General features: G+C 37.0%; 109 protein-coding genes, 15 tRNA genes and 1 pseudogene (1 of these 125 running past the window's edge). 44 read left to right on the top strand and 81 right to left on the bottom strand.

What is annotated here, in order from left to right; all coding sequences use genetic code 11:
• Positions 1 to 97, top strand: partial view of a hypothetical protein gene (locus tag FS608_RS31445; RefSeq protein WP_260871776.1) — the 3' portion only. Its footprint begins 38 nt before the window's first position; the window shows 97 of its 135 coding nt (coding positions 39-135); its start codon lies beyond the left edge, outside the window; its stop codon occupies positions 95 to 97.
• A 68-nt stretch (positions 98 to 165) separates the two neighbouring features.
• Here FS608_RS31445 and FS608_RS22530 read toward each other — a convergent pair whose 3' ends face one another.
• Complete coding sequence (locus FS608_RS22530) at positions 166 to 1,419, bottom strand: ABC transporter permease (RefSeq protein ID WP_144554812.1); 1,254 nt, start codon at positions 1,417 to 1,419, stop codon at positions 166 to 168.
• Positions 1,412 to 2,311, bottom strand: a complete 900-nt coding sequence (locus FS608_RS22525) for an ABC transporter ATP-binding protein (protein WP_144554811.1) — start codon at positions 2,309 to 2,311, stop codon at positions 1,412 to 1,414. The genes FS608_RS22530 and FS608_RS22525 overlap by 8 nt, the downstream gene beginning before the upstream one ends.
• A gap of 123 nt (positions 2,312 to 2,434) precedes the next feature.
• Between FS608_RS22525 and FS608_RS22520 the strand changes: the two genes are divergently transcribed.
• Positions 2,435 to 2,620 (top strand): YhzD family protein, encoded by a 186-nt coding sequence (locus tag FS608_RS22520; protein WP_144554810.1) that lies wholly within the window; start codon positions 2,435 to 2,437, stop codon positions 2,618 to 2,620.
• 67 nt (positions 2,621 to 2,687) lie between these two features.
• Here the strand turns inward: FS608_RS22520 and FS608_RS22515 are convergent, their stop codons facing one another.
• The 3 genes from FS608_RS22515 to FS608_RS22505 all read right to left on the bottom strand — a co-directional run bounded on the left by FS608_RS22515 (position 2,688) and on the right by FS608_RS22505 (position 4,969).
• Complete coding sequence (locus FS608_RS22515; RefSeq protein WP_395947814.1) at positions 2,688 to 3,494, bottom strand: enoyl-CoA hydratase; 807 nt, start codon at positions 3,492 to 3,494, stop codon at positions 2,688 to 2,690.
• 135 nt (positions 3,495 to 3,629) lie between these two features.
• Positions 3,630 to 4,499: a Cof-type HAD-IIB family hydrolase gene (locus tag FS608_RS22510; protein ID WP_144554808.1), complete on the bottom strand. Its 870-nt coding sequence runs from the start codon at positions 4,497 to 4,499 to the stop codon at positions 3,630 to 3,632.
• Between the two features lie 122 nt (positions 4,500 to 4,621).
• Positions 4,622 to 4,969 (bottom strand): YlbF/YmcA family competence regulator, encoded by a 348-nt coding sequence (locus tag FS608_RS22505; RefSeq protein WP_144554807.1) that lies wholly within the window; start codon positions 4,967 to 4,969, stop codon positions 4,622 to 4,624.
• 178 nt (positions 4,970 to 5,147) lie between these two features.
• Here FS608_RS22505 and FS608_RS22500 point away from each other — a divergent pair, with 178 nt between their 5' ends.
• The 9 genes from FS608_RS22500 to FS608_RS22465 all read left to right on the top strand — a co-directional run bounded on the left by FS608_RS22500 (position 5,148) and on the right by FS608_RS22465 (position 12,825).
• Positions 5,148 to 6,530 (top strand): YheC/YheD family endospore coat-associated protein, encoded by a 1,383-nt coding sequence (locus tag FS608_RS22500; RefSeq protein ID WP_186328855.1) that lies wholly within the window; start codon positions 5,148 to 5,150, stop codon positions 6,528 to 6,530.
• A 4-nt stretch (positions 6,531 to 6,534) separates the two neighbouring features.
• Positions 6,535 to 7,638 carry a YheC/YheD family endospore coat-associated protein gene (locus FS608_RS22495; protein ID WP_144554805.1) on the top strand — a complete coding sequence of 368 codons (1,104 nt, stop codon included), beginning with the start codon at positions 6,535 to 6,537 and terminating at the stop codon, positions 7,636 to 7,638.
• The gene (locus tag FS608_RS22490; RefSeq protein ID WP_144554804.1) at positions 7,616 to 8,980 is read left to right on the top strand and encodes a YheC/YheD family endospore coat-associated protein; all 1,365 of its coding nucleotides are present in this window, start codon (positions 7,616 to 7,618) and stop codon (positions 8,978 to 8,980) included. The genes FS608_RS22495 and FS608_RS22490 overlap by 23 nt, the downstream gene beginning before the upstream one ends.
• The gene (locus FS608_RS22485) at positions 8,977 to 10,023 is read left to right on the top strand and encodes a YheC/YheD family protein (protein WP_144554803.1); all 1,047 of its coding nucleotides are present in this window, start codon (positions 8,977 to 8,979) and stop codon (positions 10,021 to 10,023) included. The genes FS608_RS22490 and FS608_RS22485 overlap by 4 nt, the downstream gene beginning before the upstream one ends.
• A 74-nt stretch (positions 10,024 to 10,097) precedes the next feature.
• Positions 10,098 to 10,307: a YheE family protein gene (locus FS608_RS22480; RefSeq protein ID WP_144554802.1), complete on the top strand. Its 210-nt coding sequence runs from the start codon at positions 10,098 to 10,100 to the stop codon at positions 10,305 to 10,307.
• Between the two features lie 82 nt (positions 10,308 to 10,389).
• Positions 10,390 to 10,581, top strand: coding sequence for a hypothetical protein (locus FS608_RS22475; protein WP_144554838.1), 192 nt, complete (start codon positions 10,390 to 10,392; stop codon positions 10,579 to 10,581).
• Positions 10,568 to 10,717 carry a hypothetical protein gene (locus FS608_RS30900; protein ID WP_222127394.1) on the top strand — a complete coding sequence of 50 codons (150 nt, stop codon included), beginning with the start codon at positions 10,568 to 10,570 and terminating at the stop codon, positions 10,715 to 10,717. The genes FS608_RS22475 and FS608_RS30900 overlap by 14 nt, the downstream gene beginning before the upstream one ends.
• Positions 10,710 to 11,621, top strand: a complete 912-nt coding sequence (locus FS608_RS22470) for a helix-turn-helix domain-containing protein (protein ID WP_222127393.1) — start codon at positions 10,710 to 10,712, stop codon at positions 11,619 to 11,621. Before FS608_RS30900 ends, FS608_RS22470 begins: the two co-directional genes overlap by 8 nt.
• A 103-nt stretch (positions 11,622 to 11,724) precedes the next feature.
• Positions 11,725 to 12,825, top strand: a complete 1,101-nt coding sequence (locus tag FS608_RS22465; RefSeq protein ID WP_144554800.1) for an ABC transporter ATP-binding protein — start codon at positions 11,725 to 11,727, stop codon at positions 12,823 to 12,825.
• Positions 12,826 to 12,869: 44 nt separating this feature from the next.
• Here the strand turns inward: FS608_RS22465 and FS608_RS22460 are convergent, their stop codons facing one another.
• Positions 12,870 to 13,112: a hypothetical protein gene (locus FS608_RS22460; protein WP_026566045.1), complete on the bottom strand. Its 243-nt coding sequence runs from the start codon at positions 13,110 to 13,112 to the stop codon at positions 12,870 to 12,872.
• Positions 13,113 to 13,469: 357 nt separating this feature from the next.
• On the opposite strand from FS608_RS22460, the gene FS608_RS22455 reads away from it, so the two are divergent.
• Positions 13,470 to 13,673 carry an alpha/beta-type small acid-soluble spore protein gene (locus tag FS608_RS22455; protein ID WP_026566044.1) on the top strand — a complete coding sequence of 68 codons (204 nt, stop codon included), beginning with the start codon at positions 13,470 to 13,472 and terminating at the stop codon, positions 13,671 to 13,673.
• 72 nt (positions 13,674 to 13,745) lie between these two features.
• On the opposite strand, the gene fumC is transcribed toward FS608_RS22455, so the two are convergent.
• A complete protein-coding gene (gene fumC, locus FS608_RS22450; RefSeq protein ID WP_144554799.1) occupies positions 13,746 to 15,128 on the bottom strand; it encodes a class II fumarate hydratase in 1,383 nt (460 codons plus the stop codon).
• A 317-nt stretch (positions 15,129 to 15,445) separates the two neighbouring features.
• On the opposite strand from fumC, the gene FS608_RS22445 reads away from it, so the two are divergent.
• Complete coding sequence (locus tag FS608_RS22445) at positions 15,446 to 16,066, top strand: NAD(P)-dependent oxidoreductase (protein WP_144554798.1); 621 nt, start codon at positions 15,446 to 15,448, stop codon at positions 16,064 to 16,066.
• A 276-nt stretch (positions 16,067 to 16,342) separates the two neighbouring features.
• Complete coding sequence (locus tag FS608_RS31440) at positions 16,343 to 16,468, top strand: hypothetical protein (protein ID WP_260871775.1); 126 nt, start codon at positions 16,343 to 16,345, stop codon at positions 16,466 to 16,468.
• A gap of 108 nt (positions 16,469 to 16,576) precedes the next feature.
• Here the strand turns inward: FS608_RS31440 and FS608_RS22440 are convergent, their stop codons facing one another.
• From FS608_RS22440 to FS608_RS22410, 7 genes are all read right to left on the bottom strand, one after another.
• A complete protein-coding gene (locus FS608_RS22440) occupies positions 16,577 to 18,592 on the bottom strand; it encodes an ABC transporter ATP-binding protein (RefSeq protein ID WP_144554797.1) in 2,016 nt (671 codons plus the stop codon).
• Entirely contained in the window at positions 18,589 to 20,346 is a 1,758-nt protein-coding gene (locus FS608_RS22435; protein WP_144554796.1) for an ABC transporter ATP-binding protein, read from the bottom strand. Before FS608_RS22435 ends, FS608_RS22440 begins: the two co-directional genes overlap by 4 nt.
• Positions 20,347 to 20,785: 439 nt before the next feature.
• The gene (locus FS608_RS22430) at positions 20,786 to 22,750 is read right to left on the bottom strand and encodes a transglycosylase domain-containing protein (protein WP_144554795.1); all 1,965 of its coding nucleotides are present in this window, start codon (positions 22,748 to 22,750) and stop codon (positions 20,786 to 20,788) included.
• Between the two features lie 206 nt (positions 22,751 to 22,956).
• A complete protein-coding gene (locus FS608_RS22425) occupies positions 22,957 to 23,412 on the bottom strand; it encodes a helix-turn-helix transcriptional regulator (protein ID WP_144554794.1) in 456 nt (151 codons plus the stop codon).
• 110 nt (positions 23,413 to 23,522) lie between these two features.
• The gene (locus FS608_RS22420; protein ID WP_144554793.1) at positions 23,523 to 23,678 is read right to left on the bottom strand and encodes a FeoB-associated Cys-rich membrane protein; all 156 of its coding nucleotides are present in this window, start codon (positions 23,676 to 23,678) and stop codon (positions 23,523 to 23,525) included.
• Positions 23,679 to 23,699: 21 nt separating this feature from the next.
• Complete coding sequence (gene feoB, locus FS608_RS22415; RefSeq protein ID WP_144554792.1) at positions 23,700 to 25,703, bottom strand: ferrous iron transport protein B; 2,004 nt, start codon at positions 25,701 to 25,703, stop codon at positions 23,700 to 23,702.
• Complete coding sequence (locus FS608_RS22410) at positions 25,703 to 25,927, bottom strand: FeoA family protein (RefSeq protein WP_144554791.1); 225 nt, start codon at positions 25,925 to 25,927, stop codon at positions 25,703 to 25,705. Before FS608_RS22410 ends, feoB begins: the two co-directional genes overlap by 1 nt.
• A 414-nt stretch (positions 25,928 to 26,341) precedes the next feature.
• On the opposite strand from FS608_RS22410, the gene FS608_RS22400 reads away from it, so the two are divergent.
• From FS608_RS22400 to FS608_RS22385, 4 genes are all read left to right on the top strand, one after another.
• The gene (locus FS608_RS22400) at positions 26,342 to 27,472 is read left to right on the top strand and encodes a histidine kinase N-terminal domain-containing protein (RefSeq protein WP_144554790.1); all 1,131 of its coding nucleotides are present in this window, start codon (positions 26,342 to 26,344) and stop codon (positions 27,470 to 27,472) included.
• Positions 27,473 to 27,621: 149 nt separating this feature from the next.
• Positions 27,622 to 28,182 (top strand): GNAT family N-acetyltransferase, encoded by a 561-nt coding sequence (locus tag FS608_RS22395; RefSeq protein WP_144554789.1) that lies wholly within the window; start codon positions 27,622 to 27,624, stop codon positions 28,180 to 28,182.
• A gap of 141 nt (positions 28,183 to 28,323) precedes the next feature.
• Positions 28,324 to 29,652 (top strand): hemolysin family protein, encoded by a 1,329-nt coding sequence (locus FS608_RS22390; protein WP_144554788.1) that lies wholly within the window; start codon positions 28,324 to 28,326, stop codon positions 29,650 to 29,652.
• Between the two features lie 293 nt (positions 29,653 to 29,945).
• Positions 29,946 to 31,298: a hemolysin family protein gene (locus FS608_RS22385; RefSeq protein WP_144554787.1), complete on the top strand. Its 1,353-nt coding sequence runs from the start codon at positions 29,946 to 29,948 to the stop codon at positions 31,296 to 31,298.
• A 75-nt stretch (positions 31,299 to 31,373) separates the two neighbouring features.
• Here FS608_RS22385 and FS608_RS22380 read toward each other — a convergent pair whose 3' ends face one another.
• Positions 31,374 to 31,670 carry a hypothetical protein gene (locus FS608_RS22380; protein ID WP_144554786.1) on the bottom strand — a complete coding sequence of 99 codons (297 nt, stop codon included), beginning with the start codon at positions 31,668 to 31,670 and terminating at the stop codon, positions 31,374 to 31,376.
• Between the two features lie 98 nt (positions 31,671 to 31,768).
• The gene (locus FS608_RS22375; protein ID WP_483861894.1) at positions 31,769 to 32,038 is read right to left on the bottom strand and encodes a CGCGG family putative rSAM-modified RiPP protein; all 270 of its coding nucleotides are present in this window, start codon (positions 32,036 to 32,038) and stop codon (positions 31,769 to 31,771) included.
• 272 nt (positions 32,039 to 32,310) lie between these two features.
• On the opposite strand from FS608_RS22375, the gene FS608_RS22370 reads away from it, so the two are divergent.
• A complete protein-coding gene (locus FS608_RS22370; RefSeq protein ID WP_144554784.1) occupies positions 32,311 to 32,622 on the top strand; it encodes a HesB/YadR/YfhF family protein in 312 nt (103 codons plus the stop codon).
• Positions 32,623 to 32,697: 75 nt separating this feature from the next.
• Here FS608_RS22370 and FS608_RS22365 read toward each other — a convergent pair whose 3' ends face one another.
• Positions 32,698 to 33,228: a hypothetical protein gene (locus FS608_RS22365; RefSeq protein ID WP_144554783.1), complete on the bottom strand. Its 531-nt coding sequence runs from the start codon at positions 33,226 to 33,228 to the stop codon at positions 32,698 to 32,700.
• 255 nt (positions 33,229 to 33,483) lie between these two features.
• Between FS608_RS22365 and FS608_RS22360 the strand changes: the two genes are divergently transcribed.
• On the top strand, positions 33,484 to 34,743 hold the full coding sequence (locus FS608_RS22360) for a DUF445 domain-containing protein (protein WP_144554782.1): 1,260 nt from the start codon (positions 33,484 to 33,486) through the stop codon (positions 34,741 to 34,743).
• 149 nt (positions 34,744 to 34,892) lie between these two features.
• Complete coding sequence (locus tag FS608_RS22355; protein ID WP_144554781.1) at positions 34,893 to 35,258, top strand: cytochrome-c oxidase; 366 nt, start codon at positions 34,893 to 34,895, stop codon at positions 35,256 to 35,258.
• A 70-nt stretch (positions 35,259 to 35,328) separates the two neighbouring features.
• On the opposite strand, the gene FS608_RS22350 is transcribed toward FS608_RS22355, so the two are convergent.
• Positions 35,329 to 36,141 carry a 5'-nucleotidase, lipoprotein e(P4) family gene (locus FS608_RS22350; RefSeq protein WP_395947811.1) on the bottom strand — a complete coding sequence of 271 codons (813 nt, stop codon included), beginning with the start codon at positions 36,139 to 36,141 and terminating at the stop codon, positions 35,329 to 35,331.
• Positions 36,142 to 36,308: 167 nt separating this feature from the next.
• Between FS608_RS22350 and FS608_RS22345 the strand changes: the two genes are divergently transcribed.
• The gene (locus FS608_RS22345; protein WP_222127392.1) at positions 36,309 to 36,932 is read left to right on the top strand and encodes a TetR/AcrR family transcriptional regulator; all 624 of its coding nucleotides are present in this window, start codon (positions 36,309 to 36,311) and stop codon (positions 36,930 to 36,932) included.
• Positions 36,933 to 36,992: 60 nt separating this feature from the next.
• Positions 36,993 to 39,224 (top strand): MMPL family transporter, encoded by a 2,232-nt coding sequence (locus tag FS608_RS22340; protein WP_144554779.1) that lies wholly within the window; start codon positions 36,993 to 36,995, stop codon positions 39,222 to 39,224.
• Positions 39,225 to 39,285: 61 nt separating this feature from the next.
• Here FS608_RS22340 and alaP read toward each other — a convergent pair whose 3' ends face one another.
• The gene (gene alaP / locus FS608_RS22335; protein WP_144554778.1) at positions 39,286 to 40,686 is read right to left on the bottom strand and encodes an alanine permease AlaP; all 1,401 of its coding nucleotides are present in this window, start codon (positions 40,684 to 40,686) and stop codon (positions 39,286 to 39,288) included.
• Positions 40,687 to 41,198: 512 nt separating this feature from the next.
• Here alaP and FS608_RS22330 point away from each other — a divergent pair.
• From FS608_RS22330 to FS608_RS30895, 3 genes are all read left to right on the top strand, one after another.
• The gene (locus FS608_RS22330) at positions 41,199 to 42,356 is read left to right on the top strand and encodes a PucR family transcriptional regulator (protein ID WP_144554777.1); all 1,158 of its coding nucleotides are present in this window, start codon (positions 41,199 to 41,201) and stop codon (positions 42,354 to 42,356) included.
• 129 nt (positions 42,357 to 42,485) lie between these two features.
• Positions 42,486 to 43,619 carry an alanine dehydrogenase gene (ald, locus tag FS608_RS22325; RefSeq protein ID WP_144554776.1) on the top strand — a complete coding sequence of 378 codons (1,134 nt, stop codon included), beginning with the start codon at positions 42,486 to 42,488 and terminating at the stop codon, positions 43,617 to 43,619.
• A 45-nt stretch (positions 43,620 to 43,664) separates the two neighbouring features.
• Complete coding sequence (locus tag FS608_RS30895) at positions 43,665 to 43,832, top strand: hypothetical protein (RefSeq protein WP_222127391.1); 168 nt, start codon at positions 43,665 to 43,667, stop codon at positions 43,830 to 43,832.
• Positions 43,833 to 44,035: 203 nt separating this feature from the next.
• Here FS608_RS30895 and FS608_RS22320 read toward each other — a convergent pair whose 3' ends face one another.
• The 5 genes from FS608_RS22320 to FS608_RS22300 form a co-directional block, all read right to left on the bottom strand.
• Positions 44,036 to 44,605, bottom strand: a complete 570-nt coding sequence (locus FS608_RS22320) for a 5' nucleotidase, NT5C type (protein ID WP_144554775.1) — start codon at positions 44,603 to 44,605, stop codon at positions 44,036 to 44,038.
• Entirely contained in the window at positions 44,602 to 45,711 is a 1,110-nt protein-coding gene (ribD, locus tag FS608_RS22315; protein WP_144554774.1) for a bifunctional diaminohydroxyphosphoribosylaminopyrimidine deaminase/5-amino-6-(5-phosphoribosylamino)uracil reductase RibD, read from the bottom strand. The genes FS608_RS22320 and ribD overlap by 4 nt, the downstream gene beginning before the upstream one ends.
• Positions 45,704 to 46,456 (bottom strand): GTP cyclohydrolase II, encoded by a 753-nt coding sequence (locus tag FS608_RS22310; RefSeq protein ID WP_144554773.1) that lies wholly within the window; start codon positions 46,454 to 46,456, stop codon positions 45,704 to 45,706. The genes ribD and FS608_RS22310 overlap by 8 nt, the downstream gene beginning before the upstream one ends.
• 132 nt (positions 46,457 to 46,588) lie before the next feature.
• A complete protein-coding gene (locus FS608_RS22305; RefSeq protein ID WP_144554772.1) occupies positions 46,589 to 48,004 on the bottom strand; it encodes a SpoVR family protein in 1,416 nt (471 codons plus the stop codon).
• 90 nt (positions 48,005 to 48,094) lie between these two features.
• A complete protein-coding gene (locus FS608_RS22300) occupies positions 48,095 to 49,081 on the bottom strand; it encodes a M14 family metallopeptidase (RefSeq protein WP_144554771.1) in 987 nt (328 codons plus the stop codon).
• Positions 49,082 to 49,218: 137 nt separating this feature from the next.
• On the opposite strand from FS608_RS22300, the gene FS608_RS22295 reads away from it, so the two are divergent.
• Positions 49,219 to 49,473 (top strand): YhdB family protein, encoded by a 255-nt coding sequence (locus tag FS608_RS22295; RefSeq protein ID WP_144554770.1) that lies wholly within the window; start codon positions 49,219 to 49,221, stop codon positions 49,471 to 49,473.
• Positions 49,474 to 49,598: 125 nt separating this feature from the next.
• On the opposite strand, the gene FS608_RS22290 is transcribed toward FS608_RS22295, so the two are convergent.
• The 3 genes from FS608_RS22290 to FS608_RS22280 all read right to left on the bottom strand — a co-directional run bounded on the left by FS608_RS22290 (position 49,599) and on the right by FS608_RS22280 (position 52,692).
• On the bottom strand, positions 49,599 to 50,321 hold the full coding sequence (locus FS608_RS22290) for an SDR family oxidoreductase (RefSeq protein WP_144554769.1): 723 nt from the start codon (positions 50,319 to 50,321) through the stop codon (positions 49,599 to 49,601).
• 48 nt (positions 50,322 to 50,369) lie between these two features.
• Positions 50,370 to 52,112, bottom strand: coding sequence for a phospho-sugar mutase (locus tag FS608_RS22285; protein WP_144554768.1), 1,743 nt, complete (start codon positions 52,110 to 52,112; stop codon positions 50,370 to 50,372).
• Positions 52,113 to 52,305: 193 nt separating this feature from the next.
• A complete protein-coding gene (locus FS608_RS22280) occupies positions 52,306 to 52,692 on the bottom strand; it encodes a YhcU family protein (RefSeq protein ID WP_144554767.1) in 387 nt (128 codons plus the stop codon).
• Positions 52,693 to 52,799: 107 nt separating this feature from the next.
• On the opposite strand from FS608_RS22280, the gene FS608_RS22275 reads away from it, so the two are divergent.
• Positions 52,800 to 53,723 carry an RluA family pseudouridine synthase gene (locus FS608_RS22275; RefSeq protein ID WP_144554766.1) on the top strand — a complete coding sequence of 308 codons (924 nt, stop codon included), beginning with the start codon at positions 52,800 to 52,802 and terminating at the stop codon, positions 53,721 to 53,723.
• Positions 53,724 to 53,775: 52 nt separating this feature from the next.
• Here the strand turns inward: FS608_RS22275 and FS608_RS22270 are convergent, their stop codons facing one another.
• Positions 53,776 to 54,033: a GlsB/YeaQ/YmgE family stress response membrane protein gene (locus FS608_RS22270; protein ID WP_144554765.1), complete on the bottom strand. Its 258-nt coding sequence runs from the start codon at positions 54,031 to 54,033 to the stop codon at positions 53,776 to 53,778.
• 385 nt (positions 54,034 to 54,418) lie between these two features.
• Here FS608_RS22270 and FS608_RS22265 point away from each other — a divergent pair, with 385 nt between their 5' ends.
• From FS608_RS22265 to FS608_RS22255, 3 genes are all read left to right on the top strand, one after another.
• Positions 54,419 to 55,036, top strand: coding sequence for a DUF47 domain-containing protein (locus FS608_RS22265; RefSeq protein ID WP_144554764.1), 618 nt, complete (start codon positions 54,419 to 54,421; stop codon positions 55,034 to 55,036).
• Between the two features lie 11 nt (positions 55,037 to 55,047).
• Positions 55,048 to 56,055 (top strand): inorganic phosphate transporter, encoded by a 1,008-nt coding sequence (locus tag FS608_RS22260; RefSeq protein ID WP_144554763.1) that lies wholly within the window; start codon positions 55,048 to 55,050, stop codon positions 56,053 to 56,055.
• Between the two features lie 131 nt (positions 56,056 to 56,186).
• The gene (locus tag FS608_RS22255; RefSeq protein WP_144554762.1) at positions 56,187 to 56,774 is read left to right on the top strand and encodes a YitT family protein; all 588 of its coding nucleotides are present in this window, start codon (positions 56,187 to 56,189) and stop codon (positions 56,772 to 56,774) included.
• A gap of 53 nt (positions 56,775 to 56,827) precedes the next feature.
• On the opposite strand, the gene FS608_RS22250 is transcribed toward FS608_RS22255, so the two are convergent.
• The 10 genes from FS608_RS22250 to FS608_RS22205 all read right to left on the bottom strand — a co-directional run bounded on the left by FS608_RS22250 (position 56,828) and on the right by FS608_RS22205 (position 67,014).
• Entirely contained in the window at positions 56,828 to 60,073 is a 3,246-nt protein-coding gene (locus FS608_RS22250) for a hypothetical protein (protein ID WP_144554761.1), read from the bottom strand.
• The gene (locus tag FS608_RS22245; RefSeq protein WP_144554760.1) at positions 60,070 to 61,482 is read right to left on the bottom strand and encodes a glycosyltransferase family 2 protein; all 1,413 of its coding nucleotides are present in this window, start codon (positions 61,480 to 61,482) and stop codon (positions 60,070 to 60,072) included. The genes FS608_RS22250 and FS608_RS22245 overlap by 4 nt, the downstream gene beginning before the upstream one ends.
• Before the next feature lie 3 nt (positions 61,483 to 61,485).
• Entirely contained in the window at positions 61,486 to 62,523 is a 1,038-nt protein-coding gene (locus FS608_RS22240) for a HEAT repeat domain-containing protein (RefSeq protein ID WP_144554759.1), read from the bottom strand.
• 1 nt (position 62,524) lies between these two features.
• Positions 62,525 to 62,947, bottom strand: coding sequence for a response regulator transcription factor (locus FS608_RS22235; RefSeq protein WP_144554758.1), 423 nt, complete (start codon positions 62,945 to 62,947; stop codon positions 62,525 to 62,527).
• A 237-nt stretch (positions 62,948 to 63,184) separates the two neighbouring features.
• Positions 63,185 to 63,988: a pyrroline-5-carboxylate reductase gene (proC, locus tag FS608_RS22230; RefSeq protein WP_144554757.1), complete on the bottom strand. Its 804-nt coding sequence runs from the start codon at positions 63,986 to 63,988 to the stop codon at positions 63,185 to 63,187.
• 13 nt (positions 63,989 to 64,001) lie between these two features.
• Entirely contained in the window at positions 64,002 to 64,514 is a 513-nt protein-coding gene (locus FS608_RS22225; protein WP_144554836.1) for a DUF3189 family protein, read from the bottom strand.
• A 119-nt stretch (positions 64,515 to 64,633) separates the two neighbouring features.
• Positions 64,634 to 65,032 (bottom strand): cytidine deaminase, encoded by a 399-nt coding sequence (locus tag FS608_RS22220; protein ID WP_144554756.1) that lies wholly within the window; start codon positions 65,030 to 65,032, stop codon positions 64,634 to 64,636.
• Between the two features lie 25 nt (positions 65,033 to 65,057).
• Positions 65,058 to 65,228: a XapX domain-containing protein gene (locus tag FS608_RS22215; RefSeq protein ID WP_144554755.1), complete on the bottom strand. Its 171-nt coding sequence runs from the start codon at positions 65,226 to 65,228 to the stop codon at positions 65,058 to 65,060.
• A gap of 23 nt (positions 65,229 to 65,251) precedes the next feature.
• A complete protein-coding gene (deoC, locus tag FS608_RS22210; protein ID WP_144554754.1) occupies positions 65,252 to 65,926 on the bottom strand; it encodes a deoxyribose-phosphate aldolase in 675 nt (224 codons plus the stop codon).
• 146 nt (positions 65,927 to 66,072) lie between these two features.
• Positions 66,073 to 67,014, bottom strand: coding sequence for a DNA-binding transcriptional repressor DeoR (locus FS608_RS22205; protein WP_144554753.1), 942 nt, complete (start codon positions 67,012 to 67,014; stop codon positions 66,073 to 66,075).
• A 182-nt stretch (positions 67,015 to 67,196) separates the two neighbouring features.
• On the opposite strand from FS608_RS22205, the gene FS608_RS22200 reads away from it, so the two are divergent.
• The gene (locus FS608_RS22200) at positions 67,197 to 69,377 is read left to right on the top strand and encodes an MMPL family transporter (protein ID WP_144554752.1); all 2,181 of its coding nucleotides are present in this window, start codon (positions 67,197 to 67,199) and stop codon (positions 69,375 to 69,377) included.
• A gap of 65 nt (positions 69,378 to 69,442) precedes the next feature.
• Here FS608_RS22200 and FS608_RS22195 read toward each other — a convergent pair whose 3' ends face one another.
• A complete protein-coding gene (locus FS608_RS22195) occupies positions 69,443 to 69,784 on the bottom strand; it encodes a cupin domain-containing protein (protein ID WP_144554751.1) in 342 nt (113 codons plus the stop codon).
• A 165-nt stretch (positions 69,785 to 69,949) separates the two neighbouring features.
• Between FS608_RS22195 and FS608_RS22190 the strand changes: the two genes are divergently transcribed.
• From FS608_RS22190 to FS608_RS22180, 3 genes are all read left to right on the top strand, one after another.
• Positions 69,950 to 71,065, top strand: a complete 1,116-nt coding sequence (locus FS608_RS22190; protein WP_186328853.1) for a metallophosphoesterase — start codon at positions 69,950 to 69,952, stop codon at positions 71,063 to 71,065.
• A gap of 152 nt (positions 71,066 to 71,217) precedes the next feature.
• The gene (locus FS608_RS22185; protein ID WP_144554749.1) at positions 71,218 to 72,498 is read left to right on the top strand and encodes an ArsB/NhaD family transporter; all 1,281 of its coding nucleotides are present in this window, start codon (positions 71,218 to 71,220) and stop codon (positions 72,496 to 72,498) included.
• A 10-nt stretch (positions 72,499 to 72,508) separates the two neighbouring features.
• Positions 72,509 to 72,787 carry a hypothetical protein gene (locus FS608_RS22180; RefSeq protein WP_144554748.1) on the top strand — a complete coding sequence of 93 codons (279 nt, stop codon included), beginning with the start codon at positions 72,509 to 72,511 and terminating at the stop codon, positions 72,785 to 72,787.
• A 99-nt stretch (positions 72,788 to 72,886) separates the two neighbouring features.
• Here FS608_RS22180 and larC2 read toward each other — a convergent pair whose 3' ends face one another.
• From larC2 to FS608_RS22145, 7 genes are all read right to left on the bottom strand, one after another.
• Positions 72,887 to 73,363: a nickel pincer cofactor biosynthesis protein LarC2 gene (gene larC2, locus FS608_RS22175; protein WP_144554835.1), complete on the bottom strand. Its 477-nt coding sequence runs from the start codon at positions 73,361 to 73,363 to the stop codon at positions 72,887 to 72,889.
• Positions 73,364 to 73,433: 70 nt separating this feature from the next.
• A complete protein-coding gene (gene larC / locus FS608_RS22170; RefSeq protein ID WP_144554747.1) occupies positions 73,434 to 74,378 on the bottom strand; it encodes a nickel pincer cofactor biosynthesis protein LarC in 945 nt (314 codons plus the stop codon).
• A complete protein-coding gene (gene larB / locus FS608_RS22165; RefSeq protein ID WP_144554746.1) occupies positions 74,375 to 75,133 on the bottom strand; it encodes a nickel pincer cofactor biosynthesis protein LarB in 759 nt (252 codons plus the stop codon). Before larB ends, larC begins: the two co-directional genes overlap by 4 nt.
• Before the next feature lie 26 nt (positions 75,134 to 75,159).
• Positions 75,160 to 76,632, bottom strand: coding sequence for a gluconokinase (locus FS608_RS22160; protein WP_144554745.1), 1,473 nt, complete (start codon positions 76,630 to 76,632; stop codon positions 75,160 to 75,162).
• 137 nt (positions 76,633 to 76,769) lie between these two features.
• Positions 76,770 to 77,570 (bottom strand): ATP-dependent sacrificial sulfur transferase LarE, encoded by an 801-nt coding sequence (gene larE, locus FS608_RS22155; RefSeq protein ID WP_144554744.1) that lies wholly within the window; start codon positions 77,568 to 77,570, stop codon positions 76,770 to 76,772.
• A gap of 91 nt (positions 77,571 to 77,661) precedes the next feature.
• The gene (locus FS608_RS22150; RefSeq protein ID WP_144554743.1) at positions 77,662 to 78,432 is read right to left on the bottom strand and encodes an SDR family oxidoreductase; all 771 of its coding nucleotides are present in this window, start codon (positions 78,430 to 78,432) and stop codon (positions 77,662 to 77,664) included.
• Positions 78,433 to 78,457: 25 nt separating this feature from the next.
• Positions 78,458 to 79,726 carry a nickel pincer cofactor-dependent isomerase, group 22 gene (locus FS608_RS22145; RefSeq protein WP_144554742.1) on the bottom strand — a complete coding sequence of 423 codons (1,269 nt, stop codon included), beginning with the start codon at positions 79,724 to 79,726 and terminating at the stop codon, positions 78,458 to 78,460.
• Between the two features lie 239 nt (positions 79,727 to 79,965).
• On the opposite strand from FS608_RS22145, the gene FS608_RS22140 reads away from it, so the two are divergent.
• Both FS608_RS22140 and FS608_RS31435 read left to right on the top strand, forming a co-directional pair.
• On the top strand, positions 79,966 to 81,147 hold the full coding sequence (locus FS608_RS22140; RefSeq protein ID WP_144554741.1) for an ROK family transcriptional regulator: 1,182 nt from the start codon (positions 79,966 to 79,968) through the stop codon (positions 81,145 to 81,147).
• 198 nt (positions 81,148 to 81,345) lie between these two features.
• Positions 81,346 to 81,477: a hypothetical protein gene (locus FS608_RS31435; protein WP_260871773.1), complete on the top strand. Its 132-nt coding sequence runs from the start codon at positions 81,346 to 81,348 to the stop codon at positions 81,475 to 81,477.
• Positions 81,478 to 81,553: 76 nt separating this feature from the next.
• On the opposite strand, the gene FS608_RS22135 is transcribed toward FS608_RS31435, so the two are convergent.
• The 7 genes from FS608_RS22135 to uxaC form a co-directional block, all read right to left on the bottom strand.
• Positions 81,554 to 82,414 carry a sugar phosphate isomerase/epimerase family protein gene (locus FS608_RS22135; RefSeq protein WP_144554740.1) on the bottom strand — a complete coding sequence of 287 codons (861 nt, stop codon included), beginning with the start codon at positions 82,412 to 82,414 and terminating at the stop codon, positions 81,554 to 81,556.
• Complete coding sequence (locus FS608_RS22130) at positions 82,411 to 83,421, bottom strand: Gfo/Idh/MocA family protein (RefSeq protein WP_144554739.1); 1,011 nt, start codon at positions 83,419 to 83,421, stop codon at positions 82,411 to 82,413. Before FS608_RS22130 ends, FS608_RS22135 begins: the two co-directional genes overlap by 4 nt.
• A 66-nt stretch (positions 83,422 to 83,487) precedes the next feature.
• On the bottom strand, positions 83,488 to 84,648 hold the full coding sequence (locus FS608_RS22125; RefSeq protein WP_186328852.1) for a Gfo/Idh/MocA family protein: 1,161 nt from the start codon (positions 84,646 to 84,648) through the stop codon (positions 83,488 to 83,490).
• A 2-nt stretch (positions 84,649 to 84,650) separates the two neighbouring features.
• Positions 84,651 to 85,538 (bottom strand): sugar phosphate isomerase/epimerase family protein, encoded by an 888-nt coding sequence (locus tag FS608_RS22120; RefSeq protein WP_144554737.1) that lies wholly within the window; start codon positions 85,536 to 85,538, stop codon positions 84,651 to 84,653.
• Positions 85,539 to 86,474: an AraC family transcriptional regulator gene (locus tag FS608_RS22115; protein ID WP_186328851.1), complete on the bottom strand. Its 936-nt coding sequence runs from the start codon at positions 86,472 to 86,474 to the stop codon at positions 85,539 to 85,541.
• 249 nt (positions 86,475 to 86,723) lie between these two features.
• On the bottom strand, positions 86,724 to 88,136 hold the full coding sequence (gene gndA / locus FS608_RS22110; RefSeq protein WP_144554735.1) for an NADP-dependent phosphogluconate dehydrogenase: 1,413 nt from the start codon (positions 88,134 to 88,136) through the stop codon (positions 86,724 to 86,726).
• Between the two features lie 73 nt (positions 88,137 to 88,209).
• Positions 88,210 to 89,613 (bottom strand): glucuronate isomerase, encoded by a 1,404-nt coding sequence (uxaC, locus tag FS608_RS22105; RefSeq protein ID WP_144554734.1) that lies wholly within the window; start codon positions 89,611 to 89,613, stop codon positions 88,210 to 88,212.
• Positions 89,614 to 89,863: 250 nt separating this feature from the next.
• Between uxaC and FS608_RS22100 the strand changes: the two genes are divergently transcribed.
• Positions 89,864 to 91,057, top strand: a complete 1,194-nt coding sequence (locus FS608_RS22100; RefSeq protein ID WP_144554733.1) for an ROK family transcriptional regulator — start codon at positions 89,864 to 89,866, stop codon at positions 91,055 to 91,057.
• Between the two features lie 107 nt (positions 91,058 to 91,164).
• On the opposite strand, the gene FS608_RS22095 is transcribed toward FS608_RS22100, so the two are convergent.
• Together FS608_RS22095 and FS608_RS22090 are read right to left on the bottom strand one after the other, a co-directional pair.
• Positions 91,165 to 92,598: an MFS transporter gene (locus FS608_RS22095; protein WP_144554732.1), complete on the bottom strand. Its 1,434-nt coding sequence runs from the start codon at positions 92,596 to 92,598 to the stop codon at positions 91,165 to 91,167.
• Positions 92,599 to 93,002: 404 nt separating this feature from the next.
• Positions 93,003 to 94,409 carry an MFS transporter gene (locus tag FS608_RS22090; RefSeq protein WP_144554731.1) on the bottom strand — a complete coding sequence of 469 codons (1,407 nt, stop codon included), beginning with the start codon at positions 94,407 to 94,409 and terminating at the stop codon, positions 93,003 to 93,005.
• 415 nt (positions 94,410 to 94,824) lie between these two features.
• On the opposite strand from FS608_RS22090, the gene FS608_RS22085 reads away from it, so the two are divergent.
• The 3 genes from FS608_RS22085 to FS608_RS22075 all read left to right on the top strand — a co-directional run bounded on the left by FS608_RS22085 (position 94,825) and on the right by FS608_RS22075 (position 98,559).
• Positions 94,825 to 95,484 carry an FMN-dependent NADH-azoreductase gene (locus FS608_RS22085; protein ID WP_144554730.1) on the top strand — a complete coding sequence of 220 codons (660 nt, stop codon included), beginning with the start codon at positions 94,825 to 94,827 and terminating at the stop codon, positions 95,482 to 95,484.
• A gap of 152 nt (positions 95,485 to 95,636) precedes the next feature.
• Positions 95,637 to 97,166 carry a diguanylate cyclase domain-containing protein gene (locus FS608_RS22080; RefSeq protein WP_144554729.1) on the top strand — a complete coding sequence of 510 codons (1,530 nt, stop codon included), beginning with the start codon at positions 95,637 to 95,639 and terminating at the stop codon, positions 97,164 to 97,166.
• A 247-nt stretch (positions 97,167 to 97,413) separates the two neighbouring features.
• The gene (locus tag FS608_RS22075; protein ID WP_313958729.1) at positions 97,414 to 98,559 is read left to right on the top strand and encodes a HAMP domain-containing sensor histidine kinase; all 1,146 of its coding nucleotides are present in this window, start codon (positions 97,414 to 97,416) and stop codon (positions 98,557 to 98,559) included.
• A 49-nt stretch (positions 98,560 to 98,608) separates the two neighbouring features.
• Here FS608_RS22075 and FS608_RS22070 read toward each other — a convergent pair whose 3' ends face one another.
• The 5 genes from FS608_RS22070 to nagA form a co-directional block, all read right to left on the bottom strand.
• Positions 98,609 to 99,610 (bottom strand): CAP domain-containing protein, encoded by a 1,002-nt coding sequence (locus tag FS608_RS22070; protein ID WP_395947810.1) that lies wholly within the window; start codon positions 99,608 to 99,610, stop codon positions 98,609 to 98,611.
• A gap of 140 nt (positions 99,611 to 99,750) precedes the next feature.
• Positions 99,751 to 100,488 (bottom strand): SIS domain-containing protein, encoded by a 738-nt coding sequence (locus FS608_RS22065; RefSeq protein ID WP_144554727.1) that lies wholly within the window; start codon positions 100,486 to 100,488, stop codon positions 99,751 to 99,753.
• A gap of 26 nt (positions 100,489 to 100,514) precedes the next feature.
• Positions 100,515 to 101,237: a GntR family transcriptional regulator gene (locus FS608_RS22060; protein ID WP_144554726.1), complete on the bottom strand. Its 723-nt coding sequence runs from the start codon at positions 101,235 to 101,237 to the stop codon at positions 100,515 to 100,517.
• Between the two features lie 31 nt (positions 101,238 to 101,268).
• Positions 101,269 to 102,006 (bottom strand): glucosamine-6-phosphate deaminase, encoded by a 738-nt coding sequence (gene nagB / locus FS608_RS22055; RefSeq protein ID WP_144554725.1) that lies wholly within the window; start codon positions 102,004 to 102,006, stop codon positions 101,269 to 101,271.
• The gene (gene nagA / locus FS608_RS22050) at positions 102,003 to 103,199 is read right to left on the bottom strand and encodes an N-acetylglucosamine-6-phosphate deacetylase (RefSeq protein ID WP_144554724.1); all 1,197 of its coding nucleotides are present in this window, start codon (positions 103,197 to 103,199) and stop codon (positions 102,003 to 102,005) included. Before nagA ends, nagB begins: the two co-directional genes overlap by 4 nt.
• Positions 103,200 to 103,479: 280 nt before the next feature.
• Between nagA and nagE the strand changes: the two are divergent.
• Positions 103,480 to 104,916, top strand: a pseudogene (nagE, locus tag FS608_RS22045) (N-acetylglucosamine-specific PTS transporter subunit IIBC); the annotation flags it as partial.
• Positions 104,917 to 104,931: 15 nt separating this feature from the next.
• Positions 104,932 to 105,447 (top strand): PTS sugar transporter subunit IIA, encoded by a 516-nt coding sequence (locus FS608_RS31430; RefSeq protein ID WP_313958730.1) that lies wholly within the window; start codon positions 104,932 to 104,934, stop codon positions 105,445 to 105,447.
• Positions 105,448 to 105,485: 38 nt separating this feature from the next.
• Here the strand turns inward: FS608_RS31430 and yhbH are convergent, their stop codons facing one another.
• From yhbH to queG, 6 genes are all read right to left on the bottom strand, one after another.
• Positions 105,486 to 106,652 carry a sporulation protein YhbH gene (gene yhbH, locus FS608_RS22040; protein ID WP_026565896.1) on the bottom strand — a complete coding sequence of 389 codons (1,167 nt, stop codon included), beginning with the start codon at positions 106,650 to 106,652 and terminating at the stop codon, positions 105,486 to 105,488.
• Between the two features lie 271 nt (positions 106,653 to 106,923).
• Complete coding sequence (locus tag FS608_RS22035; protein ID WP_144554722.1) at positions 106,924 to 108,819, bottom strand: PrkA family serine protein kinase; 1,896 nt, start codon at positions 108,817 to 108,819, stop codon at positions 106,924 to 106,926.
• A 324-nt stretch (positions 108,820 to 109,143) separates the two neighbouring features.
• Positions 109,144 to 109,893, bottom strand: a complete 750-nt coding sequence (gene nfsA, locus FS608_RS22030; protein WP_144554721.1) for an oxygen-insensitive NADPH nitroreductase — start codon at positions 109,891 to 109,893, stop codon at positions 109,144 to 109,146.
• A 50-nt stretch (positions 109,894 to 109,943) separates the two neighbouring features.
• Positions 109,944 to 110,417 (bottom strand): tRNA (uridine(34)/cytosine(34)/5-carboxymethylaminomethyluridine(34)-2'-O)-methyltransferase TrmL, encoded by a 474-nt coding sequence (gene trmL / locus FS608_RS22025; protein WP_144554720.1) that lies wholly within the window; start codon positions 110,415 to 110,417, stop codon positions 109,944 to 109,946.
• A gap of 73 nt (positions 110,418 to 110,490) precedes the next feature.
• Positions 110,491 to 111,363 carry an amidase domain-containing protein gene (locus FS608_RS22020; protein WP_144554719.1) on the bottom strand — a complete coding sequence of 291 codons (873 nt, stop codon included), beginning with the start codon at positions 111,361 to 111,363 and terminating at the stop codon, positions 110,491 to 110,493.
• A gap of 84 nt (positions 111,364 to 111,447) precedes the next feature.
• A complete protein-coding gene (queG, locus tag FS608_RS22015; RefSeq protein ID WP_144554718.1) occupies positions 111,448 to 112,578 on the bottom strand; it encodes a tRNA epoxyqueuosine(34) reductase QueG in 1,131 nt (376 codons plus the stop codon).
• 111 nt (positions 112,579 to 112,689) lie between these two features.
• Between queG and FS608_RS22010 the strand changes: the two genes are divergently transcribed.
• Positions 112,690 to 113,361: a B3/B4 domain-containing protein gene (locus FS608_RS22010; protein ID WP_144554717.1), complete on the top strand. Its 672-nt coding sequence runs from the start codon at positions 112,690 to 112,692 to the stop codon at positions 113,359 to 113,361.
• 76 nt (positions 113,362 to 113,437) lie between these two features.
• Here the strand turns inward: FS608_RS22010 and FS608_RS22005 are convergent.
• From FS608_RS22005 to FS608_RS21935, 15 genes are all read right to left on the bottom strand, one after another.
• Positions 113,438 to 113,511 (bottom strand) — tRNA-Gly (locus FS608_RS22005).
• 434 nt (positions 113,512 to 113,945) lie between these two features.
• Positions 113,946 to 114,027: transfer RNA gene (locus tag FS608_RS22000), tRNA-Leu, on the bottom strand.
• A 27-nt stretch (positions 114,028 to 114,054) separates the two neighbouring features.
• Positions 114,055 to 114,140: transfer RNA gene (locus tag FS608_RS21995), tRNA-Leu, on the bottom strand.
• A 42-nt stretch (positions 114,141 to 114,182) separates the two neighbouring features.
• Positions 114,183 to 114,256, bottom strand: a tRNA-Cys gene (locus FS608_RS21990).
• Between the two features lie 8 nt (positions 114,257 to 114,264).
• Positions 114,265 to 114,339, bottom strand: a tRNA-Gly gene (locus tag FS608_RS21985).
• 4 nt (positions 114,340 to 114,343) lie between these two features.
• A tRNA-Gln gene (locus FS608_RS21980) sits at positions 114,344 to 114,418 on the bottom strand.
• A gap of 28 nt (positions 114,419 to 114,446) precedes the next feature.
• Positions 114,447 to 114,522, bottom strand: a tRNA-His gene (locus tag FS608_RS21975).
• A gap of 11 nt (positions 114,523 to 114,533) precedes the next feature.
• A tRNA-Trp gene (locus FS608_RS21970) sits at positions 114,534 to 114,607 on the bottom strand.
• Between the two features lie 5 nt (positions 114,608 to 114,612).
• Positions 114,613 to 114,697, bottom strand: a tRNA-Tyr gene (locus tag FS608_RS21965).
• Positions 114,698 to 114,744: 47 nt separating this feature from the next.
• Positions 114,745 to 114,817 (bottom strand) — tRNA-Phe (locus tag FS608_RS21960).
• Between the two features lie 5 nt (positions 114,818 to 114,822).
• Positions 114,823 to 114,896, bottom strand: a tRNA-Asp gene (locus tag FS608_RS21955).
• A 2-nt stretch (positions 114,897 to 114,898) separates the two neighbouring features.
• Positions 114,899 to 114,972: transfer RNA gene (locus FS608_RS21950), tRNA-Met, on the bottom strand.
• 27 nt (positions 114,973 to 114,999) lie between these two features.
• A tRNA-Val gene (locus FS608_RS21945) sits at positions 115,000 to 115,075 on the bottom strand.
• Between the two features lie 5 nt (positions 115,076 to 115,080).
• A tRNA-Glu gene (locus FS608_RS21940) sits at positions 115,081 to 115,155 on the bottom strand.
• Positions 115,156 to 115,172: 17 nt separating this feature from the next.
• Positions 115,173 to 115,264: transfer RNA gene (locus FS608_RS21935), tRNA-Ser, on the bottom strand.
• Positions 115,265 to 115,343: the final 79 nt, after the last annotated feature.

The raw sequence follows: 115,343 nt of genomic DNA, 5'->3' as shown, positions 1-115,343 counted from the left end.
ACGGGGCAGGGGAGACCCCGCAGGAGCGCAGCGACGAGGAGGCTCCCCGGCACGCCCGCGGAAAGCGAAGCGCCTGGAGCGCAAATCAACAGACTAATTTAAAAGAACGATAAAAAAAGGGGTGCCCCTAAAAGTTATACTTTTGGGACACTATCTTTTACTGCCTTATTCGTTCTTTGTCATTTGTAGTGCTTTTTTTATATCTTTAAAGGAATTCGATTGCCCGTACATTAAGACACCACCACGATAGACTCGTGCGCCAAATGTTGCTAAGAAAACAATTGTTGCTACTAAGATAGCAATTCCTACCATTGCCTCCCAGACTGGAATTGTCAACATTCCAACCCGCAGAAACATGATCATTGGTGTAAAGAATGGGATGAAAGATGTCACCGTTATGAACGGAGCATCCGGCTTTCCTAAGCCAAACATAGCAATCATAAACCCAGCAACTACGAGCATAGTCATTGGTGTAATCATTTGTTGCACATCTTCAATTCTGCTGACAAGCGAGCCGAGAAATGCAGCAAGTGTGGCATAAAGAAAATAGCCCAGAATAAAGAAAACAATTGCATAAATAATCGTCCCCAAAGGAATATCACCAAAACCATAAACACCGAAAAATCCTTCTTTTAAAGATTCCATATTTTGTTTTAGAGAGAAATAACCCACGAAAAGAAAAACAGCGAGTTGTGTCAGACTTAATAAACCGATTCCAATTATTTTTGCAAACATCTGTTTAATTGGAGAGACACTTGAAATTAAAATTTCCATCACTCTAGACGACTTTTCTGTTGCTACTTCCATCGCAATCATATTAGCGTACATAATAACTGAAAAATATATGATAAAGAGCAAGACATAAACCAGACCCCGCGCCTGATTCAGTTCCTCTTCCGTTTTTGCATTCTTCTCAAGAGCAATTTTCTTAAAAGCCACTGGTTCATATAGCTTTTTGAGCTGAACAGGAGTCAATTGAATTTGTGAAGCCGCCAGCATGGTTTTTACTTGCTGAAGACTCGTTTGAAGATCATTATACAAGGATGAATCAGCAATACTCTTTGCTTTATAAGTAGCCAACGGAAGTTTTTCTTCATTTAAACCAAGTAGAACAATTCCTTGGTAAGTTCCTTTTTCAACTGCTTTTTCGGCCGCTGCTTCACTGCCTTGGAAAAGTGTTAAGTGAATATCTTTATTAATTGTGCTAACTTGTTTTTTGAATGGATCAAACAGTTGACCTGTTTGATCAAGCACAGCCACATTTTCTTTTCCATCATTTTTATCGAAGAAATCAATGATATTGGTTAGGTTAGTTAAGACCAAAACAATAATGATCGTTATAAGAGTTGTAATGATGAAGGATTTTGTTTTCAATTTGTTTAAATATGTGTGGAACAGAATAATCCAAAAATTATTCATAGGAATCACCTACTTTTTCAATAAAAATATCATTTAATGATGGTTCTTCCAGGGCAAACTTCCGGATAAACCCTTGGTTGACTATCTCCTTAAGTATTTTTTCAGCTATGTACTCTCCTTCAATTTGCAGGTGAATTCCTTCCATAGTTGGTTTTGACTTCACGACTCCAGGGTAATTCTTTAAGAAATCAAGTGAAAAATCAGCATGGATAACAAGGTTCTTTTTCCCGAAGGAACGCTTGATTTCTTTTAATGGACCATGGACAACAGGGCTTCCTTTGTGCAAGATACAAAGATGTTCACACATTTCCTCGACATGCTCCATTCTATGGCTTGAGAAAACGATAGTCGCCCCATCTTCTTTCAGAGATAGCACAGCCTCCTTTAGCATCTCCACATTTACTGGGTCAAGACCGCTGAATGGCTCATCCAAGATTAGTAATTTTGGTTTATGGACGACAGCAGCAATGAATTGGATTTTTTGTTGATTCCCTTTGGATAGCTCCTCAACTTTTTTATTTTCATACTCAGGAATTTTGAAGCGCTCAAGCCATGATTTTAATTCCGTAAGAGCCTGAGATTTTTGCATCCCTCTTAATCTAGCTAAATAGACGATTTGGTCACGAACCTTTAGTTTCGGATACAAACCTCTCTCTTCAGGGAGATAACCGACTAAATGACTGGTGGAATAGTCAATCGGCCTCCCGTCCCATGTAATCTTACCACCGCTAGTGTCCAGCAGACCTAAGATCATTCGGAATGTTGTTGTTTTTCCTGCACCATTAGCCCCTAAAAAGCCAAACATTTCTTTTTCAGGAATCACTAATGATAAATCATCCACTGCTGTATAATTTCCGAATCGTTTCGTGACATGTTCAAGTTTAAGAACCATTTCACACACTCCTCTCCATCTTTCATACGAATTTAACATATTTTGGTTTCAGTTTCTTTTTGCACAATTTTATAAATTATGTGAAAATAGATAAAAACTAGATTCTCTTAAGGGGTTGTTGAAATGAAGACTTATAAATTAACTGCATTTGAATCCAATGGGGAAAAGCTTTTAGATGAATCCTTCCAGGCTGAGCATGATGATGCCGCAAAGGAATTAGGTCAAAAAATGTTAGCCGAAAAAAACTTATTAGAACGCACACACCGATGTACTTCACCAAGCGGTAAGCTATTACTCTTTCATTCTTAAAAATGAAAGCGCTGTAAATAAAGATTAGCAAGATAGCAAAAAACAAAGAAGCTGCGTGCTTCTTTGTTTATTTACCTATAAATCTGGGTGGTCTTTTTTCGATGAATGCCTTTATTCCTTCTTGGTGGTCAATGGTTTCGCGCATTTTTTGCTGTGAATATTTTTCTAATTCTAAGATTTTTAATAAGTAAGGACGATGCATATCGGCTAATATCTTTTTCGTTTTAATCATCGCCTGTACAGGTCTGCTTAACCAATCTGAAATTCTAGCTTCTAATGTCTCCTGAAGATTAGCTTCCGCTACTTCTTCGATTAAACCTAATGCAAATGCTTCATCAGCATCCATCATTTTCCCGTCCCAGATTACCTGTTTCGCTTTTGTCTCTCCCAATTTTTTCTCTAAGAAGAAATGGGCACCTCCATCTGGAATCAGACCGATCCCGATAAAATTCATTGCTAGCTTACTATTTTTTTCAGCAATAATATGGTCAGTTGCAAGCGCAAGGCTGAACCCCAAGCCAGCCGCTGCACCTGTAATAGCACTAATCGTTAGTTTAGGCATGCTATAAAGAGTAACAATTAGTTCGCTAATACTATCCATAACAGGATAGAAGTCGTTTTCGTTCATGTTTGAAAGCATGGTTTTAATATCGCCCCCAGCTGAAAAGGATCTTCCTTTTCCCGTTAGAACGACAATATCGATTTCATCCGATTCACTTATTTCCTTTAGCTTACAGACTAGCCCCCTAATCATTTCTGAGTCCATTGCGTTTAATGACTCAGGTCTGTTCATTTCTATTGTCGCCACACGCCCTTTAACTTTTACATTCACCTTATCTGTTATAAAGTTTATCGACACGTGAAACCCTCCCATCCTTTTGAATCAATTCCATTATATATGGAAATGAGGACATAAATATAGGTAAGTTTTTTAAAAATAGTGAATTTTCTACCCGGTTGGTTCAAAAAAAGACATCAACGGCAATTTACCGTAGATGTCTTTTTTAGGTTATTTTTTAATAATATTCATCCTTCTTAAAAACTCAATTGGCTGTTGTTTTCTAAAGTGTTCTTTTACCATATAGGCAACACCTTGTTCGTTCTGTGATCGTGTCACCCAATCTGATGCTTTTTTCACTTCGAAATCAGCATTCCACATTGAAACACCCAGACCTACAGCCTCAAGCAAAGGAATGTCATCTAGGCAATCACCGATATAAACCATTTCTTTTCTTGGAATCCCTAATTGGCTTGCAAGGTATGATAACCCTGATAATTTTGAAACACCAGTTGGGACAATATCCAACCGTAAAGTATCTAGTTCAATTATTTCAATCTCTGTATACATTTTTTGAAGCACCTTTTTCGCATCCTGAAGATCATTTTCTTCTTCAAAATAAACTTCTATCTTCGGAGGGCTCACTGGCTGGTCATGTAGATACTCTGTTAGTGACGACACGAATTGCTGCGAATAAAAAACCGGATCTCCTGAGGTAAAAACTGTCTTAGCCAATAAATTATTATTCAATTTAAACTTATTTGCTAATGAAAATTGTTCATGGACAAGACGAATTTGACATGGCAGCGCCTCTAAAAATTTGACTGTATCATACGTAATTTGTTCATTAATCCTTTTCACAAAAATTGGTTTGTCCTCAGAACTTGCAATAAATGCCCCTTGATGTGTAATGAGGGGCGATTTTATTTTTAAAGCCTTGGCTACTTTTCTGGTGGAAGGAAAGCTCCTCGATGTGACAAGCGTGACATAAATTCCTTTTTGCTGAACATATTCTATAGCCTCTTTTGTTGATTTATGGATTTTTCCGTTTGTTTGAAGAAGCGTGCCATCGATATTTAAAGCAAGCAAGCGATAAATCATTCCGTTGCCCCCTGTTCTTTGGTGAAATAGCCTTTATAACACTTTTATGATTTTTTAGGCATTTGTAGAACAGAGCAAAAAAGAAAAAGCCTTCGGTTTATACCGAAGGCACGTATTTCAATTTACATTTTTCCGTAAAGGTCTTCTAGTGGTTTCATAATTACTTTGTTTAACTCGCCAATAACCATGCTCATCCGTTGTTCTGCTTGCATTAACCTAGCAATTTTTTCATTTTGCTGAACAAGTCCTACAGATGATTGTGCTTGCGCAATTTCTTGTTCAGAGATATCCTGCCCCATCATCTGTTTCTGTTGCAAGTCCATTTGGATTTTACGAAACTGATCAAACATTTGTTTTGCTGCTGGGTCCGCATTTACTTCTTTATAGGCTTGTTGAAGTTGTGTGTATTCATCACTTTGACGAATAGCTGTTTCTAACGCATAGGCGGAATCATATAGATTAATTGCCATTGGTAAACACTCCTTTTTAATCAAACGCTTTTGTAATCCGAATCAACTATAACAAACTATTCAACAAAATGCGAGAATGTTAAAATCACCATCTAGATTCGTGTTACATACATTATTATATCAACTAATGCCCATAAGAAATAATGGTTCCAATTTAATTAGAAATTGAGGAATGTTTATGGCTTTAGCATTAACTCCGGTTACCATCGAAGCAAGAAAACCTAAAAATAAGAATGACAGCATAGTGCAAATATCCAACCATTTGTTTACTAGTTTGGGATTAAACAAGAATAATCTTCAATTAAATATTAAGTTAGGAAAAAAGGCAATACAAACAGTGGTCCAACCAGTAGATCTGGAACCCCAAAATTTGATGCTTTTTCCTGAAAATATTCTCAAGAATTTTTGCCTGCCTACCCAGAGTTTTAAATTTCAAGCCATCTATCGGGATGACCTTCTAACACTCGAACTCGGACCTGTGATTGGACTAGTAACTGATTTCCCTTCGACTAAACAGGAAGAACCACACTTTCGTTCTATTCATACTTTCTGCGAGGAACTTCATCATGGAATTACTGAAATTGGCGGCTTTTTTTATGTTTTTTCATATGAGGAATTTTTAAATCAAGGCTATTACCTTTTAAATGGGAAATGGAAATCGTTTGAACACCCAATACCGGATGTGATTTACAATCGTATCCATTCCCGTAAACTTGAACAATCTGTCCCATTTAAGCAATTTCGTAAAAGACTTGAAACCATGATGATTCCTTTGTTTAATGAACGCTTCCTATCAAAATGGGAAGTATATAATCAACTATTTCAAGAAAAACATCTCCTCCCCTTTTTACCAAAAACAAAAATATACACGAAGGAGCATCTGTTTGAACTTACCGACGAATATGAAACGATATTTATAAAGCCGGTTCATGGGAGCCAAGGAAGAAATATAATCAAGTTGAAAAAAGAAGATGAAAACCACTTCACTTTAAAAACCTCGATTACATCACTTAACGAAAACTCTAGTTCTCATTACTACTTAGACGAAATACACAACCTAATCAAGCCTATTCTCCATAATCGGTTTTTTATTATTCAACAAGGAATTAAATTATTGTCGTATGAATCATGTTCCATGGATTTTAGGGTACTATGTCACAAAAATCTGAACAACCTTTGGCAAGTAACCTCAATTGTGGCAAGGATAGCTGCAAAGGAAGAGTTCGTTTCCAACATTGCAAGAGGTGGAAAGATGCTTAGACCTTTAAAGGTACTGCGAACTTGTCTTGGACCTAAGAACGCTTTAGAGGTGCTTACACATACGAAAGAATTAGCAGTAGAAACAGCATCAATTATTAGTAACTCTCAAACAGGGATAACTGGTGAACTTGGCATCGATATTGGAGTTGACCAAGACGGAAAACCATGGATTATTGAAGTAAACTCTAAACCCTCGAAAAACTTTGAAGATGGATTAGGAAGAATCAGACCATCGGCGAAGGCACTTATTCAATTTTGTACACTGCTTGCATTCGATTCGACTTTTGTAAAGGAGGACTAGTAAATTGATTGCCTTTGGAATAATGACTATAAGTTTTGACAGTGAGCATTCCTATATCAACGACATCGCAAACCTTGCAGAACCCTGTGGGATGGAATGTTTTCGATTCACCCCTGCAAATATAAATCCACTTACATTACAAGTAGAAGGAAAAAAATTCATGCCACAAACAAAATCCTGGGTTGACAAAGATTTTCCCATTCCAGCTCTTATTTATGATCGTTGTTTTTACGGGGATGATGACCACTCCAAGCAGTGTATTCCGATTGTATCCTGGCTTAAGAACAGACCCGAAATAACCTTTTTAGGCTATGGACTGCCTAATAAACTGGAACTCTATGAAGTATTAAAGAGTACTGTTTTATCAGCTTACTTGCCCCTGTCTCATGCGGTTTCAAATACTGGCATCGTGTTAAATGAATTAACTGCCAAAAAAAGAATGATTTTAAAGCCAATTAATGGCTCTCAAGGAAATGGCATTTACTATTTGAAAAAAAACAACAAATCCTTCCATGTTAAGACAGAAAAAAACAAGAATATTATCTCACGAATCTTCCCAAATGAAACCAAACTTAATAGTTGGCTGCAACCACTTATTAGCAAGCGTCCCTACCTTATGCAGCCGTATTTAGAATTATCAAATGATGACCTGCAGCCATTTGACATTCGAATCCTCTTACAGAAAGGAATCGATGGGAAATGGGGAGAAATGGGCAGGGGTATTCGAGTAGGGAGTACGGGGGGAATCCTTTCCAATTTAAGTGCTGGTGGTTTTATCACTATTTATGATGATTGGTCTTCGTCTTTACAGCCCGCTAAAAAGGATTACATTAATCAGGAATTAGCCTATATTCTATCTAATCTTCCCCCTATTCTTGAAAATGCTTTTTTACCATTATTCGAAATTGGCATCGATATTGGAATAGCGAAAAACGGCTCCATTTGGATTCTAGATATCAATTCAAAGCCGGGTCGAAAAGTCCTCCTTCATACACAGCCAGACATAAAGGAGACTTTAACCCTTGCCCCTTTGCTATATGGGAAGCACCTAAGTCAAATGGCTCAAAATGAAAGGAAGAGCTATTATGAGAAAACATTATCTCATTGAAGTTGCTCAAAATGATCAATTAGTAGTATTCTGTCCTCCTGCAATACTAAAAGAACAAGAGTTAAAACGAATTGCCTTTGGTTCAAAATCGATAGAAGTCGATTTTATCCCACATCCTGATCAAGATGATCGAATTTCAATCAGCCGGGAAATTCAACAAGCTCTTCAATATCCTAGTTTCAACATTCCACTTCATGTTTTCTGCGCTAACCAACGTCTAATAATCGGTCCACTTGTAGGTATTTTTACAGCAGGATTTACCTCCTTGCCATTGGAACCGATTGGCGACCGAACACAATTTTTCTCGAAACTCCTTTCTGTTAATAAAATGGTGGGTGCCTTACCATTTGTGTTTGGAGAACAACATATTGATTGGGATCTAGGGACCATTGAAGGGTATTTTTATCATAATAACAGTTGGGAAACGGTTGAAATTCCCTTTCCGAATGTTATTTATGATCGACTTCCAAATCGAAGAAGTGAAAATAACCCAAAATTAATAAAAGTGAGAGAGCGATTGGAAAAAGAATATCTTATCCCTTGGTACAATCCTGGATTTTTTAACAAACTTGAAATCCATGAAAGGCTTATTCAAGATGAAACTGTGTCTAAATTCCTTCCAGATACATTACCATTTACATCCTTTTCCTCAATCGAAACGATGCTTTCCACCTATGGCCATGTTTTTATCAAACCTAAAAATGGCAGTCTCGGCATAGGTGTTCACCAAATTATTTACGACAAACACAGCGATGATTATTACTGCCGATACCAAGATACAAGTAATGTAAACCGTCTGAGGAAATTTTCTAGTTTAGAAAGCTTAATGGGAAACGTATTTGCCAGCCAATACCTTGAAAAAATGCTGGTACAGCAAGGGATTAATCTACTCCGAACCGAATCCCGATCCATTGATTTTAGAATCCACACCAACAAAGATGACCTGGGAAATTGGCATGTATCTGCGATTGCAGCAAAAATAGCAGGGCCTGGCAGCGTAACTACCCATTCAAGAAGCGGTGGAGATATTAAGACAATCGAGGAAATATTCACAAATGAGGAATGTTCACTTTATTCCCAGAGACTCTCCGATGCGGCATTGCTTTTAAGCAGCGCAATGGATCGGCATGTAGAAGGAATAATTGGTGAGATTGGATTTGATTTAGGTATCGACCGAAATGGAGAAGTTTGGCTCTTCGAAGCAAATTCCAAACCAGGAAGAACCATCTTTACTCATCCTGAATTAAAAGAATTTGATTTGCTAACCCGAAAGTTTTCAATCGCATTTGCTGTCTTTCTTACAGAGCAATCCTTATTACATCCAGAGGAGTTAATCAAATGAAAACCAATCATAAAGGGCCTCTGGTTGGAATACTGTCAGCAAGAAAAGCAGATGGTTCTATTGCTGGAAATGGCCCGCTTTTTATAGCATTACAAAAAAAGCTTATTTCACTTGATGGAATAAGTTTTGTTTTTATACCAGAGGACGCAGGTAAAGACCATATTATGGGCTATACTTTTTTACCTGAACAAAATCATTGGAAAAAGGAAAAATTTCGCTACCCAGACATTGTATATAACCGGATCCCCTTCCGAAAATCAGAACAAAGCGAACGGTGCCAGCAATTCTTTACCATTTTAAAGGAGAAGAATATTCCTTATTTCAATCCATGTTTTATTGATAAATTTGAGCTCTATGAGGTGTTTAGAATACATCCGTTTCTGAAAACGTTCCTGCCAGAAACCATCCCTATCCACAGGAAGAAGGACTTATTCATTTTTCAAAAGACACATAAGAGCATTTATTTAAAACCTGCTCAATCTTCCAAAGGACAAGGAATTCTTCGCTTAAAGTTAAATGGTGCTACCAGTCTTCAATTAGACGGGATACACGAGCATGAACTTTTTAAATCCTTTGATCATTTTTGGGAAAAACACAGTGTGGAATTGTTGGCAAAAAACTACTTAGCACAAGCGGAAGTAAAATCAGCGAAGTATATGGGGAACCGCTTCGATTTTCGTATCCTCGCCCACGGAGGAAACGGTGGTTACACCGTAACAGGAGTTGGAATTCGGCAATCTCAGACACAAGATATTACTACCCATATTCCTTCCGGCGGTAGACTCCTGCCCTATCAAATTTTACAAACCAAGGAGCATGATCGTTTTATTGAAGCGATTGTTCCTGAAATCGGGATGGCACTGTCTGATCGATTTGGCTATTTCGGAGAGTTTTCTATTGATGCCGGGGTAAGTATGACTGGCCAGTACTATATTTACGAGGTAAATTCCAAACCAATGAGGTTTGATGAAGAGGAAATTGAGGAAAGGAAAATTGAGCAACTTTGCCGCATTTTCCTCCAACTTTCCGATTATGAAATCTGACAGAAAATTCATATTTAAATATTCTCCCTAACCAGTTAAGCTATAAATAAGAATATTAAAAGGAGGATTTGACGATGATCATGCACTTTCAATTTAAACCGTTATTTGAAAATAAAAATATACCAGGCTGGAATTTTTCCTTTTATCATAAAAAACAGCGGGTGACGGGAATTTACCACCAAACAGGGAAAATTGAATGGACAACAAATGTACCTGAACAGGATGAAATTGAGGCACTATCAAGCCAAATCCATGAACTAATGCTTTATCATGTATATGAATAATCTAAAATTCGGATGACCATCGTGAATGAAAACTTGCCTTTTCCGCAAAACTAAATATAGTTTTGGGAAAGGAATGATAATGATGGACAAAGAAAAAGACATGGGAACGGATGCAGGTTCTGCATATGAAGGCAGAGATAAGGTGTTTATGGATGTTGACCGAATGATCAACGAAGGCATGTCCGGTGGTTCAGTGCATTCCAGAATGGAATCAACTAATATCGAAGAAGCCCGTGACCTTCAAGTAGAACAACCGCCCTATGAATGCGATTGATGTGAAATTCCAAAATAACAGGCTAGCCGAATTAACCTTGGCTAGCCTTTTTGATTTATTAGGTTTAGTAACTACTGTTATAATATTAGAAGTCATAAAAAAATATTTATTAAACGGGGAAATCAATGATGCTTAGAAAATTATTGTCTATTTATGAAAATTCCGTTTTATTTCCCGATCAACCCATTACGCTTTCAGAACAGTTTTACATATTTTACAGCGAGATGGACAACGAATGGATTGGCATTCCTAAATCTAATGTTTCTGAAAAGGAATTCTCCCTCCTCCAAACGATCTATCAATTAGTTGAACATCCGCCAACAATCCGAAGCTCCGCTACCAAGGGTTGGGATGCCTACTTATTAGAGGATGGTCCTCCCCCCACTTATCATGTTGAGACAAATCTTCGGTTCATTCAATTTCAAATTAACGGTGATGATACGAATCAACTTGAGATTGAGTCAGCATTAAAAGGGTTCTTTACTGAAGGAGTCATTATCATCTGGGAGAACAAAAGACGAGGAATAATAATTGAAGAAGACACCATAGTCTTACTTACGGAAGAAGAATTGATTTCCATGTCAGAAACCTTAGAAAGTGATTTTTATGTCAAAATCTCTTTTTTTATTGGAAAGTTTAATTCCTTTAACGACCAACTTCGTTCAAAGTTCCTGCTTGAGAAAGAATATTTTTCTTTTGGTCTGACCCATCTTAACTCCTTTATGAATATTTTTACATTTGAACGGGTTCTTCCAGCATATGTGACATATCATTTGCCGATGGATTTAAAACCAAAGATCCATCAAGGAATATTCGAAGTTTTTAATGATGATCCAGAGATGTATTCGACCATTAAAGTTTTTCTGGAGAATAATTTAAATGCCAGTTTGACGGCAAAAAAGTTATACATCCATCGAAATACACTCCAATATCGAATTGATAAATTTATCGATAAGTCTGGAATCCAATTAAAAGATTTTTATGGGGCCTTTACAGTCTTCTTAGCTTGTCTCCTTTTTGAACAAAGTCAAAAAAGATAACAATGTGCCCAAAAAAGCGTTTTCATTCTTTGTGCAGTCTGTCCATACCTATTTTCTTCTGCTGCTTGTAAACTATTACTAACAAGATAAGGGAGGAATTCCAATGGCAGAGTTAAAATTAGATCATATTTATAAGATTTATGATAATAAAGTAACAGCTGTACAAGACTTCAATTTACACATTGAAGATAAAGAATTTATCGTGTTTGTAGGACCATCAGGGTGTGGAAAATCTACGACACTTCGAATGATTGCTGGTCTTGAAGATATTTCAAAAGGAGATTTCTACATTGATGGTAAAAGAGTAAACGATGTAGCTCCAAAAGATCGTGATATCGCGATGGTTTTCCAAAACTATGCTCTTTATCCACATATGACGGTATATGATAACATGGCGTTCGGCTTAAAACTGCGTAAATTCCCAAAAGATGAAATTGACCGTCGCGTAAAAGACGCAGCAAAAATTCTTGGTCTAGAAGCTTACTTAACTCGTAAACCTAAGGCTCTTTCAGGCGGACAACGCCAGCGTGTAGCATTAGGCCGTGCGATTGTACGTGATGCAAAAGTATTCTTAATGGATGAACCATTATCAAACCTGGATGCAAAGCTTCGTGTGCAAATGCGTGCAGAAATTGCTAAACTTCACCGTCGCTTAGATACTACTACAATCTATGTTACACATGACCAAACTGAAGCGATGACAATGGCAACACGTTTAGTCGTTATGAAAGATGGTATCATTCAGCAAGTAGGTTCGCCTAAAGAAGTTTATGAAAAGCCTGAGAATGTCTTTGTCGGCGGCTTTATCGGATCTCCTGCAATGAATTTCTTTAACGGAAAATTAGAGGATGGAAAATTCGTAATTGGAAATACTGCTCTTTCTGTTCCAGAAGGAAAAATGAAATATTTACGCGAACAAGGATATGTTGGAAAATCAATCATCCTAGGTACTCGTCCAGAAGATATTCATGATGAACCAGTTTTCATTGATGCATCTGCTGGATCAAAAATTAAAGCTCAAGTAGATGTTGCCGAGTTAACTGGTGCAGAATTAATGATTTATTCAAGCATTGGCGGTCAAGATTTTGTGGCTCGCGTTGATTCTCGTGGTGATATCCATCCTGGCGATACATTAGATCTTGCATTTGATATGAATAAAGCACATTTCTTTGATGAAGAAACAGAATCAAGAATTCGTCCATAATAGTATACAATGTAAAGACAGAATAGCCTCGCTTGGAGCGAGGCTTATTCTTTTATAAAAAATACTTCTTCTAGATGACAAGCAGGACATCGATACACATGGGGGCACTTATGACCTGAATTTGTATCAGGATATCCATCTTCCATTTTCATTAAGTCTATTTCCATATATGGACTGTAATCATCATAAAAGTCCATAAGACGACCACTTTCCATCATAGGCTCACCGCAATTTGTACATAATAAATAGGCTTCACGGAAACCATTACATACTGGGCATTCAGACATTTCATTCACCCTTTTGTTTAATTGATATCCTTAGTTTGTGTTAACTTATATGTCATATGTAATGGAATAAATTACTAATTAATTTCTCGAATAAGTCTTTCCGTTTTAATCATAATAAGTATTACAAAGCAAGCAACCATTCAACAACACGATGGATGAAACCAAAAAGGGTATTAGCCGGTGCAAGTCCGACTCATCCAACCAAACCAAAGTTTTATGAATGAATCTCCAATTGTAGAAAGTTTATCAAAAGTAATATTGATAATATGGGTTAGGCCTAGGCGGCAATGGTTTAATCTCCATTATGGTTCAACTCCATACTGACCCCAAATTTATTAAGAGGAGTGTTATTCAACTATGGCAAGTAACAACAACTCTAATCAACTTCTAGTACCAGGCGTCGAGCAAGCTCTTAGTCAAATGAAGTATGAAATTGCTTCAGAATTTGGTGTAAATCTTGGTGCAGACACTACTTCACGTGCCAACGGATCTGTTGGTGGAGAAATTACAAAACGTTTAGTAGCAATGGCTGAGTCTCAACTTGGCGGATTCCAACGCTAATTTTTAGTAATCCAAGTAAATACAAATAAATATTATGGCTAAGCCCCTTCCATTCGGAAGGGGCTTTCAATTTCATATCATATTTTCTGGCTTAACCCATTTCGAAAACTGCTCTTCAGTAAGATAACCTAATTTTAACGCGGCTTCCTTTAAGGAACCATTTTCTTTGAAAGCTAATTTGGCAATTTCTGCTGCCTTTTCGTAGCCAATATGAGGATTTAATGCTGTAACAAGCATCAATGAGCGATTCAAATGTTCTTTAAGAATCTCGTCATTTGCCTGAAGACCTACGACACAATTTTTATTAAAGGATCTTATTCCATCCGAAAGAAGTCTAACCGATTGGATAAAATTATTAATAATAACTGGTTTAAAGACATTTAACTCGAAATTTCCTTGACTCGCTGCAAAAGCAATTGCAGCGTCATTTCCATATATCTGGCATGTTATCATCGTCAATGCTTCGCTTTGAGTTGGATTTACCTTTCCGGGCATAATGGAACTCCCAGGCTCATTCGCCGGGATACTAATCTCTCCAATCCCACTGCGCGGTCCACTTGCCAGCCAACGGATATCATTAGCAATTTTCATTAAATCAGCGGCCAAAGCTTTAAGCGCACCATGAACATGTACAATCTCATCGTGACTTGTTAAAGCATGAAATTTATTTTCTGAGGACCGAAATGGGTATCCAGTAAATATGGAAATTTGCTCAGCAACCTTATCACCAAACAAAGCAGGTGCGTTGATTCCTGTCCCAACCGCCGTTCCTCCGATCGCCAAATCAAGTAGATATTGGCTTGCCTCCTTTATCATCTTTTCACATTTTTCAAGCATCCACCGCCATCCGCTGATTTCTTGTCCCAGTGTAAGTGGAGTTGCATCCTGTAAATGTGTCCTTCCGATTTTAATGACTTTAGAGAAATCCTTTTCCTTTTGTAGGAGAGTATTTTTAAGTTCTGATATTGCCGGAAGAAGTTCTACTACAATCTTTTGATATGCAGCAATATGCATGGCTGTTGGAAAAGTATCGTTGGAGCTTTGCGACATATTGACATCATCATTTGGATGGATTTTTTCATGCCCAGCACCTAGGTCCTTTAAATATTCATTTGCCTTATTGGCTATCACTTCATTTACGTTCATGTTGGATTGAGTCCCGCTACCCGTCTGCCAGACCACCAATGGGAAATGTTCATCCATATCTCCGGCATGAATAGAATCACATACTTTTTGGATCGCCTTCATTTTATTTTCACTGAGCTTCCCTAATTGGAAATTTACTATGGCTGCTGCCTTTTTAATAAAGACCAAACCATATATTAATTCCAATGGCATCTTCTCTGAGCCTATTTTAAAATTGTTCTTGCTCCGTTGTGTTTGAGCACCCCAATATTTATCAATAGGCACACGAACCTCACCAAGTGTATCCTTTTCAATTCGATAATTCTCCACTTATCAACACACCTCACAAATTCATATACTTCAATATATATACCCATTCCTATCTATTTTATTAAAAATCAACATACTTATTTAACGAAAAAAACTGCAGACACTTGTCTGCAGTTACTAAATTAATGTTTAATGATTGTATATCCGATATAATAAGAAAGGATTAAAAAACTACCGATCAATAGCACAACTGAATACTCTGACATATACATCCCACCCCTATATAAATAAATGCTAAAACATCTTTAAAATATCATAAGCGTAGGGGTTCGCAAGTGATGAATATTACACTTTATTGAATAAGAGGTGAATTTTTTGTGAACATTTGCATTTTCGGAGCAACAGGCAGAGTGGGTTCGATTATTTTAGAAAATGCATTAACCAATCACCATTCGGTCCAAGCACTGGTGAGAGATAGGAGTAAACTAAACATTAAAAGAGAAGGCCTTCTTGTTAAGGAAGGTAATGTGCTAAATGAAACCGACATTGCGAGTATTTTAACAGGATCGGATGTAGTCATTAGTTCTCTAAATACAGCAGGTACCACGACACTCTCTGAATCAATGCCCTTTATTATTAAACATATGAAAGCGCTTGGAATACACCGTATTATTACGATTGGAACAGCTGGAATTCTCCAGGCTCGATCTGCACCTCATTTATATCGGTTTCAATCGTCCGAGTCGAAAAGGAAAAGCACCCGTGATGCGGAGGAACATTTACGTGCCTATTTATTATTAAAAGAGTCTGGGCTCGATTGGACGATTGTTTGCCCGACTTATTTGCCTATTGGAGAGAGATTAGGGCATTACAGATATGAAAAAGACATTCTTCCTGATGATCCTTCGTCGATCTCTATTTACGATACAGCAGATTTTGCCTTTGAGCAGTTATTTAGCAAGCAATTTATCGGATCCCGTGTAGGGCTTACTTATTAAGAAAAGCGCAAGCGCCCTGGTCAGCGGCGTATGGCCAGGAGCGCTCCAACTAAGATAAAGGAAACACGAAAAGCCGGAGGCGCATTCGTGATTGACTTATCGTAGGGCGGAGAGCGAAGGACACTAGCCGCTAGGGCGCTGGAGCTAGACAGTAATCTAAGTTCAAAAACTCTTATCATAAACCCTTAACTTGTTTTGTTAAGGGGATTCCTTGTCTAAATGGCCAAACTCTCCATGACTTGATGATGATCAAATTCTTCCGACACACTAGAGAAAATGGTTATCATACGAGCGATGATGACCAAATTCTTCCGACTAAGCAGAGAAAAAGGTCATCATCCGGGCGATGATGACCAAATTCTTTCGACTAACCAGAGAAAAAGGTCATCATCCGGGCGATGATGACCAACTTCTTCCGACTAACTAGAGAAAATGTTCATCATACTTAAGAAGATAAAGACCTAACCTAAAAGAGAAGCGTCTAAGTTCCCTAATTCTAATAAAGTTTTTCTAGCCGGCCAAATCTGCGTTGCCCTGCTGAAGTTCATACATTTGATAATATTTCCCTTTTTTCTCCATCAATTGATCATGTGTGCCCTTTTCAACAATCATCCCGCGGTCTAAGACAATGATTTGGTCAGCGTTGCGGATCGTTGATAACCGGTGCGCAATGATAAAGGTGGTCCGCCCTTTTTTCAGAACTTCCATTGCCTCTTGAATCACAGTTTCCGTTTCTGTATCAATACTTGACGTAGCTTCGTCAAGTATGAGTATAGCTGGATCGAATGCCAGCGCTCGTGCAAAGGAAATGATCTGCCTCTGCCCACTTGAAAGGGTACTGCCTTTCTCAAGTACTGGCTCATCATAACCATTTTCTAAATTCTTGAATACCTTGTCTGCCCCTACATCCTTTAATGCTTTTTCTACTTTTTCTTTGGTTATCGCAGAATCATTAAGACTTACATTTGAGGCTATAGTTCCGGTAAATAAATAGGGATCCTGTAAAACAATTCCCATATGGTTACGAATAGATTGACGGGGAATCGTTTCAATATCCATTCCATCAATAGTAACTTTTCCCTTTTGATAATCATAAAAGCGGAAAAGTAAATTCATAATGGAACTTTTTCCAGATCCCGTGTGGCCAACTAGGGCAACTGTTTCACCATGCTTTGCTTCAAAATCAATATTCTTTAAAACGTATTCCCCGTCTTTATAACCAAATGATACATGATCAAATATTACATTTCCTTTAAAACGAGTAATTCGCTCACTACTTACATTTTCCCCAGGTTCATCCATCAATTTAAATACACGTTCTCCCGCCACCAGAGCAAGTTCTAGATTGGCCAATTGATTAACAATCCCCTGCACCGGTTGAAAAAGCCGATTAATATAATCAACAAAGGCATACAGCATCCCTAATGAAAGAATGGTAGAAGTATTTAGTGCCTGACCGCCAAAATACCAAATAAATGCTACAAAAATAAGATTTCTTAGGACTCCGACAAGGTTGTGCGAGGTTAATGAATTGAGACTTAATAATTTATTCTGGTAGGTAAAGTGCTCATGGTTAAGTTTCTCAAAATCTGCTTTTGTTTCTTTTTCGCGACTGAATGCTTGGATAATACTCATCCCTTGAATTGACTCATTAATCATTGCATTTATTTCGCTATTCTTCGAACGAATCACACGGTTGTATTTTGAAGCATACTTACGGTAAATCAACATCCATACATAAATTATTGGCAATAACAATAAACAGATTGCCGCAAGCCTTACATTTAAAATAAACAAAGCCACATAAATGCCAGTAATATAAATGGAACTTGTAAAAAAGGTGGCGAGAACGGTGACATATAATTCACGGATTGCCTCCGTATCATTCGTAATTCTTGCTACTACTTTACCAGCAGGCAGGTTATCAAAATAATTAATTGGCAGACGTTGAATCTGTCCATACACATCTTCACGCATTTTTTGAATGATGCGGTTGGCAGATTTTTGCAATAAGAAGCGTTCACCGTACTGAAAAACAGCTGATACTACCAAGAGTCCGAAATAAATGGCTAAAAGTTGAACGATAGGGAGAATCTCAGGCTGATAAAAAGCTAAAATTTCAGACAACCTAAGGATCTTTGCCTGATATTCAACCTTTCTAACACCATTTTTTATCTCCAATGTTCCGGCATTTAAGGTCCGCTTTCCGTCAAATTCAATCTTTTCGTCGATAAAAACAAACTTGGAACCGACTTGCAAAATTTGGATATGCTTTCCCTTTTGTTCACTACTAGATACATACTTTTCTCTTTTATAAAATTTCCCTTCATAATTTACTGCTTTTTTGCCGCCTGATGTTTCATACCAAACAGATTCAATTCCTAAAATATGCTGATCAATAATATTTTTAGCAATAAACGGGCCAGCGAGATCAGTTCCGACAGAAATGGTCAGCATGATCAATGCTGCGAAAATAATTTTTTTATACGCCAAGGCGTATTTAGCTAATCGTTTTCCTGTTGTCATGCTTGCACCTCTTCCTCTATCTTCCCTGTAATCTGCTGGCGAATAAATTGTTCCTTATACCACCCATCATGTTCAAGAAGCTGTTCATGTGTCCCTTCTTCGACAATTTTGCCATCATCTAAAACAATAATATGGTCGGCATGTTGGACAGCGGACATTCGATGTGTGGTGATGATAGTGGTCTTGTCATTTCTTACCTTTCTAATATTATCAATGATTCTTTTTTCTGTTTTAGCATCAACTGCCGATAAGGAATCATCGAGGATTAGGATTTCTGGATTTTTGATCAGTGCGCGTGCAATCGAAATCCGTTGTTTTTGCCCTCCGGATAAGGCCACTCCCTTCTCTCCAACGAGTGTACTTAATCCCTCTGGAAGGAGGGCAAGATCTTTTCGAAACGCAGCTAAATCAATGGCCTCTTCTAATTCTTCATCACTCGCTTCTTTCCTGCCAAAGAGGATATTCTCTTTCACACTTCGAGAAAACAGTACATGATCCTGAGGCACATAACCAATCCAGTCGCGAACCTGTTCTAAGGTTTGCTTCTCTAAAGATACCCCTGATATGGATACCTCTCCATCGCCTAGTGGATATTGTCTTAATAACTGTTTAATAAAGGTGGTCTTTCCTGAACCTGTTTTACCGACAATACCCAATGTCTGCCCCTGGAGAAGCCTAACATCAACCTGATGAAGGTTATCATTCTTAGATGAAGGATAACGAAAAGTTACCTTCCCATAATCAATTTGATCTGCACGTGGTATCGAAACAGGGCTTAGTGGATTGATGACTTCCTCCTGATAGCTAAGTGTTTCATTTACACGGTCCAGTGATGCATTCCCCCTCTGCATCACATTGATCAACTCGCCAATTGCGAACATAGGCCAAATAAGCATCCCTAGATACACATTAAACGAAACAAGATTGCCCAATGTGATCGATTGATGGAAAACTAAATAGGCACCATAACCGAGCCCAATTAAGTAACTAATACCAACAAGCACCTTAATTGTTGGATCGAATAATGCGTCAATTTTTGCAACGTTAATGTTCTTGTGATAGACATCCTCCGTAAGCTGATGAAACCGCTTACTATCTGCAGATTCTTGAACAAAAGCACGGATGACTCTAACTCCTGCAACTGATTCAAGTACTCGGTCATTCAGTTCACCAAACGCATCTTGAGCTTCCATGAAGCGAGTATGAATTCGTTTTCCATACATTTGCATTAAAATCGCCATAATTGGCAGCGGGATAATTGCCGCAAGCGTTAACTTCCAACTAATTAAAATTCCCATCGTTAATAGTAATGTCAGCATCCATACACTTGAATCTACAAGTGTCAGGATCCCAAAACCTGCTGTGATTGATATGGCCTTTAAATCATTAGTGGCACGCGCCATTAAATCTCCAGTTCTATTTCTTTCATAGAATATCGGAGTCATTTTTAGTAAATGAGCAACGAATCTGGACCTAAGTTTCCTTTCTACAAGGAAGGCCCCTCCAAACAGCCGGTACATCCATATATAGGTTATTGCATAGGACGAAACCAGAATTGCCAAAAGAATGCCAAGGTATTGTATTATTTTCTTATTACTTATACTGCCTTCATGAATATCATCAATCGCTAATCCGATTAATTTAGGCGGAATCACATCCAATATGCCGACTAAAATTAATAGGGTAATCGCGATGAGATAACGCTGCCAATTTTCTTTAAAGAACCAACTTAATTTTTTTAACACCGCAAACATAACTGACTTCCCCCTTATGTTTTACTATCCTCCGTCTATTGCTCCTGCTGTATTTCCTGTCCAAGATCCTTCTAAATATCCCATCCAAATTTCCTCCCTTAAGTTTGTTTTGAACTATAAAAAAAGACATACCGCAACAGTGCAGTATGCCTCCTTTTAAAAAAAGGGACAAAAAAACACACGTCACGTATTAAATAAAACGTAACCTGTGTTTTTGTCATTAATCAATTATTTCACATTGATAATTTAACAGGAAATTTCTTCAGGACAGGTTACATACAAATATTCAATTGTTAAAGAGACATGATTGAATGTAGTCATTTTTGTAACCCTCCCTTTCCTTTTTTTTCTTCCTTTGTTAGGTTATCACCAGTTCTTTTAAAAGTCAATTCCCATTTTTCTGAATTGTCTCGAATAACTTTCTTCTCATAGAGGAACATTAATGACCTTTTCCCTTATCATTCCATCTCTTTCTCCATTTTTCCTTTTGCTTATTCCATTTTTCTTCCCACTTCTGAACCTCGTTATTAAAATTCTCTTGAAATTTATAACGATTCTTAGCAGCCTCTTCTTGCTTTTTCTTTTCAATCAATGTGGAGATATGCTGGACATTAAAGCTTTCAACAGGCTCATTCGTTAATGCTTTCGTCATAACTTCCCGAAAAATAACTGCTGAACCTTTATTGCTGACAGGCGTAATATAATGATCCTTGTCTGTTTTATCGTAGCCAACCCAGATCGCCCCGACCAGCTGCGGCGTATACCCAACAAACCATTGATCCTTCAAGCCATTTATTCCCTCAATTGGAACTTGAGTTGAACCAGTTTTTCCAGCCGTTTCTCGGCCAGGTATTTGTGCAGCCTTACCTGTACCTTGTTCCACTACACCAAGGAGCATGGTCGTTATATTGTTGGTTACTGCTTTTGTTGTGACTCTTTCTTTTTTTGCTTTCCAGACAGCGACAACCTTTCCGTCAGCATCAACAATTTTCTTAATTGCATGCGCCTTTATTCTTACTCCGTTATTTGGAAAAACAGAAAAAGCTTCAGCCATGTTCAAAGGAGAGACACCTTTATGCAAACCACCTAAGGCAAGAGATAAATTACGGTCATTTTTGTCCAATGAAATTCCGAACCGCTTAATTGAATCTAATCCTTTTTCAATTCCAAGTTCATTTAACAGCCAAACAGCAGATACGTTTTTTGATTCTTTTACTGCTTCATACATGGGCACCTGACCAGCATATTGATTATCGTAATTACTTGGTTGATAACTCCCAAATGTCATTGGCTCATCTTTTAACAAATCAGTCATCTTCCAACCTTCTTCCAATGCAGGTGTATAAACCGCTAATGGCTTAAAGGAGGAACCAGGCTGAGCTTTTAATTGCGAGGCTCGATTATAACCTCTAAACGTATGTTTTCCCCTGCCGCCAACAATTGCCTTAATTCCACCTGTCTTGGGATCTAAGAGGACACCACCGCTCTGAACTAGGGTATCTTTTCCTTCTTGGAATAAGGATTCAATTTGATAGGTCTCTTCCATGGCTGTTTGCATTTCAGGTTCAAGTTCGGTAAAAATTTTATAGCCGCCTGTTAGTAATTCATCCTGTGATAATCCATATAAAGTTATAGCCTCTTCTAAAACCTGATCAACATAGTATGGAAATTTGCCTCGGAACGGGTCACCGCCCTTATCATTTAAAATTACTTTTTCATGAATGGCTTTTTCATACTGGGAATCCGAAATATACCCTTGTTTCTTCATTTGTATTAATACTAGATTTCTTCTTTCGGTCGCCTTTTCCATATGTTCATAAGGATTCAAGGCAGAAGGTGCTTTAATTAGTCCTGCAAGTAATGCAGATTCACTGATCGTTAGGTCATTAACCTCTTTGGCAAAATATTTGCTTGCAGCCATTTTAATCCCCCATGCACCATTTCCAAAATAAATTTGATTTAGATACATTTGCAAGATTTCTGGTTTTGAATATTCACGTTCAATCTGTAGTGCTAAAAAAACCTCCTCCATCTTCCTATTTAAGGTTTTTTGCGAGGTGAGAAGTGTATTCTTAGTCAATTGTTGCGTTATGGTGCTGCCTCCTTCAACCATTCCTCTAGCTTTTAGGTCTCGGATGAGCGCCCTTGATGTCCCTATCAAATCTACACCGCTATGTTGATAAAATCGACGATCCTCAATAGCAATAATCGCGTTTTTCATTGAATCAGGAACCTGCTTAATAGAGACACCTTCATTTTTATTTGAGGACACTTTACTTGCTACATCATCATTCACATCATAAAACACGGTAGATTGTGGCAGTTCGTTCTTAAGTCCTGATATATCTGCATCCTTGGAAAAATAATAAAGTAGTCCAAAAAAACTTAAGATGATGATTAACATAGAAAGTACAATAGTTTGGAACAAGTGCCACTTTTTCAAGTTATTGAATATGGTCTTAATTTTCTCTTTTAATACCAAATGAAAAACATCCTTTATCTGTAATCTATCATCGGTTAATTTTCGAAGATAGGGAGAGTTTTTATGACAATATTTAGTATTCCAAAAAAAAGAAAAAAGATGGCGGATCCCCATCTTTTTTATGTCGTTTATTCATTTTTCGTCAATTCTTTAAAACGGTGTTTCGATACCTTTTCATCAATACTGCTAAAAATCCGATAATTTTCTTCATCCAAAATCCGAAAATGTTTACTAAGAATATTTTGTTGAAGAATATACCCGTTCTTTTTCGTTACAACTCTCCACCAAATCCGGCCGCCGAGTGTTTTTGACTTCCGAATATCTATTCCTTCGCGGGCAACCGTTTCTAACACCTCAAGCGGCTCATTTCCAAATAGAAATTGAACTGTTTCAGTTTCACGAAATAATGCACAAATCGAAACTACAGTAGACCAGTTGGCTAAAACTCTACCTTTTTCAATTTGAACAAGTGTTTTCTTCGAGACACCAATAATGTCTGCCATTTTATCCTGTGTATAGCCGACTTCCGTCCGTATGAGGCGAAGCTTTTCAGAAACCTGCATTATAATTTCATCTCTGGTCAAATTAAGCCCTTCCTTCAATTACAACTAGTGTAATTTTACACTAGTTTACTTAAATCTTCAAATCCTAGCATCAAAAAACTGCTACCTTTATTGATAGCAGTTTCAATTATTTATAGTGGTTTAGGCGGTGTTCCGCAATTACTAGAACATGAATTTTTCAAATCGCATGCCCCGCATTTTCCTTCTTTCGATTTATTAATAAACCTAACTAAAGCCCATGTCGCGTATCCAAAAATAGCTGCTCCAATTAAAATATTGGCAATCATTTGCTACACCTCTTTCTAGAATTAAACAAGTCCTAACAATTTGCCGCCTTGATAGATAATCAAAGAAAGCACATAAGCAATTGCAAATGCATAAATCATAGAAAAAGCTGTCCATTTTTTTGAATTTGTTTCTTTATAGATAGTTGCTACTGTCGCAAGGCATGGGATGTATAACAAAATGAAAACCATGAAACTATAGGCAGCAAGCGGAGTATAATAGTCCGCCAATAACCCTTGCAAACTTGCATCATTCGGAACAAAATAAATAATATTCATGGTAGAAATAATGGCCTCTTTTGCCAAGAACCCTGTAATTAACGAGGCGGATGCCTGCCATGTTCCAAATCCAATTGGATCAAAAATTGGGGCGATTACATTCCCAATCATGGCTAAATAACTATCTTCCATGTCAACCTTTAAACCATTGGGCCCAGCATAAGATAATAACCAGATAAAGACAGAACCTGCAAAAATAAATGTTCCAGCTTTTCTAACAAACCCTTTTCCTTTATCCCAAGTACTCCTCCACAGTGATTGAAACTGTGGAAGACGGTAAGGAGGCAGTTCTATAACAAATAATGAAGTTTCCGATTTTAGTAATGTAGACGAAAAGATCTTGGCTAAGACCAATGCAACTACAATCCCAAGGACATATAGACTAAGCACAAATAAAGCCTTATTTCCTGCAAAAAAAGCTCCTACAAATAACGCATACACTGGCAATCGTGCTGAACAGGACATTAATGGGGTAAGCAATATGGTTACCAGTCTTTCCCGTGGGGTCTCTATTGTTCTGGCTGCCATTATTCCTGGTACATTACAACCGAAGCCAATCATCATAGGGATAAACGCCTTCCCATTTAACCCAACTGACTCCATAATTCGGTCCATTACCAATGCAACACGGGCCATGTACCCGGAATCTTCTAATAAAGAAATAAAGAAAAATAGGATAAAAATTTGCGGAACAAATACGAGTACACCGCCTACACCAGCAACTAACCCATCAATAATTAATGCATGAATAAAACTTGAAGCATGAATGGCGGTTAAAACCGACTCAAATCCTGTCGTAATTGGGCCTGTTAAAAGCCCGTCCAAAGCATCAGATAATGGTGTTCCAAGCCAATCAAAAGTCAGCATAAACATGATGTACATAAGCAGTAAGAAAATGGGCATTCCTAAAAAACGATTGGTAACGATCATATCAATTTTTTCAGAAAGTGGAATGTCAAAGTTACTTTTTATAGCCACTTCGACGACGATTTTTTCTATTACTTCTCTTCTTTTTTGATAAATATAGTTTGCTAATGATTTTACATGATATTGTGTTTGTAAGATAGACTCTAAGTTAGCCGTTAGGGCATTAAGTTTTTGATTATCAACTATAGTCTCAATGTAGTTTCTAACATATTCATTTCCTTCAAAATATTGAATAGCTAGAAATCGGCCAGAAAGGCCGGTTTTGCCATTTATCTCAGCTGTCAAAGCGACAATTGCTGCATCTACCTCTTTACCATAGTAAACAAGGTTCTTTTTAGCAGGCAAGATTGATTGAGTCGATATGACATCAACTAATTTATCACAGCCCTTACCACTTCTTGCCACAACAGGAACAACTGGCACTCCGAGAAGGATTGAAAGTTTAGATGCATCTATCTGAATCCCGCGTTTATTCGCTACATCGACCATATTAAGTCCAATAAGTGCTGGTTTTTCAAACTCTAGCAATTGCAAGGTAAGATGTAAATTTCGTTCTAATTGTGAAGCATCTAATATATTTAGCAGGCGGTCCACTGATTCATTAAGAAAGAAGGATGTAACCACCCCTTCATCCTTCGATAAAGGATTAAGTGTATATACACCAGGTAAATCAATTAAATGACCAATATTATTTTTAAAAACACCAACTTTTTTTTCAACGGTTACACCGCTCCAGTTACCAACATACTCATAGGAACCTGTAAGATTATTAAATAATGAAGTTTTCCCTGTATTGGGATTTCCGATTAGAGCGATTTCCATTATATTCTCTCCACTTCAATTCGAACTGCTTCTCTACGGCGAATACCTACACATTGTCCGCAAGATTCAATCATAATTGGACCGCCGAATGGCATGACACACTTCACACACACTTCTGAACCTTCAGTGATCCCTAAGTCAAGTAAACGTCTTTGTACCAGGTGACCTACAAGAGAAATATCAATGATTTTCCCTCTTTCTCCTGCTTTTAAAGAACCAAACATGTATACCACCCTATCCTCGCTAATTGAGAATGATTATCTTTCTTGTATTTTAACATTTATTTGAGTTAAAAAAGCTTAATAAATTTGTCAAAAGTTTGAAGATTTTTAAGAATCAACACACCACCACTAGACAATAAAAAAGGAAAAGAGCTAAAAGCCCTTTTCCATTTCCTTTTACTTATAAATTTTATTTTGAAAATAATTTCTTGGGTACCGCACTCATTACAATGATGATAAAGATAACACTGATGATGAAGCTTGGCAGCATGAATGTTCCATTATATAGGAGTGAGTTTTACATTTACAAGAGATAAAATTCTAGACTTTTATGCTAAAATAAAGGAGGATTTTCTATTTAAACCTCGAATAGATACTGTAAGCAGTTTTTTGTCAATAACATAGGGGGAAAACGGCATGTTCACGGAAAACCAAACAGATTTAATTGATTTTTTCAATCAAAATAAACAGAAATTAATTCAAGATTGGGAAAATGCCATTGTTACCACTAATACGGATCCTTTTAAATTAAAAATACACGAAAACGGCGAGGCGTTACTCGAAGTTTTACTTAATATGCATAAAATGACGGAAAAAGAGCTTTTAGACATAATTGAAAAACTCGCTATTGAAGTATCGGAAGAAAGAGTTTTGGCTGATATTAACCTTGGTGATTTTGTTTATAATGTTAATCTTGGCAGAACAGTTTTATACAGCCAATTAAGTACTACGGGAATTCCATGGGCAGCCCTGCAGGAAGCATTAAACAAAGTAAATTTTTGTTTCGATAAATTTTTATACTATGCTGTTTCCCATTACTCTGAAGCAAAGAACAAAATTATTGAAGAAAAGACAATGCACATTGACTCTACCCATCAGGATCGATTAACATTACTTGGGCAGATGACCTCAAGCTTTATACATGAGTTTAGAAACCCCTTAACCTCTGTTCAAGGATTTATCCAATTGCTGAAAGCTGATTATCCAGAGATGAAATATTTAGATATCATTTCAAGTGAATTGGATCAACTTAATTTTCGCATCTCACAATTCCTCCTTTTGTCAAAGAAGGAGTTAATTGGTAAAGAAAAAGATAACTTCAATTTAAATACATTAGTGGAAGAAGTATTAAACTTCCTTTATCCAAGCATACTTGACGGAAAAGTAAAAATAAGAAAAGAACTACGAGAAGATATTATTCTTAATGGGTATGCAGATGAAATTAGGCAGGTTTTAATTAATATTATCTTTAATGCGATTGATGTATTGAATCATGATGAAAATCCGAATCCAACAATCGAAATCAATAGCAGACTAGAAGATCAATTCATCAAAATCAATATTTCAAACAATGGACCTGTGATTCCCGCAGAACTAAGAAAGTCCATTTTCGAACCATTTTTTACAACAAAAAAACTAGGTACAGGTCTTGGCTTGTTTGTATGTAAAGAAATTATTGAAAAACACAAGGGAAATTTAGAATGTGATTCATCTCCAGATAAAACTACATTCTCGATTCTGTTACCTGTTGCAGCCCAAACCCCTTAAACCTAATAAACAAGAAAATCATAGCACGAATGCCAATCCCACTTTATTTAAAGCCGGGATTTTTTTATTTGTGTCATTAATAAATCTTCCCGTTAACAACCTTTTATGCATATGATGAACTAAAAATTTTTTATCGGGAGATTAGGCTAATGTTTACATTAAAGGTTGATAATGAAATTGAACTCCAGCTATTTCAACAGCATCACGCCTTAGAACTTTATCAAATGGTGGAAGAGAACCGTGAACATTTGCGTGAATGGCTGCCCTGGGTAGATAGCATGAACTCCCCGTATCAATTTGAATCCATTATTCCGATATGGCTAAATCAATTTGCAGAAAATAGTGGATTTAATGTAGGGATTGTCTATAAGGGTGAGTTGGTGGGCTCAATTAGTTTACAACAAGTAGATTGGCACAACCGAATGACAAGTATCGGATATTACCTTTCAAAAAAGGCAGAAGGTCATGGCATAATGACTCGATCCGTTCAGTTCCTGTTAAACTATGCATTTTTCCAATTGGGTTTAAATCGAGTTGAAATTCGCTGTGGCATCAAAAATAAAAAAAGCCGTGCTATACCTGAAAGACTCGGTTTTACTAAAGAAGGGATCATTAGAGAAGGCGAACAATTATACGGCCGCTTTCACGACCTCTTTATTTACAGTATGCTTGCCCGTGACTGGAATAAACGAGTTCCTTATTTGACATAAAACCGAATTTCTAATTCGAATGGATGCTGCCTGATTGGCAGCATTTTTTCTGTTCGATTTGCTTATAGAAATTTTTTTTGAAATAATGTTTTAGAGACCAACGTGAGTGAGGTGGCAACCCTTACACTTGTAAGGTGATAGATGATTTGGATGAATGTAGTGATTATTGTTATCCTAATAGCCTTTACTGCCCTTTTTGTCGCTTCAGAATTTGCGATGGTAAAGGTTCGATCCACAAGAATTGATCAATTATTATCAGAGGGTAATCCAAAAGCAGAAGCAGCTAAGAAGGTAATATCTAATTTGGATGGTTATTTATCTGCCACCCAGGTAGGGATTACGATTATCTCCCTTATTTTAGGATGGCTCGGGGAGCCTACTATTCGGGAATTGCTTAATCCTTTTTTTGACTTTATTCATATCCCCTTGTCACTTAAGCACATTATTTCGTTTATCTTTGCTTTCATTCTCATCACTTATTTCCATGTCGTGATTGGCGAATTATCACCGAAAACGATTGCAATTCAAAAAGCGGAAGAAATTCTCTTGTTCTTTTCTCGTCCGTTAATCTTGTTTTATAAACTGATGTACCCGTTTATTTGGATTCTAAATCGATCTGCCCGGTTTGTTACTGGTCTTTTCGGAGTACAACCTGCATCCGAGCACGATATCGTCCTTTCCGAGGAAGAATTAAGGTTAATTCTTTCGCAAAGTTATGAGAGTGGTGAAATAAACCAATCCGAGTATCGATATATGAACCGAATATTCGAATTTGATAATCGGATTGCTAAAGAGATTATGGTTCCCAGAACTGAACTCGTAACCCTTTCTAAAGATGTATCCATGGAAGAAATTATTGAAATAGTTAAGGAAGAAAAATATACAAGATATCCCCTTATTGATGGTGACAAAGATAATATTTTAGGGGTTATTAATATAAAAGAAGTATTAACAGATTGTATCCAGCAAAAATGTACTGGCGAACAACCACTGCTTCCCTATCTAAAGCCCGTTATTCATGTCATTGAAACTATACCGATTCAAGAACTTCTGCTCAAACTTCAAAAAAACCGTTCACATATGGCAGTGTTATCTGATGAATATGGCGGGACAGCAGGAATTGTCACGGTTGAAGACATACTTGAAGAAATTGTTGGTGAAATTCGCGATGAATTTGACTTGGATGAACTTCCTCTTATCCAGAAAAAAGCCGATGGTCATTTTATTTTAGATGGTAAAGTATTAATCAGCGAAGTAAACGACCTCCTCGGCACAACACTTGATGAGGAAGATGTCGATACAATTGGCGGCTGGTTTTTAACACAAAAGTTTGATGTACATAAAGGTGACTCCATTGATCATGAAGATTTTGTTTTTCAAATTAAGGAGATTGAAGGACACCATATCTTGTACATTGAGGTTTATAAAGCCGATTCAGATGAAAAACAAGCAGATGCAGATCCTGAGTAGGATCTGCTTGTTTCTTTATATAAATTTTTGTAATATTTCGTCTTTATCGTTCATATTCACTATGTTTCTCCATAAAATATAGTTATCAACTAATATACTAACCAGAACGTTTGACTGTATAGTTCAAATTCTTTATAATTATTGTTAATTTATTAAATTGTCGAGGTGGTATGATGACCATTAGACGAGATTAGGAGAAAACTAGAAATAAAATCAAGGAAATAGGAGCTAATTTTTTTATCAAACTGGGAGGTGACTCCTTACCTGTCTAAAAACAGGATAAGGGAACTTATTTGGACATATTTAACTTGGTTATTATAGCCATTTTAATTGCGTTAACTGCCTTTTTTGTTGCTTCAGAATTTGCTATTATCCGAATTAGGAGCTCAAGAATTGATCAGTTAATTGAAGAAGGAAATTCGAGTGCTGTAACTTCTAAAAGAGTGATTTCTAATCTGGATGAGTACCTTTCAGCCTGTCAGTTGGGAATAACCATCACTGCCCTTGGTTTAGGTTGGCTAGGTGAATCAACTTTTGAAAAGATTCTGCATCCAATATTCGAAAGACTGAATATTCCAGAAAGCTTTAACCAAGTATTATCTGTTGGCTTTGCATTTGCAGCAATTACCTTTTTACACGTAGTAATTGGTGAACTTGCTCCTAAAACATTGGCAATTCAGAAGGCGGAATGGATTACTTTGGTGGTATCACGTCCGCTTGTTCTATTTTACAAGGTAATGTACCCCGTAATTTGGTTGCTTAATGGCTCTGCACGAATTACGACTAAATTTTTCGGTCTTAAGCCGGTATCTGAAAATGAAATTGCTCATACAGAGGAAGAACTTCGAATTATCCTTTCTGAAAGCTATAAAAGTGGTGAAATTAACCAATCTGAGTTTAAGTATGTAAATAAAATTTTTGAATTTGATAACCGTATTGCCAAAGAAGTTATGGTTCCAAGAACAGAAATCGTGTCCTTATCAAAAGAAGATACATTAGAGACATTTCTTCAGGTATTACGTGAAGAGAAATTCACACGATATCCCATCATCGATGGGGATAAGGATCATATAATTGGACTTATCAATATAAAAGAAGTAATGACAGATTTAATTGGCAATGAAAAACTAGCTGAACGGACTCTAGAAAACTATACTCGACCAATTATTAGAGTAATAGAGACGATTCCAATCCATGACCTATTAGTAAAAATGCAAAAAGACCGCGTTCACATGGCAATATTAATGGACGAATATGGTGGTACTTCGGGACTTGTAACAGTAGAAGATATCCTTGAAGAGATTGTTGGGGAAATTCGTGACGAATTCGATATGGACGAAATTCCAGAGATACGAAAAATTAAAGAAAACCATTATATTATTGACTCAAAGGTTTTAGTTAGTGAGGTCAATGATCTTCTGGGAGTAGAAATTGACGATGAAGATGTGGATACAATTGGAGGTTGGATTCTAACCGAAAATTACGAAGCAAAAGAAGGAGATATCCTTCTTCATGAAACCTATTCCTTTAAAATTCTTGATATGGAAGAGCATCATATTCGTTATATTGAGGTCACGAAAAACGCCAATAATGACGAGAATGTTAGTCAACAAGTTTCAATATCCAACTCAGAAGTGCTTTCTTAAAACATTCCTAACCAGACGGATTTGAACTGACCCGTCTGGTTTTTTTCTGATCCATTAGCTCACTTAATAAAATGATTATCGTGATTTAATTATAATCATTTCCTCTTCTATTTTGGCAATTTTCACTAAATGAGAATCAAGACGGCGGTTAATATGATGTATTTCGCTACTGTGTGTCTCTTCTATCCGTTGAAGCGATTCCTTTATATCAGAAAGGTCAATTTGATTTACTTCTACTCGGTGCTCAATGCTATCCATTTTCTCAAGCCGGGATAATCGTTTTTCAATACTTTCTAATGTTTCATTTAAGGTACGGAATAAACTTTTTATGTCATTAACATTATCTGTGAGCTTATCGATTTCTTGTACCATTGGAAGACCCCTCCTTCGTTCTTGCTCCTATCTTATCATTATTTTCACTATATATATGTTACAATATCAGCAACACTCGATCGGAAGTAAACACTGACTTATATTTTCCAAACCCTTAGTACATATCCCCCACATCCACATTGATCAATGTATTTAATCTTTACTCTATTGTCGTACAACTCCTCTAATAACGGCTGTAAATAAACAACAGGATCCCCAAACACGGCCGAGGTCACTAGGTTTACATAGCACCCCTTTTCCGTTTCTTCTACCGCTTGAAGTGCATCAGTTATGATCAGGTCAATATCATGTTCGTATTCATCGTGTTCTAAACCTTTCGTCCAATCTTTATCCATAGATTCCTCCATAAAAGTATTATTTATTAGTTATTAAAACCTTTTTTGTAAAAAAAGTTGTGATTCATTGCACACAAGTGAACGTTTTAAGAAATATAAATGAACATTTTTAAAAATCATACTATCTTAGGACCAGACCGTGAATAAAATCACATGCAAAACTATATAAAAGATATAATCTTTCAATATAGGGAAATGGAAACAGGCTTTTTTTATCTTTAAACATGACATCCATTTCTTCCTTTATGAATCAATACCTAATAGGAAAAGGCTGGTGCATTTAGATGTTCATATCTATCGATGAAAGAGCTGCCAAATGGTTCACAAATGAATTCGAATTTAACAAACCATTTTGCATTCGGATGTTTCCTCAATACGCTGGTTTTGGGATAAAGCATAAAGGTTATAGTCTTGCTTTTTCAGTTGAATCCCCTGTTCATGTTGGATATTCTAAAGAAATTAATGGGATTACCTTCTTTGTTGAAGACAATGATGTTTGGTTCTTTGAAGATACGGAAACATCATTAACTATGGATAATCATCTAGATGAAATTATGGTCACATATCATGAACTCCCAAGCTTAGCGGTAAATTAATTAAATATGAAGACGATAAAAAACAAGCCAGCATGTTATCTGGCTTGTTTTTAATTGATAGTTATGAATTGGATTTTAATTTACTTGCTTATCAACGCTTGGTGGAAGTAATTTTTCACTTTCATATACTTTACCAAGTTTTTCTTCACCCTGTGTGAAGGTTGCAGTAGCTGCATCAAAATTAGGGGTTTCCTTTTTTAATTCATCTGCTTTAGCTTGGTAAGAAGCCGCAAAATCCTTAATCGCCGCATCAAGATCAGCTTTTTTATCTTTTAATGATGCAGGAACTTGATAAGTATTTAATTCGGCCGCAACTGATGCTGCCGATTCACTTGCTTTAGCTCGATCTTCAGCAGTTGGTAATTCCTCAGGTGTAGCATCTTCCTTAGTTGCTTTTGCAACATAAGCATTTAAATCAGCATCTTTTGCGTTAATTTTATTACCAAGATCCATATAAAATCTGACTAATTCCTTTTTAACATCCACTTTAGATGCAGTTTCTTCCGATGTTTCCTTCTTGTCTGTCTTTGCTTCATCATTGCTTGAGCAAGCAGTTAGACCAATAGCCATCGTAATCGCAGTCACAAATAACAAGAGCTTTTTCATTTCCATTTCTCCCTAATCTACTATTTTTGAAACCTTGTTCATTTTACAATATTTTATTATATTAAAAAAGTATTTAGAGCTCCAAAGGGTTAATTTTTTCTGAATTTTTTTTATAACCTATTCCCTAAGTATTTATCTTTTATATAGGATTTAGTAAATAATCCAAATATAAGTATTTTTTTTTGCTTTTTTTTAACTAAAATTGAGATAATAGCAATAGGCAATAATATTTCTCAAAAATGAGGGGTTTCAAAGATGGTAAAAAGTAAGAATAAAAAAACACAGCATTTGGCAACCATTTTTCTTGCTGTGATGGGGATAGGCTTTCTAGCCACGATTCCAATAAAAGATTCAATCTGGGGGATTATCCTACAGGGGGGATTTGAAGCGGGTCTAGTAGGGGGACTAGCCGATTGGTTTGCCGTAACAGCATTATTCCGGCATCCACTAGGTATTCCTATACCACATACAGCCCTGCTGCCAAAAAATCGGCATAGAATTATCGCTGGAATCATTTCCATGTTAGAAAATGATTGGCTTACCAAAGAGAGTATCCGCAGAAAAATTGATACCATTCATTTTACTGATAAAATATTTGACATCATCGACAATGAATTACCTTCTCCAGCAGTTCAAAAGAATTTCATCACGATCGCTAAACATTTGCTAAAAATCTTTGATATAACAAGATTCGCTCCACTATTAGAAGAAGAAATAAAAGCTCGAATCCAAGATATCGATAGTAAGAATTTTCTTCCTTTGCTGATAGACCAATTTAAGATCAGAAAATATGATAAAAAAGCTCTTGATTACTTGCTTAAAGAGGTTGATGAATGGGCACGAAAGGAAAGTACCAAGCATAAACTCGGCGGATTGGCGGTCGATGCGGTCGAAAATATCAAAGCTGATGGTTTTATGCAATTCGCCTTAAAATCATTTAGTAATTTGGTTAACGAGGAGAAATTAGGAAGTATGATGCAAGGCCTTATTTTAAAAGGGGTAGCTAGCTTCCAGGACCCACTAAATCAAAATCGCCAAACATTACTGATTCATATTGATCATAAACTGCAATCGTTAAAAAATGATCAGAAGGTCTACGATGAACTTAACAATCTTAAAACACAATTAGTTGATAGATGGAATTTGCAAGAACAAATTATTGAATTATTAAGTCAGATCGAGCAAAAGGCTTATGATTTTATTGATAAACCTAACTTTTATGATGACTATCTCCTGCCAATTGTTAAAAAGGGCTTAGATGGGATCAAATCAGATCCAGAAAAAATTCATGCGATTGAAGCTTGGATTAAGAACCATATCTCTAGTTTTGTTGATAAAAATCATTCGAAAATAGGCATTCTTGTCAAAGAAAATTTAGAAAAACTGGATGATAAAACACTTATTAAAATGGTTGAAACCAACGTCGGAAAAGACCTGCAATGGATCCGGGTGAATGGAGCTGTATGTGGATTCTTAATAGGACTTATCTTAGTTGGTATTAAAGCGCTCTTTTAATTTACCTCCAAAAAAGCTGCCGATGATGGCAGCTTTTTTCTATGAAAAAATCTTATTTTGTCCTTTTAAAATCAAAGTTCTTTTTTAGAAAAGTCCTACATATTTACTACTGTAGTCATGACATCTAAGGTAAAAAAGGAGGCTGAAAAATGGCAATAAGGTTGATTAAAATTTCTGTGGTGTATTTTGTCATTGGGGTTTGCATGGGTATGTATATGTCTATGACGGAAAGTTTTGACTTCACCCCTGTTCATGCCCATATCAACTTATTAGGTTGGCTGACTATGGCTGTTGCTGGACTCATCTATGTTGGTTTTCCTGGTGCAGCAGAAACAACACTCGCAAAGGTTCACTTTTGGCTTCATAATATTTCCCTACCCATTATGATGATAGGACTCGCCTTTTTAGTATCTGGGACAGAAAGTGCTGCTCCCGCTGTAGCTACTGGTGGTACCTTGATGGTCTTAGGGATCATTGTCTTTGCAATTAATATCCTTAAAAATGTTAGGAGTTAATCTCCACTTTTAGTTTTTATATCATTTGTTACTTGTACAACAAAAGACGCCTTTTGGCGTCTTTTCAGTGCTAGCGATACGTTTCTAATAATTTTCTTCTAAGTTTGATTTTTTCTTCATCTGTTAGCTTGTAGTTATAGTTATAAATGGCCCCTTCCCAATCCCCATACATCGGGTTTGGAAAAAGTATTAGTTTTTTACCGAATTCGTCCCTATACTTATCAACCGTCTGATCTCTTTTTGTTACAGATAATTTATCAAATTCACTAAAGTCCCCGAGGTTATCACCGAATAATAGAAGAATTTCATGTGTTTTCGCCACCTGATGGCGGCGTGTTTCTTTACCAACTTCACCGGGTTGAATTAATAATACATGCTCAACATCTGCTTGTGGCGCACCCACACTTTGCAAATTCTTAATAGTAGCATCTTTTTGTGATTCATAGCGGTTGGAAATGTAAAAAATCTCCACCCCTAACGATTTTGCATACTTCAAAAATTCAATGGCACCCGGTAGTGGTTTTGCTTCAGTCCGCTTAAACCATTCATTCCAATTAAAAGGAATCTTTCTTCCAGCCAAAACATACCATGCTTGGTGCGGACTGTTATTTACAATGGTCTCATCGATATCAAGGACTATTGCTGGTATCATGGCATTCCTGCCCCTTCTTTTACTCAAGATCTCGTCCAATCTCATTTTTCCAATGTTATAGCCTTGATAATATAATCCCTTCGCTTCCCCAGATTTTTGAAACCAAAGCACCGACATCGTATTTTGTTCAGACAAACTAGCCATTGTTTCTGCATGCGCGCGAAAATTGGTTAAAGAAATAATAAAAAATGTTGCAGTGATTATTGTAAGAATTCTATTCAATACCAACACCTATCCCTCATTTAATTTTCAATATTAGTATGTGAAATAGGAATAATTCCAATCATCCTTCGGGATTCTTCTTTTTTGCCCCTTTACTTCTTTCTCCAGTTTCGTTATATTTTACTTATCAACTGATAAGGGAATCATTATGAAAGGACCAATATTATATGAACAAGATGAACATACAAGCGAAAGCAATAGATCCTAAGGAAACGTACCAATTGATTATTCATACTGCAAGGAGCTTGTTCATGGAGCTAGGTTATCGCGCCGTATCTACAAGACAAATTGCTCAAATTTGTGGTGTGACACAGCCGGCTATTTATCATCATTTTAAGAACAAGCAAACACTTTATGTCGAAGTGATGAAGCAAACCCTTCACCAAACAGAACTTGACTTAAATGCAATCTTATCTCAGTTCACTACCTTTCAAGAAAGGCTTACTCAAATTGCACTCTATATGACGGAGCATTTTGAAATGGATCTGGCACAAATGTTTCACGACATTTCACATGAACTGCATCCAACTGAACAACAGCACCTCTATCAATCTTGGGCCAAGGCCTTTTTAACACCTTTTGAGAAAATGATAAATGATGGGGTTTCAACAGGAGAAATTAAAAAGCCTGCATTGATGAATACAACTACCACTGAATTAGCCTTTTTGATATTAAACATTATTAAATCCATTCTTGAGCTAGAAAATACTACCAGACTCTCTACAGAGGAACGGCAATTAAAGGCCGAGGAAAAAGCCAAATTAATGGTTGAAATTTTTATTAATGGAATTAAAGCGTAATTTAATTTTTTTTACCCAAGGCTTATCAAACGATAAGGAAAGAAGATAGGAGTGAACAACTTGGAAAAACAATGGTTTAGGAAGTATGGGGATGCAGTAAGTGGAAAGAAAGGCAGATGGATCGTTCTTATTACATGGCTGATTCTAGCAGCCGTTTTAAATACCACGTTGCCACAAGCAAATTCCCAAAAGAATGAAATGGCAAAAAATCTAGAATCAACCACACCTTCACAACAAGCGAAAATTGTTGCAGAGAAAGAATTCCCGACAACTTCAGGTACTCCGGCCCTTTTAACCTGGTATAAATCAACTGGAATTACGGAAGTTGATCTTTCACTTATTCAAAAGTATTCTAAGGAATTAGACAAAAATCCAGTAGATTCACAGGATTCAATTGTACCTTTTTATCAATTCCCACTCCCAGTACTTAAACAGCAGCTTTCAGAGGATGGTACAACCTTAATTTTACCTGTTACCTTTAAAAAGGATGCAGACAAGGAGGAAATTGCGGATGGCATATTAACATTCAAAGAAAAAGCTGCTTCTATCTTTCCTGAGAATCCAAATAAAGCAAAAATGGGGGATATGGATCGATTACTATTACGAATTACTGGACCTGCAGGTGTTTCAACTGATGCAACAGCTTTATTTAGTCAAGGAGACCTTTCCTTACTATTTGGAACGGTTGCCATTGTTCTCGTTTTATTACTACTAATTTATCGTTCTCCCATTTTAGCCTTGATCCCATTATTAGGAGTTGGGATTGCCTATGGTGTCATAAGTCCCATCCTCGGTGGAATGGCAAAGGCGGGCTGGGTTGAACTGGACTCTCAAGCCCTTTCGATTATGACGGTACTTCTTTTCGGTGCGGGAACTGATTATTGTTTATTTCTCATTTCACGATTTAGAAGTAACTTACTTGAAGAAAATGATAAGCTTACCGCTATGAAACTCTCGCTAAAAAGTGCGTCTGGTGCTATCGCTATGAGCGGGCTAACAGTTGTTTTCTCGTTGCTTGTGTTATTACTATCCAAATATGGTGCAATCCATCGATTCGCCATTCCTTTTAGCCTTTCTATTCTAATAATGATGGCGGCCAGTCTAACGTTAATACCGGCACTCTTAAGTATTATTGGCAGAGCCTCCTTCTATCCGTTCTTGCCGCAAACTAGGTCATTGCAAGAAGAACGGGCCCGAAGGAAAGGAAAAACGCTACCCCCTCAAAATTATAAAGAGGGTTTTGGTACACGACTAGGTAAACTTATCGTGAAAAAGCCAATCGAGTTAATGGTAATTACTTTATTATTTCTTGGTATTTTTGCATTCTTTTCATCCAAAATTGTCTATACTTACGATACCTTATCTTCTTTTCCAAAAGATATGCCATCAAGAGAAGGGTTCAAGATCATATCTGAACACTTTAATCCAGGTGAACTAGCACCTGTTCAAGTAATCGTGCAAACTGATGGGAAATCAAACTCTGTAAAAGAAGATTTAGAGAAACTCACTTTCATTGAACTAGTTTCTGAAGGGAAACAGGGAGTAAAAAATGCCAATATAATTAGCTATAATGTAGAAATGAATGTTAACCCATATTCAAATAAAGCAATGAGTCATATTCCAGACCTTCGCAAAACAGTAGAGAACAGCTTAAAAAATGCTGGAATTGTGCATACATCTGATCATGTTTGGATTGGGGGTCTAACAGCTGAACAGTATGATACCAAAGAGACAACCAATCATGACAGCAGCGTCATTATTCCAATTGTTATTAGTATCATCGCTGTTTTGCTGCTTGTTTATCTTCGTTCAATTACAGCCACAGCTTATTTAATCGGAACGGTTCTATTATCATACTTTAGTGCACTAGGACTTGGCTGGGTACTTCTTCATTATATTTTTGGAGTTGAAGCAATCCAAGGATTTATTCCACTTTATGCCTTTGTATTTATAGTTGCATTAGGGGAAGATTATAATATCTTTATGATTTCGAGTATATGGAAAAAAAGCAGGCATTTGCCCCTTCTACAAGCCATTAAGGAAGGTGTCGCTGAATCTGGCTCAGTCATCACTTCAGCTGGCTTAATACTAGCCGGAACATTTGCGATTTTAACCACCTTGCCTATTCAGGTCCTTGTGCATTTTGGAACAATTACTGCGATTGGGGTTTTATTAGACACCTTCGTCGTACGGCCATTACTTGTTCCATCAATCACCGTCTTACTAGGCAAATGGGCTTTCTGGCCGTCCAAAAGGGCTATGGCCGCTGTAAAAGAAGATTCAGCGAATTAATAAAAAAAGCAGTAGGGATGAACCCCTACTGCTTTTTCTAATAGTAATCTTTGATAATTTTTTAGCTTACTCGTTCATCTACCTTATCCTGGATCGAATTTCGCTTATGGAATCCTTTTGTATAGTAAACCGCAACCAAGAAAACTAAGAATAAAGGTCCAATTATTAGTGCAATCCGAGTATCAGGATTATACGCCATTAAACCAATGACAAAAGCTAAGAAGGCTAGAGAAAGATACGAAGTAAACGGAAACAGTGGCATCTTATATTTTAGACCCTTCTCCTCCGCCGGCTTTAAAGTTTTACGATAGCGAATTTGCGATAAAAGAATAACTCCCCAAGTCCAAATCGCTCCAAAGGTTGCGATGCTCGTCACCCATGTAAAAACTTTTGCTGGGACAATATAATTTAAGATAACACCAATTAATAATGCACCTGCAGAAGCTATGACTGCAACACCTGGAACACCACTCTTTGTTACTTTTGCAAAATTCTTTGGAGCCTCATCATGCTGTGCTAAATTAAATAACATCCGTGCGGTACTAAATATACCACTGTTACAAGATGAAAGGGCTGCGGTTAGTACAACAAAGTTAATAATACCTGCTGCTCCCGGTATGCCGATTTGTTCAAACGTAAGTACAAATGGACTACCTTTTGTACCAATTTCCTCCCATGGATAGATGGACATGATCACGAATAATGCACCCACGTAAAAAATAAGAATACGCCAGAATACCGAATCAATTGCTTTTGAAAGAGACTTTTCAGGGTTTTTAACTTCACCTGCTGTAACACCAATCATTTCAATTCCCAAATAGGCAAACATTACCATTTGTAATGATAGTAAAACACCTTTAATTCCATTCGGGAAAAGACCGCCATGTTCCCATAAATTTTTAATTCCAGTAGCAATACCGCCGTTGCCGATTCCAAAGAAAATCATTCCAAGACCAATGGCAATCATTGCAATAATCGTAACAATTTTTATTAGCGCAAACCAAAATTCTAATTCACCATATGCTTTTACAGCAAGAAAATTGACTCCTGCCATGATCACTAGTGCTGCGAGTGCCCAGATCCAGCGTGGAACATCTGGATACCAATATTCCATGTATATTCCTACAGCTGTAATCTCAGCCATACAGGTAACAACCCATAAAAACCAATAGTTCCAGCCAGTTATGTACCCTGCAAGTGGACCTAAATAATCCCGTGCATATTTACTAAAAGAACCCGCTACCGGTTTTTGAATCGCCATTTCTCCTAGTGCACGCATGATAAAAAACATAATTAGTCCTGCAACACCGTATCCAAATAGAATACCTGGTCCCGCCATTTTTATGGCTGATGCAGAACCAAGAAATAATCCCACCCCGATGGCTGCCCCTAAAGACATCAAGGTGATATGCCTTTCCTCTAAACCACGATGAAGCTCTTTACCATGAGTGTTTTTACTCATATAAATCCCCCTTATGAATACACATTAGAATTCCTTCATCCCATAGAAATAATTTCTTTGCTTTTTCACTATAGCAATTTTAGTCTTTTCTTTTAAGCCTTTTATTACTTAATCCTCCTTAAGACCCAATTGGCAACGCTTTCAAAAGGTAATTATTAAAATATTTTCCCTTTTTGGATTACTCGGAATCATTTTAACATTATAGCATATTATTTATTTTGTAAAAATACATGAAATTATAATATTTTTTTTGTAAAATTAAACAAAGGAATTTTTTATATTATGGCTCTGTTAAACTTGCCTGTTGATTTCGGTCCAGGCACTTCGCTTTCCAATCAACAGGGTGCCAAAATAAACAATAAGCACTTACATAGCCAATATTTTAATAAGACTACTATAAATCATTCTATATTAATCTGGGGGTAATCGTTCTGAATACTAGACTACCTGATCCATTTAAGACTGCCTTCGAAAGCTTAGATGAATTTGCCGACCTTATAAGTCAGGTACTAATGTGCCCAATTACAATTGAGGATGCAAACCACCGTCTTCTTGCCTACAGCACACATGATGAACGGACGGATCCAGCGAGAATTTCTACAATCATTGGACGAAGGGTGCCGGAAAAAGTTATTAATCAATTATGGAAAGAAGGAACGATTCCCGCTTTACTTAAGACCCAAGAGCCGATCCGTGTGAGGAACATGAGTGACATCGGTCTTAACAATAGAGTCGCCATTTCAATTTGGAAACAAGAAGAAGTGATTGGTTTTATTTGGGCAATTGAAATTGATAAAATTTTAACTGAAGAAGATTTCATTCTTTTAAAAAAAGCCGCAGATTCCGCAAAAAATAAACTATTACAGCTTCAGACAAGAAAGAACAAAAAAGAAGAACGTTCACAAGAATTTTTTTGGAAACTTTTAACAGGACACCTTAAAGTAAACGAGGAGATTTTCGATCATTTCCATTCACTACAATTAACACCACCTACCTCTTTTGCGGTTCTTGTTTTTCAGTTTCAGGAGAATATCTCGAATAAAGTAGAACAATCCATATCATATCTGTTAAAAACAAATCAAAGAATAAAAATAATTCTTAACACAATAGACTGCAATCAACTCATTCTTATGGTATCCACAACTACTATTGAAAACCATTTCAATGAACTAGATCAATTTTCAAAATTCTTTGTTTTGCAAATGGGTGAGAGATATGGAATCAAAGAGATCAAACCAAGCTATAGCAGTATTTATGAGGATTATCTACAAACAAACAAGGCCTATAAGGAAGCCCTAGCAGTCTTAGCAATTAAAGAAAAGTTCCCTTTGGAGACTAAGGATATTTTTAACTATCAAAAGCTTGGAATCTATCAAATAGTAAATCTTATCTTAGAAAAAAGACAATCCGAACCCTATGAAAATTATGCCTTAAAACGGCTTCATGAATATGATCAAAAACACAATAGCAATTTAGTAGAAACATTAGAGGTTTTCTTAAATAAAGACAACAACATAAATGATGCAGCCAAGGAATTAAATGTCCATGCAAATACATTAAATTATCGACTTAAACGGATCTCTGAAATTGGGGATGTAAATTTCAAGGATCCTAACCAAAAGATGATTCTCTACTTAGATTTAAAACTGGAAAAATATCAGGGGATTTGAACGTTTTGTGAAAATCTCCAAAAAGAATGAAAATCTTTCTCTTTTCTGAACAAAGAAATTCTCTAGGAAACATTTTATACTTTAGCCATAGCTAAACACTTTCATGTAACTAGAGGAGGAAATAAATATATGTTTATTGGCGTACCTAAAGAAATTAAAAATAATGAAAATCGTGTTGCACTAACTCCTGCAGGTGTGGTTTCATTCCTAAATGCTGGCCATAAAGTATTAGTAGAAAAGGACGCAGGAATTGGAAGCGGTTTCACCAACGAAGCTTATGCAAAAGCTGGTGCTGAAATCATAGATAGTGCAGAACAAGTATGGACTAAAGCTGATATGATTATGAAGGTAAAAGAGCCTCTTTCAAGTGAATATAAGTACTTCCGTCAAGGTTTAATATTATTTACTTACTTACACTTAGCAGCAGAGCCAGAGTTGGCTCAAGCTCTTAAAGATAAAGGTGTCATCGCGATTGCCTATGAAACAGTATCTGTGAAGCGAACTCTTCCATTGCTTACCCCAATGAGTGAAGTGGCTGGTCGTATGGCTGCACAAATTGGTGCGCAGTTCTTACAAAAGAATAATGGAGGGCTTGGCATTCTGCTTGCAGGTGTTCCAGGAGTTAACCGCGGAAAAGTTACCATTGTCGGTGGAGGAATTGTAGGAACCAACGCCGCTAAAATGGCGATCGGGTTAGGTGCAGATGTGACAATCATTGATTTAAGTGCAGAGCGCCTTCGCCAGTTAGATGATATCTTTGGAAATCAAATCAAAACATTAATGTCAAATCCATTCAATATTGCTGAAGCCGTGGCGGAAGCTGATCTTCTTATCGGTGCTGTATTAATTCCTGGTGCCAAAGCTCCTAAGCTGATTACTGAAGAAATGGTTAAGTCAATGAAACCTGGTTCTGTAATCGTCGATGTTGCAATTGACCAAGGTGGAATCGTTGAAACAATCGATCATGTGACAACACATGATAATCCAACATTCATCAAACATGGTGTGGTTCACTATTCTGTTGCTAATATGCCTGGTGCCGTACCTCGGACTTCAACAATGGCTCTTACAAATGTTACGGTTCCATATGCATTGCAGATTGCTAATAAAGGGGTTTTTAAAGCCATTTCTGAAAATGCTGCATTATATCTTGGCGTTAATGTGGCCAACGGTGAAATCACGTATGAGGCAGTAGCAAAAGATCTTGGCTATGATTATGTAACTGTAGAAAAGGCCTTAGAAAAAGAACTTGCTTCAATTTAATCTTAATAAAAGAAGGCAGCAATTAATTAGCTGCCTTCTTTTATTTTGGCTCTTATCGTTAACTTTGTTGCTGTGTTCCATTCGTGGCCCATTCGGACAGCTTTCGTAACTTCAAAAGCAATCCTGTCCGAACATCGGTCGTCTTCGGACAGCTTTCATGATTTCAAAGGCAATCCTGTCCGAACATCGGTCGTCTTCGGACAGCTTTCATGATTTTAAAGACAATCCTGTCCAAACATCGGTGGTTTTCGGACAGCTTTCGTGATTTCAAAGGCAATCGTGTCCGAACATCGGTCGTTTTCGGACTGCATTCGTGGCTTCAAAAGCAATCGTGTCCGAATTATAATTCCTTCTGTAAATTTTTATGATTAAATTGGTTCCAAAAACAACAATTATTCCGAAAACAGCCTTTATTTTTATACTTTTTCTGTAATGATTTCCTCAAGGTCACTCCAATTTACGATCCGTGGAAAGTTTAAGTGACGATTATAGGATTGATCGCGAAGAAAAATTTTAATGGATTCGTTTAATAATGTATTTAATACTTCTGGTTTATCATCAAAGTAATAATCAAGCTTTAATTTTTTTATGATTTCTACTTTTTCATGATCCTGCATTCCGTAAAAAAATCTTTCATCTTGAACGGGAAAACCGTTTTCTTTTAACCAAATCTTCGTTCGTTCACCATGTTCTTTAGGTCTTGCTGTTACATAGTATATCTCGTGCCCATTCTTCTCAAGTTGTTGTAATGTTTCAACTGCATCTGGAAAGGCTGGGCATGACGTATAATAAATTTCTTCTAATGATTTATTCCACATTTCTTTTCCTTGTAGATCAGTCAATCCAAAAGGTTCATGTATTTCAACTCTTTTTAAGTTATGAAAAAGTTCAATTGGAACATTCTGATTCAACCTTTTATTATAGATATTAAAAGCATGTTCTCGTAGATTGATTAATGTATCATCAATATCAAAACCAAATCTCATCGCATAATTCCCTCTTTTGAATAACTTGGATAGCCAATAAATTTATAATCTTTTCCAATTTTAATGATTGAAGTGTCCAATAGATCAACTGCATCAGCCATTTTCTCTATTCCTGTACCTTCGAGGAAAGTTGGTGCATGCTTTCCACCAATTAATTTTGGTGCAAAGTATAGGATGACTTTATCAATACATTTATTTTCTAGGAAGGATGCATTAATAGTCCCTCCTCCTTCAATTAAAACGGAAGAGACCAGGTTCTCACCTAATATTTGGACCACTTCATTAGGGTCTACTCTTTCTAATCCATTGGTGACAAAAACCTTAACCCCTAAAGACTTTAAGGCTTCTTCTTTTGCCGCGTCATAATTCTTGCTTGTAAAAATCCACGTTTCTGCAAGGTTATCGGTGACAACCTTTGACTCTAAAGGAATTTTTAAAGTTGAATCCAGAATTACCCGAATAGGATTTCTCCCATTTGGGATCCTCGTCGTTAATTCAGGGTTATCTTCTATTACTGTATTTACACCTACAAGTATCGCCATATTTTCATTACGAAGATGATGAACATCCGTCCTTGATTCTGGCGAAGTAATCCATTTACTATTTGAAGTATGTGTGGCAATTTTCCCATCTAAGGTAACCCCTGATTTTAAAGTGACAAATGGCTTTCTCTCGACAATAAACTTATTGAACACTTCATTCATCCTTTGGGATTCCTCTTGTAGAACTCCAATAATCACTTCGATTCCAGCTTCTTTTAGTATTTTAACACCATTACCTGCAACTACAGGATTTGGGTCAAGTGTAGCGATTACCACTTTTTTAATTTCTGCCTCAACGATTGCGACTGCACAGGGGCCTGTCCTGCCATAATGGGAGCATGGTTCCAATGTCACATAAATGGTCCCTCCCTTTGCCGCTTCACCAGCCATACGTAGTGCGTGAATCTCAGCATGCGGCTCTCCTGCTTTTAAATGAGCACCGATTCCGACTACACGGTTATCATTCACTATTACGGCTCCAACAAGTGGATTGGGATCAGTTTGACCTTTCATTGCTTTGGCATTTTTTAAAGCTAAATCCATATAGAATTCATGATTAGTCATTTGGACAAGTCTCCTTATCTTTTAAATGACCTGAACGTTTAATTTTTGTCTGAAGGTACTTTTCGTTATACTCAGATACATCACCCCACAAGGGCTTTCGGCCTGAGACCTCTAAACCAGAGCTTTTTAAGGCTTCCAATTTTTTCGGGTTGTTAGTCATAAGTGTTACAGGTTTTGATCGTAATGCTTTAAGAACTAAAATCGCATCTCCATAATTTCTTGAATCATCAACAAAACCAAGACCTTCATTCGCTTCAACCGTATCATAACCGTTTTCTTGAAGAACATAGGCCATTGCCTTGCTAAATAAACCAATCCCTCTTCCTTCATGGTTAGCTAAATAGAATAGCGCTCCTGTACCATGTTCTGAGATCATCTTCATTGACTGTTTTAATTGGAAACCACAATCACACCGTTTGCTCCCAAAAATATCCCCTGTATGGCAAATTGAGTGGAATCTTATAATTGCATCGTCTCCGTATTCAAAATCTCCGTATACTAACACACTAGATTGTTGGAACTCCGCTAAATTAGCCGAAGATAATTTTTCGATAATTCTTTCAAAATCCTCTGTCACTTCATCACAATTCAGCCAGCAGTACCATTTAAAAACGACCGTTTCACCATATAAATTAACTGGAAGCCGAATCGGACCGACTAAATATATCGCTCCTTTTTGTGATTTAATTAATTTAATTTTGTCTTCTAAAACAGAAAGCACATTAGGGCTTAGCGTTTGTTTCATCAAATTTATCCCCTTTTTAGCATAGTGTTCACTTCAGTAAACAATTTATATTCATGAAATGATTTTTCCTGTCTTCTATTGTCCATAAATAAAAAATAGGCTATCTTGATAGTACAAGATAGCCTAAAGAAATTACAAATATTTACGATGCACCCCTTTCCCATCATAGGAGAACAACATTTTTCTTTCTTCGATCATCGATTCGATATGGACTGGCCTTCCCCAAAGCTGCTGGATATATGGAAGTACTTTTTCGAGATATTTAACATCAAGTTCCACACCTTCATACCAATGCTTTAAATAAAGTTCACCATTTTTTAAATAATCTCCATCATTAACCGTTATATAAGGGAAACCGCCATTTACCCGCATATTTACAAGCTGATCGCGAACCTGTTCCCATTGTTTATCGACAATTTTGTAGTCCCTTCCTTGTTTTTGGAAAAGATACATATCTTCTCGCATGACCAGATCTTTATTAAGATAGTTTCGCAAAAAGGAAATATCAGACTCTACTTCACGAACTTCAAATATCTTTTCTCTTCCAGACCCTGGTATTACTCCCCTTCGAATCATATCCTCTGTTGGATTATTGTACCGCTCCTCAATATCCTCAAAAATCTTGATTCCAAGGTAATATGGATTGATTCCTGTTTTGGAAGGCTGCACCACGCCGGCATTCAATTTAGCAAATTCGATGGCTTCACCACTTGTTAAATCCATTTCTCGTAGTATCCGTTGATGCCAAAAAGAAGCCCAGCCTTCATTCATGATTTTTGTTTCAAGTTGCGGCCAGAAGTAAAGCATTTCCTCCCGCATCATTGTCAAGATATCTCGCTGCCAATCGGTTAACTCGCGACTGTAGGTTTCAATAAATAATAATAGGTCCTTCTCTGGTTTAGGAGGAAATTTCCGTTTCCTTGGTTGATTCGTTTCCTTTTTATCCTTTTCATCTAATCCCCATAGATCATCATAGGGCGTAGCCGCTTGAATTTCATGTTCATCATCTGACTCGTCATCTCCGATAGACCAAGATAACTTTGGTCTCATCAATGATGGGTCAATGTGTTCATCGATGGCCAATACCGCGTCAAGGAAGGTCTCTACCTCCTTTTTGCCGTATTGAATTTCATATTGATGAATCCTTTCAGCCGTAGCTGCCATACTTTCGACCATATCCCGCTTCGTATTTTGAAAACGCACATTATTCTTAAAGAAGTCACAGTGTGCTAATACGTGGGCAACAATTAATTTATTTTGTATAAGGGTGTTAGAGTCAAGCAAAAAAGCATAGCATGGATTGGAATTGATAACTAATTCATAAATTTTACTCAGGCCTAAATCATAATGAAGTTTCATTTTGTGAAATTGCTTTCCGAAGCTCCAATGTGAAAATCGGGTTGGCATTCCATAGGCCCCAAATGTATAAATAATTTCAGCAGGGCAGATTTCATAGCGCATGGGATAAAAATCCAAACCAAACCCAGTTGCGATTTCAGTAATTTCACTGATCGCATATTCCAGTGCATTACGTCCTTCCACATTCATTGCCATTCCCCCTTTTCCTCTTACCACAATGTATGAAGTAAAAAGGGGAATGATGAAACAAGATAGAAAAAACAATAGGCAAGTATGGATTTAATTTGATATTTTTTTAGCCTCTTTCGCTATTTTTATCCCTACATTTCGATTTCGTTTCCATTCCTTTTGGAAAATAGATAAGGGTGGATTGGTTTCACCAACTAAATAACTTATTTCTATTGTAAGCGCCGGCCGATGATAAGTTGTGATAAACCAATCGGTGAACCCGCCGCCCGTAGCATTTTTATCAGGCACTGCTAATTTATAACCAGTTAGATTCGATATTTTTTTCGCAATCCGTTTATCCCGTTTCAAATTTCCCTCATTTTTATAGTTCCAATAAATTTCTCTGCCTGCAGTGTGATAAGCAATGGCGATCGTAGGGTCAATATCCTTAATAAAATTTGTAAGGCATCTTACTTCTTTGGATTCCAGTGGTTCTTTCCCTTTATAGAATTTATACCAAGGAGAAGCTGGTTCTCGATCGAGACTTTCCCATCCTGCTGGATATTGCCTGTTCAGGTCAATTCCCAAACCATTAGCTTTCCATCGTTTGAAATCTTTTGATCCATCATTCATCCTGACCAAAAGCCGCTGATGTTTAGATGGGAAACTTTTCAAATCGTTCTGTTGGATGGTTACACCATCAGGATTTAACATCGGTACAAACCAAATGGAGACATCATTGAAAATTTGATTGGACTTGAAGCCTAAAAAGGTTCTCTCATTATATGTCGATGCATATGACTCAAGCATTTTCATCAACATGAGACTAGTCATCCATTCTCTTCCATGATGAGAACCAATTAAGACCACATTTTTCTTACCTGTTCCTAGCTTGATTGCCCAAATATCACGACCAAAGTGGGATGTACCGATTGATTGAACTTTTATTTTTTCTTTATATTTTTTGTTTATTTTTGAGAGGTCATCTTCCAGCATCTCAAAACTATAACGATTATTGCCTTTAACAATTTTTGCGCTTGTCACATTTTCCTGCTGAATTGTAAAAAAAACGATGATACAGATTATAATTTTATCCATATGACCTCCACTAATTTAATTATGCAGGTAAATGTTGAAAACAGCGTAAATAGTGAATGTCCAACATTTTCTGTGAAAGTTATCGTTAAAATATCATACAATAATCTCAACTCCTAATAAGGAGGAGATAAAAACAAATGAATAAAATGGATTATGATCGAGCGTTGTATTATACACATCGTTCTGAGTGGGATAATTTGCTGATTTTAATGGTACGAACAAAAGACCAATTTTTATCTAAAAGAATTGAACAATTCCTGCATGCTTACAATTTCGAACGTGATTACACGGTAATTGAAACAAAACTGTATAACCTGCTGCGATACATTGACCATGCGAATGAAACCGTAGAAACTGACCCAAATGAGATACCGATGTATAGTCTTTCCTAATTTAACAAGTGAATGCAAATGAAATTGAGAAACTTTTTACTACCGGACCAAAGAATTCCACCACCAAAAAAAACACGGCTTCCACAAGTGGGGAGCCGTGTTTTAAAACTGTCTTATGATTTTGGTTACGCGATCGGATATTGTTGAGCAAACGGGTGTAAAATAATTTCATCAATCATCATATATTTTGGAGCAGATGCCATGTACACAACTGCGTTTGCAATATCTTCTACCTTGAGCCAGTCATTTTTCTCTGGCAATCCTTGAGTGGATTCAGCAAAATACGTATCAACCATACCTGGATTAACCGTACCTACACGAATTCCATATTCACGAACTTCTTGAGCCACTGAACCAGAGAATCCTTGAACAGCATATTTTGTTGCCGTATAAGCTGCACCATTCGGGATTGTATAACGGGCTACATCAGATGAAATGTTTATAATCGTTCCTGATTTTCGGCTTTTCATATGTGGTAAGACTGCCTTTGTCGCTAAGAATACACCTTGTACATTTACTTCAAATACCTTTTTCCATTCTTCTAAGGATACTTCCTCCGTTAACTTAAAAAAGCCGACACCTGCATTGTTAACTAGAAGATCTATAGAACCATATGTTTCAATTGTCTGTTCAACAACTGCCTTCATATCTTCTTCTTTGGAGACATCCGCCTGAACAGGCAATACATTTGCATAACCCATTTTTTTTAGATCTTCAGCTGTTTCTGAAATCTGTGATGAACTTCCCACAATCGTTAATTTCATTCCTTGCTCCGCCAGTTTTACGGCAATTTCCTTGCCAATTCCTCTAGAGCTGCCTGTTACAATGGCAATTTGGTCTTTAAGCATGTTTCTCTTCCTTTCATGATGAAGTTCGTAGTTAGTTTAGGAAGGCAATTAAATTTCCTGAACCAATTTCATTTTATTGTCAACTAACGCCATAAAATCATTTTCAATGGTTTTAAGTTTTGCTTTGCTTTCTTCTAAACTGTTACTATTGACACCAAAATAGAACTTCACCTTTGGCTCTGTACCAGAAGGACGTAAACAAACCCATGAACCATCTTCGAATGTATACTTTAAAACATTCGATTTTGGTAAATCAATTGTTTCTTGCCCTTTGTCCGTTACACGAGTACTTGTTAAATAATCCTCCGCAGTGGATGTAGCCAATGTTCCAAGGCTGGTAATTGACTCTGCACGGAAAGACGCCAATAACTGTTGAATCGTCTCTGCGCCTTCCTTGCCCTTTAAGGTTAGGGAGCGTAGGCCTTCTTGGTAATATCCATACTTTTCAAATACCTGCATCAACCCTTCATAGAGGGACATGCCCTGTTTCTTATAAAAAGCACAAACTTCCGTTGCTAAGAGAGCAGCCTGTACCGCATCTTTATCTCGTGCAAAATCACCAATTAAATATCCGTAAGATTCCTCATATCCAAATAAAAATTTACGATCGCCCGCTGCCTCATATTGATTGATTTTTTCAGCGATAAATTTAAACCCTGTTAATACATCAACGCTTTCTAATTGATAAGCTTCAGCAATCTTCCGGCCTATTTCCGATGTAACGATTGTTTTTAAAACCACTCCATTTTCTGGTAGTGACCCTTTTTCCTTTTTCTGGGTAAGGATGTAATCCAGTAATAAAGCACCTGTTTGGTTACCAGTGAGAACGACATATTCTCCCTCTGGATTTAATACGGCAATCCCTAAACGGTCTGCATCAGGGTCTGTCGCAATGAGAAGGTCTGCGCCGATTCTTTTTCCATCACGAATCGCTAATTCGAAGGCGGCATGTTCTTCTGGGTTAGGACTTTTTACCGTTGAGAATTCTGGATCCGGAAGTTCTTGTTCTTTGACGATCGTTACATTCTCATATCCCAATGCTGAAAGTGCAGCACGGACAGGCTTATTAGCGGTTCCATGTAGTGGAGTAAAGACGATTTTGATATCCGTTTCTTGAGCAAGGGTTGGATTCTCAGATATCGTTAATAGTTTCTCCGTATAGGCTTGGTCAATTTCCGAACCAATCGTTTTAATTAATCCTTCTGCTCTTAACTTTTCTTCACTTTCAACCTCAATGAGTAATTCATTTTCAATCTCATTTACCATGGCGATTACCTCATCTGCCGCTTCTAATGGCAGTTGGCCTCCATCCGATCCATATACTTTATAGCCATTATATTCAGGTGGGTTATGGCTTGCGGTAACCACAATGCCTGAATAAGCATTTAAGTATCTTAGGGCAAAAGATAATTCAGGAGTCGGTCTTAATTCATCAAACACATATGTTTGTATCCCCTGTGTGGCCAATGTTTTTGCAGCCTCTAGCGCAAATTCTGGAGATTTATGGCGTGAATCAAAAGCAATGACAACTCCACGTTGTTTTGCTTCCATTCCATGGTTTTTTATGTATGCTGCCAGCCCAGCTGATGCTTTGCGAACAGTATAAAGGTTCATTCGGTTGGTGCCTACCCCAATTTCTCCACGCATACCACCAGTACCAAATTCTAAATTTTTATAAAAAGCCTCTTCTACTTGCCTTTCATCCTTCATCAATTGTTTTAATTGATCCTGTAATTCAGTATCCAATCCATCAAATTCCATCCAACTTCTCGCTGTCTTTTTCCAGTCCATAGGGATCTCCTCCAAATTCTGTCTACTGTTATTGTTTCTAATTTCGACTATGTTACTCCTTTAAAAATCTCATGAAATTAAACGACAATTTTCGCAGAACTACATTTAATCAGTTCTTTTTCTATATTACCTCAAAAACCACTATTATTAGTAGAAAAAAAATAAAAGCCCGCATATGCAGACTTTTACTTTCTTATATTAGTAACTCATTATCCGCTTTAGAATAGATACTTAGCATGGGAATTCTAATATTTTTTGCTTCTTCAAAATGTTCATATTTGAATGGAAACAGTAAACCAAACTCCGTTAATGTCTCAACATTTTTGTTAAATAATGAGGCATACTGTTCATCAGGTTGAGAGGACTCTAGAATGGAGATTAATGTTTGAATACACGTCATGACCTGAAAGGCATCTTTTAATGTATTGAACTCTTCAGATGTATGCAAAACCTTTAATCGCTCAAACTGACAAATCTCCTCATCAGTAAAATAGATCGGAAATATATTCGAATAGATGTATCTCACTAGTCCATTAATTTCTTCCTCTTGACTCGGTGTCGAGGCAAACACAATTTTCACTAATAACCCACCTTTGCCATCGCTTATTTCTGTCGTATTGTATATGATAAGAATAACATAACTAAGTCAGTATTGACGGTGGTAATTATAACCTTAAGGAGAATTAAATGCTAAACACAATGCGAATGGGAGAATGGTTTCAAATAGTCGTCCCATTAGAATGGACTGGAAAAACGATCGAGGATATTTTTCGGCATGTCTGGGAAACCCCTAAAAAATTAACCCATACTTTTAGAATGGAGAATAAGGTAAAAATTAATGGGGAACGCGCAAACTGGACCATGCCTCTCGTCAAGGGTTCTAAGTTGCAATTAAAACTGTTTGAGGACGAAAAGATAGAAATTTCACCAAATTATATAGACATAGACATACTTTTTGAGGATGAACATGTTTTGGTTATTAACAAACCGCCCTTTATGAATAGCCATCCTAATGACCCAATAACAGATCAAGATACACTGATTAATGCAGTGCAATTTTATCTGCAAGCAAATGGAGAAAATAGGAACATCCGGCAAATTCACCGGTTAGATCGTGATACGTCAGGGGCCATCCTCTTTGCTAAACATTCACTAGCAGGGGCTATTATGGACCAGATGCTTTTTAAGAGAAATATTAAAAGAACCTATATTGCCTTGGTCCATGGGGTAGTTAAACACAGGAGAGGATCAATTAATGAACCGATTGGCCGGGATCGCCATCATGCAACAAGAAGGAGAGTTTCTCCAACGGGTCAGGCTGCTCTTACCCATTACACTGTAGTAAAAGTGGACAAAGAGAAGCAACTTTCATATATAAAATGTTGGCTCGATACGGGGAGAACTCATCAAATCAGAGTGCATTTAAGTCATATAGGGCATCCACTAGTTGGAGATACGTTGTATGGCGGAAAAACACTTGTGAAAAGACAAGCACTACATGCGGCAAAGCTTGAATTCATTCATCCATTTACGCAGGAAAAAGTTGTATGTCATGCTCCATTTGTTGATCAACCTTTAATTTTTAGGGATATTGATATCTTTTCATTATAAAGCATGAAAAGGCCTCCGAGCATTTCGGAGGCCTTTTTAAAGTAAAGAAAAATTATCTATCGGTTCTTCTAAAGGCTCGCAGTATGAAACTTACTAGCAAGACTAAAACGGCTGAACCGATAATTGCAGGTATTATTGCAAAGTCTGCAACTTCTGGTCCCCAATCACCTAAAACCACTCTTCCCAGCCATGCCCCAACAAATCCTGCAATGATATTACCAATAATGCCACCCGGAATATCTCTTCCAACGATAAGACCGGCTAACCATCCAATAATCCCACCAATAATTAATGCCCAAATGAAACTCATTCAGTACACTCCTTTTTAGTAACAAATTATTTGTCTCAGGCAGTTGGAAAAGTAACTTTTTTCATGCTACCTGTATTTATAAAGTACCCTAATATTTTTTTTATACTCAAAAAAGAAAAAATCTTAACTCAGGTAACTAAGTACATAAATACATAAATATAGGCAAAAGTAAAAATGGCTTTATTTAAAAGAACTATAGAAAACATATAATGTAAAGATTTTGTAAACATGCATAGAATTTGTTCATATTAAATGAACGATTCAAAAAATTCTAATGTTAAGTTTTTGTAAATTTATAAAGAATTTGTTTCTTTTTTCGACATTTTTCAGATAAAATTACTGAGGCGGTATACACAATTGTTTAATAGAAAATGGGGGTATTCACATGGCATTTAAAAAAGTCGATAAATTCTCAGCATTACTTAGTAATATTTCTGCAAACTTAAAGGAAAGTGCAAATTTCTTTACTGAATACAAATTAAAAAATGTGAGTGATTTGAAAATTTTCTCTGAGAAAATGAAGGAACTTGAAACAAAAGGTGATACATATGTGCATGAAGTAATTAAAGAATTGAATGATGCCTTCATTACTCCAATTGAACGAGAGGACATCCTTCACCTAGCGATGAGTATGGATGATGTACTCGATGGACTTGAAGGATGCGCAGCATTATTTGAAATGTACTCTATTACGAATGCAGATGAATTCATGAAGAAATTTGTGGATGCGATTCAAGGTAGTGTTCATGAAATTGACAAAGCAGTTGAACTACTTTCAAATAAAAAGTTACAGCAAATAAGAGAACATGCCATTAAGATAAAGGATTTTGAATCCAACTGCGATAATATCTTACGCCAGTCGATTAAAAATTTATTTACGGTCGAAAAAGATCCGATCCGGATTATCCAATACAAAGAAATTTACGAAAACCTTGAAGATATTGCCGACTATTGTCAAACGGTTGCCAATACACTTGAAACCATTATCATGAAAAATGCTTAAGGAGCAAACATATGAGTGTTGTATTAATTTTAACGATTTTAATAGTCATTGGTGCCCTTGCATTTGACTTTATTAATGGATTCCATGATACAGCAAATGCAATCGCAACCTCTGTATCCACAAAAGCTCTTAAACCACGACAAGCAATTATATTAGCAGCCGTAATGAATTTTATAGGAGCATTGACATTTACTGGGGTTGCTAAAACTATCTCTAAAGACATTGTTGATCCCTTTTCACTTACTGGTGGTCATACTGGATCGATTGTTATTTTTGCTGCACTGCTAGCAGCTATTTTTTGGAACTTACTCACTTGGTATTACGGTATTCCAAGTAGTTCATCACATGCAATTATCGGTTCTATTGCGGGTGCAGCCATTGCTGCAAAAGGATTTGAAGTAATTAAAGCTGAAGGTTTTATAAAAATTATTCAAGCATTAATTCTATCACCGATTTTAGCTTTCACAGTTGGGTATATTGTTTACAGCATTTTTAAAGTCGTTTTTAAAAATTTTAATTTAACTAAAACCAACCGATCCTTTCGTCTAGTCCAAATTGCTACTGCCGCGTTACAATCCTATTCACATGGAACAAACGATGCACAAAAATCGATGGGGATCATCACCATGGCTCTGTTAGCTAATGGTTATCTTCATACTGATGAAGTACCTTTTTGGGTACAGCTCTCTTGTGCAATTGCAATGGGATTAGGTACATCAATTGGTGGTTGGAAGATTATAAAAACAGTCGGCGGGAAAATTATGAAGATTCGTCCGATTAATGGTGTTGCAGCAGATTTAACGGGTGCAGCAATCATCTTTGGAGCTACTTATATCCATTTACCAGTCAGTACCACCCACGTCATTTCTTCAGGGATACTAGGGGTAGGTTCTGCACATAGACTTAAAGGAGTAAAATGGGGTACAGCTCAACGGATGTTAGTTACATGGGTAATCACACTTCCAATTACTGCATTATTAGCTGGTATCTTTTACTTCATTCTCAATATCTTCTTTTAACAACCAGAAGTTTTTTCTGGTTGTTTTTTTTGATTTGTTTTAATTCAGCCTATTTTTTTGACTATAGCACTTCTAAATATGTTGAACTTTCATATTTTTATGATAGAGGACAAGTTTTGGAGTGATGGATGATGAAGGAAAAACTAGCAGCAATGCTGCTCGGGAGTTTACTGTTAAGCCTTGGGGTAAATGGATTTTTAGTTCCTTATCACTTACTTGATGGAGGCGTCATCGGGTTAGGACTAATCATTCATTATTTTTACGGGTGGCCGACTGGACTAAGTATTATTGTCTTAAGTCTTCCTTTATATGTTTTAGCCTGGTTTTTTGAGAGACGCTATTTTTACTACAGCCTCCATGGCCTTATCATTTCTTCCTTTTGTATTGATTTTCTATCATTTATTAACGGTAAAATTGAAATGGGGATATTACCAAGTACCATCATCGGTGGATTGCTTGTCGGGATAGGAATAGGACTTATGCTGCGTTACGAAACCAGTACAGGCGGGACAGATTTGCTTGCCCAATTATTAACTAAATTTACTTCTATTAATATTGGGATTATCATCTTCTTAATAGATGGTCTTGTCATCACAAGCGGTATTCAGGTTGTCGGGTTGGAAAAGTTCTTTTATTCTCTCCTCACGATCATCTGCGTCGGCTTTATGACGGCGCTAACCGTAAGAGGAAACAATAATCAACATTTCCCTTATTATTAAAACAAAAGGAAAGGAAACGCTTGTTTACCACTAGCGTTTTCCTTTCCTTAATACTACTTTCCATTTATGTCAATTGTTCCATACGTTTCTTTCATAATTCCATAGGATTTCTTCAACCGTTCATAAAAGGTTGGTTCTTCCCACTTCTTCCAGCTGTATAAAAATGCGTCGAACTGGTGAAGCCGATTATTATTTGTTTTAGGCAATGTTTGAGTAACCTTCCCCAGTTCTGTTGTCACAATAGCGATTCGAATTCCACTCGTTTCAACACTGCCAGATAAACCACTTTTCCAAACATTTCCCATTACTTCCTTTAAACTAGGATCTTTCACATTTAATAGCTGCCATGGAATCCTTCCTTCAATGACCTCCCTATCATCACTAATGCTAACATCAGTTAATGAGTCGAAATTTTTACTATTAGGATTCGCATTCCCAAACTTCAGTTTCCCTGTCTCGTAACTCGCAAAAGGAATAATTTCCTTTGTGGTTGGAATGGTTAATTCCTTATTAAGAGCAAGTCTTATGGGATGAAACACTCCATTATTCTTTTGATTTGCATATTGCTCCTTATCAATCATATTCAGTAATTGGGCATACTGATAATAAAATGTATCATAGTAACTATCAACCATGATATTAGAAGTCTTAGGCCCTGTAAGTTTGACTAAAAAATCAATCCCAAAGTCTGTATTGATTGATATCTTATCGTTTAATGGGATTAGGGTTTGACCCTGTTGCTTAATAGTATCAAGCAGGAAGAATGATCCTTGTCTGCGAAAATCAATTGGACGATTATATTTTATAAGGAAATATAAATATCCATTGTCAGAGGACAACCGAATTTCTTTTATAGTGTCCTTTTTATCTTTGCTAGAGTAACTCTTTTTGACTCCTGCTAACTCCCAATCCCTTCCATTACCATCCACAATGATTTCAGTCTCCTTTTTCCCTGGTTCAAAACCTAGTAAGCCAAAGTGCTGTTCATTCGTTTGCATATTATTCCAATATGGTCTTCGATCAGGATTATCAAAATCCATGGTATTCCATGTTCGTTTAAACCATTCATCCTGCCAGGTGAAGACAAGCCCCCCCATGTAACCTTCAGAAACAATCGATTGGTATAGATGCTTATTAATATTCCCTTGTTCTTCTTCTGAATGAAATCCTTGGTTCATTCCATAAGCATTCTTATGTGTTAATCCTCTTGAAGCCGGCACACCAAATTCTGCAACAAGCACTGGCATTTGATGGGCAGTCCGTAATTCATTTAAGTAGCCGGCATAATTGTTTTTCTTCCCCTTTGTATCAATATAATTAAGGTAGGACTTTTCATAATTAAGAAAATCAGGATAATAAGGATAGATATGATAGGAAGCAAATAATCCTGCCGAAAACTGCTTAGATGCTTTAATATGATTGGGATTCACTGAAACCATATCCTCATTCTCCAGTGGCTCAGTGGGATGCTTCAACATATCCGTTGTAACCCAGTTTGTAAAACTCATTGAATGCTGCCAATGGAAGTGATTCGCCTCATAATCAGCAGCATAATCCATTAAACCAGCCAGCCAGATTTCAAATGGATTGGCCCCTTTTGTTTTAAAATAATTACCTGTAAATTGACCAATTTTTGAGTGTTTTTTATTTGTATTTGTTACCATAGCCGGATCCCATTCCGTGCCGACAATGATTCCCAAAACATACTTTGAAATATCGTATTTATATACACCTGATGCATGTCCAGGACGGTGCGGTATGTCTGCCTTCCCATGGATAATATCAATCATATTTTTTATTTCAAGTTTTGCATCGTCTAGATTTATTTTGGCAAAGGCGTCTTGGGTTTGAATCAGATTCTCTTCATTAACCCATGTCCCATGGAATAAGAATAATGGCTTTTTCGCGATTTTGTTATATTCATAAAAGGCTTCATAAAATTGTGGCGGGTGGAGTGTGTAAATTCTTATTGCATTTGCATGCATTGCACCAATTTCTTTAAACCAACGGAAGTATTCATCTTTTGTAATTGCTGTCTCCCCAGGAAAATAACCAGGTTTTCCTATCCCCATGTTTACACCCTTAATTAAAAGATCTTCCCATTTCCCGTCCTTCTGAATCTGAATATAAGATTTTCCAGTTTTGCTGTTTGATTTAATTCCATCAAGTTCGACAACGTCCACTTTTTCCTGTTGAGTTACATGGTGTAATCCATGCTTTAAAATATCCTTCATCATTGGTACATAAGTTTCCCAATAGAAAGAACCATTGGAACCAATATTCTTCTTCCAAGTATCCAAACCCTTTGTTTGGTAAATTCCTGGAACTTCAGCTTCATCAGCAAAATCCCCTGAAAAATAATAAGCGGAATACTTTGCATTTTGGTGAATAATGACGGCTGGAAAAGAAGTTGGAATCCCATATCCTTTAAGAGTTTCTTTTGCTTCCTTAGTAATTGGCAGCTTATAGGCGGCCAATATTTCCTTATCATCTCTGGCATCAATAATATCGAACCAATAACTGTATTTTCCATCGAAATTTTGTGTAAAATGTTTTTTTCCGTTGATAGTCAATTCAAACAGAAGACCTTTGTCGTTAACATCTTTTTCTCCAAGTACAACGATATAATTGTTTTTACTGACAAATACAAATCCTTTTCCAGTAAATGACCACTTTTTATTTTGCTTCTCATAATTCTCTTTTACCCATTCTGGTACCTCTGTACTATTAAGGTTGGAAAAAAAGCGACCGATCCAGCCAGTCCATTCTACATTAAGTAAATTCGAGATCTCAGCTTTCGACGATTCTGGTGTAGGACTTGCAAACGTATTAAATTCTGCTATTATTGTTTTGCCTTTAGATCGAATTAGTTCATTTTTTATTTGATTAACTTCATCAGTTTGAAGTCCGCCATAAATTTTTGTAGAGTGTTTTCCTAATGGATTTTGTCCGAAAAACTCCTCTTTATATACTCCATATTGATCGGTTAAATAAATAACATCGTATGGTTTTAAATCCTTTGGTAAAGGATTTATTAAATATTCCTTCCCCTTCTTTGGTTCAAATCCTCGATAGTCTTCCGAAACTGAATAAGGTTTTTTTCCATTTTTATAATATTTAGCATTATTTAGGATCCAAACCAATCCTTTATGTTCTCTATAGGAAGGATTTGGAACAGTCTTGTCGACAATTAATACGTTTAATTTTTTGATGGGCTGAATTTTCCATAGCCAAAAGGGACAGGTGATAATAATTAAAAAAAGAACCGTATAAATGATTAAATTAATTGGTTTTTTCATTCGGAAACACCTTTTCTTTTCATTTCTCCCCAACTTCGATCACCGATTATCATCTGCCAAATGCCCTCACATCTCCAATACACGGTCAGCGGCCTGTACCAAATGGTTTCTGTTAAGGAATATAAAAATAACTTAATGATATCTGATACTTTTGGATACTTTGTTAGACTCCATTCTTCCAATAGAACCGATGTCATTGAAAAAATAGACCCATATAAACAAGAGAGGAGAAATAACAAAATAGCAAATTCTATATATGTCCCCCCAAGTATTAAACAAAGCATCATAAACAGGTATCCTAAAAATTCAATAACTGGACCGAAAAATTCGACAATCCAAAAGTATGGGAAAGATATCAAACCAATCGAACCGTATTTAGGGTTAAATGTGATTTTCCTATGAGTCCATAAGCTTTCCAGTAATCCCCTATGCCAACGTCTCCTCTGCCTGCGAAGGAAGGTCATATCCTCAGGAACTTCCGTCCAACAAACAGGATCTGGAACATAGACAATCTTTTTCTTTATTTTTTTTTCTCTTAAGAGTCGATGGATTCTAACAACTAATTCCATATCTTCCCCGACCGTATCTGTTTTATAACCACCCGCCGCAATCACCCAATGCTTCGAAAAAACTCCAAATGCTCCTGAGATAATTAATAGAAGATTATGCCGGCTCAAGCCAATTCTCCCCATTAGAAAGGCACGCAAATATTCGATAATTTGCATAACAACTAAAGGTTTATTCGATAAACCGATTTTTAGGATATGTCCATTTTTAATTTGGCATCCGTTCGCAATTCGAACACTTCCACCCGAGGCAATCACTTCTTCATTTGAATCAATTATTGGTTTCATCACCTTTAAAAAGGCATCCTGTTCAAGAACAGAATCGCCATCTAACGAACAAAAATAAGGGTAATGCGAGAAATTAAGGCCCACATTAAGGGCATCCGCCTTTCCCCCATTCTCCTTATCAATGAGAAACAAATTCGATAAAATAGCTGATTGATAAATCCTGCTAATTGGTTTTGTATCCACTTGCCTTCTAACTACTTTTTTTATTTCCTTCATATCATAGTGCTCGATTACTTTTGCAAGTGTTTGGTCGGTTGAACCGTCGTTCACCACAATCACTTCAAATATCGGATAATCTACACTCAATAATGATCGCACACTCTGAATAATCCCTGCTTCTTCATTGTATGCTGGTACGATTATAGAAACAGGTTTTGTATAAAATTCGTCCGAATAATCTTCATATGCTTGTACTCTGTCAAGTTGGTATTCCTTCCGAAGCTGGAAAAAAGAGATCACCAAGATAACAGAGTAAAAAGAAATAACAATAACCATATATACAGCGATAAACCAAGCAAAAAGCGTTACAACATTTTCCCACACTAGAATTCCCATTTTCTATACCCCTTTATGAAGCCATTCCCATGCCATATCCTTAGCAAATACATCCTTTGAAGTTTCTAACACTTCCTGTAAAATCTGGTGCCCATTCGGAAATTGGCAGATGGCCTCTCCGGCCTGAAAACGAACCCACCACATTTGGTCATGCAAAAGCTCGATTAATCTTGAAATCCCCTTGACTTCTTTTAATGAACCAATAAGTTTGGCAGCAATCATTCTTTCTTCCCATTTACTAGAATAAAGTAGTTCTAAGTAGGGTTCTGTATTTTTCACATAGCCCACATTCGATAATGCCTTTAAGGCTCGAAGCCTAATTTCCCCTTTATAGACTGAAAAGATTTTCTCAAGAAAAGGAAGATAATTTAATTCCTTTTTTATTGAAATTACATCTAGGATTGCTGTTTGTAATGACTGACTGCTCTTATGAAAATGAAGAATATACTTTTCAAATTGCTTTTGCTCGAGGCGAACTAAAATCGTACGGTACTCAAATTCAGAGAGATTCTGGTAGCGGGTTATTAGCAGGTCAAATAAAAATTCATATTGAAATAATGCAAGGATTCTTAAAGAATGAATAAGTTCTGCGTGGGAGAGTTTTTTTTTCTGTGTTAGTAAGTAGATATCATCGTTTAGGAGAGTTAATTTGAAATCTTCAATATGATAGAGGGTGTTCATACGTTTACTCCACCTTTTACTTTTAAGTTGCTTGCGATACCTCTCCAATAAATACATTGATGCAAGTTCTGTTAATCGTGACTTTTCATCCTCACCTTCTAAAATTTTGCTAAATCTGCCTAGAAGTTCTTCGATGGCTATTTGTTCAAGAACGTTTTTGGGATTCAGTCCCCTAGAATAACCTCCCTCCATTAACATGGTAAAAAGAATGGAATGATATTTTTCTATAAATTGCCCAATTGCTTTCCTGTTTTTAATATCCATTGACTTTCTTATGGTTAGATATATTAGTAAAACCACTAAAATGACTAAAATCGTTATCGTTAAAATTGTCAGGTAATATAATTCATTTTTCAGCATGCTATTTCATCCTCTTGATTAACCTTTCAATCCTAGCTTGTAGCTCTTTAATACTAAAAGGTTTAGTTATATAATCATCTGCTCCTAGCTTTAATGCCCTTTCAATATCCGTTTCCCTTTTTCTCGCTGTCAACATAAGGACATAGATATTTCTCCCATTTTTTATTTTTTTTACTTTCTGCAGGATTTCGATACCATCCATAACAGGCATAACACCATCAAGTATTAAAAAGTGTATGCCATTTTCTTCTAAGCGTTTGGATTCAAAGAATTGTAGACCATCTTCAAATGTTTCAATGTCTAATTCAAAATCATTAAAAACCATTCCCTTAAGTATCCTTATTAACATGGCTCGAATAATCGCATCGTCATCAATGACCGAAATGAACAAGGTTTCTTTTGTAAATACATTATTTAAATTCATGACTACCTACTTCCTTAAATGATAACCCTTCATATATGTATGAACAGACTTGCACTGTTTTTAGTTCAATACCTTTACTATTCCCTTATTTTTAACTGATTTTATGTATTTAAAGTTTATTATTAATAATTGTATCTGTCACGAGAAAAATACAGAAAACGGTCGAATGATATTAGTTTTTGTCAAAATTCGTCGAATTAAAAAAAGGATCCAAAAACAGGATCCCTAAATTGCTTTTTATATGAGGTTTTTAACTTTATTTGTACATTTGTCCATTGCTGACATTATGGATCCCCGAAATTGCTTTTCCTCCAAGGTAACAACTGCTTCAATTGTTGCCCCACCTGGCGTACACACATTATCTTTGAGTTCTCCAGGATGTTTTCCAGTTTCAAGGACCATTTTTGCAGCGCCAAGAACAGCTTGAGCAGCTAGTTGATATGCTTGATTCCTTGGTATTCCTTGCCTTACCCCTCCATCTGCCATAGCTTCTATAAGCATATACACATATGCCGGGGATGAACCGCTGATAGCAGGAACGGCATCCATTAGCTTCTCTTCTAGCCTTTCTGTCTTTCCAAAGGTCTGGAACAAGTGCTCTACCTCAACAATTTCATTTTCAGTAAGGTAATCATTCGCACAGATCACACTCATACCTTCCCCAACAAAAGAGGGAGTATTAGGCATTGTTCTAATCGTCTTTACATGAAAACCAAATGCCCTCTCAATATCCATTATGGTGATCCCTGCAGCAATCGTTACAATGATTACATTTTGTTTTATATCGTTCTTGATTTCTTCAATTATTGTTGCATATAGTTCAGGTTTCACCGCAATAATAAGAATGTCAGCAAAGATAGCAACATCTCTGTTATTTAGTGTTGTGCCTATATCATACTTTTGTTTGATTATTTTTATCGTATCTTCTGTGTTAGCACTAGCCAAAATATCCTCTTTTGGAATCGTTAATGATTTAACCATTCCCTCCATCATTGCTTGTGCCATTTTTCCAGCCCCAATAAAACCTATTTTCTTTTTCACTTTTCTCCCCCACCTATTTATACATCTCATTCTCCAATACGATGATATTTTCTGTAAAAGTTGTTTTCCCTATTTCTTTTGTATTTTCCACCAACCTGTATATATTATCACAACATTGTTTAGCACCTATAACTAATAACGGCACTCCAATAAAATCAATTTTCAACCCCCTTGAGAACATTCCACCCATAGTCATGGCAAAAGGAACAGTTGGAGAAGTATTAGAGAAGACGATTTTTTCATCAAAATGAAATTTTTCTTGCAGCAATAAACACATTTCTTTTAATGCAGGGACCACATATTTATTTCTTTTTCGTCCAATCGAATAAACAGAGTTTCCATCTTCATCCATTCCATGGAAAATAATTTTACCAAAATCTGCTTTCGTTAATTTATTGAAATATTTTACACTTAAAATTTCTTCTTTTGTCAGTTTTCGTTCGGATTGAGGCAATTGTTTTAAATGGTAGGCCGCTGCTAAAGAAGTTGTATGAGTTCCGCCAAAATCATTATAGATATAAATCATGAAATCATCCTTTATTTTTGCTATGTATATTATGTTCAATATAGTATTTTCCAATTCAAGTTGATTTCCCACACAAAATAAAAAAGAAGTTTATCACAATAGGATAAACTTCTTTTTTACTACTTATTTAAGTCTTTAGGTGAAAAAGCTCCTGGTAGCAGATCTTTTACAAGGATATTTTGAACATCGCCCTTTAAATTCGTTAGTACTACTTCCATTTCTGCATCACAAAGTTCAGAAATAACCTGACGACAAGCCCCGCAGGGTGAAACCGGCCCTTCAGTATCCGCCACAACAACGAGTGAAGCAAATTGTGTAATTCCTTCAGAATACGCTTTAAACAATGCTGTTCGCTCCGCACAGTTAGTCATACTATAAGCTGCATTTTCAATATTACAGCCGTGGAATACTTGCCCATCTTTTGATAATAGTGCGGCGCCAACTTTGAAATTTGAGTAAGGTACGTAAGCACGCTCTCTTGCTTTATTTGCTTCTACAATTAATTCTTTTTTATCCATCCTGTTCACGCTCCGCCAAGGAAATTTATTGCTGAACTAATTTAGTAATCCAATCAAGAAGCACGCCGCCAAAGTACACACCGAAAACACCGACTACTGCGGAAAATACTGGGGGTGCAGGTATTGGAAGCTTTAAAAACTTAAATAACATACCAACTATTACACCGGCAATTAATGCCATTATTACGTCTCTCATCAAATTAACCTCACATTTGATATTTAGTAATTGCTTAAGGATAGCTCACCTTTACTGATTGAAACACCAGAACTTGCACCAATACGAGTTGCTCCTGCTTCTACCATTGCAAGTGCATCTTCTCTGCTGCGGACACCGCCAGAAGCTTTGACACCAATTTCTGGACCTACGGTTTGACGCATTAGACGAATATCCTCGACAGTGGCTCCGCCTGTTGAAAAACCAGTAGATGTTTTTACATAGTCTGCCCCAGCCTTTACAGAAATTTCGCATGCTCTAATTTTTTCTTCTTTTGTTAACAAGCAAGTTTCGATGATTACCTTTACCAATGCCTTCCCTTTAGCTGCCTCAACCACTGCACGGATATCTCGTTCCACCAAATCATCTTGCTTATCTTTTAAAGCACCCACATTTATAACCATATCAATTTCATTAGCACCATTTTCAATCGCATTATTTGTTTCAAATGCTTTTGTTTCTGGAGTAGTCGTCCCAAGAGGAAAACCAATTACGGTACATACTTTTACTTCTGGAGTGTCAGCTAACATATCTGCTGCTGTACGAACCCAAGTTGGATTCACACACACCGAAGCAAATAAATATTCCTTTGCTTCTTCCACTAACTTTACAATTTCTTCTTTTGTTGCATCTGCCTTTAATAATGTATGGTCAATCATTCCTACTACATTCTGTGTCATACTCTTCGTCCCCCTACTAAAAAAATTATATATAAATGTTTTTGTCGATTATCACAATGTAACTATATCAAACATATTGAACATTTGTAAATACATTTATGAACAAATGTAAAAAACTTTTTTATAATACATAAGACAGTCTTTATTTAGTTCTTATCCAGCAAGAATTGTGCTGTAAACTGATCCGTAACGAGCACGTTTGCAAACCCGCCTTTTAATGCCCCGTATATTCCCTCAATTTTATTTGGCCCGCCTGCTACAAGAATCGAATAATCCTTTTTCTTTAAATCATCCAAATTTACTCCAAGCGTTCTCTCATTCAGGCTCTCGTTGCACACTTCACCGTTTTCATCAAAGAAACGGGAGCAAATATCACCCACAGCTTTTCCATACAGAGATTCTAAGTCACTCTCTGTAAAATAGCCTAATTGAAATAATAAAGAATCTGTTTTAATTGGTCCGATCGTAAATAGTGCAATATTTGCCTGACTACCTAGTTCAAGGATTTTTCGGATATGACGATCCGCCTCCATTGCCTGTTTTACAACGACATGGTCCACTATGGCTGGAAGTGGAAGATTGTGTGGTGTAGTATGAAATGCTTTTCCAAAAAGATATAAAATCTCTGATGCATAGGTATTTGTTTCAGCGTGACTGACACCACCCTTTAGCTGGACAACTTTTACCCCTTTTACGAATTTCTGTTTTAATTCAATGGCAATATGGTAAAGGGTCGTTCCCCATGTCACGCCAATTATGTCATCATCCTTAACAATTTGATCTAGATAAATGGCGGCTTTTTCCCCAAGATAATTTTTTATAATATGGTCTTCATATTGCGGGATTGAAGCGACAACTGCCTTCTTCAGGTTGAACTTTTTTTCAAGTTGTCTCGCTAGATTCTCAACATCTTCCGTCGGATCCATTATATTAATCTGGACAATTCCATCACTTTTTGCCTGTTGTAGTAAACGCGACACAGTGGGACGGGAAACACCAAGTTTCTTGGCAATTTCGTTTTGATTATAATCCAACAGATAATAGAGCTTTGCTGCTTCAATGACTTTCGTTAACTTTTCACGATCCACTGTTATCACCTTATCGTTATTATTTTCTCTTTATTGTAACAAAAATAACAAACGAAATCACTTTTGTTTTACATTTGTAAAAATTAATATGAATATAATTTCATTTAAAACAATGAAGCTAAGCGAGGAACATGAATTTTCAGCCTCTTTAATGGGGAACAATTATTATGAGAGGAGGCGATATGGTGCAGAAATTAGGCGGATTTATTTACCAAAAGCGAAAGTGGGTTCTGGTAACATGGGGTTTCATTATTTTACTATTAGGTTTGTTTGCATTGAAACTGCCTGACGTACTTAGTGGAAATGGTTTTGAATATAACGGGGAATATAATAAAACACGCAACCTTCTCGAGCAAGAATTTGGATATGCTAAATCCTCCATTATTCTTGTTTTTGAAAAAGACAAAGCCATTAGTAATGAAGATTTCAGACAATACATACTGGCCACCTTTGAAAGGTTAACAGGCTTTGATGATGCAGAGCAATTGATTTCCCCTTTGGAACGAGAAGGAATGATAAAAGCACAATATGCCTATGGGCTTCTTACTTTTAACAAAGAAGCTGGAAACCTTGGGGCAGAAATCAGCCAATTAAAGACTTTACTAGTAAATAAAAAGGGGCTAAAGGTCACAATGACCGGCGAACCCATTATTGTCCAAGACCTTAATACTGCAAGCCAAGAAGATTTAGCAAAAGCGGAAATGATCGGTCTGCCAATCGCTTTAGTGGTTCTAATTCTTGCCTTTGGAGGACTTATTGCTGCGTCACTCCCGATTGTCATTGGCGTAGTTTCTATATTATGTACAATGGGAACCGTTTACTTTTTTAGCTATCGTGCTGATTTAACGATCTTTATATTAAATATTGTTCCGATGATTGGATTAGCGTTAAGTATTGATTTTGCCTTATTATTTATAAATCGATATAAAGAAGAAGTGAAGACAAAGTCTTTAAAGGATGCTCTTGAGATAACAGTTTCTACTGCTGGTCGTTCGATTATCTTTTCAGGACTCTGTGTTTTTATTGGTCTATCTGCATTGTGGTTTATCAAAATCGATATTTTTCAGAATGTTGCGCTTGGCGGAATGACTGTTGTGTTCATTTCTGCCGTTTGTGCCTTAACCTTTCTTCCTGCACTGCTTGGTGTTTTGGGAGATAAAATCAATAAATTAAGTATTTTACCCGCAGTGGACAAGCAAACGATAAGTTTTTGGTACCAGTTTGCTAAATTTGTCATGAGGCGCCCTATTCTTATGACTGTAGCTGCCCTTGCAATTCTTTTAGCAGGATTGATTCCTGTTCAACAAATGATTTTAGCGATCCCTGGTACAGAATCCCTGCCGCCAAATTACCCTTCAAGAACTGCCTTAGAAATCTATAAAGACCATTTTGTTGCTAAAGAAAAACGAGATGAGAAAAAAGTCATCGTGGTCCTTGAATCAAGTGGTAACATTATTAATTTGAATAATCTAACAAAAGTGAATAACGTGATTAAAAGTATTGAGAATGATGCACTGGTGAATACCGTTCATTCACCCTTTTCAGCTACTGGATTAAAGGATGTAAACCAGCTTTATCAAGTTCTCACTTCTGGGAAAACAACAAAGGCAGCCCCAATTATCGACTACTTTATTAGAGATAATAAAATGCTCTTAGAGGTATATTTAAAAACAGGTGAACATTCTGCTAAAGCAAGACAATGGGTAAGTAACTGGTCAAATAAGGATTTAGGTTTAAACGCTTCCTTTGGCGGCTCGATAAAATTCGAGCAAGAAATTTTTTCTGAAATATATCAAAAAGCACCAGATGGGCTGTTATTGATTGTCCTTTCGACTATCGTCATATTAATGGCAGCATTCCGCTCCATTCTTATACCATTGAAAGCAATTGTAATGAACATATTAAGCCTGAGCTGCACCTTTGGGATCCTAGTCTGGATTTTTCAGCAAGGGCATTTTGGTGTCAAACCTGTAGATATTGCCTTAATTTTACCTGTATTTGTTTTTACTCTTGTTTTTGGACTATCGATGGATTACGAAGTGTTCCTTATCTCGAGAATACAGGAATTTTACTTAAAAACTGGAGATAATAGTGAAGCTACAATATCTGGATTGACTTATACTAGTAAAATTATCACTTCAGCTGCAGCCATTATGATTGTCGTTACAGGTGCATTTGCATTTACCGGCGTCATGCCAGTTAAGCAGCTAGGAGTAGGGATTGCTATAGCAATTTTTATAGATGCAACCATAGTGAGGATGGTGTTAGTTCCAGCACTGATGAAACTACTTGGCGATTGGAACTGGTGGTTTTTTGGCATCAAAAATAAAAAACGGCAGTTGACTAAAAAAAAGCCAGCCTGATCTAAAATACAGGCTGACTTTTTTGTATTTCACACTATAACTTGAACCTCTTAACATTGTTTCTCTTAGATGTTCTTTGCATAAAGTTCAGACGGTATTTTGCTTAGTACTACATACAAGCTTACAGGTTCTTTTCCGGTATTGTTAAATGACATTTCCTCCTCACTTTGAACATGGATTAAGTCTGCCTCAGAGACTTCTGTTTCTTTCCCATCAATACTAATTGTGCCGTTACCGGTTACGACATAAATATAAACTTCTGTTCCTGGATGCTTATGAGTGGGCAATTGTTGGCTAGGTAAAAAATTTAATACAAAAGCAGTTGTTTCACCTTTTTTGTAAATAATCCTTTTTGTAAATTTTTCTTCGCTATATTCCATATATGATTTAACTGAATTCTTTTCCATTTATTATTCCTCCTAATTAATCTTCTATTTTCATTGTAATTGAAAATGATTTTCAATTAAGTGAGCCTGATCACATTTTCTATTATGTTTCCTTTATCATAATTCTAGTTAGAAAACGAATACTAAGAAAACCTTTAACGCAAGATTATGAAGGAGGTTTTCAAATTGAATAAAAAAACGTTTATTTTTCTTATCATCGTCTCACTTTTTGAATTCTCTCAACCTGCCTTTTCGTTTAAGGCAGCAGCTGTACAAACACAGCCAGGTGTCGTTGATTTACGTATCCTTGAAACAACTGATTTGCACGCATCCTTAGTCAATTATGACTATTATCAAACAAAAGTAGACAACCGAATTGGCCTAATCAAAACAGCGACACTTATCCGGAAGTCAAGGAAGGAAGTACAAAATTCTTTATTATTTGACGATGGAGATCACCTGAAGGGGAACCCTCTTGGAGAATATTTAGCGAGAATTCGAGGAATCCGTAAGGGAAAAATTCATCCGGTTTATCGTGCCTTTAATTATTTACATTATGATGCCGTTGCCATTGGTAATCATGAATTTAACTACGGTTTAGGATTCTTAAATGCAGCCGTAAAAGGGGCAAAGATGCCCGTCCTTAATGCCAATGTTTTCTCTGTTAAAAAGAAAAAACCATACTTTACTCCCTATGTTATTTTGAAAAGAAAAGTGATTGATCTGAATGGGAGAACTCATCAACTAAAGATTGGGGTAATAGCATTTATGCCGACACAAATTATGAAATGGGATAAGGCAAATCTTGAAGGTAAAGTTATGGCTAAACCCATTGTTGATACCGCAAAAGAATTTATCCCAATCATGAAGTCAAAAGGAGCGGATATCATTGTTGCCCTAGCCCATACTGGAATCAGCTACGGAACATATAGCGCTGAATCGGAAAATGCGGTCTATTATTTATCAAAGATTCCGGGCATCGATGTCATATTAGCAGGACATTCGCATAACGTATTTCCAAGTTCTATATATAAAAATTCTCCTGATACTAACATAGAAACGGGACAAATTAATGGTAAACCCGTCGTAATGGCAGGGGCTTTTGGAAATCATCTTGGAATTATTGATCTCAGATTAAAAAAAACAAATGGTCAATGGGGCGTATTAAAAGGGACTTCCTTCACAAGACCTATTATTAATGATGCTGGGACCTCCCTAGTTAAGAGAGATAAACGTCTTTATCAGTTAATTAAACCAGAGCATCAGGAAACTGTTGATTTTATTAATAAATTAGGGCTTTAATAGTTAAAACATTCTTTACTTTCAAACTTTAGTTTTATAAAATAAAGTTAATAAAATAAATGGTGTTTTTATTGGGGGAGTCTGTCAAATAGGCTCCTTTTTGTCATTTTTTAAAAATGGTCCATTTAAATCTTGGGAGAAGAGGTTACAACATGTCAACACAAGCATTAATCGCACTAGGTGTATTCCTAATTACCTATGCCTTTATCGTCACAGAAAAGATCCATCGCACGATCATTGCCATGTGCGGCGGAATTATGATGGTATTACTAGGGATTGTCGGGCAGGAAAAAGCGCTTCACCATATCGATTTCAATACACTCGGATTATTGACCGGTATGATGATCATCGTTGCCATAACCTCAGAGACAGGTCTGTTCAAATACATAGCTATTTGGTCAGCCAAAAAAGTGAAAGGTGATCCATTAAAAATATTGTTGGTGCTTGGAACTATTACTGCCTTGGGATCAGCCTTTTTAGATAATGTAACAACGGTACTATTAATGGTCCCAGTTACTTTCAGTATCACGAGACAATTACGGGTTAATCCGATTCCCTTTTTAATAACCGAAGTTATTGCCTCGAATATTGGTGGAACTTCCACACTGATAGGCGATCCGCCGAATATTATGCTTGGCAGCGCTGTAAAAGAACTTACCTTTATGGCATTTATTAATAATCTAACGGCTATTTCATTCTTTATCTTATTTGTTAATATTGCGATCTTAGCATTTATTTATCGGAAGCAGCTTCGAACAACTGATGATTTAAAGGCCAATTTAATGGACTTAGATGAAAAAGAAGAAATAACAGATACCAAGTTATTAATTAAATCTTTAACAGCTCTCTCGTTAACTATTTTGGGTTTTTTCCTGCATCAGCTTTTTCATATTGAATCTGCTACCGTCGCGTTAGCTGGTGCCTTCCTGCTGCTTCTATTAACAGGAGAAAAGTATTTAGATAAAGCATTTTTAAAAGTAGAATGGACAACCATATTCTTCTTTATCGGCCTATTTGTATTAGTATCAGGATTAATCGAAACAGGGGTAATTTCGTTGTTAGCAGATTACTCCGTGCACCTAACTGGAGGGGATGTTACATCCACATCGATTTTAATTCTCTGGGTGAGCGCGATTGCCTCAGCATTTATTGATAATATTCCGTTTGTTGCCACCATGATTCCAATGATAAAGGATATGGGGGAACTTGGCATTACGAATTTAGAACCTCTTTGGTGGAGTTTATCTTTAGGGGCATGTCTAGGCGGAAATGGCACATTAATTGGAGCAAGTGCCAATGTGATTGTGGCGGGTCTTGCCGCGAAGGAAGGTCATCCAATTACATTTGGAAAATTCATGTTGATTGCCTTTCCATTAATGATTTTATCAATTATTATTTGTACGGTTTACATATATTTAAGATATCTAATTTAGGAGGGGTATAATGAAAGTTGAGTATAAATATAACGAACAGTTTCTCGAGCTAAAAGAAATCCCTAACGGCGATGATTTTGAATTCACACTTACTTTTGTTGATAACAAATGGAAGAAAAAAATTGAAGAAATTCGTGAGTATTTTGATACAAATAACATCCTAACTGATATCCATTTTTATATTCATCCGAATAATAAGTTTCAAATAATCGTTAGAAAAGACTTTTATAATGAATTTATCATCCAGTTGTTTAAACAACAAATAGTTAAAGAACTTAAATGGGTTTAAAAAATGGCTGCCATTATTCTATATGGCAGCCCATTTTTATACTCAAATCTATTAAAATTTATCTACGAATCTTGCTTAAAATGAGGCGAGACTTTAGGCTTATTCTTCTCTTCCCAAAGCCTTCCAAACCATCTCGTAAACCTTTTTCACGGGAATGTCATGAAGTCGTGCAATACTTTTACATTCTTCAAACTCCGGAGCACATTGCACAACTTGTCCATTATACATTCCTTCTTTTACTGTCACAGGCCCCCACTCAGTAATAACTTTCCTAAACTTTCTTTCTAACCGGTGTACGGTTAAAGGATAATAGCGTATTCCTAGTGTGGTAGTTTCCTTAAAAAGAATTTCCTTCATTGTATTTATATGTTTCTGCGAACAAAGTAGTTGAAGTAATACGCCTGGTCTATTTTTTTTCATATAAATCGGGGTATAGAAGACATCATTAGCGCCAGCCTCAAACAGCAAGTCCATCACATAGCCAAGCCATTCTCCTGGAATATCATCGAGATTAACTTCTATTTTGACCATATGATCATCAATATGTTCATTATTGGGAGGAAGATGAGAGACCATTAAATCACTGCCTTTCTTTTCAAAAAGAGACATTAGATATCAAAAAAGGACGTCCGCTTAAAGGTTTATTTTAGTCCTCTCCAATGACGACACGGAGCACATTGGGATGATTTTTAAAGGTCTTCGTTCCAGCACCATAACCAATGGATGTAACCTTCATGGATGGTATCGGGCAAAATTCTTCTGCCAATACAGCAACAATCGCTGCCCCCGTTGGAGTGGTGAGCTCGAAGCGAATGTCAGATTGTTCAATTGGTATACCTTTTAAAATTTCAAGCGTGGCCGGTGCAGGTACAGGATAAATACCATGATCAATATGGATACGACCTGTTCCCACAGGAATGGGCGATGATTTAATTACGTCTATTTCTAATTGATGAATTAAGATAGCTGCACCGATAATGTCAATAATCGAATCTACTGCCCCTACTTCGTGAAAATGGACCTTCTCTAAGGGAATTCCATGGATATGTCCTTCCGCTTCACCAATTCTTTTAAAGATTTTTAATGCTGTGTTTTTCACAGGCTCAACAAAGCCTGCCCCCTCAATTAAAGCAACAATGTCTTTATAGGCCCGGTGTTCATGATCATGATGATGATGATGGTCATTTCCATGGCTATGATTATGATGGTCATGGTGGTGCTCATGGTCATGGTCATGAGCATGGATGTGTTCGTGAATTTGTCCATGCTCGTGATTGTGTTCATCATCATGTGCATGGGTGTGTTCATGATCATGGACATGATCGTGATTGTGTTCATCATCATGTGCATGGGTTTGTTTATGATCATGATGATGGTTATGGGAATGAACATTCTTCAACACCACATCAAATTTGGTACTTGTAATCCCATTTTTCACTAACTTTTTCCATGACAACATATACTCATCATCAATATGAAGTTTTTTTAATTCTTCTACTAAACGCTTCGGATCTGCTCCGGCGTCAATCAGAGCTCCAATGACCATATCGCCGCTGATTCCTGAAAAACAATCAAAATAAAGTGTTCTCAATTTTTCCCGGCCCCTTTTTGTGCAAGTTGATCAATTAATACTGCGTTATATCCCCCGCCAAACCCATTATCAATATTCACGACACTAATGCCTGATGCACATGAATTCAACATCGTTAATAAGGCAGATAATCCATTAAAATTTGCTCCATACCCAACACTCGTTGGGACAGCAATAACAGGATGAGAAACAAGTCCGCCAACTACACTTGGAAGTGCCCCTTCCATACCCGCAACAACAACGGAGACCGTGGCATTTTGAATTTCCTCCGCATGACTTAACAAGCGATGAATCCCAGCAACACCAACATCATAGATCCGATGTACTGTACTGCCTAATACTTCTGCAGTAACCGCTGCTTCTTCGGCAACCCGTAAATCCGATGTACCTGCACAAATTACGGCAATATACCCTTGTGGCTCACCTTCATATATAGTGTCCTCTTTCCAAAAGAGAATTTGTGCTTCTTCTTTGTAGATAAAATCAGGGCAAGCACGTTGGACAATTTCTGCCTTTTCCTTGGTAATACGCGTGACGAGCACTTGGTTGTTTCGGGCTCTTAACACTTGGATAATTGAAATAATTTGCTCAGCCGTTTTACCTTCACCGTATACGACCTCTGGGAAGCCTTGACGTTTCTTACGATGATGGTCAACTTTAGCAAACCCCAAATTTTCAAATGTTGCTAATTGCTCTTTTGCCTCTTTGATACTAAGGGTACCTCTTTGAACCTGCTCTAAAATTTCTTCAAGCATTCATTTCCCCCCTATTAATATAAACTTCAAAAATGTTGGGACATTCCGCTTGCCAACTTCTCATATTTCTCATAAATAAGTCTATAATTTTCACTATTATCCTTAATAGGAACAATTGGTTCACCCATTGGGATATTCTTTTTAATATCTTCAAAGGAATGAACTTTACCAGTAGCCACTAATGCAGTCCAAGCTGCTCCCCACGCTGCACTGTGGTAGCTTTCCGGCACATAAATTTCTGCTTCGAATACATCCGCCATCATTTGCAGCCACAATGGAGATCTGGATAAGCCACCATTTACATAAATCTTTTGATGTTTCCCGGCTAACCTTTCTAAAGCCTTGCCAATTTGAAATAGGTTAAATGTAATACCTTCTAAAACCGCTCGAATAAAATGTTCTCTTCTATGTGTGATAGACAATCCAAAGAAATTTCCTTTTGCTCGTTGATTCCAAATCGGTGCTCTTTCGCCATTGAGATAAGGATGAAAGATGATTCCATCAGAACCAAGTGGCACCTTTTCTGCATCCACAAGGAAATCAGCGAAATCCCTAGGGTCATTCAAAAGATCTTTTAACCATTGTAAGGCAATCCCACCATTATTAGTTGGACCTCCAATGATAGCAAAATCTTCTGTAAAGGAATAACAAAAGTTTTCTTGATGTTCACTCATTTTAACGCCTTTTGTGAATTGCCGAATGGCTCCGCTAGTTCCAACTGAAACTGCCACTTCACCTGGGAGAATCGCTCCAATTCCTAGGTTTGCCAGTTGGCCATCCGCAGCACCGATGACAAAAGGAAGTTCAGAATCAATTCCCATCTCTTCGGCTATTTGTGGATTAATCCCTGTTAATATCTCTGTTGGGGGGACAATTCTTGAAAGCTGATCTTCATGAATATCCGTTAAAGATAATAATGTTTGATTCCATGTGTGTGTATCTGGGTTAAATAACCCTGTCGCAGATGCCATCGAATAATCTATAACCCTCTTGTTAAACCAGCATTGAAGTAAATATTCTTTAATAGACATAAAGTACTTTGCTTGGAGGTACGGTTCATATTTCGTTTCTTTCATCCATAATAACTTAACAAATGGCGTCATGGGATGAACCGGTGTGCCTGTGTTTGAATACACCTCGTTCCCCATTGTTTCTATTACTGATTCTGCTTGTAGATAGCTTCTTCCATCAGCCCAAATTAAGGCTGGAGATATTGGAAAGCCATTCTCATCTATACAAATGAGGGAATGCATTGCAGAAGAAAAACCAACTGAAATCAACTCACGTTTTTCAATTTTGCCTTTCTCAATTACCTCTTTTATTGCTTGTACAGCTGATTGTTCAATCTCAATTGGGTTTTGTTCAACCCATCCTTGCTTTGGATAATGAAATGTGTTCATTCTCTCAGCTTCTGCGATTAATTTACCTTGAAGGTCAAATACGCATGCTTTAACACTTGTTGTTCCAATATCAAGTCCTATTACAACTTCTCTTGACATGCTCTTCTCGTCCTTTTCACATAACATAAGTATATTATTTATTGCTATTTTTATAATCGTTATATTAAAAGGCTCTGGATATTTCCAAAGCCTTTTTTAAATGTACTTTCCTAAACACATTGGCATAGTGAAAAGCTCTAAGACAACACCTTATTCATGCTTCCACTCTGATATCCTATTAAATCTAACGTGATATATTTATAACCATATCCTTGGAGTGCTTTCACGATTGAGTCATGATTTTCAAGAACCTTCTTCATATCATTTGGTTCTACTTCGATCCTTGCAATCTCGTCATGTGTTCGCACCCGGACTTGATGGATATCTAGTGATTTTAAATAGGCTTCTGCTTTTTCTACCTTCGTCAACTTTTCTTTTGTAATATATTCACCATAGGCAATTCTTGAAGAAAGACAAGCTAATGATGGTTTATCCCAAGTTGGCAAATCGAATTCGCGCGAGAGTTCTCTGATTTCTTGTTTAAACAAATTAGCTTCTAGGAGTGGACCACGTATCCCCTTTTCTTTAGCGGCTTGCATACCTGGTCGAAATTCATTCATATCATCCGCTATGACACCATAAACCACATTTTGAAAGCCCTTTTCTTCCATGACTGGAATCAAATGCTCAAATAAACTGCTTTTACAGAAATAGCATCGATTTTTATTGTTTTCTGCATAGCCTGGAATAGCGAGTTCTGATGTTTCAATCACTTGGTGCCTGACACCAATTTGATTTGCAAGAACTCTTGCCTCTTCAAGTTCACTAGATGGGTAGCTTTCAGAGTCTGCTGTTACAGCAAGGACATGCTCAGCCCCTAATACATCCACAGCTGCTTTTAATAAAAAAGTACTGTCTACTCCTCCTGAAAATGCAACGACTACTGATTCCATATCTCGGAGAATAGACGTTAATTTTTTGTATTTCTCTGTTAGCATGGTCCGTTTCTCCCCCAATCCCTTATCTAATTTTAAAGTCAGCCATTGTTAATTTATTTAATAGACTTTAGATTTATGTGCACCGGGGGATTTATATTGTCATGCTTCCAAAGCCGCCATCTACTTGTACGAGTGTTCCTGTTACAAAACTCGACGCTTTTTCAGAAGCAAGCCAAACCGTAGCACCCTGTAACTCTTCCGCCTCACCAAAGCGATTCATTGGAGTATGTCTCATGATTGATTCAATTCTCTCTTTATCTAAAATTTTTCGGTTTTGTTCAGCAGGGAAAAATCCTGGAATAATTGCATTGACACGAATACCATTTGGTGCAAATTCACGTGCCAAAAATTGTGTAACGCTGTTAAGGCCAGCTTTTGATACGGAATACGTAAACACTCTTGATAGTGGTGTTGTTGAAGAAACAGAAGAGATATTAATAATACTTCCTTTTCTATCCTGCTCAATCATTTTCTTCGCAAAAATTTGACAGGTTAACACAATACCTTTTAAATTTATATCCATAATTTTGTCCCATTCGTCCATGCCAAGTTCAAAAAATGGTGTGGCGCTATTTGTACCTGGCGCGTTTAATAAAATGTCCCAACCGCCGGACCATTGTTCAATTTCATTTGCAGCGTTAACCAAGGAATCCTTTGAACTAACATCTGCAGAAAATGCTTTGGCTTCCCCGCCACTCTCATTAATTTCCTTGGCCACTTCTTCTGCTTTTTCAAGATTACGTCCTACAATTGCAACTTTGGCACCGTGGGAAGCCAATCCTTTTGCCATAGCTGATCCCAAAACACCATTTCCACCAATTGCAACTGCAACTTTTCCATTTAAATCAAATAATTGTGCCATTAAATTATTCTCTCCCTTTTTTAAATTAAAATAAATTTCCATTTTCATTGAAAGGAATATCATAAAGATCAGAACATTGTTCCATATTAGGATGCTGCCTCACATATTCAAGTAAAGGCTCAGATACTTCAATTTCACTTAACACTAATGTATTTTTAATGCGGACTAATTTGACGTTTGTAAAATCTAGAATATTACATGTTTTAATAGCAGCTTGGAATGCTTGTTTATCGTTTGGTAAGGTTGTTGCAATTTTAGTTGGAGCAACAACAGTTGAAGTTAAGCCATTAGCATAAGTTCCTTCTTTATCCATCTTGTCAACAAGCCGTTGTGTCGTAAAGTCAGCCGTTCCTACTCCATTGGCATTTCCTTCAGATTGATGTGTTACATCGAGAACCACCATTTTGTTAACATCCGGTCCACCAGAAGCGTATGAAGTTGGATAACGTCCAGTAATATTTGGGTCCATTCCATCACCACTAATATTTTTGCCAATTTCATCAATGACAAGGACATCCAATTGATCAAAGAAAAGCTTTGGCAATAACTCTTTTGCTTTCTTTTGAAGCTCAGGTTCTTTATTTATTATCTCTTCTGATGTAAGTACTTCAATTATGGCTACTTTATCAAATGCATTTTCAACGGATGCAACCCCAAACAGGAAAGGGGTCTTTTCCATGATGATCTTCGCCATCGCTGGAACATTTTCTGCCATATACTTAAATCCCATTTGATGACAAGCTTCTGCCCCTTTTTGCTTTCCTAATCCAATACTAATCATCTTCATCATTCCACTTTCAACAGGACCACGAAAAGCTGTGTGTGGTTTGATACGGTTGATGACCACAATTCCATCCGCTCCTGAAGCAAATTTATCCACATAAATAGGTAATCCATTTGGCAGTTCACTTATCTTTACTACTTCCATTGAAGAGCGGATTTCGCATCCGACACTTTCTTCGGTTACCCCAAGATGTGCTAAGACTTCACGCTGTCCCTCTGCTGTCGCCCCCCCGTGGCTCCCCATACTTGGTACAATGAAAGGTTTGGCCCCTAAATCTTTTAAAAACTGGACTGTCACTGCAGTCATTTCAGGAAGGCGATCGAGTCCCCGACTTCCAACAGCAATTGCAATTTCCATCCCAGGCTTAACCTTTTCCTGTATATCTACTCGTTGTAATTGTGTCATCAGGGTTGAGCCAAGGTCATCGATCTTTTTGTTGTCAAAGTTAACTTTAACTTTTGCCATTTTAGGAACCGGAATATCTTTTAATAATTCTTGTAGGATACCCATATTTGCTTCACTCCTTTTTTTCCTATTAAGTTTTCCACTTTCCATCCTATTCCATGTATTTATGAAATTTATAATTGATAATCTTCTTCTGTAATCCCTTACAAAAGAAATATAAAAAAATATATTTTTATTTAATTTGTTTACCAAACAAACTAATTACCTGTATAATAACATTATGGACAATTTACGTCAATAAATATGAGATTTTTTCCTTTTAAAAAAACTAAGGAGGCTCTTTTATGCTCACAGGAGATGCAGCATTTATCAAAAAAATGAACAGGTCTTTAATCTTAAGTAAAATTGTTGAGCATAAAATGATATCTAGAGCAGAGTTGGCAAAAATTACGGGATTGAATAAAGCTACGATCTCAGTACAGGTATCAGACTTGCTGGAAAAAAAATTTATTATTGAAACACAACAGGAACACAGAAGTTTAGGGAGAAGGCCAGTCATGCTCTCAGTTAACCGTGATGCAGGTTTTGTCCTCGGAATCGACCTGGATAAAAATTCAATTACTTTTACCATATCAGATTTAATCGGTACTTCCATTCAGACCGAAATAATTAAATTGCAAGAATCAGATTATGATGTCATTCTGAGATTATTAATTGAACAGATTAATGCTTATAAACTTAAGTTCGCTTCCTCTTGTTACGGTCTAGTTGGGATTGCGGTTGGAATCCATGGAATTATAAATAAAGATGAAATGGTGGATTATGTCCCTCAACATGGATGGAAAAACAAAAACTTAAAAAAAGACTTAGAGAATGAAATTGGAGTCAATGTTTCCATCGAAAATAATGCCAACTTATGCTCGATTGCGGAAAAAGTATACAAACACCATCACAGTAATAACTTATTATCAGTTAGTTTGTATTCTGGAATTGGGATTGGTTTCATTATAAATGGTGAATTATTCAAAGGATACCACGGCTATGCAGGTGAGATTGGGCATATGATTGTTGTTCCAAATGGTCTGCCTTGCAGTTGCGGAAATTTTGGATGCTGGGAGCAATACGCTTCCGAAATGAGTCTGTTTATCAAAATGGCTGAAAAACAGAAAGATCTGCCTATTAACTTTGAAGATATCCAGCATCGGATGAAAGAATATGTTCCTGCTTTTAATGAAGAGTTCGATCAATTTCTTTATTTTCTTTCGATTGGGTTAAATAATTTGATTAACCTTTATAGTCCTGAAATCCTTGTGGTCAATAGTGAAGTGCTTCGTTTATTTCCAGATCCGGTTAATAAACTAAAAGCCCTTCTTTCTTCAACAATTAGCCATTATTCTAATTTACAGATCTCTGAATTTGGCAAAAAAGCATGTATTATGGGAGCCTGTGCTCTAGCCATTCAAAACTTTTTAGGAGTTTCAGAGCTGTGTTTAACTTTGAGCGAGGAAAGCTTTCTCGATAAATAGAATAATCAAAAAGTAGTTATAAGCCTACCTTCCAGTGGGCTTTTTCTTTTTCACTAGAATGTAATGAAAAAACGAGAAAATTGGTGTAATTATAAGAAAAATGGTGATGTGAACACTTTCATTATCAATGTTCCCGTTTTCATGGTGTTTGTTTCCGTTTTCAGTAAGATTGTTTAAATAATGATAATGAATGATAATATGAGTATCAAATCAATCGGAGGAATTGTAATGAAAAAATTAATTAGTTTAGTAGTTGAACAAATTGAAAAACATGGTGAATACATTCCATTTCATCTATCTGAACCAGTTAAAGCCAATTCACGTAAATAAAATGTGAATTGGTTTTTTTGTTGTTAAATAAAAGAAAGGTGCCTGACACCACCCTAGTGCCTGACACCCATTTTAATTAAAACCATTCACTAAATCCTAATTTTCTCAAATGTTTTGCTGAAGTTTCTAAGCAATCAAATGGATCGCGGCCATAGGTATCATCTTGTTCTACCAAGAAATATTGTGCACCGCTTTCAAGACCGGCTTCCATAATCGCCTTGATATCAAGATTTCCTTCCCCAAGTTCCGCAAATTCAATTGTATTCGTGAATATGTTAAAGAATTTAGCCATGTCTTTAAAGTCAACATCGCTTAAATCCATTTGACCAATTCGATAATCCTTCAAGTGTAAGAGTGAAATTCGGCCAGTATATCCTTTAACAAATTCCACAGGATTTACGCCTGCTCTTTGAATCCAGTGAACATCCAATTCAAATCCAAGTTGGGTGGTGTTATTTTTAATAATATCCAATAAATATTCACCATCAAATTTTTGGAATTCTAAGTGGTGTGTATGGTAATACAATTCAATTCCATGTTCTGCTAATTGGTGAGCCATCTCTTCAGCTTTGGCAATAAACTCCATAATTTTATCTTTATTTCCCATAGCCATTAACGGCATCATGCCAATTCGCAAATAATTACAATCAAGTGTTTTGCAATCATTCACAATTTTTTCAAAGTCACTTGTCAATGTCTCACCAGGCATTCCAGGAAGCATTGGCTCTACTGCAGCAGAAAGAGCCGCAATCTTAATATCAAAATCTTCACTCGCCCTTTTTATTTCCGCTACGTTCTCTGGAGTCATTGGGATTTGAGAAACTTCAACTGCGTGATAGCCTAGCTCACTTACTTTTCTCATTGTTTCATAGGCACCTAGCTCTTCAACTTTACCTTTAAGCATCATCATTTGAACGCCGATTTTCCCCTTTTTCATGAAAGTACCTCCATTTTTATTGATTGTTTTTTCTCTGATGACAGGTGAATCGCATCAATTATCGCAATGGATGCAAGTGCATCTTTTGCATGAATATATTCTTCTGTGTTTTCGGTAATGGCAGAATAGAATTGATTAATGGTTTTCGCATGACTAGCTCCATAATAATGCTTTGAACCCGGCAACTTAGCATCCTCCATCAATTCTTCTTTTTCCCCTGCTTCATTAACCATTGTCAGGATGCTATCTTTGATGGTGAACCTTGCTTTGTCAAAAAGAACCTCAAGTTCAACACTAGAATTATCTGCATTTGCATTCGTAGCAAAGAACAATCCCTTAGCACCATTTTTAAACTGTATACGGGCGGAAGCAGTATCTTCCACTTCGATGTTATAATCCAATAGTTGATCAACTGAACCTCTGAGCGATTCAATTTCACCGCCAACCAGCTGCATGAGGTCTAAGGTATGCAGCGCTTGATTGATCATCACTCCGCCGCCGGCATATTTCCATTGCCCGCGCCACGGCTGGATGTCATAGTATTGTTTGGGTCTAAACCATGCTACTAGACCCTTAACCCCTTTAATAGGACCATATTCACCTGAGTTGATGATCTCTTGAAGTTTTTCAAATGATTCATTGTTGCGATTTTGCAGGCAGACACCAATTTTAATGTCCTTGTTTTCTTGCTCTATTTCCACCAGTGCAAGTCCCTCTTCCGTATTCAAGCCCAACGGTTTTTCTAGAAATACATGAACACCTTTTTCCACACAAGCCTTCGTAACAGGGTAGTGTAGATAATGGGGCAGACAGATATGAACACAATCCAAGTCTTCTTTTTCAAGCATTTCTTCATAGTTACTGTAAAAGGTTGCTTCTGGTATTGAATTTGATAATGTTTCGTCATGATCACAGACAGCCACTAACTCGGCTTTTGAGTTTGCCTTTATCGCTGGAATATGGATATGTGAAATCGTCCCTAGTCCTATAACTGCAACCTTAAGCATTGCCTTCTCCCCTTTTTTTGAAACGAACTCAAAGCTGAGCAGCAATGAGTTCGTTTCATGTGGTTATTACTTTCTAACCGGATATTTACCTTCTTCTGCAATCCGTTTATTTAATTCTTCTAGGAATAAATCTTCATCAAATGGTACTTCTATTTCCTTGCCTAACCAGCTTGATAGGTGCATCGCATTTGCAAGTCTAACACCATTAATTCCATCGCTGCCAGGAGCTAATAAAGGGGTACCTTCTACAATTGCAGAAGCAAAGTCTTCTAATACAGCAATGTGCTGTTCGCCCCAAACATTACCAAAATCAAGTACTTCCTCAGTGAAAATATCACCTGCACCGCCGCCCATAAACAGCTTCATAACATCTGACATATCCATGGAATTGCTCATTTCATTCTCAGATTGTTTCAGGCGCTTGATGGTTACTTTCTTACTATCGTCTACCACGATTTTTCCTTTATCACCTAGGATTTCTAAGCGATCAGTTCCCATCACATCGTGTGTACGAGTGACGAATACACCAGTAGCACCATTTCCATAATCAAATACTGCAGTCACATCATCCTCAACCACAATATCTCTTTGATAGCCATAGTTTAATTTTGCATAAACCTTTTTCGGCATGCCGCACATCCATTGAAGCAAGTCAATTTGGTGTGGAGCTTGGTTTACAAGAACACCGCCGCCTTCTCCGCCCCAAGTTGCTCTCCATTCACTTTGATTGTAGTACCCTTGAGGTCTCCACCAGGTAGTAATAATCCAGTTGGTATTGCGGATGCTGCCAATCTCACCATTATCAATAAGTTCTTTTACTTTTTTATAAAGTGGATTTGTACGCTGGTTAAAGAAGATGGCAAACTTAAGTTCAGGCTTTGTTGCTGCAAAGTCGTTTAACTCTTTTACTTGTTTTGTATAAACACCAGCAGGCTTTTCCACTAATGCATGAATATTTCTTCTTAGAGATTCGATTCCCATTTCAGGATGGAGATAATGCGGAACAGTTGTTACGACTGCATCTACATCCCCACTTTCAAGCATTTCGATATAATTATCGTAGAAAGGAACACCAGGATACTTTTCTTCTGCTACTTGTTTTTTTGCAGGATCATTATCACAAATCGCACCAATCACCATGTTTTTAACTTTTCCTTCAGAAATGAAATTAGCGTACATCCCACCTTCTGCACCTAAACCAATAATCCCTAATCTTACATCTGCCATAATTAAATTCCCTCGCTTTCAATTTTTTTAAGAATGTCTAGGAGTGCTTCATATTGAAGCTTGTAGCCGCCGGCACCATCCAGCCCTTTGTTGTCCTTAATAATCTCGGTTGCATCCTCTAGTTCTAAATCCTTTAAAGAATCAAAGAGAACGAGATGTGGCTCTAGTGTTAAAAATCCTTTATAACCGCTCTTGATAAACTTAACTAAGAGTTCTGGAATTTTACCATCACCAGTTCCACAGACAACATTTTGGCTGTCAGTTGTTACAGCATCCTTTATGTGTATATAAACAATCTCATCTTTTAAGAGATCGTAACACTCTTGTGTATCCTCACCGCACTGTACGAAATTAGCGAAGTCGAAAATCCCTTTAAAGTAAGGAGAACCTACTTCTGTTAAGATCTCATGACAGCGTCTTCCGATATCACCAAAGATATCTTTTTCATTTTCATGCAGTAAAATTACATTGTATTTTTCTGCAATGGCAGCAAATTCCTTTAACTTGCTAACAACTTGACTGCGAAATTGATCTGCATCCTCCCCCTTAGGAATATAGAAGCTGAAGATTCGCATATATTGGCAATCGAGCAAGTTGCTAATTTGGCAAAGCGTGTCTAACATAAGCTTTTGTTTATCAAAGCCTTCTTCATCATTAATGAATATTTTACCGATAGGTGAGCCGATGGAAGAAACACCAATTCCTGCTTTTTGCAGCCTTGGCAGTACTGTTTCTTTGATCTCATCGACAGTAAAATCACCAATATTTTTCCCATCAATACCGCGTAACGAAATATATTTCATGTTTAAATTTGATACAACCTCAAGCTGGGTATCAAAATTAGATGATATTTCATCTGAAAATCCTGAAATCATTAAGTCTTGATTCATTTATGTCTTGTCCTCCTTTTTAACAGGAATGGTTCTACTGATTTTTGTTTTCCGATAACTTGAAGGTGTCATGCCCACCTTCTCTTTAAAATAGCGGCTGAAATGAGCGATACTCTCGAATCCCGTAGCCTGTGATACCTCTGTTAACGTTAGATCGGGTTCTATTTCCAATAAATATTTCACCTGATTAAGCCTGCAGCCCATCACATATTCCATCACAGTAAAACCAGTGACTTCCTTAAAAACATGGGAAGTATAATACTTACTTAGATTCAACTCCGCTGCCAATCGATCTAAACTAACTTTTTCGCTATAGTGATCATTAATCCAAGAGGCAATTTCCTCAGCATGGAGTTCTTTTTCAGACTTTCTACTTGTCACATGGGCCAATTCATTTTGACTCATTTTATAAATCCTAAGCAGCAATTGAATTAACTCCAGCTTTACTTCTGCTTCTAAAAATTGGTTCCTTTTCCCTGTCCGCTGCATCTCTTCATCCAATTGGGCCAGTGAGCCTGCTATCTGTTTGATCTGTCCATCAACAAAAAGTCCCGATTCATCATACCCCGTTCGAATTAAATAATTGTTAAGCTTTTGAAACGGGTCCAATAAATTGGGCAATCCCAGCACAGGCAATATCTCCTGAAGCCAGATCGGAGAAAAATGAAGCATGCTTCGAGTATAGGTACTGCCCATCTGCGGGTTCGCTTTATGCAGGGTCATGCCATCCAAAAGTATAATATCACCAGGCTCTAAATCATAAATCCGATTGTTGATTAAATACTTACAATCACCTGAATGGAAAAAATAAATTTCATATTCTTGGTGTGAGTGAAAATTAAATATAAAGGACTCTACTCCCTGCATACGGTAGAAGGCGCTGATCCAATTCTCTGTAACTTTTATTTTATAAGAAGAGGAATTCCCCTTATCCATTACTCTCACACCTTTCAGGTAAGCACTAACAAAATTAGTTCGTTTACTGAACATACTTTTATTTTATTGCAAACTAACTAAAAAAACATTCTCTAAAAATGCCCAAATTCGAATGATTTTTGACTGATATTGCTCTGAAAGAAGAAACCTCAGTCAATTTATCACAAAAAAAAGAGACAATCCCAGCTCTAATGCTAGTTTTGTCTCTGTAGTAGGAAAAATACGTCCTTCTATACAATTCCAAACTTATTATTCCATCCAGTTTGTATGGAAAACTCCTTCTTTATCAACACGTTGATAAGTGTGAGCACCAAAGTAGTCACGTTGCGCTTGCAACAAATTCGCTGGAAGTGTTTCTGTACGGTAGCTGTCATAATACGCAATTGCGCTCGCAAAGGATGGAACAGGGATTCCACGTTCAATTGCCATAGCAAGAACTTGGCGTAATGGCTGCTGATAATTCTCAACGATTTCTTTAAAATAAGGATCTAGTAATAAGTTTCTTAATTCAGGATCACGATCATACGCATCTTTTATTTTTTGTAAGAATTGCGCACGAATGATACAGCCGCCGCGGAAAATCATAGCGATATCTCCGTAACGAAGATTCCAATCGTATTCTTCTGATGCAGCACGCATTTGGGCAAAACCTTGTGCATAAGAAACAATTTTACTCATATATAATGCCTTACGAACTGCTTCGATTAATTCTTCTTTATTTCCTTCAAATCCTTTAACTTCTGGTCCATTAAGAACCTGACTTGCCTTTACACGCTCTTCCTTCATTGCTGAAATAAAGCGGGCAAATACAGATTCAGTGATAATTGGTAGTGGAACACCTAAGTCTAAAGCATTTTGGCTTGTCCATTTACCAGTACCCTTTTGTCCAGCTGTATCAAGGATTAAATCCACCATTGGTTTACCAGTTTCTTCGTCCACTTTTGTAAAGATATCAGCTGTAATTTCAATCAAATAGCTGTCTAATTCGCCTTTATTCCATTCAGCAAAGACCTCATGAAGCTCTTTTGCATCTAAACCAAGGACATTTTTCAAAATAAAATAAGCTTCACAGATTAACTGCATATCACCATATTCGATTCCGTTATGAACCATTTTCACATAGTGACCAGCACCATTTGGACCAATATACGTACAGCAAGGATCGCCCTCTACTTTTGCAGAAATGGCTTCTAAAATTGGTTTAACAAGGTTATAAGCTTCTTCTTTACCGCCTGGCATGATAGAAGGACCTTTTAATGCGCCTTCTTCCCCACCTGAAACGCCAGTTCCGATGAAATGGAACCCTGCTGTCTCTAGTTCCTTATTACGTCTAATTGTATCTTGGAAGAATGTATTCCCACCGTCAATTAGGATATCGCCTTCTTCAAGAAATGGCTTCAAGGAGTCAATTGTACCATCTGTTGCATTACCAGCTTTAACCATTAATAGAATTTTGCGAGGCTTTTCTAAAGAATTAACGAATTCTTCAACAGTACGTGCACCTACAAAGTTTTTTCCTTCTGCTTCATTCTTTAAGAATTCTTCTGTTTTTTCATAAGAACGATTAAATACAGCGACAGAATAACCACGGCTTTCGATATTTAGGGCAAGGTTTTTACCCATAACAGCTAAACCAACTACACCAATTTGTTGTTTAGACATACAATCCCTCTTTCTATTTTAATACTATTTAGATAACCATATTTCTTTCATCAATACAATTAAAAAGTGCTTTTTAGCGTCTTAAAAAATATTTTTCGGCATTATCATAGCAAATATTCCTTACCATTTGCTCCATTTGCTTCATATCATTTGGTACAGAACCTTTTTCCACCCATTCGCCAAGGATGTTACATAGTATTCTGCGGAAGTAATCGTGACGGGCATAAGATAAGAAGCTGCGCGAGTCTGTCAGCATACCGATAAAGTGGCTGAGTAATCCAACATTTGCATAATCCTTCATTTGTCTCTCCATACCATCGATATGATCAACAAACCACCAGCCTGAACCTAATTGAACCTTTCCAGGAACACCTTCTTCATAGAAGTTCCCCATCATACCAGCTAATGTTACGTTATCTTTTTGATTCAAGTTAAATAATACCGTTCTTGGCAGTGCGTTTTCTTGATCCAATGAATCAAGGAATCTCGACAAGCCTTCAGTCATATTAGCTTCTCCAACTGAATCAAATCCAACATCTGTTCCAAGCAATTCTTTCATTCTTGTGTTATTGTTTCGCATTGCTCCCATGTGAAGCTGCATAACCCACTGCTTTTCAGCATACATTTTTCCAAGTTCTTTTAAAAGGAAAATACGATAGGCAATCAATTCATTATGTGTAAGCTGTTCACCGCTTAGACGTTTATTGAAGATCGCTTCAACTTCTTGTTTGCTTGTTTCTACATATTCCATCTTTTGGATGTCATGATCAGAGGCACGGCCTCCATTTTCATGAAAATACTCAACTCTTTGTTTCAAAGCTGTTAAAAAGCCATCTAAGGAATCTGTTTTTATCCCGGAAACATCCGCCAATTTTTCAATCCAGCTTACAAAAGTGGGGCGTTCAATAAAGAGTGCACCATCTGGTCGGAATGTTGGAGCAATCATAGGTTCGAAGGTGTCATCATTTTTCAATAATTCATGGTATTCTAGTGTAGAGATTGGATCATCGGTTGTTCCGATAAACTTTACATTTGACCTTTCAATTAAAGCCCTCGCACTGAATTCTGATGTCTGTAATTTTTCATTACATTCATCCCAAATTTCACGAGCTGTTTCTGGACTTAATACTTTATCAATCCCGAAATACATTTTTAATTCTAAGTGCGTCCAATGATAAACAGGATTTCCAAGTAAATGAGGAACCGTCTCTGCCCACTTTTCAAATTTCTCCCAATCACTAGCATCACCTGTTATAAAACGTTCACCAACACCATTCATGCGCATCGTTCTCCACTTGTAATGGTCTCCCCCAAGCCAGATTTGTGTAATATTTTCATATGACTTGTTTTCCCAAACTTCCTTTGGGTCTAAGTGACAATGGAAATCAAAAATTGGTGAAGTTGCTGCAGCATTTTCATACAAATTTACGGCAGTTTCGGAATTTAGCAAAAAGTGTTGATCCATAAATTTTTTCATCTAGTATCTCTCCTTTAAATAGAAATTCATACTGGTCATGTATATTCTGTAACCCCTTACAGAAATATATAATTATACGTTTTTAATACATTTACTTTAATTTGTTTATTAAACAAATTAACTACATGAATAATTTATCACGATTAATATGTTTAGTCAATTAACTATTTAGTAATAATAAACCTATTTAAATGAAAGAACTGTTATAATAGTAATATGCATAAAGAAATACCCGAAATGGAGGATATATATGGTTACCGGTGATGCGGCATATATTAAGAAAATAAATCGTTCTTTAATCATCAGAGAAATTGTAAAAGAAGGAATGATTTCAAGAGCGGACCTATCTAAAGCTACTAACTTGACGAGAGCTACGATATCAGCTCAGGTTGCAGACTTATTGGAAGAAGGACTTATAATCGAGACACATCTTGAACATTATTCGGTTGGAAGAAAACCAATTATGCTCTCATTAAATGGACAAGCTGGCTATGCACTTGGCATTGATCTTGATTATGGTCAAGCCTCATTTACATTAACAGACCTTCTTGGCTGTCCTGTTTCATCTAATATTATTAAAATTAGTTCTGTAGATTATACAGAGATATTTCATCTTTTAGTTGACCAAATTGAAAAATACAAAGCTAATTTTATTGACAGTCGTTATGGCATTGTCGGTATTGTCATTGCAATCCATGGCCTGGTTGCAAAAGATGAAGTCATTCACTATATTCCAAAGCTTAATTGGCACAATATCCACCTAAAAAGTGATTTAGAAAGAGAATTCGATATACCTATTCATCTTGAAAACAATGCAAATCTAAGTTCTTTTGCCGAGCGGGTTTATGTACATCATGAAACAGACAATCTGCTGTGTGCTACTCTTTATTCGGGGATTGGTCTTGGCATGATGATGAATGATGATTTTTTCAGAGGGCATGAAGGTTATGCTGGCGAAATTGGTCATATGATTGTAGTGCCAGGAGGTAAACCTTGCAATTGTGGAAATAAAGGGTGCTGGGAAAAATATGCCTCCGAATCTAGTATATTTGAATATCTATCCGAAAAAAGGAAAATCAACAATTTATCTTACGAACATATTCAAAAGTGGCTAGATGAAGGCGATGAGGAAGTACATGACTTGATGCAGCAATTTATTTTCTACCTATCAATCGGATTGAATAATATGATAAACATGTATAACCCGGATGTGCTCGTGCTTGATAGTGAACTGTTGCGTATGTATCCAGATTCCCTCGAAAAAATTAGCAAGAATCTGAATTCTTCCATCAGCCATTACCGTGAATTAATGATTTCATCAATCGGAAATAAATCTTGCGTCCTTGGGGCATGTGCACTTGCTATAAAACATTTTCTTGATGTCCCAATGTTAAATTTATCGTTTGATTTTGAAACCAACAAATTTGAAAACGCAATCATTTGATTTTGTGATTGCCTCCTTTTTATCGTGTAAGCCCCTTTTAGCGATTGCTAAAAGGGGCTTTTTTCAATGTTTATTAAGCGCTCTTTAAATTATCATTAACCTTTTGCTTATTTACTGGTTATTTTGGAATATTTCATGCTTTTTCTGTTTTTAGCTAAATCAGCTGAAAGTTGTACAGTACGCTTTTTGTTTAATGGGTATAGGAAAACAATGATTAGGAATACAGCACCAAGTGTAAGTGCAGGTACTAAAGTGGCAAGTGTATGAATTCCTTGTAGTGTTTCAGCTGATTGTGCTTCGGCACCAGCATGGTAACCAACTGCTGCAATCGCTGCACCACCAATACCACCAGCAACCGCTTGACCGATTTTACGTGCCATTGAGTAGATTGAGTAAACGGTACCATCTTCTCTGAGACCTGTTAAATACTCGTGATAATCGATTACATCTGTAACAAACGCCCAAACAACAAGGTTAAAAATACCATAACCAAACATAGCAACTGTTAATATTCCGATAAATTGTGTTGCTGTTAAATTTGGAAGGAAATATAGTACCGCGTATACAAGTGCTGCGATTAATAAACCGCCAGAAGCCACTTCTTTTTTCCCATATTTCTTAACCAATGGTTGAATCAATGGCATTGCTACAAATACCGCAACAGCTTGAAGAAGACCAACTATACTTAATGCTTTAGCGTTAGCAAAATAATCCTTAAATAGATATACGTTTACCGTACCAATTAACATGAAGACAATCATGAATGCCAAAGCAGCTACAAGGAACACCATTAATGGTTTGTTTTTAGTAAGCCCCTTCATTGTTTGGCCAAAATTCACTTTTTCTTTATTTGTTTCATCCAAGACGATACGTTCAACAGATAATTTATAACAAGCCATGTAACAAGCAATTGCAAGTCCACCAAAAATTAATGCTGCGATAATGAAGCGAGTTGCATCCGGTTTATTATTAATGAATAAAATAATTGGTCCAACTACGTTAATAATTAAACCTGCCAATTGGCCGCCTAAAGTTCTCCAGCTTGATAGTGAAGTACGTTCCACAGGATCGCCTGTGATCACTGAAGCCATGGAGCCATAAGGAATATTAACAGTAGAGTATAATGTTCCCCACAAAATATAAGTGACATAGGCATAAGCAAGGTAAAACCCATGAGACATACCAGGTATCTTTACGAACATCAATATCCCCATGATTACAAGTGGTAATGACATTCTTAAAATCCAAGGTCTAAATTTCCCTTGAGCAGTACCCTGTCTCGTATCAATGAAACGACCCCATGTTACATCAGCAAATGCATCCCAAAGACGTGCTACTGCAAATAAAATTCCGACATGCGCTGGATTAATATGAAAGATATCCGTATAGAAGACCATCAAGAAAGCGGCGGCTAAAGTAAAGAAGAAATCGTTTCCAAAATCACCAAACAAGTAACCTAATTTATCTTTAATACCAAATGGACGTACTGTTTTCCCACCTGATTGTGGGGTTTCTGCTTTCTCTTGCAAAGCTCGAACCATTTCTTTCCCCTCCCAATAAAATATTCTAAAAAATCATTTCTAGATTGTAATCAGATTCCTTTGAAACTATTTTGTGAAACCCCTTACTAAATTACTCACAACAAAGCATGACTTCTCGAGAATATATACCGTTTTAAATTAATTTGTTTAATGAACTAACAATTAATTATGCAATTAGAATATCACCCATATTTGTTATTCGTCAATAATTTTGTTTGCAGTTGATAATGTTAATGTTTTCTGTTTTTGGAAATGAGAGTAGTTGGATAATAATAGGTTGTAAGCGACTTACGGTTTTCTGCATAATAACGATTAACCCTTAGCAAATGCAAAAGGGTTTTTTTAGATTAGAAAAAGGCAGCAAACAGTCTTTGCTACCTTTTTCTTTAAATATAATTTAGTTTTTATTTTGAATTTCTTCTTTCAGCTAAATCAACAGTAAGTTGCGCTGTACGCTTTTTGTTTAATGGATAACAAAATACAATAATTAGGAACACAACAGCAAGAGTGATTGCAGGTACTAGAGTTCCAAGTGTATGAATTCCTTGAAGCGTATCAGCTGTCTGTGCTTTAAGATTTGCATTATAACCAACTGCTGCGATTGCTGCCCCACCAACGCCGCCAGCAACTGCTTGGCCAACTTTACGTGCCATAGAATAGATCGAGTAAACGGTTCCATCTTCACGTAAACCAGTTAAATACTCATGATAATCAATAACGTCAGTAACGAAAGCCCAAATGACAAGGTTGAAAATACCATAACCCAACATTCCAACGGTTAAAATTCCAATAAATTGTGTTGCTGTTAAGTTAGGAAGTAAATATAGAACTCCATATATAATAGCAGCAAGTAATAAACCACTAGAAGCCACTTCTTTTTTACCAAATTTCGAAACTAATGGTTTAACAAATGGCATAGCTACAAATATGGCAATAGATTGAAGAAGACCAACCATACTTAATGCCTTAGCATTTGCGAAGTAATCCTTAAATAGATAAACGTTTACAGTACCAATTAACATAAACACAACCAAATATAATAAAGATGCAAGCAGGAACCACATTAATGGTTTATTTTTACCAAGGCCCTTTACAGTTTGGCCAAAATTAACGTTTGGTTTTTCTGTTGCATCTAGCTTAATACGTTCAATTGATAGAGTATAGCAAGCTAGATAACAAGCAATTGCAAGAACACCAAATATAATGGCACCAAGTAAGAAACGATTAGCATCTGCTTTATTGTCGACAAACAAAATCATTGGTCCAACAACGTTAATGATTAAACCTGCCAAGTTACCACCCATTGTTCTCCAGCTTGACAAGGCTGTACGTTCAACAGGGTCACTTGTAATTACAGATGCCATTGAACCGTAAGGAATATTAACAGTAGAGTATAATGTTCCCCATAAAATATAAGTTACATAAGCATAAGCAAGGTAGAAACCATCAGACATTCCTGGTATGTGAACAAACATTAAAATTCCTGTAATAACAAGTGGGAAAGACATCCTTAAAATCCACGGCTTGAATTTTCCATGTTTAGTTGCTTTTCTAGTATCGATGAAGCGACCCCATGAAACATCAGCAAATGCATCCCACAAGCGTGCGGCAAAGAATAACCCGCCGACGGCAGCCGGATTCAAATGATAAACATCAGTATAGAAAACCATTAAGAATGCTGCTACTAGAATAAAGAAGAAATCATTTCCCCAATCACCAAACATATAACCTAGTTTATCTTTCATTCCAAACTTTCTGAATCCATTTGCAGTTGTTTGTTCAACTGCTGTTTTGTTTGCTGGCTGACCCATAATTTACTCCCCCATTTTCTGTATGGCTTTGAAGATTTGCCAAGAATAATTGCTGTTAACTCCTTGTATTGTTTGAATATTCAATACTTTGTAACCCTTTTCATTAGTGATGAAAAAAATATAATTTCGTATTAATTAGTTAGTTTGATGAACTAATTAATATATTTGTATCTTATCACCGTCTATTTACTCAGTCAATAGATTTTTGTAAGCGTTTAAGTAAAAAAAATTGGGAATTTTAATTAGGACCTGTTAAATGATTATTGCGTTCATATAAAAAAAACTAAAACCCTCTATAAATACTAATTCAGACACTTATTGTTCAAGAACGTCACCAGATGTTCAATATTGAGCAAAGTTATTTTTTTTATAATAAATATTGGGAATGAAATAATTTAAGATGGGTCGTGTATTTATGGAAAAATTACTATATATAACCGCAAATCCAAAAGGGATTGAGAAATCAAAAGGATTAAAAATTGGGGAAGCCTTTCTTGAGTCTTTTCATCAAGTCCGCCCAGATGTGTCTATTAAGAAAGTCGATTTGTTTTCTTTAGATTTCCCGCAAATGGATGCTGATTTGGTTTCAGCCAGAGGAAAACTAGCTGGTTATGGGTATACCATAGACCAGCTAGTTGACATTGAAAGAGAAAAAATCACGAAAATGCATGATCTCGCTAATGAGTTTATCAGTTATGATTACTATGTCTTTGTTTCGCCTATGTGGAATTTAAACTCCCCTGCCATTTTAAAGGCATATATCGATAATTTATTTATTGCAGGAAAAACGTTTGCCCATACAGTTAACGGACCAAAAGGACTTTTAATGAATAAAAAAGCGATACATCTCCAAACAAGAGGCGGTCAGTATACAGGGACTCCTATGGAAGCATTGGAGTCCGGTGATCGATATTTAAAAATCGCCCTTCGTTTCTTAGGAATTGAGGTTACTGATTCAGTTATTACAGAAGGTTTTGACATTAATCCACAAAAGGTGCCTGACATTCTTGCACAAGGAGAAGAAAACGCTAGACTTGCAGCTAAAAATTTCGCTCTTAAACCTGTCACGGTTTAAGATGAAATACTTGAGTTTCTCTAAATAAGGGAAGCTTTTTTTATTGTCTATTTTGTCATTAATATCTAAATCATAGTATAATTGGAAAGATGCATTTTTTAATATTGTAAGATAACACTAAAAACTTCATTCACTATGCCAGGAGAGTATCCATGCTAAAAGATTTTGTCTCAAATGCAGCAATATTAATTGCTTCCTTCTCTATAATGGGAGTGTTATTTAAAGATAAGCCAATACGCATAAACGCTCCCCGCTCATCCAAACTATATTGGGGTCTTTGTTTTGGAATTTTAGGAAATGTTTTAATGGCATTTAGCATTCAATTAAATGCAAGTACAATTGCGGATTTACGCCACTTGGCTATTGTAATTGCAGCTACTTTTGGTGGATTTATTCCTGCATTATTGTCTGCTGTTCTAATTGCGGCAGGTCGAATTCTTCTTTTTGGAATTAATGAATCATCTTTACTGGGAGCATTTGGAGCACTTCTTACCGGAATACTATGCGGGGGTATTTCAAATATTAACCTTTCAAGAACCCTTAAGGCCTTCCTCATGAATTTAATTGGCTTGTTTTTTGTTTCTATAATTTTTATCATCAGAATTGACGATCTTCAATTTCTTAAAAATGTATTAACCATGCATTATTTTATTTCTCTCATTGGTGGTTTTTTAGCTTATCATTTCTTTGTTTTTGTAGTTAATTCTTATGAAGCACAAAATCAATTAAAGCATAGCTTACTGAAATTAAAAGAAACGGAAGAGCGCTTTCGACTCATTGCTGAATACTCTAGTGACATGATTACCATGCACAACGAGAATGCAGAATACAAATATATTTCACCAGCCGTTAAAGAAATTATCCATTATGAGTATCCCGAACTTCTAGATAGAAAGATGTATATGTTTATTCATCCTGATGATATTGAACATACAAATGATATGTTTGAGAAAGCTTTAGAAGAGGGTGCTGCTAATTCGACCTATCGTTATCGTACAAAGTTGGGAGACTATGTTTGGATCGAATCTGCTCTGAAAAGTGTTCATTTTGAGGAAGATGGCAGCAAAAAGGTCATTATTGTCTCAAGAAATATAACTGACCGTAAGCTAACAGAACAAAAATTACAAGAAGCCAATGAGCTTCTAAATCGGCTCTCCTATATGGATGGTCTAACCGGAATAGCAAATCGAAGATATTTTGATGAAACACTTGTGAAAGACTGTTCAAATTCTTCTTCTACCCATTCTCCAATCACATTAATTATGTTTGATATTGATTACTTTAAAAAATACAATGATACATACGGCCATTTAACAGGAGATGCATGCTTACAATCGATTGCTCAGGCCATAAACAATCAGATTACTACCATTAACTCTGACTGTACTTTTTGCCGATATGGGGGAGAAGAGTTTGCCCTCATCTCCCCTTTCACAGGATTAGAGAAAGGGATGAAAATTGCAAAACAAATACAAGACACCATTCGGTTACTAGAGATTCCTCATCTTAGTTCTGAAATCAGCGATATCATTACACTTAGTATGGGAGTTGCCACCATTGTCCCCTCTAGACCTATCATGCCACAAGAGTTAATACAAATGGCTGATAAGGCCTTGTACGTATCTAAGACAAAAGGGAGAAATACGATCACGTCTGCTCAATTAAGTTTGGAAGGTTTGTAACTAACAAGCCTTCTTTTTTTATCCTTAAAATACTATTTTATTTTTCTAAATTATGCAAATATTGTTGTATAATGTGGAAAATACATGTAAAATTTCCCTAACAGCCTTATTTTGGATGGTGACGTTAATGGACATAACGAAACATCTTTTTTTAAACCTCTCAATTTTTATCATATTATTATTTTTCTGCTTAATTTTTTTTGATAATATAAAAACATTTACCCTTTCTAAATCCTCACTAATTATTTTGTGTATTGCTTGTGTTTGGTTATGTATTCAATTCTCTTACAATCCAGTTCCATCTGCCCGATACGATTTAAGAATTATTCCTTTAGTGCTGGGTGCCCTTTATATCGGAATCGGACCAATTCTTATCGTTTCCATTATAGTCATAAGAGCCTTTTATGGCTTTGATTTGGGCTTTTTTCAAACGGTTGCACTTTATGCACCTATGGGAGTAATTTTCTGGCGAGTATATCCGTGGTTTCTAAGACAAGTTCCAGGACGTCGCATTTTCGTTACGGTATGTATAGGTGTGATTCTTGGTGTAGTAACAGTTATTGGGATGAGTTTCGAAAATACCCATACCTATTGGCTGGATGCTTGGTTTGCATTCCTATTTATTCCCTCACTTGGAATTGGCATTATCTCATATGGGATTGAATTTGTCAGACGAAATAACGAAATGCAGCAGCAGCTCATTAAAGCAGAGAAATTAAAAGCAGTCGAACAGATGGGAGCCGCTATCTCTCACGAAATCCGAAATCCACTTACGGCTGCAAGCGGGTTTGTCCAACTCCTTCAGGATGATTACCTTTCAAGGCATAAAAGAAAAGAATACCTATCGATTGTTAAAGAAGAATTAATTTCTGCTGAGCGTGTTATTCAGGATTACTTAACTTTTGCAAAGCCATCCTTGGACGCGCTGGAGGAACTTAATGTAAAAAGTGAATTGCGACAAATAATCAATATTCTTCTGCCTCTAGCTAATCAAAATTCTGTAGAAATTATTACTGATTTCTCAGTTATTGGTTTTATTGAGGGAGATGGACAGAAATTTCGTCAATGTTTTGTGAATGTCATCAAAAATGCAATTGAAGCTATGCCAAATGGTGGATATTTAACGATTACCACTGAATTCAGTAAAAATTATGTAACTATAAGTGTAAATGATACTGGTATTGGAATGACTAATGAGCAACTTGAGCGATTAGGAGAACCCTTTTATTCTACAAAGGGGAAAAATGGTACCGGTTTAGGTATGATGGTCGTCTATAGCATTGCCCGTGCTATGGATGGTACTGTCTGGGCAGAGAGTGAAATCGGAGTAGGGACCACTTTTCATTTTAAATTTCCAACCATACCCATGATATTAAAAAGCGAATTAAACTAAAAGGAAACCGACAGGATAATTAACTGTCGGTTTGTTTTACATGATTTTTTTATTTCCCGATAAACATTTGTGTCCAATGTTTTCCAGTAGCCTCATATCCTACCCCAATATGAGTAAAATTAGCACTTAGAATATTTTTGCGATGACCTTCACTATTCATCCAAGCAGTTACTACTTCTTGTGGTGTCCGTTGTCCTTGGGCAATATTTTCACCTGCAGATTTATAGGTAACACCAAAGTCCCTCATCATATCAAATGGCGATCCGTAAGTAGGACTGGTATGTGAGAAGTAATTCTTTTGCTGCATATCCAGAGATTTTTTCTGCGCTACACCATTAAGCTGTGTGTCTGCCTTTAAAGCTGGAAGACCATTCTTACTGCGTTGTGCATTAGTCAAGTCAATTACTTGTTGAACGTATTGACTTACATTTCCAGTGGTTGGTGCAGGCGCATTATTTTGTGTAGTAGCTGGCTGTTTTGGTGTTGGTGTTGTTTGCTTTGGCGCTGGTGCTGGTGTTGGTGCTGTTTGCTTTGGTGCTGGTGTTGTTTGCTTTGGCTGGTGAATAGGCGCTGGCTGCCCTGCCGGTGCCTGTCCAGTCGGTGTTTGCTGCTGGATATATGGTTGTATTTGCTGCATAGCCCAATTTCTTGGGTCGATCGTAATATACTGATATTTTGCATCACGGATTAATACCGCTCTTGTATGAGGATATTGGTTACTGTTTAAGGATGTCTGATACGCAGAAATCATATCATCATTATTGTTGTTATAATTTTTCTTGTTTTTCCGTTTAGTATTAAACAGATTAGCATCAAGATCTGAATCATTGTTATCATTGTTTGTATAATCCTCAGTTAATGGACCATTGTGGTCAATTCCATCATCTCTGCCATTACGGACATCCATATATGGAGTGTTATTTCTTATGTCATTGTTCATCCCAACATGAGTATCCTGATCATTTAAGTCATTATTATCATTGTTATTACAAGCAGCAAGTCCCATTGTTAAAACCGCTGTTAAGACTAACCCAAAAGATTTTTTTATCAATCGAAATACCTCCTTTGAAAGAATCATGTTACCTCTTTATTTTTCTTGATTTTCAAAGAAAGTATTGGTGGAAAATAAACGCATTTTTATTTTTCCACAAAAAAACCAACGAGTGTAACTGTCGGTTTCGTTTAAAGCATTTAATTTTCCAACATTGGAATTCGTTCTTTATACTTGTTAATCAGCGCACGATTGTGTTCATCTGCACCATCAGCATTGCCGCTTTTAAAAATTGGCGGTTCAAAGTTATTACTGATCATTATGCTGATGGACTCCACCATTATTCCGTTAACGATCGCTGTCCCAATGACAGTTGAACCTGAACCAAAACTAACAGCAAGAGACTCATGCTCCATTAATGCATCACCAACCATTATATGATTATCAATGGAAAGGTTAGCGGTTTGATACAAATATTTACCACTTTTATGTCTTGAAGTAACGGACTTTGTATAAACGTATGATGTGATAGCAATGACAAATGCCCCCTTATTTTTAGCAAACTCGGCAACATCGATTGGTACTGGGTTCCTGCCAGAGGTTGATGCAACAATAACAACATCCTGAGGTTGAATTTTCACTCTAGTTAGAAATTGTTTTGCTAAGTCATTTTCCTTTTCTAATTGAGATGAACGAACAGCCCCCTTGTGAAGCATTAAGTCCTCAATTAGGATAGGGTTAATAGGTACTAGTCCACCTGCACGGTAAAATAGTTCTTCTCCAAGGATATGTGAATGTCCGCACCCAAAAACATGAACGATTCCATCGTTTTGGATACATTCTGCGATCTTTTTAGCAGCTATTTTGAGACCCTCAGTTTCATCCTTTTCAACTAAGCTTAATAATTCGTGAAGCTTTTGAAAATAATGATTGAACACGTTAAATAACCTCCATTGCCATGTCTTCAACGTTTCATTTGGATCATAAATTTGTAGCGATCTGCACGATAAACCGATTTAACGAATTCAACAGGGGTATTGTCCTTTAGAAAAGTGTTTCTTTGGATTAACATAACTGGTGCCCCCTTGCTGATCTTTAGTAAATCAGCTTCGTTTTGACTGGCCACTGATGATTCGATGATCTGTGAAGCACTATCAATTTTTAAGTCTAATTGCTCTTCAATGTATTTATACAGGGAATCATTTACAATTCTTTCTGTAAGTCCTTTAATAAGGTTGGCTGAAATATAGTTTGTTTCTAACGCCATCGGGACATTATCTGCCATACGAATTCTTTTGATTTCATATACAGGACCATGTTCCGAAATTAAAAGCTGCCCTGCTACTTGTCTTGTTGCAGGAATAATTTCAAAGTGAAGTAATTGGCTTCCAGGCTCGAATCCTCTGGCTTTCATATCTTCTGTGAAGCTAGTTAATCCTTGAAGGGGCTGTTCAATTTTTCTTTCTGCAACAAAAGTGCCCTTTCCTTGTAATCGATATAACAATCCTTCATTTACTAACTGTGTAAATGCCTGTCTCACTGTCATACGGCTTATTTGATATTTTTCCGCGTATTCTCTTTCTGGTGGAAGCGCATCACCAGGACGCAACTCGCCATTTTCAATTAGTTCTTTAATATACTCTTCAATTTGGTAATAAATTGGAATCGGAGAATTCTTATTAATCATTTCCTCCAGCTGCATCCTTTCCTTAAAACTGTCACGTAGTAACCTTTAAATCTGCTATTGCCGCTTTATCTGCAATAATTGTAACACATGGATGATTTTTCAACACTGATGCTGGAAAACTTTCACTTATCTCCCCATTCAATAGTCTAAAAAGTGCTTCTCTTTTCTTCTCACCTGACACGAGAAGCAGAATTTCTTTGCTTTTCATAATGGTGGAAATCCCCATTGTAATGGCTTTAGTAGGAACCTCTTCGATTTTATTAAAAAATCTTGCGTTTGCTTCAATAGTTGAAGAAGCTAACTCTACGATATGCGTTTTGGAAGCAAAGGAAGTTCCTGGTTCATTAAAGCCTATATGTCCATTACTGCCAATCCCGAGGATTTGCAAGTCAATACCGCCATGCTGATTTATTAAATCCTCATATCGATGGCATTCCTCTTGAAAATCTGCAGCAATACCGCTTGGAATATTTGTCTTTTCTTTATTGATGTCAATATAATTGAAAAGCTGATTATTCATAAAATATCGGTAGCTATTTTTATTTTCACCCGAGAGCTCAATGTATTCATCTAAATTAAAAGTGGTTACCTTTTGATAAGTAGTCCCATTTTTATGGTGATCGTCGATTAAGCATTTATATGTCCCAATTGGAGTCCCGCCTGTCGCCAAACCAAGTTTAATACTTGGGTTCTGAATAACCTTTTTTATGATATATTCAGCTGCTTTATTACTCATTTGTTGATAATCTATGACTTCAATAATCTTCATTTAGAATTTTCCTCCCTATTAAAAGCAAGAATTCCCCTGCATAATGTCATATAAACTTCCATATTCTCATCTAAAATAACAATGTCCGCATCTTTTCCAACTGCAATACTGCCTTTTCGATCATAAAGGTTCAATTGCTTGGCTGGATTCACTGAAGCCATTTCAATTGCATCCTCAAGTGAACAGTCCGCATATGAAATGATATTTTTTACCGCCTGTCCCAATTTCAAAATACTTCCGGCAAGAGTTCCATCCTCAAGTACTGCTTTTCCATCCTTTACAAAAACCTCTTGGCCGCCGAGCTCATACTTTCCATTTTTCAAACATTTTGCCCGCATCGAATCGGTTATTAAAATCAATCCATCACTTCGTTTTTGCTTAAAAGCTAGTTTAACCATTTCTGGACGGCTATGCACCCCATCGACGATAATCTCAGCTTTTAATTCTTCTCTTAAAAAGGCCGCTCCCACAACCCCAGGTTCACGATGATGCAGCCCTCTCATTTGATTATAAAGATGGGTTACGTGATTTGCTCCAGCTTCAATAGCTTCATTCACTTCATCATAAGTAGCATCTGTATGGCCAATCGATGCAATAATCCCCTTCTCCTTTAAATATCGGATCATCTCTATACCATGCGGTCTTTCCGGAGCTAAAGTGACAAGTTTAATCGTCTCATTGGACAGCTTTTGCCATTCTTCAAGTAAAGCAAGATCAGGATCAATTATATGTTGAATTGGCTGTGCCCCAGCCATTTTACTATTCACAAATGGTCCCTCGAGATGAATGCCAAGTATTTCAGATTTTCCTGAAGCGTGCTGTTCTTTAATGTAATTCCCAGCATTTATTAAGGCATTTTCAATTTGTTTACCTTCCTGGGTCATCGTAGTAGCTAAAAAGCTAGTTGTACCTTCTTTAGGCAATGCTGCTACCATTGTGTCCAGTGCTTCCTTGGTGGCATCCATTGTGTCGGCACCGGCTGCACCGTGGATATGAACATCGATAAAGCCTGGAACTGCATTAAAATGGGCAGGAAGTTCAATCACATTATAGTTGTCGTTAGATAGCTCAGATGATGAACCAATTTCAATGATTTTTTGATTTTTAATTTTAATATATCCATCTTCTATTATTTGTTCTTGTGAATAAACCCGTATACCCTTTAGCAAAATATGATTATCATTTGGAATCATCTATGATACTTCCTTTCAGGTTATATCTAAATCTTAGCATCACCATTATATAGTTGTCTATACCAATTTATTTTATAATCAAAATAAGAATAAAATACCATTTCAACCTAATATTACTCTAACCAATAATAATCACTTTGTTAATAAATTTAATAAATTGGTATAGACATCTATAAATATTTAGTGTTATATTAGAAATAGAAAAGCGCTTACACCCGCAATAATTTTTTTAATGAATTATTTTATAGTTATTTTTTAGATTATATTAGGAGGTAATGTGATGAAGAAATATTTACAAAGAATTGGTCGTTCATTGATGTTACCTGTAGCTGTTTTACCGGCTGCAGCTATCTTGATGGGTATTGGTTATTGGATCGACCCTACGGGCTGGGGGGCGGATAGTCCGCTGGCGGCTTTCCTAATTAAAGCTGGTTCATCGATCATTGATAATATCCCTATCCTATTTGCTGTTGGGGTAGCATTAGGGATGGCGAAAGAGAAAGATGGTTCGTCAGCGTTAAGTGGTTTGGTTGCCTACTTAGTTGTGACAACCCTGCTTTCGCCAGGTTCAGTGGCATTGCTCGAAGGGATTAAACCAGAAGAAGTAGATCCTGCGTTTGTAAAGATTGGAAATGCTTTTGTTGGTATTCTTTCTGGTATTGTTGCTTCCACGATGTACAATCGCTTTAGCCATGTTAAATTACCGGATGCTTTAGCATTTTTCTCTGGTAAGCGTCTTGTCCCAATTATGACTGCGGTATCTATGCTTGCTGTTTCTGCAATACTATTCTTCTTATGGCCTGTTATCTTTACAGGACTTGTTTCATTTGGTAAAGGTATTGCTCATTTAGGCGCTTTTGGCGCAGGTTTATATGGATTCTTTAACCGTTTATTGATTCCAACTGGTCTGCACCATGCCCTAAACTCAGTATTCTGGTTTGACGTAGCCGGAATTAATGATATCGGTAATTTCTGGGCTGGGAAAGGAACAAAGGGTGTTACTGGTATGTATCAAGCTGGATTCTTCCCTGTCATGATGTTTGGTTTACCAGCAGCAGCATTAGCGATGTACCATACTGCGAAGGACAAGAAGAAAAAGGCAGTAGCTTCCTTAATGTTAGCAGCAGGTTTCGCAGCGTTCTTTACTGGTGTTACAGAGCCAATTGAATTTGCCTTTATGTTTGTAGCTCCAATGCTTTATGTGGTCCATGCGATTTTAACAGGTATTTCCTTAGCCATTGCAGCTGCATTCCATTGGACGGCTGGATTTGGTTTTAGTGCCGGTCTGGTTGACTTTATTTTAAGTTCTAGATTACCGTTAGCAAACCATCCTTACATGTTAATGGTTCAAGGCTTAGTGTTTGCGGTAATCTATTATTTCTTATTCAGATTCATCATTACGAAATTCAACTTGATGACTCCTGGACGTGAAGAGGATGATGAAGAATCTTCTGAAATCAGTGTTGCATCTGGTGAAAGTAAATTTACTGTTATGGCAGCACAGATTTATGAAGGATTAGGTGGAGATGCCAACGTTACTTCTGTTGACAATTGTGTAACCCGTTTAAGAATGGAAGTAAAAGATATGAACGCAGTCGACCAACAAAAAATTAAATCGACTGGTGTACCAGGCATTAATATCGTTGGAAAGCAAAGTATTCAAGTAATTATCGGAACGAATGTACAATTCGTAGCAGACGAAATTTTAAAACTTCGTAATAATCCAAATGCGATGAAAAAAATTAATACAACCAAAAATGACACCTATACTCTAGTGGAATCGAATGAACGCTCTCCACTTTCTGAAAAAGATTTCGTTATGCCAATCGAAGGGGAAATTATCCCGATTACTGAAGTGCCAGATCAAGTCTTCTCACAAAAAATGATGGGTGATGGTTTTGCAATCATTCCATCTAAGGGATCTGTAGTTTCACCTGTTGATGGTGAAATTATAAACGTATTTCCTACTAAACATGCTATTGGTATCAAGTCAAATCAAGGATATGAAATTCTCATCCATGTCGGCATGGACACTGTAAATTTAAAAGGCGAGGGTTTTACAGTGCTTGTAAAGGATGGAGAAAAGATTACAAAAGGTCAGGAGATTTTAAAATTCGACTTAGATTTTATTAAAAAGTCAGCACCATCAACAGTTACTCCAATTATCTTTACAAACTTAACAAAATTAAATGTTAAAAAACAGGGACACTCATCCCAAGGTCAAGACGGGATCCTATCCATTGAATAACAACAGAAACGACTGGTGCCTGACACCAGTCGTTTTTGTTAAGCGAATAATTTCGATTCCTCAGCTTGAAAGAAACTCTTCATCGCATGAAAGACATCTGCTTTTTGCTTAAGAATATAGTAGCGAAATTGATCATCTTTAATGTTCTTATAGGCGGACATTAACGTTGAATGGCGGTTATATTGATTTACTTCACCGTAGCCAAACATATTAGACACTTTCATTAATTCTTCCACTAGCTTCACGCAGCGGGCGTTGTCCGAAGTAAGATTATCACCGTCTGAAAAATGGAATGGATAGATGTTGAACTTTCGTGGATTATATTTGGCATCAATGATTTCAAGTGCTTTGCGGTATGCGGAAGAACAAATGGTTCCACCACTTTCACCCTTTGAAAAGAAGTCTTCCTCTGAAACAACTTTAGCCTCAGTATGGTGGGCAATAAATTCAATTTCCACCGTTTCATATTTGGTTCTTAAAAATCGAGTCATCCAAAAGAAAAAGCTTCGGGCCATATACTTTTCCCAGATCCCCATCGATCCACTTGTATCCATCATGGCAATAACTACTGCTTTAGAATCTGGTTTGATTACTTCATTCCAGGTCTTAAATTTTAAATCGTCCTTGTAAATCGGGTGGAAAGCTGGCTTTCCGGTCATCGCATTTCTTTTAAAAGCTGACATCATTGTCCTTTTCTTATCAATATTCCCCATCAGCCCTGTTTTACGAATATCATTAAATTCAATGTTTTCAACTAGATGTTCTTGCTCTTCTTTTCTTTTCAAATTTGGAAGCTCCAATTGTTTAAATAATGCTTCCTCTAGCTCCATTAATGATACTTCCGCCTCAAAGTAATCTTCACCTGCTTGGTCGCCAGCTCCTTGGCCTTTTCCAGGTCCCTTCTGGCCGCTAGAACCATCACGTGCTACTACATCACCTACTTGACTGTCACCATCACCTTGGCCCACGTGTTTGTTTTTGTCATAATTATAACGGATTTTATATTCGTCCAATGAACGAATTGGTATTTTTACGACATCTCGACCGTTAGACATGATTATGCTTTCTTCAGTAATTAAGTCGGGAAGATTGTTTCGAATTGCCTCCTGGACTTTTTCCTGATGCCTTTGCTGGTCATCGTGGCCTTTACGGTGGAGGGACCAATCTTCTCTTGAAATGACAAATTGATGGTTGTTTGTTGACAATGTAAACCCCTCCTTATTAATTTAATAGGTTCCAAAATGCACATATTTTCATCAAATACATATGATAACGCGAGTGAAAAAAATAAGATAAATATGGATTACTTTATCCTATGCAGAAATAAAGAATAATTTACAAATTATTTTGACAATTGTGTATTCGCCTATGAAATTGGACAAAGTGGGAGCATTACAGATTCTTCGTGAATTTGAATAAGGAAAAAAATAGACTGACAGATTTCCTTCTGCCAGTCCCTACTATTTTAACCCCGACTTATCTATTTAATAGACTTCCTACATAACGAAGTAATTCATTCGCTGACGTTGTATTATAGCCATGTTCATCCACTAATCTTGCAACTACATTATTAATTTTCTTGAGTTGCTGTTCATCAGGTGTTTTGGAAGAAGTGGTAATTTTCACAACGTCTTTTAGATCGGCAAACAATTTCTTTTGAATAGCTTCACGGAGACGATCATGAGAATTATAGTCAAAGCGTTTCCCTTTTCTCGCAAAGGCTGAAATCCTAATGAGGACTTCCTCCCTAAAGGCTTTTTTCGCATTTTCAGAAATACCAATTTGTTCTTCAATGGAGCGCATCAACTTCTCATCTGGATTGATCTCCTCGCCAGTGAGCGGGTCACGCAGTTTTGATTTATTGCAATAGGCTTCCACATTATCTAAGTAATTGTCCATTAAGGTTTTCGCTGATTCTTCATACGAATACACAAATGCTTTTTGGACTTCCTTCTTGGCAATATTATCATACTCTTTCCGGGCCAATGAAATATAATTCATATAACGTTCCCGTAACTCTGCGGTGATGGACGGGTGCTGGTCGAGTCCATCCTTTAATGACCTTAATACATCAAGTGCATTAATTGATGGTATTTCTTTACGAATGATTGTCGATGAAATTCGGTTAATTACGTAACGAGGGTCGATACCACTCATACCTTCATCAGGATATTCCTTCTTCAGTTCATCCACATCGGCTGTATTAAAGCCTTCCACACTTTCCCCATCATATAGGCGCATTTTCTTTAGTAAATCAATATCGCCTTTTTTCGGTTCCTTTAAACGAGTAAGAATAGTAAACATCGCAGCTACTTTTAACGTATGCGGTGCAATGTGAACATCAGAAACATCACTTTCATTGATCATCTTTTCATAAATTCTTTCTTCTTGTGACACCTTTAAGTTATACGGTATTGGCATAACAATAATCCGCGAATGCAAGGCTTCGTTCTTCTTGTTGGAGATAAAGGACCGGTACTCCGTTTCGTTCGTATGCGCCACAATTAACTCATCCGCACTAATAAGAGCAAAGCGTCCAGCTTTAAAATTCCCCTCTTGGGTCAGAGATAGCAAGTGCCACAAGAATTTCTCATCACATTTTAACATCTCCTGGAACTCCATCATTCCTCGGTTAGCCTTATTAAGTTCACCATCGAAACGATAAGCACGTGGATCTGATTCAGAACCATATTCCGCAATCGTTGAAAAATCGATACTACCCGTTAAATCAGCAATATCCTGAGATTTTGGATCGGATGGGCTGAATGTACCAATCCCTGTTCGTTTATCTTCGGAGAAAAAGATTCTTTCCACCAATACATCTTCGATTCGTCCACCATACTCCTGTTCAAGACGCATCATGTTCAGCGGTGAAAGATTACCTTCAATGCGGATGCCATATTCATCAAAGAAGTCCTTTCGCAAATGATGTGGGATTAAATGGAGTGGATCCTCATGCATCGGGCATCCTTTAATGGCAAATACAGAACCCCGATCCGTGAGTGAGTATGCTTCAAGCCCCCTTTTTAACATGGTAACAAGAGTGGACTTCCCTCCGCTTACAGGACCCATTAATAATAATATACGTTTCCTTACATCCAATCTTTTTGCAGCTGGGTGGAAGTATTCTTCCACAAGCCTCTCAAGCGACTCCTCTAAACCAAATAATTGATTGCTAAAGAATTCGTACTTCTTCGTCCCTTTTTCTTCAGTAATTCCTGCATCCTTAAGCATATTATAAACTCGTGAATGTGCCGACTGTGCAACCCATGGCTTCTCTTTCAACAACTGTAAATAATCTGCGAATGACCCTTCCCAACGTAACTTTTCTTCTTCCTCGCGATACATCTCGATTTTTTTTAGAATATCCATAAGGCCCTCCCCCGTAGGTTAATCAGAGACGATTTAATATACTCTATGCTGATAAGCTATTGAACATGCGTAACCATTGCCAGTTAGCGTCTATCTTTTTTATTACAATAAAAAGAATCTTCCTCTTTTCATTTTTATAAGATAGGCTATAATAAAACTATATGTGTGATAAAATTGAAAAATGTATGACGAAGGAGGATTACATAAATATGAACACTTTCATCGTTTGTTTAGTAATGGTCGCCTTTTTAGCGGCAATTTTCACATCAGGGTATAACGACAAACCAGGTTCAACCAAATAAAAGCTGCCAATTGGCAGCTTTTTTAGTGGCGATCCAGTTTATTTTTTTGAATAAATTCCTTCATATACATTCTACTCTTCCGATCAAGCATCCTAGCCATTTGTTCTGTCCAGCGGTCTTTTCTTTTCCCATCTGTCCGCTCTTCATAGTAGTTAGAAATTAAGTTATCATAATTTTGTAACTGCCCAATGTAAACCTCTTTATTTTGTTCATATTCTTCTTCATGATAAACATGGTCAAATGGCAGCCTCGGTTTTTTGTCATTTAGTTTGGTCGGAAACCCAACTGCCAGTCCAAACAAAGGAATAACCCGCTCTGGTGTTTTTAATATCTTAGTTACCTCATCTAAATTATTACGAATTCCACCTATGTAACAAATCCCTAACCCCATCGATTCTGCTGCAATTGCTGCATTTTGTGCGGCTAAAGATGCATCAATGAGAGCTACCATGAACTTTTCTGTGCTTTCAACCGAAGGGGTAACATCTATCTGTTCATTCTCCCCAATAATGGTATGGCGGTATAAATCTGCACAAAAGACAAAAAAGTGGCCGTTGTTTTCAACATATTCCTGATTCCCTGCAAGCTCTGCTAGTTTTTTCTTTTTTTCTTTGTCTTTAACACCAATTATAGAGTAGGCCTGAATAAAACTGGATGTGGATGCAGATTGAGCACAAGTAATGATTGTTTTAATTTGTTCGTCTGTTAGTTGCTTGTCCTCAAAATGACGATGAGAGCGGTGGTTTAGTATTGTTTGTATAACTTCATTCATAACACTCTTCCTTTCCATTACTCAAAAGGAGGCCCTTAGGCCCCCTCAGATTATTGTAGATGCGCATAGTTTTGCTGCCTGAGCGCTTCATAGATAAGAATAGCGGCTGTATTGGACAAATTTAGAGAACGGATATTTTCATTCATAGGAATGCGCAAGCTGACTTCTTTATTATTTTCAATGACATCTTTCGGAAGTCCTGTTGTTTCACGCCCAAAGATAAAATAATAATCTTTATTTGAATTACTGTAATCAAAACTGCTAAAAGCCTTCTGTCCAAATTTTGTAATATAAAAAAATTCACCGCCTGCATTCTTCTCATAAAAGTCATCAAGAGAATCATAATAAGAGATATTAACGTGTTCCCAATAATCGAGTCCTGCTCTTTTTAACATTTTGTCATCCGTAGAAAAGCCTAATGGACGGATTAAATGTAAATTTGTATCTGTTCCTGCACATGTTCTTGCAATATTTCCTGTATTGGAAGGGATCTGCGGTTGATATAAAACAACATTAATTGACATGGAATTCACCTCATGTAAAAACTCTACATGCAATTATACCATTAACATAGACCCTTTCAATAATTAAGCATCCTTAATCGATGATTGAAAAAAATCTGTATTTAATATTTGGGGTATAAGCAGATGAATCTTCATATGCCCAATACCTCATCCGACTATTATACGTATGGGCATTAACTAACGGCATGCCATTTGCATCCTTAGCCGTCACAATTGTATTATGATTAAACCGTCCATCCCCTTCAAAATCGTAACAAATTATATCTCCCAATAACAATTGGTCCGGACTGCTCACTTCCCTTGCCCGTAAACCAATTTTTGAATTAGCAAAGTATCCCTTTAGAGAGTGTGCCACTGCCCAACTATAGCTATAATTGCTTTTTTGGAGCCACCAGCCTGTTGCCCGATTAGGATAGCCTCTCATAGGTGCACCGCCACTATGAAGGCATTGTGAAATGAAATTGGTGCAATCATTTTCAAACTTTTTATATGCAGGGTTGTAGCTATTCCACCACCTTTCTGCATATTGTACAGCCTTTAAACGATTATATTGAAAACTCAATCGTTCTTCCAGGTCCTCTACAAGAAATTCTGCAGGTGTGTGATAAGTTTCTTGAGGTGCATATGGATTAATTTCCTCATCCATCACTAAAGCCTCTTTGTAAAACTTAGCTAATCTTTCTTCCACCTCTTCTTCCATATACAGCAAACCCTTTTGCTTGATTAAATATTGATAATGGGCCTGATATTTTACCGTTTGGAATTCATCCTCTTTATCAATTTCTAAGATTCCGCCGGAAGCTTTTACTTTTACAACTTCAGCAGATCTTTTTGCTAATGTACTTTGCTTATTTTCAGCCTTTGGAAAAAATACTTTATGTGTTCTTTTATCGGAAACAAATTGACTGACTCTTTTTTCAAATAACTCTTGTATCAAATGAAGCATATTCCTCACCCCTTTCCTTCATACATATGTGAAAAGACAGGGATTAATCAAAAAAAATAAGCGAACCACTTGAGTTCGCTCATTTTACCTATAAAAACTTAAGGCTTTTTCTATTTCATTTTGTACTTCAAGATCCTTTTCATGTTCCTGTGCTTTATTTAAGGCCGCAAGAGCTGTCTCACCGCCAATTTTCCCAAGGGCCCAAGCTGCTGTTCCTCTTGAAACTGGATTCCCCTCATTCTCTAGAATATCTACTAAATCTGGAATGGCTGTTTCATCCTTAAAATGAGCAAGGGCAATAATTGCATTCCTTTGAATTGGCTTTTTCCCTCTCCAAGCGCCAGATACATGACCAAATTTTGCTTTAAATTCTCGATTACTTAATTTTAGTATCGGCTTTAATAAGGGTTTCGCAATTTCAGGTTGTGGTTCAGTTTCTTCATGAAAATGATAGTTCTTCCCTTTGTTAACAGGACATGCAGTTTGACATGAATCACAACCATATATGCGGTTACCAATCTTATCTCTATACTCATATGGAATAAATGTTTTTGTTTGTGTTAAAAAAGAAATACAGCGTTGTGCATTAATCTGTCCACCTTGGACCAAGGCTCCGGTGGGACAAGCATCCAAGCACTTTGTACATGACCCGCATTGATCTTCTATTGGAGTATCGGGTTCAAAGGGAATACTTGTAATCATTTCACCCAAATACACATACGACCCAAATTCAGGTGTAATAATGGCGCAGTTTTTTCCACTCCAACCGATTCCAGCTCGCTCAGCTACGGCTCGATCTGATAGCTCCCCAGTATCCACCATCGATTTTAACCTTGCATCAGGTACCTTTGTAGTGATAAAGTCTTCTAACTTCTTAAGCCTATCATTTAGCACATGGTGATAATCAAGCCCCCATGAGGCCCTGCTGAAAATCCCTCTCCTTTCACCCTTTTTACTTTCGACACGGTGATTCATCTTGGAAGGGTAAGCAATTGCAATTGAAATGATCGAACGAGGTTCCTCTAGTAATAATGAAGGGTTCACTCGTTTCTCTATATCTGGTTCTTCAAATCCAGATTGGTAGTTAAGTGCCTGCTGCCTTATTAGTCGATTTTTTAATTCAGTGAACGCCTCTGCTGTCGTAAAACCAATTTTATCAATGCCAATTCCCTTACTATAGGCAATTAGTTCTTCCTTTAACTCTTCAATATTCAAGTGGTCCCCCCCTTCCTTTGAAGTGATTTATAATAAATATGGATTTTTAAATTATTAGTTACACATCTATCTATGATAAACTATTTTCATTAAATTTTGGAGGTGGAATGGTTGGAAATTAAACTCTCAGAGGAAATAATCGAGCAAATTCCTAACTTTAAAGTGGGGATCATTGTATATAAAAATATTACTGTTGCTGAATCACCGCAAATGATTAGAGGAAGACTTCAGCTTTTTCAAGAATCTATTTATTTTGATTTAGAGAATAAAAATGTTACTGAACTCTCAGGAATTCAGGAATGGCGTAACATTTTTAAAAATTATGGGAAAGATCCCAATCGGTATCGTCCTTCAGTCGAAGCTTTGTATAGAAGGGTACAAAAACAAAATTTCCTGTCATCTATACAAAGTGCTATTGATATTAATAACTTTTTCTCCTTACAATATCAAGTACCTATTGGAATTTACGATTTGGATAACTTGAATGGATCCATTAGCATTCGATTAGGAAGAGAAGGGGAGGAGTACACTGGATTGAATGGGCGGATAAATTCTTTGAATCGTCTGATCGTATCTTCAGATAATCTAGGGGCCTTTGGAAGTCCATTTGTGGATTCGGATAGAGCACCTGTAACTTTTGCTACCAAAAATGCTCTGCAAGTAATATATTTGAGACCCTCAACCGATGTTGAAAAGTCGATGAGATTAACAGAATCATTAATGAACATGTTTACCCAAATACATGGAGGAGAAGCATCCTTCCTAATAATCAGGTGTCCATAGGGCATCTTTTTTATATAAGAAAAAACGCAACTCATCGTTCTCTAATGTAACGATAAACTGCGTTAGTTAATATGTATGGAGCGGGTGATGGGAATCGAACCCACTACATCAGCTTGGAAGGCTGAGGTTTTACCAGTAAACTACACCCGCGTTAAATAAATTAATGAATCAGCAACTGACCTTTATTATATTACACACTATTTTTAATATAGTCAAGGGGAAAATGCAGATTTTGTCGAAATTACTTATAAGATGAAGAAAATGTACCGGGAATTAACCATCTTAGAAAAATAAAGCCTGTTTTAGAAAATAATGTTGTGATATCTCAAGCAGAGCCATTTAAAATCGATATTTCGTGTGAAATTACACTTTACTATATAGACTTTTTAGTTAGATTTAATGACTTATTCCTTCAATGGGCGAATTTTTAAGTTCAATGAGCGAATCTGGGGTATTAATGGGCGAATTTCTGCCTTCTATGGGCGAATTTAAGAAGCAAAATGCTTTTAGAAAAAAGTGAAATAAAATTAAGTCAAAAAAAAGTTGCTCATAAAATTATGAGCAACTTTTTTCAAACAATTTGATACCGGTGATCGGGGTCGAACCGATACTCCTCACGGAACACGATTTTGAGTCGTGCGCGTCTGCCAATTCCGCCACACCGGCGCGTATTAAAATGTTTTGATAAAGTAATGCCGAGGACCGGAATCGAACCGGTACGGTAGTCACCTACCGCAGGATTTTAAGTCCTGTGCGTCTGCCAGTTCCGCCACCCCGGCGAAATCTAATTACCTGTTCTTATCCATACTTGGCAAATAATATGGAGGCGGCAACCGGATTCGAACCGGTGGTAAAGGTTTTGCAGACCTCTGCCTTACCACTTGGCTATGCCGCCATAAATATTGGAGCGGAAGACGGGATTCGAACCCGCGACCCCCACCTTGGCAAGGTGGTGTTCTACCACTGAACTACTTCCGCAAATTGGCTGGGCTAGCTGGATTTGAACCAACGCATGTCGCAGTCAAAGTGCGATGCCTTACCGCTTGGCTATAGCCCAATATTTACAAATTAAGATTTTCATATGATGGGGCGACTGATGGGAATCGAACCCACGAATGTCGGAACCACAATCCGATGCGTTAACCACTTCGCCACAATCGCCACTATAAAATTGGCAGGGGTAGTAGGAATTGAACCCACACCAAAGGTTTTGGAGACCTTCGTTCTACCTTTAAACTATACCCCTATAAATGGTGGAGGGGGACGGATTCGAACCGCCGAACCCGGAGGGAGCGGATTTACAGTCCGCCGCGTTTAGCCACTTCGCTACCCCTCCACATATTATTCAAAACGCTAGCAGCTGGTGCAAGCAAAAATTAAAGGTGGCTCAGGACGGAATCGAACCGCCGACACAAGGATTTTCAGTCCTTTGCTCTACCGACTGAGCTACTGAGCCAACAACGGTCTGGACGGGACTCGAACCCGCGACCTCCTGCGTGACAGGCAGGCATTCTAACCAACTGAACTACCAGACCAATTGCGGGGACAGGATTTGAACCTGCGACCTTCGGGTTATGAGCCCGACGAGCTACCGGACTGCTCCACCCCGCGACAATAGAAATAAATAATATTAAGATATGGTGGAGGATGACGGGATCGAACCGCCGACCCTCTGCTTGTAAGGCAGATGCTCTCCCAGCTGAGCTAATCCTCCAAATTTGGTGACCCCTACGGGACTCGAACCCGTGTTACCTCCGTGAAAGGGAGGTGTCTTAACCGCTTGACCAAGGGGCCATATTATTTAAGTATTATGGCGGAGAGCAAGGGATTTGAACCCTTGAGACAGGGTTACCCGCCTACACGATTTCCAATCGTGCTCCTTCGGCCACTCGGACAGCTCTCCATAAATGGCTCCGCAGGTAGGACTCGAACCTACGACCGATCGGTTAACAGCCGATAGCTCTACCACTGAGCTACTGCGG

The sequence above is a fragment of the Bacillus sp. X1(2014) genome, from assembly GCF_007678255.1.
Note: the sequence above shows the minus strand (reverse complement) of the source record. Positions and strands in the feature narration are given on the sequence as shown.

Coding starts and splice junctions, on each gene's coding strand:
- FS608_RS22465 (WP_144554800.1), top strand. CDS start 11,725: ATGGCAGAGTTAAAATTAGATCATATTTATAAGATTTATGATAATAAA.
- FS608_RS22505 (WP_144554807.1), bottom strand. CDS start 4,969: ATGGCAATTAATCTATATGATTCCGCCTATGCGTTAGAAACAGCTATT.
- FS608_RS22035 (WP_144554722.1), bottom strand. CDS start 108,819: ATGGATATTCTAAAAAAAATCGAGATGTATCGCGAGGAAGAAGAAAAG.
- FS608_RS22085 (WP_144554730.1), top strand. CDS start 94,825: ATGGAAAAATTACTATATATAACCGCAAATCCAAAAGGGATTGAGAAA.
- FS608_RS22095 (WP_144554732.1), bottom strand. CDS start 92,598: ATGGTTCGAGCTTTGCAAGAGAAAGCAGAAACCCCACAATCAGGTGGG.
- FS608_RS22180 (WP_144554748.1), top strand. CDS start 72,509: ATGAAAGTTGAGTATAAATATAACGAACAGTTTCTCGAGCTAAAAGAA.
- FS608_RS22080 (WP_144554729.1), top strand. CDS start 95,637: ATGCTAAAAGATTTTGTCTCAAATGCAGCAATATTAATTGCTTCCTTC.
- FS608_RS22400 (WP_144554790.1), top strand. CDS start 26,342: ATGTTCACGGAAAACCAAACAGATTTAATTGATTTTTTCAATCAAAAT.
- FS608_RS22500 (WP_186328855.1), top strand. CDS start 5,148: ATGGCTTTAGCATTAACTCCGGTTACCATCGAAGCAAGAAAACCTAAA.
- FS608_RS22485 (WP_144554803.1), top strand. CDS start 8,977: ATGAAAACCAATCATAAAGGGCCTCTGGTTGGAATACTGTCAGCAAGA.
- ald (WP_144554776.1), top strand. CDS start 42,486: ATGTTTATTGGCGTACCTAAAGAAATTAAAAATAATGAAAATCGTGTT.
- FS608_RS22270 (WP_144554765.1), bottom strand. CDS start 54,033: ATGAGTTTCATTTGGGCATTAATTATTGGTGGGATTATTGGATGGTTA.
- FS608_RS22020 (WP_144554719.1), bottom strand. CDS start 111,363: ATGCTTCATTTGATACAAGAGTTATTTGAAAAAAGAGTCAGTCAATTT.
- FS608_RS22510 (WP_144554808.1), bottom strand. CDS start 4,499: ATGATTTATCGCTTGCTTGCTTTAAATATCGATGGCACGCTTCTTCAA.
- FS608_RS22455 (WP_026566044.1), top strand. CDS start 13,470: ATGGCAAGTAACAACAACTCTAATCAACTTCTAGTACCAGGCGTCGAG.
- FS608_RS22515 (WP_395947814.1), bottom strand. CDS start 3,494: ATGGGAGGGTTTCACGTGTCGATAAACTTTATAACAGATAAGGTGAAT.
- alaP (WP_144554778.1), bottom strand. CDS start 40,686: ATGAGTAAAAACACTCATGGTAAAGAGCTTCATCGTGGTTTAGAGGAA.
- larB (WP_144554746.1), bottom strand. CDS start 75,133: ATGCTTGAAGAAATTTTAGAGCAGGTTCAAAGAGGTACCCTTAGTATC.
- FS608_RS22295 (WP_144554770.1), top strand. CDS start 49,219: ATGAATAAAATGGATTATGATCGAGCGTTGTATTATACACATCGTTCT.
- FS608_RS22090 (WP_144554731.1), bottom strand. CDS start 94,409: ATGGGTCAGCCAGCAAACAAAACAGCAGTTGAACAAACAACTGCAAAT.
- trmL (WP_144554720.1), bottom strand. CDS start 110,417: ATGTCAATTAATGTTGTTTTATATCAACCGCAGATCCCTTCCAATACA.
- FS608_RS22255 (WP_144554762.1), top strand. CDS start 56,187: ATGAAGGAAAAACTAGCAGCAATGCTGCTCGGGAGTTTACTGTTAAGC.
- uxaC (WP_144554734.1), bottom strand. CDS start 89,613: ATGAAAAAATTTATGGATCAACACTTTTTGCTAAATTCCGAAACTGCC.
- FS608_RS22525 (WP_144554811.1), bottom strand. CDS start 2,311: ATGGTTCTTAAACTTGAACATGTCACGAAACGATTCGGAAATTATACA.
- FS608_RS22265 (WP_144554764.1), top strand. CDS start 54,419: ATGGCATTTAAAAAAGTCGATAAATTCTCAGCATTACTTAGTAATATT.
- FS608_RS31430 (WP_313958730.1), top strand. CDS start 104,932: ATGAAAAAAATTAATACAACCAAAAATGACACCTATACTCTAGTGGAA.
- FS608_RS22320 (WP_144554775.1), bottom strand. CDS start 44,605: ATGAGATTTGGTTTTGATATTGATGATACATTAATCAATCTACGAGAA.
- FS608_RS22305 (WP_144554772.1), bottom strand. CDS start 48,004: ATGAATGTGGAAGGACGTAATGCACTGGAATATGCGATCAGTGAAATT.
- FS608_RS22370 (WP_144554784.1), top strand. CDS start 32,311: ATGTTCATATCTATCGATGAAAGAGCTGCCAAATGGTTCACAAATGAA.
- FS608_RS22130 (WP_144554739.1), bottom strand. CDS start 83,421: ATGCTTAAGGTTGCAGTTATAGGACTAGGGACGATTTCACATATCCAT.
- FS608_RS22285 (WP_144554768.1), bottom strand. CDS start 52,112: ATGGACTGGAAAAAGACAGCGAGAAGTTGGATGGAATTTGATGGATTG.
- FS608_RS22365 (WP_144554783.1), bottom strand. CDS start 33,228: ATGAAAAAGCTCTTGTTATTTGTGACTGCGATTACGATGGCTATTGGT.
- FS608_RS22240 (WP_144554759.1), bottom strand. CDS start 62,523: ATGCTGAAAAATGAATTATATTACCTGACAATTTTAACGATAACGATT.
- FS608_RS22195 (WP_144554751.1), bottom strand. CDS start 69,784: ATGGAAAAGAATTCAGTTAAATCATATATGGAATATAGCGAAGAAAAA.
- nfsA (WP_144554721.1), bottom strand. CDS start 109,893: ATGAATGAAGTTATACAAACAATACTAAACCACCGCTCTCATCGTCAT.
- FS608_RS22145 (WP_144554742.1), bottom strand. CDS start 79,726: ATGGGTATCCTACAAGAATTATTAAAAGATATTCCGGTTCCTAAAATG.
- FS608_RS22435 (WP_144554796.1), bottom strand. CDS start 20,346: ATGTTTGCGGTGTTAAAAAAATTAAGTTGGTTCTTTAAAGAAAATTGG.
- FS608_RS22135 (WP_144554740.1), bottom strand. CDS start 82,414: ATGAAAAAGGGGAAAATCGGCGTTCAAATGATGATGCTTAAAGGTAAA.
- larC2 (WP_144554835.1), bottom strand. CDS start 73,363: ATGGTCTCTCATCTTCCTCCCAATAATGAACATATTGATGATCATATG.
- FS608_RS22490 (WP_144554804.1), top strand. CDS start 7,616: ATGAGAAAACATTATCTCATTGAAGTTGCTCAAAATGATCAATTAGTA.
- FS608_RS22160 (WP_144554745.1), bottom strand. CDS start 76,632: ATGTCAAGAGAAGTTGTAATAGGACTTGATATTGGAACAACAAGTGTT.
- FS608_RS22245 (WP_144554760.1), bottom strand. CDS start 61,482: ATGGGAATTCTAGTGTGGGAAAATGTTGTAACGCTTTTTGCTTGGTTT.
- FS608_RS22235 (WP_144554758.1), bottom strand. CDS start 62,947: ATGAATTTAAATAATGTATTTACAAAAGAAACCTTGTTCATTTCGGTC.
- FS608_RS22100 (WP_144554733.1), top strand. CDS start 89,864: ATGGTTACCGGTGATGCGGCATATATTAAGAAAATAAATCGTTCTTTA.
- FS608_RS22330 (WP_144554777.1), top strand. CDS start 41,199: ATGTGCCCAATTACAATTGAGGATGCAAACCACCGTCTTCTTGCCTAC.
- FS608_RS22225 (WP_144554836.1), bottom strand. CDS start 64,514: ATGATTTATATCTATAATGATTTTGGCGGAACTCATACAACTTCTTTA.
- ribD (WP_144554774.1), bottom strand. CDS start 45,711: ATGACTAATCATGAATTCTATATGGATTTAGCTTTAAAAAATGCCAAA.
- FS608_RS22200 (WP_144554752.1), top strand. CDS start 67,197: ATGGTGCAGAAATTAGGCGGATTTATTTACCAAAAGCGAAAGTGGGTT.
- FS608_RS22475 (WP_144554838.1), top strand. CDS start 10,390: ATGGACAAAGAAAAAGACATGGGAACGGATGCAGGTTCTGCATATGAA.
- feoB (WP_144554792.1), bottom strand. CDS start 25,703: ATGGAAATCGCTCTAATCGGAAATCCCAATACAGGGAAAACTTCATTA.
- FS608_RS22375 (WP_483861894.1), bottom strand. CDS start 32,038: ATGGAGGAATCTATGGATAAAGATTGGACGAAAGGTTTAGAACACGAT.
- FS608_RS22150 (WP_144554743.1), bottom strand. CDS start 78,432: ATGGCACAATTATTTGATTTAAATGGAAAAGTTGCAGTTGCAATTGGT.
- FS608_RS22215 (WP_144554755.1), bottom strand. CDS start 65,228: ATGAGAGACGTAATAATGGCATTAATTGCCGGTGTAATAGTTGGTATG.
- FS608_RS22115 (WP_186328851.1), bottom strand. CDS start 86,474: ATGGATAAGGGGAATTCCTCTTCTTATAAAATAAAAGTTACAGAGAAT.
- FS608_RS22390 (WP_144554788.1), top strand. CDS start 28,324: ATGATTTGGATGAATGTAGTGATTATTGTTATCCTAATAGCCTTTACT.
- FS608_RS22460 (WP_026566045.1), bottom strand. CDS start 13,112: ATGTCTGAATGCCCAGTATGTAATGGTTTCCGTGAAGCCTATTTATTA.
- FS608_RS22430 (WP_144554795.1), bottom strand. CDS start 22,750: ATGTTAATCATCATCTTAAGTTTTTTTGGACTACTTTATTATTTTTCC.
- FS608_RS22530 (WP_144554812.1), bottom strand. CDS start 1,419: ATGAATAATTTTTGGATTATTCTGTTCCACACATATTTAAACAAATTG.
- FS608_RS22275 (WP_144554766.1), top strand. CDS start 52,800: ATGCTAAACACAATGCGAATGGGAGAATGGTTTCAAATAGTCGTCCCA.
- FS608_RS22250 (WP_144554761.1), bottom strand. CDS start 60,073: ATGAAAAAACCAATTAATTTAATCATTTATACGGTTCTTTTTTTAATT.
- nagA (WP_144554724.1), bottom strand. CDS start 103,199: ATGATTCCAAATGATAATCATATTTTGCTAAAGGGTATACGGGTTTAT.
- FS608_RS22125 (WP_186328852.1), bottom strand. CDS start 84,648: ATGGCAGATGTAAGATTAGGGATTATTGGTTTAGGTGCAGAAGGTGGG.
- FS608_RS30900 (WP_222127394.1), top strand. CDS start 10,568: ATGAATGCGATTGATGTGAAATTCCAAAATAACAGGCTAGCCGAATTA.
- FS608_RS22060 (WP_144554726.1), bottom strand. CDS start 101,237: ATGATTAATAAGAATTCTCCGATTCCAATTTATTACCAAATTGAAGAG.
- FS608_RS22185 (WP_144554749.1), top strand. CDS start 71,218: ATGTCAACACAAGCATTAATCGCACTAGGTGTATTCCTAATTACCTAT.
- nagB (WP_144554725.1), bottom strand. CDS start 102,006: ATGAAGATTATTGAAGTCATAGATTATCAACAAATGAGTAATAAAGCA.
- FS608_RS22310 (WP_144554773.1), bottom strand. CDS start 46,456: ATGAAACAAACGCTAAGCCCTAATGTGCTTTCTGTTTTAGAAGACAAA.
- FS608_RS22440 (WP_144554797.1), bottom strand. CDS start 18,592: ATGACAACAGGAAAACGATTAGCTAAATACGCCTTGGCGTATAAAAAA.
- larE (WP_144554744.1), bottom strand. CDS start 77,570: ATGCTAACAGAGAAATACAAAAAATTAACGTCTATTCTCCGAGATATG.
- FS608_RS22300 (WP_144554771.1), bottom strand. CDS start 49,081: ATGGATAAAATTATAATCTGTATCATCGTTTTTTTTACAATTCAGCAG.
- deoC (WP_144554754.1), bottom strand. CDS start 65,926: ATGACACAGAATGTAGTAGGAATGATTGACCATACATTATTAAAGGCA.
- FS608_RS22355 (WP_144554781.1), top strand. CDS start 34,893: ATGGCAATAAGGTTGATTAAAATTTCTGTGGTGTATTTTGTCATTGGG.
- FS608_RS22360 (WP_144554782.1), top strand. CDS start 33,484: ATGGTAAAAAGTAAGAATAAAAAAACACAGCATTTGGCAACCATTTTT.
- FS608_RS22395 (WP_144554789.1), top strand. CDS start 27,622: ATGTTTACATTAAAGGTTGATAATGAAATTGAACTCCAGCTATTTCAA.
- FS608_RS22410 (WP_144554791.1), bottom strand. CDS start 25,927: ATGTTTGGTTCTTTAAAAGCAGGAGAAAGAGGGAAAATCATTGATATT.
- FS608_RS22480 (WP_144554802.1), top strand. CDS start 10,098: ATGATCATGCACTTTCAATTTAAACCGTTATTTGAAAATAAAAATATA.
- FS608_RS31435 (WP_260871773.1), top strand. CDS start 81,346: ATGAGTATCAAATCAATCGGAGGAATTGTAATGAAAAAATTAATTAGT.
- FS608_RS22345 (WP_222127392.1), top strand. CDS start 36,309: ATGAACATACAAGCGAAAGCAATAGATCCTAAGGAAACGTACCAATTG.
- FS608_RS22520 (WP_144554810.1), top strand. CDS start 2,435: ATGAAGACTTATAAATTAACTGCATTTGAATCCAATGGGGAAAAGCTT.
- FS608_RS22420 (WP_144554793.1), bottom strand. CDS start 23,678: ATGATTGCCAATATTTTAATTGGAGCAGCTATTTTTGGATACGCGACA.
- FS608_RS22220 (WP_144554756.1), bottom strand. CDS start 65,032: ATGGATAAAAAAGAATTAATTGTAGAAGCAAATAAAGCAAGAGAGCGT.
- FS608_RS22290 (WP_144554769.1), bottom strand. CDS start 50,321: ATGCTTAAAGACCAAATTGCCATTGTAACAGGCAGCTCTAGAGGAATT.
- FS608_RS22260 (WP_144554763.1), top strand. CDS start 55,048: ATGAGTGTTGTATTAATTTTAACGATTTTAATAGTCATTGGTGCCCTT.
- FS608_RS22120 (WP_144554737.1), bottom strand. CDS start 85,538: ATGAATCAAGACTTAATGATTTCAGGATTTTCAGATGAAATATCATCT.
- FS608_RS22140 (WP_144554741.1), top strand. CDS start 79,966: ATGCTCACAGGAGATGCAGCATTTATCAAAAAAATGAACAGGTCTTTA.
- FS608_RS22380 (WP_144554786.1), bottom strand. CDS start 31,670: ATGGTACAAGAAATCGATAAGCTCACAGATAATGTTAATGACATAAAA.
- gndA (WP_144554735.1), bottom strand. CDS start 88,136: ATGTCTAAACAACAAATTGGTGTAGTTGGTTTAGCTGTTATGGGTAAA.
- FS608_RS22470 (WP_222127393.1), top strand. CDS start 10,710: ATGCTTAGAAAATTATTGTCTATTTATGAAAATTCCGTTTTATTTCCC.
- FS608_RS31440 (WP_260871775.1), top strand. CDS start 16,343: ATGGTTATCATACGAGCGATGATGACCAAATTCTTCCGACTAAGCAGA.